Origin of the sequence: Bradyrhizobium sp. SPXBL-04, assembly GCF_051853035.1 — a bacterium.
In the GTDB taxonomy this organism is placed as follows: Bacteria; Pseudomonadota; Alphaproteobacteria; order Rhizobiales; family Xanthobacteraceae; genus Bradyrhizobium; species Bradyrhizobium zhanjiangense.
The window spans coordinates 2,393,023-2,508,365 of record NZ_CP182472.1 but is presented as its reverse complement, the minus strand read 5'-3'; the positions used below and the strand labels follow the sequence as shown (position 1 = coordinate 2,508,365).

Annotated in this window: 94 protein-coding genes, 13 pseudogenes and 1 riboswitch (2 of these 108 only partly in view); of the genes and pseudogenes, 44 read left to right on the top strand and 63 right to left on the bottom strand. The window is 59.2% G+C overall.

Translation table 11 applies throughout. The annotated features are described in order from the left end of the window. The 5 genes and pseudogenes from ACNJX8_RS11535 to ACNJX8_RS11515 all read left to right on the top strand — a co-directional run. A protein-coding gene (locus ACNJX8_RS11535) for a hypothetical protein (RefSeq protein ID WP_439360698.1) crosses the window boundary here: on the top strand, nucleotides 1-63 show its 3' end. It extends 186 nt beyond the left edge of the window; the window shows 63 of its 249 coding nt (coding positions 187-249); its start codon lies beyond the left edge, outside the window; the stop codon is at nucleotides 61-63. Between the two features lie 166 nt (nucleotides 64-229). Beyond that, complete coding sequence (locus ACNJX8_RS11530; RefSeq protein ID WP_439361890.1) at nucleotides 230-580, top strand: hypothetical protein; 351 nt, start codon at nucleotides 230-232, stop codon at nucleotides 578-580. Nucleotides 581-765: 185 nt separating this feature from the next. Beyond that, nucleotides 766-1,075: pseudogene (locus ACNJX8_RS11525) on the top strand (DUF1330 domain-containing protein). Between the two features lie 54 nt (nucleotides 1,076-1,129). Continuing rightward, nucleotides 1,130-1,336 (top strand): annotated as a pseudogene (locus ACNJX8_RS11520) (ISL3 family transposase); the annotation flags it as partial. A 679-nt stretch (nucleotides 1,337-2,015) separates the two neighbouring features. Next, nucleotides 2,016-2,597: a methyltransferase gene (locus tag ACNJX8_RS11515; RefSeq protein ID WP_439410334.1), complete on the top strand. Its 582-nt coding sequence runs from the start codon at nucleotides 2,016-2,018 to the stop codon at nucleotides 2,595-2,597. 14 nt (nucleotides 2,598-2,611) lie between these two features. On the opposite strand, the gene tnpA is transcribed toward ACNJX8_RS11515, so the two are convergent. Then, on the bottom strand, nucleotides 2,612-2,992 hold the full coding sequence (tnpA, locus tag ACNJX8_RS11510; protein ID WP_439360696.1) for an IS66-like element accessory protein TnpA: 381 nt from the start codon (nucleotides 2,990-2,992) through the stop codon (nucleotides 2,612-2,614). A gap of 263 nt (nucleotides 2,993-3,255) precedes the next feature. On the opposite strand from tnpA, the pseudogene ACNJX8_RS11505 reads away from it, so the two are divergent. Continuing rightward, nucleotides 3,256-3,378: pseudogene (locus ACNJX8_RS11505) on the top strand (transposase zinc-binding domain-containing protein); the annotation flags it as partial. A 223-nt stretch (nucleotides 3,379-3,601) separates the two neighbouring features. After that, nucleotides 3,602-3,802, top strand: coding sequence for a hypothetical protein (locus tag ACNJX8_RS11500; RefSeq protein ID WP_439360695.1), 201 nt, complete (start codon nucleotides 3,602-3,604; stop codon nucleotides 3,800-3,802). Nucleotides 3,803-4,225: 423 nt separating this feature from the next. Here the strand turns inward: ACNJX8_RS11500 and ACNJX8_RS11495 are convergent. Continuing rightward, nucleotides 4,226-4,410, bottom strand: a pseudogene (locus tag ACNJX8_RS11495) (DUF3606 domain-containing protein). Nucleotides 4,411-5,547: 1,137 nt separating this feature from the next. On the opposite strand from ACNJX8_RS11495, the gene ACNJX8_RS11490 reads away from it, so the two are divergent. From ACNJX8_RS11490 to ACNJX8_RS11480, 3 genes are all read left to right on the top strand, one after another. After that, nucleotides 5,548-6,792 (top strand): M16 family metallopeptidase, encoded by a 1,245-nt coding sequence (locus ACNJX8_RS11490; RefSeq protein WP_439361889.1) that lies wholly within the window; start codon nucleotides 5,548-5,550, stop codon nucleotides 6,790-6,792. Continuing rightward, complete coding sequence (locus ACNJX8_RS11485) at nucleotides 6,792-8,138, top strand: M16 family metallopeptidase (RefSeq protein WP_439361888.1); 1,347 nt, start codon at nucleotides 6,792-6,794, stop codon at nucleotides 8,136-8,138. Before ACNJX8_RS11490 ends, ACNJX8_RS11485 begins: the two co-directional genes overlap by 1 nt. Nucleotides 8,139-9,766: 1,628 nt before the next feature. Further along, nucleotides 9,767-9,991 carry a hypothetical protein gene (locus ACNJX8_RS11480; RefSeq protein ID WP_439360694.1) on the top strand — a complete coding sequence of 75 codons (225 nt, stop codon included), beginning with the start codon at nucleotides 9,767-9,769 and terminating at the stop codon, nucleotides 9,989-9,991. Between the two features lie 99 nt (nucleotides 9,992-10,090). On the opposite strand, the gene ACNJX8_RS11475 is transcribed toward ACNJX8_RS11480, so the two are convergent. The 16 genes and pseudogenes from ACNJX8_RS11475 to ACNJX8_RS11400 form a co-directional block, all read right to left on the bottom strand. Beyond that, nucleotides 10,091-10,384, bottom strand: coding sequence for a hypothetical protein (locus ACNJX8_RS11475; RefSeq protein WP_439360693.1), 294 nt, complete (start codon nucleotides 10,382-10,384; stop codon nucleotides 10,091-10,093). Further along, nucleotides 10,381-10,554 (bottom strand): TlpA disulfide reductase family protein, encoded by a 174-nt coding sequence (locus ACNJX8_RS11470; RefSeq protein WP_439361887.1) that lies wholly within the window; start codon nucleotides 10,552-10,554, stop codon nucleotides 10,381-10,383. Before ACNJX8_RS11470 ends, ACNJX8_RS11475 begins: the two co-directional genes overlap by 4 nt. Before the next feature lie 700 nt (nucleotides 10,555-11,254). Further along, nucleotides 11,255-11,506 (bottom strand): hypothetical protein, encoded by a 252-nt coding sequence (locus ACNJX8_RS11465; RefSeq protein WP_439410333.1) that lies wholly within the window; start codon nucleotides 11,504-11,506, stop codon nucleotides 11,255-11,257. Nucleotides 11,507-11,679: 173 nt separating this feature from the next. After that, nucleotides 11,680-11,832 carry a hypothetical protein gene (locus ACNJX8_RS11460; RefSeq protein ID WP_439360692.1) on the bottom strand — a complete coding sequence of 51 codons (153 nt, stop codon included), beginning with the start codon at nucleotides 11,830-11,832 and terminating at the stop codon, nucleotides 11,680-11,682. Between the two features lie 561 nt (nucleotides 11,833-12,393). Beyond that, nucleotides 12,394-12,828, bottom strand: a complete 435-nt coding sequence (locus ACNJX8_RS11455) for a YbgC/FadM family acyl-CoA thioesterase (protein ID WP_439360691.1) — start codon at nucleotides 12,826-12,828, stop codon at nucleotides 12,394-12,396. Between the two features lie 412 nt (nucleotides 12,829-13,240). Next, a complete protein-coding gene (locus ACNJX8_RS11450) occupies nucleotides 13,241-14,128 on the bottom strand; it encodes a terpene synthase family protein (protein WP_439360690.1) in 888 nt (295 codons plus the stop codon). Beyond that, on the bottom strand, nucleotides 14,125-15,672 hold the full coding sequence (locus ACNJX8_RS11445; protein ID WP_439360689.1) for a hypothetical protein: 1,548 nt from the start codon (nucleotides 15,670-15,672) through the stop codon (nucleotides 14,125-14,127). The genes ACNJX8_RS11450 and ACNJX8_RS11445 overlap by 4 nt, the downstream gene beginning before the upstream one ends. Nucleotides 15,673-15,866: 194 nt before the next feature. Continuing rightward, the gene (locus ACNJX8_RS11440; protein ID WP_439361886.1) at nucleotides 15,867-16,865 is read right to left on the bottom strand and encodes a polyprenyl synthetase family protein; all 999 of its coding nucleotides are present in this window, start codon (nucleotides 16,863-16,865) and stop codon (nucleotides 15,867-15,869) included. Between the two features lie 154 nt (nucleotides 16,866-17,019). After that, on the bottom strand, nucleotides 17,020-18,363 hold the full coding sequence (locus ACNJX8_RS11435; RefSeq protein ID WP_439360688.1) for a cytochrome P450: 1,344 nt from the start codon (nucleotides 18,361-18,363) through the stop codon (nucleotides 17,020-17,022). Continuing rightward, nucleotides 18,363-19,208: an SDR family oxidoreductase gene (locus ACNJX8_RS11430; RefSeq protein WP_439360687.1), complete on the bottom strand. Its 846-nt coding sequence runs from the start codon at nucleotides 19,206-19,208 to the stop codon at nucleotides 18,363-18,365. Before ACNJX8_RS11430 ends, ACNJX8_RS11435 begins: the two co-directional genes overlap by 1 nt. 4 nt (nucleotides 19,209-19,212) lie before the next feature. After that, the gene (locus ACNJX8_RS11425; RefSeq protein ID WP_439360686.1) at nucleotides 19,213-19,503 is read right to left on the bottom strand and encodes a ferredoxin; all 291 of its coding nucleotides are present in this window, start codon (nucleotides 19,501-19,503) and stop codon (nucleotides 19,213-19,215) included. A 1-nt stretch (nucleotide 19,504) separates the two neighbouring features. Beyond that, on the bottom strand, nucleotides 19,505-20,788 hold the full coding sequence (locus tag ACNJX8_RS11420; RefSeq protein ID WP_439360685.1) for a cytochrome P450: 1,284 nt from the start codon (nucleotides 20,786-20,788) through the stop codon (nucleotides 19,505-19,507). Between the two features lie 95 nt (nucleotides 20,789-20,883). Further along, on the bottom strand, nucleotides 20,884-22,086 hold the full coding sequence (locus ACNJX8_RS11415) for a cytochrome P450 (RefSeq protein ID WP_439360684.1): 1,203 nt from the start codon (nucleotides 22,084-22,086) through the stop codon (nucleotides 20,884-20,886). Between the two features lie 16 nt (nucleotides 22,087-22,102). Beyond that, nucleotides 22,103-22,402: a cytochrome P450 gene (locus tag ACNJX8_RS11410; protein WP_439360683.1), complete on the bottom strand. Its 300-nt coding sequence runs from the start codon at nucleotides 22,400-22,402 to the stop codon at nucleotides 22,103-22,105. Nucleotides 22,403-23,078: 676 nt separating this feature from the next. Further along, nucleotides 23,079-23,663: pseudogene (locus ACNJX8_RS11405) on the bottom strand (IS701 family transposase); the annotation flags it as partial. Nucleotides 23,664-23,915: 252 nt separating this feature from the next. Beyond that, a pseudogene (locus ACNJX8_RS11400) lies at nucleotides 23,916-24,073 on the bottom strand (IS701 family transposase); the annotation flags it as partial. Nucleotides 24,074-24,953: 880 nt separating this feature from the next. On the opposite strand from ACNJX8_RS11400, the gene ACNJX8_RS11395 reads away from it, so the two are divergent. Next, a complete protein-coding gene (locus ACNJX8_RS11395) occupies nucleotides 24,954-26,279 on the top strand; it encodes a DUF3422 family protein (RefSeq protein WP_439360682.1) in 1,326 nt (441 codons plus the stop codon). 138 nt (nucleotides 26,280-26,417) lie between these two features. On the opposite strand, the pseudogene ACNJX8_RS11390 reads toward ACNJX8_RS11395, so the two are convergent. Together ACNJX8_RS11390 and ACNJX8_RS11385 are read right to left on the bottom strand one after the other, a co-directional pair. Continuing rightward, nucleotides 26,418-26,739: pseudogene (locus ACNJX8_RS11390) on the bottom strand (DUF736 domain-containing protein). A 484-nt stretch (nucleotides 26,740-27,223) separates the two neighbouring features. Next, nucleotides 27,224-27,478: pseudogene (locus ACNJX8_RS11385) on the bottom strand (transposase); the annotation flags it as partial. A 587-nt stretch (nucleotides 27,479-28,065) separates the two neighbouring features. On the opposite strand from ACNJX8_RS11385, the gene ACNJX8_RS11380 reads away from it, so the two are divergent. Continuing rightward, the gene (locus tag ACNJX8_RS11380; protein WP_439360681.1) at nucleotides 28,066-29,313 is read left to right on the top strand and encodes a DUF418 domain-containing protein; all 1,248 of its coding nucleotides are present in this window, start codon (nucleotides 28,066-28,068) and stop codon (nucleotides 29,311-29,313) included. Nucleotides 29,314-29,631: 318 nt separating this feature from the next. Here ACNJX8_RS11380 and ACNJX8_RS11375 read toward each other — a convergent pair whose 3' ends face one another. Genes ACNJX8_RS11375 through ACNJX8_RS11350 form a run of 6 tightly spaced genes read right to left on the bottom strand, consistent with a single transcriptional unit; the run spans nucleotide 29,632 to nucleotide 36,856 of the window. After that, complete coding sequence (locus ACNJX8_RS11375; RefSeq protein WP_439360680.1) at nucleotides 29,632-31,131, bottom strand: CoA-acylating methylmalonate-semialdehyde dehydrogenase; 1,500 nt, start codon at nucleotides 31,129-31,131, stop codon at nucleotides 29,632-29,634. A gap of 42 nt (nucleotides 31,132-31,173) precedes the next feature. Next, on the bottom strand, nucleotides 31,174-32,688 hold the full coding sequence (locus tag ACNJX8_RS11370; RefSeq protein WP_439360679.1) for an ABC transporter ATP-binding protein: 1,515 nt from the start codon (nucleotides 32,686-32,688) through the stop codon (nucleotides 31,174-31,176). A gap of 40 nt (nucleotides 32,689-32,728) precedes the next feature. Continuing rightward, nucleotides 32,729-33,655, bottom strand: coding sequence for an ABC transporter permease (locus ACNJX8_RS11365; protein WP_439360678.1), 927 nt, complete (start codon nucleotides 33,653-33,655; stop codon nucleotides 32,729-32,731). Between the two features lie 4 nt (nucleotides 33,656-33,659). Continuing rightward, a complete protein-coding gene (locus ACNJX8_RS11360) occupies nucleotides 33,660-34,736 on the bottom strand; it encodes an ABC transporter permease (protein WP_439360677.1) in 1,077 nt (358 codons plus the stop codon). A 9-nt stretch (nucleotides 34,737-34,745) separates the two neighbouring features. Further along, nucleotides 34,746-35,858 (bottom strand): BMP family ABC transporter substrate-binding protein, encoded by a 1,113-nt coding sequence (locus ACNJX8_RS11355; RefSeq protein ID WP_439360676.1) that lies wholly within the window; start codon nucleotides 35,856-35,858, stop codon nucleotides 34,746-34,748. Between the two features lie 32 nt (nucleotides 35,859-35,890). Next, nucleotides 35,891-36,856, bottom strand: coding sequence for a dihydrodipicolinate synthase family protein (locus ACNJX8_RS11350; RefSeq protein WP_439360675.1), 966 nt, complete (start codon nucleotides 36,854-36,856; stop codon nucleotides 35,891-35,893). 174 nt (nucleotides 36,857-37,030) lie between these two features. On the opposite strand from ACNJX8_RS11350, the gene ACNJX8_RS11345 reads away from it, so the two are divergent. After that, nucleotides 37,031-37,837 carry a FadR/GntR family transcriptional regulator gene (locus tag ACNJX8_RS11345; protein WP_439360674.1) on the top strand — a complete coding sequence of 269 codons (807 nt, stop codon included), beginning with the start codon at nucleotides 37,031-37,033 and terminating at the stop codon, nucleotides 37,835-37,837. 144 nt (nucleotides 37,838-37,981) lie between these two features. Here ACNJX8_RS11345 and ACNJX8_RS11340 read toward each other — a convergent pair. Then, nucleotides 37,982-38,248, bottom strand: a pseudogene (locus tag ACNJX8_RS11340) (SDR family oxidoreductase); the annotation flags it as partial. A gap of 113 nt (nucleotides 38,249-38,361) precedes the next feature. On the opposite strand from ACNJX8_RS11340, the gene ACNJX8_RS11335 reads away from it, so the two are divergent. The 7 genes from ACNJX8_RS11335 to ACNJX8_RS11305 all read left to right on the top strand — a co-directional run bounded on the left by ACNJX8_RS11335 (nucleotide 38,362) and on the right by ACNJX8_RS11305 (nucleotide 45,026). Further along, nucleotides 38,362-39,234 (top strand): LysR substrate-binding domain-containing protein, encoded by an 873-nt coding sequence (locus ACNJX8_RS11335; RefSeq protein ID WP_439360673.1) that lies wholly within the window; start codon nucleotides 38,362-38,364, stop codon nucleotides 39,232-39,234. Nucleotides 39,235-39,483: 249 nt separating this feature from the next. Further along, a complete protein-coding gene (locus tag ACNJX8_RS11330) occupies nucleotides 39,484-39,714 on the top strand; it encodes a protein rep (protein WP_128947529.1) in 231 nt (76 codons plus the stop codon). Between the two features lie 6 nt (nucleotides 39,715-39,720). Next, nucleotides 39,721-40,041 carry a hypothetical protein gene (locus ACNJX8_RS11325; protein ID WP_439410332.1) on the top strand — a complete coding sequence of 107 codons (321 nt, stop codon included), beginning with the start codon at nucleotides 39,721-39,723 and terminating at the stop codon, nucleotides 40,039-40,041. A 600-nt stretch (nucleotides 40,042-40,641) separates the two neighbouring features. Then, on the top strand, nucleotides 40,642-42,603 hold the full coding sequence (locus ACNJX8_RS11320) for a putative bifunctional diguanylate cyclase/phosphodiesterase (RefSeq protein ID WP_439361885.1): 1,962 nt from the start codon (nucleotides 40,642-40,644) through the stop codon (nucleotides 42,601-42,603). A 380-nt stretch (nucleotides 42,604-42,983) separates the two neighbouring features. Then, nucleotides 42,984-43,223 carry a hypothetical protein gene (locus ACNJX8_RS11315; RefSeq protein ID WP_439360671.1) on the top strand — a complete coding sequence of 80 codons (240 nt, stop codon included), beginning with the start codon at nucleotides 42,984-42,986 and terminating at the stop codon, nucleotides 43,221-43,223. 147 nt (nucleotides 43,224-43,370) lie between these two features. Beyond that, nucleotides 43,371-43,496: a hypothetical protein gene (locus ACNJX8_RS11310; RefSeq protein ID WP_439360670.1), complete on the top strand. Its 126-nt coding sequence runs from the start codon at nucleotides 43,371-43,373 to the stop codon at nucleotides 43,494-43,496. Nucleotides 43,497-44,012: 516 nt separating this feature from the next. Continuing rightward, nucleotides 44,013-45,026 carry a DMT family transporter gene (locus ACNJX8_RS11305; RefSeq protein WP_439360669.1) on the top strand — a complete coding sequence of 338 codons (1,014 nt, stop codon included), beginning with the start codon at nucleotides 44,013-44,015 and terminating at the stop codon, nucleotides 45,024-45,026. Between the two features lie 14 nt (nucleotides 45,027-45,040). Here the strand turns inward: ACNJX8_RS11305 and ACNJX8_RS11300 are convergent, their stop codons facing one another. Further along, entirely contained in the window at nucleotides 45,041-47,677 is a 2,637-nt protein-coding gene (locus ACNJX8_RS11300; protein ID WP_439360668.1) for a bifunctional diguanylate cyclase/phosphodiesterase, read from the bottom strand. 187 nt (nucleotides 47,678-47,864) lie between these two features. Here ACNJX8_RS11300 and ACNJX8_RS11295 point away from each other — a divergent pair, with 187 nt between their 5' ends. From ACNJX8_RS11295 to ACNJX8_RS11285, 3 genes are all read left to right on the top strand, one after another. Further along, nucleotides 47,865-48,734 (top strand): hypothetical protein, encoded by an 870-nt coding sequence (locus tag ACNJX8_RS11295; RefSeq protein WP_439360667.1) that lies wholly within the window; start codon nucleotides 47,865-47,867, stop codon nucleotides 48,732-48,734. Nucleotides 48,735-49,537: 803 nt separating this feature from the next. After that, nucleotides 49,538-49,870, top strand: a complete 333-nt coding sequence (locus ACNJX8_RS11290) for a hypothetical protein (RefSeq protein WP_439360666.1) — start codon at nucleotides 49,538-49,540, stop codon at nucleotides 49,868-49,870. A gap of 836 nt (nucleotides 49,871-50,706) precedes the next feature. Then, nucleotides 50,707-50,937 (top strand): hypothetical protein, encoded by a 231-nt coding sequence (locus tag ACNJX8_RS11285; RefSeq protein ID WP_439410331.1) that lies wholly within the window; start codon nucleotides 50,707-50,709, stop codon nucleotides 50,935-50,937. A gap of 663 nt (nucleotides 50,938-51,600) precedes the next feature. Here ACNJX8_RS11285 and ACNJX8_RS11280 read toward each other — a convergent pair. From ACNJX8_RS11280 to ACNJX8_RS11245, 8 genes and pseudogenes are all read right to left on the bottom strand, one after another. After that, a complete protein-coding gene (locus ACNJX8_RS11280; protein ID WP_439360664.1) occupies nucleotides 51,601-52,869 on the bottom strand; it encodes a DUF2130 domain-containing protein in 1,269 nt (422 codons plus the stop codon). Beyond that, nucleotides 52,866-53,072, bottom strand: a complete 207-nt coding sequence (locus tag ACNJX8_RS11275) for a KTSC domain-containing protein (protein WP_439360663.1) — start codon at nucleotides 53,070-53,072, stop codon at nucleotides 52,866-52,868. Before ACNJX8_RS11275 ends, ACNJX8_RS11280 begins: the two co-directional genes overlap by 4 nt. 3 nt (nucleotides 53,073-53,075) lie before the next feature. Further along, the gene (locus ACNJX8_RS11270; RefSeq protein WP_439360662.1) at nucleotides 53,076-54,872 is read right to left on the bottom strand and encodes an ATP-binding protein; all 1,797 of its coding nucleotides are present in this window, start codon (nucleotides 54,870-54,872) and stop codon (nucleotides 53,076-53,078) included. Continuing rightward, a complete protein-coding gene (locus tag ACNJX8_RS11265) occupies nucleotides 54,869-56,092 on the bottom strand; it encodes an SIR2 family protein (RefSeq protein WP_439360661.1) in 1,224 nt (407 codons plus the stop codon). Before ACNJX8_RS11265 ends, ACNJX8_RS11270 begins: the two co-directional genes overlap by 4 nt. A 1,195-nt stretch (nucleotides 56,093-57,287) precedes the next feature. Continuing rightward, nucleotides 57,288-58,031, bottom strand: a complete 744-nt coding sequence (gene istB, locus ACNJX8_RS11260) for an IS21-like element helper ATPase IstB (protein WP_439360660.1) — start codon at nucleotides 58,029-58,031, stop codon at nucleotides 57,288-57,290. Nucleotides 58,032-58,042: 11 nt separating this feature from the next. Next, entirely contained in the window at nucleotides 58,043-59,575 is a 1,533-nt protein-coding gene (gene istA, locus ACNJX8_RS11255; RefSeq protein ID WP_439361884.1) for an IS21 family transposase, read from the bottom strand. Between the two features lie 225 nt (nucleotides 59,576-59,800). After that, nucleotides 59,801-60,283: pseudogene (locus ACNJX8_RS11250) on the bottom strand (DDE-type integrase/transposase/recombinase); the annotation flags it as partial. Between the two features lie 136 nt (nucleotides 60,284-60,419). Beyond that, nucleotides 60,420-60,620: a hypothetical protein gene (locus ACNJX8_RS11245; protein WP_439360659.1), complete on the bottom strand. Its 201-nt coding sequence runs from the start codon at nucleotides 60,618-60,620 to the stop codon at nucleotides 60,420-60,422. Nucleotides 60,621-60,836: 216 nt separating this feature from the next. On the opposite strand from ACNJX8_RS11245, the gene ACNJX8_RS11240 reads away from it, so the two are divergent. Beyond that, nucleotides 60,837-61,223 carry a hypothetical protein gene (locus ACNJX8_RS11240; protein WP_439360658.1) on the top strand — a complete coding sequence of 129 codons (387 nt, stop codon included), beginning with the start codon at nucleotides 60,837-60,839 and terminating at the stop codon, nucleotides 61,221-61,223. Nucleotides 61,224-61,314: 91 nt separating this feature from the next. Here the strand turns inward: ACNJX8_RS11240 and ACNJX8_RS11235 are convergent, their stop codons facing one another. Next, nucleotides 61,315-62,298, bottom strand: a complete 984-nt coding sequence (locus ACNJX8_RS11235) for a hypothetical protein (RefSeq protein WP_439360657.1) — start codon at nucleotides 62,296-62,298, stop codon at nucleotides 61,315-61,317. A gap of 506 nt (nucleotides 62,299-62,804) precedes the next feature. Here ACNJX8_RS11235 and ACNJX8_RS11230 point away from each other — a divergent pair. After that, nucleotides 62,805-63,305 (top strand): molybdopterin-dependent oxidoreductase, encoded by a 501-nt coding sequence (locus ACNJX8_RS11230; RefSeq protein WP_439360656.1) that lies wholly within the window; start codon nucleotides 62,805-62,807, stop codon nucleotides 63,303-63,305. A gap of 606 nt (nucleotides 63,306-63,911) precedes the next feature. Here ACNJX8_RS11230 and ACNJX8_RS11225 read toward each other — a convergent pair. Beyond that, nucleotides 63,912-64,121 carry a hypothetical protein gene (locus tag ACNJX8_RS11225; protein WP_439360655.1) on the bottom strand — a complete coding sequence of 70 codons (210 nt, stop codon included), beginning with the start codon at nucleotides 64,119-64,121 and terminating at the stop codon, nucleotides 63,912-63,914. A 53-nt stretch (nucleotides 64,122-64,174) separates the two neighbouring features. Here ACNJX8_RS11225 and ACNJX8_RS11220 point away from each other — a divergent pair, with 53 nt between their 5' ends. Continuing rightward, on the top strand, nucleotides 64,175-64,600 hold the full coding sequence (locus ACNJX8_RS11220; protein ID WP_439410352.1) for a hypothetical protein: 426 nt from the start codon (nucleotides 64,175-64,177) through the stop codon (nucleotides 64,598-64,600). 328 nt (nucleotides 64,601-64,928) lie between these two features. Here ACNJX8_RS11220 and ACNJX8_RS11215 read toward each other — a convergent pair whose 3' ends face one another. The 8 genes from ACNJX8_RS11215 to bioB form a co-directional block, all read right to left on the bottom strand. Next, on the bottom strand, nucleotides 64,929-65,129 hold the full coding sequence (locus tag ACNJX8_RS11215) for a hypothetical protein (protein ID WP_439360654.1): 201 nt from the start codon (nucleotides 65,127-65,129) through the stop codon (nucleotides 64,929-64,931). A 65-nt stretch (nucleotides 65,130-65,194) separates the two neighbouring features. Further along, entirely contained in the window at nucleotides 65,195-66,064 is an 870-nt protein-coding gene (gene panC / locus ACNJX8_RS11210; RefSeq protein WP_439360653.1) for a pantoate--beta-alanine ligase, read from the bottom strand. 3 nt (nucleotides 66,065-66,067) lie between these two features. Continuing rightward, complete coding sequence (panB, locus tag ACNJX8_RS11205; RefSeq protein ID WP_439360652.1) at nucleotides 66,068-66,946, bottom strand: 3-methyl-2-oxobutanoate hydroxymethyltransferase; 879 nt, start codon at nucleotides 66,944-66,946, stop codon at nucleotides 66,068-66,070. A gap of 1,273 nt (nucleotides 66,947-68,219) precedes the next feature. Continuing rightward, nucleotides 68,220-69,485 (bottom strand): adenosylmethionine--8-amino-7-oxononanoate transaminase, encoded by a 1,266-nt coding sequence (locus tag ACNJX8_RS11200; protein WP_439360651.1) that lies wholly within the window; start codon nucleotides 69,483-69,485, stop codon nucleotides 68,220-68,222. Continuing rightward, on the bottom strand, nucleotides 69,482-70,120 hold the full coding sequence (gene bioD, locus ACNJX8_RS11195) for a dethiobiotin synthase (protein WP_439360650.1): 639 nt from the start codon (nucleotides 70,118-70,120) through the stop codon (nucleotides 69,482-69,484). The genes ACNJX8_RS11200 and bioD overlap by 4 nt, the downstream gene beginning before the upstream one ends. Beyond that, nucleotides 70,117-71,268 carry an 8-amino-7-oxononanoate synthase gene (locus tag ACNJX8_RS11190; RefSeq protein ID WP_439360649.1) on the bottom strand — a complete coding sequence of 384 codons (1,152 nt, stop codon included), beginning with the start codon at nucleotides 71,266-71,268 and terminating at the stop codon, nucleotides 70,117-70,119. The genes bioD and ACNJX8_RS11190 overlap by 4 nt, the downstream gene beginning before the upstream one ends. Before the next feature lie 76 nt (nucleotides 71,269-71,344). Further along, a complete protein-coding gene (panD, locus tag ACNJX8_RS11185) occupies nucleotides 71,345-71,698 on the bottom strand; it encodes an aspartate 1-decarboxylase (RefSeq protein WP_128946091.1) in 354 nt (117 codons plus the stop codon). Nucleotides 71,699-71,749: 51 nt separating this feature from the next. Next, nucleotides 71,750-72,742: a biotin synthase BioB gene (gene bioB, locus ACNJX8_RS11180; protein WP_439360647.1), complete on the bottom strand. Its 993-nt coding sequence runs from the start codon at nucleotides 72,740-72,742 to the stop codon at nucleotides 71,750-71,752. A 114-nt stretch (nucleotides 72,743-72,856) separates the two neighbouring features. Here bioB and ACNJX8_RS11175 point away from each other — a divergent pair, with 114 nt between their 5' ends. From ACNJX8_RS11175 to ACNJX8_RS11160, 4 genes are all read left to right on the top strand, one after another. Further along, entirely contained in the window at nucleotides 72,857-73,492 is a 636-nt protein-coding gene (locus ACNJX8_RS11175; RefSeq protein WP_128946089.1) for a GntR family transcriptional regulator, read from the top strand. Nucleotides 73,493-73,627: 135 nt separating this feature from the next. Beyond that, nucleotides 73,628-73,945, top strand: coding sequence for a Dabb family protein (locus ACNJX8_RS11170; RefSeq protein ID WP_439360646.1), 318 nt, complete (start codon nucleotides 73,628-73,630; stop codon nucleotides 73,943-73,945). 154 nt (nucleotides 73,946-74,099) lie between these two features. Beyond that, nucleotides 74,100-75,494 (top strand): aminodeoxychorismate synthase component I, encoded by a 1,395-nt coding sequence (gene pabB, locus ACNJX8_RS11165; protein ID WP_439360645.1) that lies wholly within the window; start codon nucleotides 74,100-74,102, stop codon nucleotides 75,492-75,494. After that, on the top strand, nucleotides 75,491-76,087 hold the full coding sequence (locus tag ACNJX8_RS11160) for an anthranilate synthase component II (RefSeq protein WP_439360644.1): 597 nt from the start codon (nucleotides 75,491-75,493) through the stop codon (nucleotides 76,085-76,087). The genes pabB and ACNJX8_RS11160 overlap by 4 nt, the downstream gene beginning before the upstream one ends. Nucleotides 76,088-77,552: 1,465 nt before the next feature. Here ACNJX8_RS11160 and ACNJX8_RS11155 read toward each other — a convergent pair. From ACNJX8_RS11155 to ACNJX8_RS11105, 11 genes are all read right to left on the bottom strand, one after another. After that, entirely contained in the window at nucleotides 77,553-78,890 is a 1,338-nt protein-coding gene (locus tag ACNJX8_RS11155) for a glutamine synthetase (protein ID WP_439360643.1), read from the bottom strand. Continuing rightward, nucleotides 78,890-80,176: an ATP-grasp domain-containing protein gene (locus tag ACNJX8_RS11150; protein WP_439360642.1), complete on the bottom strand. Its 1,287-nt coding sequence runs from the start codon at nucleotides 80,174-80,176 to the stop codon at nucleotides 78,890-78,892. Before ACNJX8_RS11150 ends, ACNJX8_RS11155 begins: the two co-directional genes overlap by 1 nt. Next, on the bottom strand, nucleotides 80,173-81,042 hold the full coding sequence (locus tag ACNJX8_RS11145) for an EamA family transporter (RefSeq protein ID WP_439360641.1): 870 nt from the start codon (nucleotides 81,040-81,042) through the stop codon (nucleotides 80,173-80,175). Before ACNJX8_RS11145 ends, ACNJX8_RS11150 begins: the two co-directional genes overlap by 4 nt. A 162-nt stretch (nucleotides 81,043-81,204) precedes the next feature. Beyond that, a complete protein-coding gene (locus tag ACNJX8_RS11140; RefSeq protein WP_439360640.1) occupies nucleotides 81,205-81,990 on the bottom strand; it encodes a gamma-glutamyl-gamma-aminobutyrate hydrolase family protein in 786 nt (261 codons plus the stop codon). 29 nt (nucleotides 81,991-82,019) lie between these two features. Further along, nucleotides 82,020-83,078 carry a dhydrorhizobitoxine desaturase gene (gene rtxC, locus ACNJX8_RS11135; protein ID WP_439360639.1) on the bottom strand — a complete coding sequence of 353 codons (1,059 nt, stop codon included), beginning with the start codon at nucleotides 83,076-83,078 and terminating at the stop codon, nucleotides 82,020-82,022. A gap of 31 nt (nucleotides 83,079-83,109) precedes the next feature. After that, nucleotides 83,110-85,521, bottom strand: coding sequence for a 2-aminoethylphosphonate--pyruvate transaminase (locus ACNJX8_RS11130; RefSeq protein ID WP_439360638.1), 2,412 nt, complete (start codon nucleotides 85,519-85,521; stop codon nucleotides 83,110-83,112). 813 nt (nucleotides 85,522-86,334) lie between these two features. Continuing rightward, nucleotides 86,335-86,493, bottom strand: a complete 159-nt coding sequence (locus ACNJX8_RS11125; protein WP_164939557.1) for a hypothetical protein — start codon at nucleotides 86,491-86,493, stop codon at nucleotides 86,335-86,337. Between the two features lie 1,321 nt (nucleotides 86,494-87,814). Then, a complete protein-coding gene (cysN, locus tag ACNJX8_RS11120; RefSeq protein ID WP_439361883.1) occupies nucleotides 87,815-89,698 on the bottom strand; it encodes a sulfate adenylyltransferase subunit CysN in 1,884 nt (627 codons plus the stop codon). Continuing rightward, nucleotides 89,698-90,597 carry a sulfate adenylyltransferase subunit CysD gene (gene cysD / locus ACNJX8_RS11115; protein WP_128946063.1) on the bottom strand — a complete coding sequence of 300 codons (900 nt, stop codon included), beginning with the start codon at nucleotides 90,595-90,597 and terminating at the stop codon, nucleotides 89,698-89,700. The genes cysN and cysD overlap by 1 nt, the downstream gene beginning before the upstream one ends. Nucleotides 90,598-90,871: 274 nt before the next feature. After that, nucleotides 90,872-92,026, bottom strand: coding sequence for a sulfotransferase family protein (locus tag ACNJX8_RS11110; RefSeq protein WP_439360637.1), 1,155 nt, complete (start codon nucleotides 92,024-92,026; stop codon nucleotides 90,872-90,874). 1,175 nt (nucleotides 92,027-93,201) lie between these two features. Further along, the gene (locus tag ACNJX8_RS11105) at nucleotides 93,202-93,387 is read right to left on the bottom strand and encodes a hypothetical protein (protein WP_128946061.1); all 186 of its coding nucleotides are present in this window, start codon (nucleotides 93,385-93,387) and stop codon (nucleotides 93,202-93,204) included. Between the two features lie 485 nt (nucleotides 93,388-93,872). Between ACNJX8_RS11105 and ACNJX8_RS11100 the strand changes: the two are divergent. From ACNJX8_RS11100 to ACNJX8_RS11090, 3 genes and pseudogenes are all read left to right on the top strand, one after another. Beyond that, nucleotides 93,873-94,130, top strand: a pseudogene (locus ACNJX8_RS11100) (transposase); the annotation flags it as partial. A 452-nt stretch (nucleotides 94,131-94,582) separates the two neighbouring features. Beyond that, a complete protein-coding gene (locus ACNJX8_RS11095) occupies nucleotides 94,583-96,730 on the top strand; it encodes a prolyl oligopeptidase family serine peptidase (RefSeq protein ID WP_439360636.1) in 2,148 nt (715 codons plus the stop codon). Between the two features lie 182 nt (nucleotides 96,731-96,912). Next, nucleotides 96,913-97,430, top strand: a pseudogene (locus tag ACNJX8_RS11090) (IS5 family transposase); the annotation flags it as partial. Between the two features lie 553 nt (nucleotides 97,431-97,983). On the opposite strand, the pseudogene ACNJX8_RS11085 reads toward ACNJX8_RS11090, so the two are convergent. The 5 genes and pseudogenes from ACNJX8_RS11085 to ACNJX8_RS11065 all read right to left on the bottom strand — a co-directional run bounded on the left by ACNJX8_RS11085 (nucleotide 97,984) and on the right by ACNJX8_RS11065 (nucleotide 102,683). Then, nucleotides 97,984-98,187, bottom strand: a pseudogene (locus tag ACNJX8_RS11085) (cold-shock protein). 103 nt (nucleotides 98,188-98,290) lie between these two features. Then, entirely contained in the window at nucleotides 98,291-98,545 is a 255-nt protein-coding gene (locus ACNJX8_RS11080; RefSeq protein ID WP_439360635.1) for a hypothetical protein, read from the bottom strand. A 1,485-nt stretch (nucleotides 98,546-100,030) separates the two neighbouring features. After that, nucleotides 100,031-100,411: a hypothetical protein gene (locus ACNJX8_RS11075; RefSeq protein ID WP_439360634.1), complete on the bottom strand. Its 381-nt coding sequence runs from the start codon at nucleotides 100,409-100,411 to the stop codon at nucleotides 100,031-100,033. A gap of 843 nt (nucleotides 100,412-101,254) precedes the next feature. Then, complete coding sequence (locus tag ACNJX8_RS11070) at nucleotides 101,255-101,482, bottom strand: hypothetical protein (protein WP_128946056.1); 228 nt, start codon at nucleotides 101,480-101,482, stop codon at nucleotides 101,255-101,257. Between the two features lie 1,039 nt (nucleotides 101,483-102,521). Next, entirely contained in the window at nucleotides 102,522-102,683 is a 162-nt protein-coding gene (locus ACNJX8_RS11065) for a hypothetical protein (protein WP_164939555.1), read from the bottom strand. 151 nt (nucleotides 102,684-102,834) lie between these two features. On the opposite strand from ACNJX8_RS11065, the gene ACNJX8_RS11060 reads away from it, so the two are divergent. From ACNJX8_RS11060 to ACNJX8_RS11025, 8 genes are all read left to right on the top strand, one after another. Then, nucleotides 102,835-103,167, top strand: a complete 333-nt coding sequence (locus tag ACNJX8_RS11060) for a hypothetical protein (RefSeq protein ID WP_439360633.1) — start codon at nucleotides 102,835-102,837, stop codon at nucleotides 103,165-103,167. A 2-nt stretch (nucleotides 103,168-103,169) separates the two neighbouring features. Further along, nucleotides 103,170-103,421: a hypothetical protein gene (locus ACNJX8_RS11055; protein ID WP_439360632.1), complete on the top strand. Its 252-nt coding sequence runs from the start codon at nucleotides 103,170-103,172 to the stop codon at nucleotides 103,419-103,421. 329 nt (nucleotides 103,422-103,750) lie between these two features. Further along, nucleotides 103,751-104,587 carry a PAS domain S-box protein gene (locus ACNJX8_RS11050; protein WP_439360631.1) on the top strand — a complete coding sequence of 279 codons (837 nt, stop codon included), beginning with the start codon at nucleotides 103,751-103,753 and terminating at the stop codon, nucleotides 104,585-104,587. Beyond that, complete coding sequence (locus tag ACNJX8_RS11045; protein WP_439360630.1) at nucleotides 104,584-104,919, top strand: ATP-binding protein; 336 nt, start codon at nucleotides 104,584-104,586, stop codon at nucleotides 104,917-104,919. The genes ACNJX8_RS11050 and ACNJX8_RS11045 overlap by 4 nt, the downstream gene beginning before the upstream one ends. Beyond that, entirely contained in the window at nucleotides 104,916-105,521 is a 606-nt protein-coding gene (gene fixJ / locus ACNJX8_RS11040; RefSeq protein ID WP_439360629.1) for a response regulator FixJ, read from the top strand. The genes ACNJX8_RS11045 and fixJ overlap by 4 nt, the downstream gene beginning before the upstream one ends. Nucleotides 105,522-106,105: 584 nt before the next feature. Continuing rightward, a complete protein-coding gene (locus tag ACNJX8_RS11035; RefSeq protein ID WP_439360628.1) occupies nucleotides 106,106-106,564 on the top strand; it encodes a helix-turn-helix domain-containing protein in 459 nt (152 codons plus the stop codon). Nucleotides 106,565-106,714: 150 nt separating this feature from the next. Beyond that, nucleotides 106,715-107,293 carry a hemerythrin domain-containing protein gene (locus tag ACNJX8_RS11030; RefSeq protein ID WP_439360627.1) on the top strand — a complete coding sequence of 193 codons (579 nt, stop codon included), beginning with the start codon at nucleotides 106,715-106,717 and terminating at the stop codon, nucleotides 107,291-107,293. A 648-nt stretch (nucleotides 107,294-107,941) separates the two neighbouring features. Further along, nucleotides 107,942-108,310: a hypothetical protein gene (locus ACNJX8_RS11025; RefSeq protein ID WP_439360625.1), complete on the top strand. Its 369-nt coding sequence runs from the start codon at nucleotides 107,942-107,944 to the stop codon at nucleotides 108,308-108,310. Nucleotides 108,311-109,080: 770 nt separating this feature from the next. Here the strand turns inward: ACNJX8_RS11025 and metE are convergent. Further along, a complete protein-coding gene (gene metE / locus ACNJX8_RS11020) occupies nucleotides 109,081-111,426 on the bottom strand; it encodes a 5-methyltetrahydropteroyltriglutamate--homocysteine S-methyltransferase (protein ID WP_439360624.1) in 2,346 nt (781 codons plus the stop codon). A 102-nt stretch (nucleotides 111,427-111,528) separates the two neighbouring features. Continuing rightward, nucleotides 111,529-111,731: riboswitch (cobalamin riboswitch) on the bottom strand. A 1,026-nt stretch (nucleotides 111,732-112,757) separates the two neighbouring features. Here metE and ACNJX8_RS11015 point away from each other — a divergent pair. The 3 genes from ACNJX8_RS11015 to ACNJX8_RS11005 form a co-directional block, all read left to right on the top strand. Next, nucleotides 112,758-113,558 (top strand): nodulate formation efficiency C protein, encoded by an 801-nt coding sequence (locus tag ACNJX8_RS11015; RefSeq protein WP_439360622.1) that lies wholly within the window; start codon nucleotides 112,758-112,760, stop codon nucleotides 113,556-113,558. A gap of 849 nt (nucleotides 113,559-114,407) precedes the next feature. Further along, the gene (locus ACNJX8_RS11010; protein WP_439361882.1) at nucleotides 114,408-115,163 is read left to right on the top strand and encodes a thermonuclease family protein; all 756 of its coding nucleotides are present in this window, start codon (nucleotides 114,408-114,410) and stop codon (nucleotides 115,161-115,163) included. 11 nt (nucleotides 115,164-115,174) lie between these two features. Continuing rightward, nucleotides 115,175-115,343: the 5' end (the start) of a carbonic anhydrase gene (locus ACNJX8_RS11005; protein WP_439360621.1), read on the top strand. 551 nt of this gene lie beyond the right edge of the window; the window shows 169 of its 720 coding nt (coding positions 1-169); it begins with the start codon at nucleotides 115,175-115,177; its stop codon lies off the right edge, out of view.

Sequence of the window (115,343 nt, the reverse complement as noted above, 5' to 3'; positions counted from 1 at the left end):
GCGCTCTCCGTCCTGGCCTACAATCTGACACGGGTCATGAACATCGTGGGATCAAGCCGCTGATGGCTGCGATCGCGGCCTGACACCAAGCCGGTCATGGCTTCCGCTCGACTGCCTAGGGACCGCGTTTTTACACGACCAAGACCCTGACCGGACATGAGGCCTCTTCCTTGAGGCTACTGTAGGCTCGCGCGTGTGCTAGAGCTGAAGTCCTCCCAGTTCAGAACGGATAGCGCTGAGCCCGGAGAGGTGCCGCGATGCAGCAGATTCCGAACTGGCTTCAGAAGCTTGGTCTCGGGCAATACGCGCAACGCTTGCCGAGAATGACATCACCTTTGATATTTTGCCTGATCTGAGCGATCAAGACCATGAAAAGATTGGCGTCGCGTCGCTAGGTCATCGCCATCAGCTACTGCGCGCGGTCGCCGAACTAAAGGGTGCACCACAGCTTAGCCCAGTGACGGCAGCTCCCGTCCCACCGCGCGACGTTGCTGAGCGCCGACAAGTCGCAGTGATGTTCTCGGACCTCGTCGGTTCGACAGCGCTTTCCGCGCGCATCGACCTCCGAGGATTTGCGTGAAGTAATTTCGGCCTATCGGAAATTATCGCGGAGGCCGTGCAGCGCTTCGGCGGCTCCGTGGCGAAGTGCATGCGACGGGGTCTTGATCTACTTTGGCTATCCGCAAGAGCATGAAGACGATGCAGGGAGGGCGGTTCGCGCGGGGCTGGCTCCGGATGAGGTGGGGCAGAGGTAAGGAGGACAACATGCCGAAGGGATATTGGGTTGCCCGCGTCGATGTCATTAAGCCGGAAGGTACCAGGCCTACGGCGTCGCCCCCCCCAGGAGGTGCTTCGCAAATACGGCGCGAAATTTCTGGTGCGCGGCGGCACATTCGAGGCGGTGGAAGGCAAGGCGCGCGTCCGCGACATAGTGCTTGAGTTCAAGGACTATGCGACCGCGCTCGCCTGCTACCGGTCGCCCGAATATGCCAAGGCGAAGGCATTGCGCGCGGGCGCCGTAGACATCGACATCATCGTAACCGAAGGCTACGACGGACCGCAGCCGACGGACTGATCGCCTCTCCCGCGCGCCCTTTCGGCGTTGGCCCACGCCGAGGGGCGCCAGCCATGGATCGAGCGCGCCCGTGCCAATCTCGTTGCCTCGTTTGCCAGCGGAGTCGCGAAAGATGAGGCGGCGGTACGGGCGGCAATCACTTCACCCTGGTCCAACAGCCAGACTGAAGGTCAGATCACGCGCCTCAAGCTCGTCCGACGTCAAATGTACGGCCGCGGCAAAATAGATCTGCTTCAGGCTAGGCTAATCGGTGCACAATAGTCGGCGCTGCACCAAACTTGCGTCGGAGCCAAATTTGCAAGCCGATTGACACCTTAGATCAGCTAGATAGTCATTTGGGGCGGCATCAAAACCGCGAATTGAGCGAAGTCTTGCCCGTTCACGACGAGCTTTCGTCGAAACGTCAGTTTTCAATGAAGATCGCAACTTCTGATTTATAATCGAACCTGCCGTGAGAATAGCTGCGACACGAAGCCATTCGTACGCCAACTCGGTTATACCGTGTTGGGTTTGCGACACCGGCGCGGACACGCTCGCTGGAGCGGCAGAACACGCCAGAGCCTGCCGGCAGCCGTTCTTCAAGGAAAATCAGAAGCCAAGCGCGCTTTGAATGCCGATGGCACGGCCGTTGCTATTGGAGGAGACGATAGTCAGCGAAGGCGCGACGCGCATTCAGACAGGACGGGAAAACCATGCTCGCAGCGTCTCTAAAACGGACCCTGTACAGAGCACCGAGCGTGCGACAGCTACCGTACTCGCCGAATAGGGCGATCCATTGATCGGATGGGACGACGATCAGGCAAAGCGCGCGCTAGCGAACTGGAGAGTTGAAATGACTGCACCCCTAGCCGTATCGCCGCGGCGCCAAACGTCCGATGTAGACGCAATGATTGCTGACCTCCGGTCGTGCGAACACCCGCACGATGTGGAAGTGTGCGGTATGCTGTTGCACATTCTCCCTGGCGTTCTGTCGCCACGCCTGAGTCACGCTCCCGACGCCTTGATATCGAAGTGGCACATCCAATCTGGAGCGACAATATTGGATCTAGGATGCGGATCAGGCGTGCTGGGGCTGGCGGCACTCCGCGCCGGGGCAGAACGCCTGGTGGCTCTAGACATTAATCCGCAAGCCGTTCTCACCACAAAGACAAACATCGAGCGGTTAGGTTATTCCGATCACGCAGAAGTGCGCCTCAGTGACATTTATTCTGCGCTACAGCCTAAAGAAAAGTTCGACCTTATTCTGTTTGCCGCCCCGTACTGGAACCGAAAAGCAAAGGACGACCTGGAGCGCTCTTGCTTTGACGAAGGTCACAGCGCCATGGCCTCAGCTCTGGGGGGAGCGCATAATTGGCTCAAGGCTGATGGCCTAATGTATGTCGTCTTTTCTGATCAGGGAGATATTGGGCGCGTGCTGAACATGATCGATGACAGTAAGCTGCGCGTTAGAAACATGCATATTTTCCGACCATCGATTGAAGGTGGGCACATTCGCATCATCTGGGAGCTCACGGTTCGGTGAAGCCTCTTCTGCCGTCACTTAAGGGAGGCCGGTCGATCGGATTGAATGATCTCATGACAACCCGACAGTTGTCCAACCGCCTCGAGATCAATCTCGATGATTCCAGCCCTTGCACGCTGCGCAGGCGGTGAAGACGCCAGTTGTGGTGCGCCGCTCGAGATCGGAGCCACTACGGGTGTGATCTCGACGGAAATAAGAGCAGGCGCAGCATCTCCGCCCAGTCGCCGCTGCCGCGCTTGTCGACGCCAGGTGAACAGCAGGCTATGAGCCACCCCGTGCCGGCGTGCCACCCCGCAGATCGTCTCGCCGGGCTGCAAGGTCTCTTGGACAAGGCGGACCTTCTCGTCGTAACTCCATCGCCGCCGACGCTCGGCGCCCAACACATTGACCTGCATTCCCGACGTGACCTTAAAGCTAGGAACGAACTCCAACGAACTTGATAATCGCGTACGCGAGAAGCAGCGACTCGCACGCGAAGAAGCGGAGCGATCATCGCGGCACGGCCGCTTGGCAAGCTTGGCAAGGGATATTGTCGCCACAGGAAACCCGGAAATCCATCCCGTCACGCTTACATCAGCGATCACACGCCATGTCGCATCAGGGTTAAACGGGTCGACCCGTGGCGGAAAAAAAAGAACGGCCTCCGCTTCAACCAACCAACCGGCACTGCCCGAAGTGCCAAGGCGCCGCCGCCAAGGGCTGGCTTGCCGACCGCGAAGCCGAGTTGTTGCCCGTGCCGTACTACCACACGCTGCCGGCGGCCATCGCCGACATCGCCTACCCCCTACGTTAGGCTGATGCCGCCGGGCGAAGATCTGCCCAGGTAGGAACTGGGGGACCGGCTGGTCATTGTCATTAGCTGGCTCGCCGCCCGAGCCGGCGGAGCGGCCCCGGTCATATCCCCCTCACCCCTACGAGCCGGGGCCGTCTCTCCGACCATCAGCTTTGAGCCGGAACTTAGCAACCGTACCAGTCGTTGGAGGCGAGCCTATGGAGCTAACTTCATGACCGAGCGCCGCCGCATAACGCAAACCCGATCTCTTGATGAAAGAATGGCCGAACAGGCGCTGAAGCTTAAACAGCAGGCCAGTCGGTTGCCTGCCGGGAAAGAACGGGACGAGTTGCTTAAGCGAGCCAGGATCGCGGAAGCCGGCTCCTTCATCAACACGTGGATTAGCTCGCCCGGCCTAGAGCCGCCAGACTGATCGCCAAGCCCCGGAGGGGTCCGCCGCAAGATGCACTAGGGGAAGCAAATCGCGCAATCGGAAGAGCTGCTCAGGCAGCCCTTGCCGCATGTCTGGCCCCCTGAGCCGCCATCCGAAGATCAAATGTAAAAGGAACGCTCCAGCCTCTCGCGGAAGGAGGGCACGCAAGACTCGTCATTGAACTGGCCTTAAGGGCGCTCGTTCCTAACAGGATGGCGTCTCGCCGTGCCACGAGCACGACGAGACACAAGCCTCGCAATGTCTGTGTCGATAAGATCGATGCAGAAGCTCGAACGTGAGCCGCAGATAGTCCGCAGGCGGTTTCGGCTTGTAAGAAGCCGCCGCTGCATCTGCTGCCGTTAGCTGGCATGATACATCAGTCGCTTGCGCATCTGGACGACGACAGCAAGTACGGCTTCGACATCATCGGCCGAGCCGCCGCTCAACCTTCTTGCGGCTGCTGCCCACCTTCTTGACCGCCTTCTTCACTGCGGAAGCCGAGCGGCGCGTCTTTTTGCTTCGTAGCGAACCTCGTAATCCTGTTCGCCCGCCACCCGCGCCCGGTCCTGCTTGCGGCCGCGCGTGGTCTGCTTTTTCGACTTTGCCATGCTAGTTCCTCCATGTTGGCACCGCGGCAACGCCAGGAGGAATTCGCGGGTTCCGATTCGCCTTCGGCCCGACCGTTACCTATCTTGGACTCCGGTCAGTGGAGTAACTCCGCAAACCGTGTTCGATTATCTTGCGCGCGGATTGCTGGCAGGTCGCCACTTGGCCAAAGGCCAACCATGGCAGATCGAGCTCTCGGACGAACAAATCAGCCAGCTTCGCAAGCGGATACGACGCACCAACCGTTCGAAGAAGGAGGCGTCATGAAGTCATCGGCTCGCCGAACAAGAGTATTCCTATTCTTGAGCGGATCGTGTCTCATCTCACAATAACGGGTTCGCATCATTTGAAGGAGCCCTCGGGGCGCGGTCCAACTTACATGTCGTCCGACGTGCAAAACGTGGACCCTAGTTGAATCAGAAGTTCTTGGTCGTTGATGGATGCTGACACCATTGACGGAAGTAAGCGATTCAATGGCCAAGCCAGACGGCGAATCCTTGAGAGCGTCCTCGCCGCTTTCAGCGCGCGCCCACGACGGTTGAACCGGAAGGAGCTGGCGCTCGTTGGCTCTAGCGTTGCCGTGCGAACCAACCGTCAGAGTAGTAGCTTCAGAATATGGAAAAGACACAGCAGCGAAACGTGTAGTGGCAAGCTGCAACAAGTTGAGTTGTCGTATCAAGTCTCAGCCGAGTCTATGTGAGCAAGTTGTCGCTCTACAATCTCGCCAAATTGTAAGGCTCCTTGCGCCATGTCGTGTTCACGACATGGCGACAGCGGCCCTTTGGACAGGATAAGCGTTGGTCCTGCTATATCCAGGTAGCGCGCACCCTGGCGCAGGCCATGGCAGATGGCCCAGCCTTTGCTTCATTGCATTTCGGACGGTGTGCGGCTGCCTGCCGCCACAGTCGGTGCATATATACGGAACGAAAGGCGTTACCATGAGCGATCGGAGTTCGGTCACCGCCAACACGAAAGAGATCGCCGCCGGTGCCTTCCCGACGACACGGACTACGCTGGTCGAAGATAGAACGAGGGATAACACTACTCCTAACCAATACGGTCCTCACGAGGGCGGCGTCCTTGCTCAGGCCAGGTGGGATCGACCAGCCAGCTTTGCGCTTCAGAATGGGCTCGAGGTTGTGGTGATACCGGATCATCGGACGCCCGTCGTAACTCAGATGATCTGGTATAAGGTCGGCTCGGCGGACGAGCCACCCGGAAAATCGGGGCTGGCGCATTTCCTTGAACATCTGATGTTCAAGGGCACATCGAAACATCCGCCGGGTGAATTTTCCCAGGCCGTGCTCCGCGTCGGCGGCTACCGAAATGCTTTCACCGGCACCGACTATACAGGCTATTTCCAGCATGTTCCGCGCGAGCATCTCGGCAAGATGCTGGAATTTGAGGCCGACCGCATGACCAATCTCATTCTTAAAGATGAGGACGTGCTATCCGAGCGCGACGTCGTGCTCGAGGAATTAAATATGGCCGTCGCCAACGAGCCAAGTGCGCGGCTCGAGGAGCAGATGATGGCGGCGCTTTACCTCAACCACCCCTACGGCCGCCTCATTATCGGCTGGCGGCAGGAGATCGAAAAGCTTGGCCGTGAAGACGCGCTCGGCTTCTACAAGCGGTTCTATGCACCAAACAACGCTATCCTAGTCATCGCCGGTGACGTAGATGCGGGCGCGATCCGCCCGCTGGTGGAGACGAGTTTTGGCGGCATCCCCCCTCAACCACGGATCCCGGCGGAACGCTTGCGACCTCAGGAACCGCCTCCGGCCGCGCCGCGCACCGTGACGCTGGCCGATCCCCGCGTTGAACAGCCAGTCCTGCACCGCTACTATCTGGTGCCGTCGGCGCGCACTGCGGTCGCGGGCGAGAGTCCGGTGCTTGACGTGCTCGCGCAATTGATGGGTGGTGGCATCAACTCATATCTCTATCGCGCGTTGGTGATCGACAAGAAGCTCGCGAGTAGTGCCTCGGCGAGCTACGAGCCCGCCGCGCTTGATTCGTCGCTACTCACAATTTCTGTTACACCAGAACCCGGCATCGAGTTCGGGCAGATTGAATACGCCATCGACGGCGTAATTGCCCGCATTGCGCAGCACCCTGCGCGCACAGAAGATATCGAGCTGGTCAAGACGCGGCTGCTCGCTCAAGCAATCTATGCCCAGGACGACCAAGCAAAACTTGCGGCCTGGTACGGCCGCCGGCTCACGACAGGACTGACCATCGACGAGATCCGAGGCTGGCCGGACAGCATCTGCGAAGTCAGTGCCGCGCAGGTGCTCGCGGCCGCGCGCAAATGGCTCGACAAAAAGCGCTCGGTGACAGGCCATCTCGTCAAGGAACCCACCCAAAGACACGCGGAGAGGCGATAATGGTCCAGTCTTGCACACGACGTGACGTCCTCCTCGCCGGGGCGTCGGCTTCAATCGCAATACTCGCATCACCAAGTCTGCTTGCTGCCACCAGCACGCTTGCCGCGGCCAAGATCAAACGCCTGGTCTCGCCTTGCGGTATAAAGGCAACGTTGGTGCAGGATGCGACTGTCCCGCTGATCGCCGTGGAATATGCCTTCGGCGGCGGCGCGACGCAGGATCCCGCCGAGAAACCCGGTGTTGGGCACATGGTGGCTAGCCTGCTCGACGAAGGCTCCGGCGATCTTGACTCCAAGACGTTTCATGAGCGGCTCGATGGCCGCGCCATTGAGTTGAGCTTTGCATCGCATCGCGACTACTTCCGCGGTAGCTTGCGCATGCTTAAGGACAGCAAGGAGGAAGCCTTTGACCTCTTACGGATGGCGCTAACCTCACCACGTTTCGACCCGGCCGATGTCGAACGAATTCGTGCCGGCGTGCTTGCGAAGCTTCGACATGACTCGACCAATCCGGCATCGCTCGCAAATCGCAAATTCTTCGAGGTGGCCTTCAAGGATCATCCTTATGCTCGGCAGGCCAAAGGCACCCTCGAGAGCGTGCCGAAGATCGACGTAGCAGATCTCAAGGGCTATCTCCGAAGCGTAATCGCAAAAGACACACTCAAGATAGCGGTGGTCGGCGACATCGATCCAGAGGTCCTCTGCAAATTGCTCGACATGACTTTTGGGGGCCTGCCGGCCAGCTCGAATTCGACGCCGGTTGCGGACGTGGTCCCAGCAAAGCCGCCGCAGCGCATCTTCATTCCGCTCGATGTGCCTCAGACGTTTGTGACGTTCGGCGGTCCCGGCGTCCGGCGCACCGAACCGGATTTCATGGCAGCCTGTGTCGTCAACCACATCCTTGGCGGCGGCGGTTTGACCTCGCGGCTCTTCCGCGAAGTCCGCGAGAAGCGCGGGTTGGCCTATTTCGTCAGCGAGCAGCTGGTCTGGATGGATCATTCAGCCGTGTTCGTCGGCGATAGCGGCACGCGGGCTGACCGCGCCGGCGGGACAGTCGAAGAGATCGAGAGGCAGGTCCGCTACCTTGCCGAGAAAGGACCGACCCAGCAGGAACTCGATGATGCAAAGTCTTACCTGAAGGGCTCGCAGATACTAGCTCTCAACACAACATCGAAGCTTGCGCGAACGCTGTTGCGGCATCAGCTTGATAAGCTGCCGATCGACTATCTCGAAAAACACGACGCCGTCGTCGATGCGGTAACGTTGGAGGATGCCAAGAGAGCAGCGGCGCGCCTGTGGGGCGGCGGTTTGCTCACCGTTCTCGTCGGTCGTTCCCCAGTGCCATGACTACACCCGGTCAAGGGCCGAATTGGACATCAGACCACAATACACGGGAAACCCAATTGTCTTGTAGATAGTGGGCTCCAGGCCCGAAGCGAGGACCGGCAGGGTGTCCTAGATATGAGAGCAATGCGGCTTGGCTCGGCGCTTGGTCAGCTTTCCCAAAGTTAGACCTGCGAACATGGCAGTCGAGAAATTGCGCGGCTGATCTGCGGCTGCGTCGAACGCAAACATCGGTAACCTGAGATAGTGCACATTCATAACAGGCTCGCGAGGACAACGTTCGCGTACGGCAGTACATCGCAGCCCGGGCAGCAAGACGAACTTGGAGCAACAAGCCAATGCGGGTCCGTCCCATGCAGGTATCACCGGCGAAGTGGAGGGCCGCACGATCGTGTAAACCTGCCACCTGACATGAACATCGTCATCCTTTCGAACGCGGCTCGCCGGTCGACTCCAATAAACCCGGGCGCGGTGGACTTGGCGACCTGAATGAGCGGAGAGCTCCGTCAAAAATCGCAAAACAAAACGCTTCGGCGAGTTGCTGCGTTGTCGGTTTCCGTTTCGCTACGCGCAGATGCGCGGGATCGTGAATGGGCCGGTTGGCCTTACGGCGGGCATGCGAATCCTTACACTCGACCGAACAGCGCTGTGCGTGTTCGGAGTCGAGCACCTTCGCTGCCACGTCTCTCGGACCACCGCCGAGGTCGTGGACGTCGAAGGGCGAAGGAGCTGTATCAGTCGACGTTTCTGAAACGACGTCAATCGCCGCCATCATCAGGCGCGCGGCTATCGTCGCCGATGGCGGTCTGGCGCGAACGGATGCAGGCGCGAAGACTGCCGACATGGTGGACAACGCTGACGCGTTGACCACATGCCACAGCAACTGCAGCAGACAGAGTCTCTGGCAGTGATAGACAGGGATCAGGAGCGGTCAGTTTCCAAGTAACAAACCGGTTCAAGCGGTCCCGCTTCGCGGATCGGGGCACCGTGTCCTATGTCAGGCGAATTGTTCAGTCGTAATCCGGACTCCGCTCTGGGAAACACTCTTCACTATACTGCAAAGGGACGCTGTGGGAGCTGAGGGGCATGGAGCCCAACTGTCATTAATGATTCAGGCATAACGCTCGCGGAGCGGTACCCATCCAGAGTCTCAGCAGCATTCTCTTGCGCGACGCTGAGAGGGATCGCGCATCCATGCGTGGGACGGAAGTATCGTTAAACTGCATCGCTTATCTTGTTCACCCGTTTCGTTCAAGGGTGCCTCGAGCGCGGTGATGCTGTCGAGTATGAGCTCAAGCGCCGGCGGTTGGCCGCAGATCATGCCCTGCATGGTCCTGTAGCAGGAGCGCAGTTTTCTCGTCAACGCGTCATGCGGCGCGATCTTGAACGAGCAAGGTCACTCCCAGCGGTCCCAAGATCGCCATGAGCCATCGAAGGACATCCGCGCGATTGTCCCAAAAGGTGCGTTCGGGATCGATGGCGCGCACAGCTGCAGGGGTTAAGCGCAGCCTCGCATTTGCCCTGTTATTGCGCGCAGCGAAGCAATCGCTCCCGCGTGCCGAGATCAACTTGTTTCATTGATGGATCGGTGACGATGTGATCGGAGCGCACTATAGCGACGTTCAATCAACATGCTCATTCTTACCTTCTCTAAAGGGCACGCCCGGAAAATTCAGCACCAGAATGTGTTCGGAGATGTTTTTCCCGTCGCGAGGCGCTCGGCAGACGAAAGATTGAATTCACAGCTCGAAGTGCTTGTCGATCACGCCCCGAACAAATTGGCTCGCAACCTGAAAACCAGTCTGAAAGACGCGCATTTTTTCGACGCAAAAAAGAACCCGCATCCAACAAGCTGAAAAGCTCATCCCGAATTAGAGCCACGCCTCTTCCATGGCCGGAAGCGCCTTCGCCCAATCTCCAGCCTCCATCGCTAGCATAACTTTGACGAAAGCGGCTCAATCACCGTCTTCTTGCGCGCGCCATTCGCGCATTGCGCGCTCGTTTTCGGCGATCCGCTCTGTTTCGGCGGCTTTAGCTTCATCGCTGGTCCGCCAACTGCCGATCAGAATTTTCGGCAAAACGTCTTCGAGACGTGTCGGATCACCAACAAAGGCGATGCGGCCGTCACGGTCGACGACGAACGAGGTGGGAATCCCAACAGAAAAGCTGGGATCTAGCCAGAGCTTGTCCATTTCACCTGTGGAGTCGAACCCTATCCGGTAATTGAGATTCGGCACCTTTTCGGTCAACCAGGCTCCAAATTATTTCGAGCCCCGTCCGCTGTTTGAGCCCGTTCGTGAGCTGCGATTCCGAGCACCTCAATTCCGCTATTTATATATTTTTCTTGCAAATGCACCAGACCGGGCAGCGCCGCCACACACGGTGGGCACCAAGTTGCCCAGAATTCGACGACGTACATGGTTCCGGGCTGGAGGCTCGCGAGGGGATGGCCACGCAGCCAATTCTCCACTTTGATTGGGGGAGATGATGATTCTAAGCCGAGCAGCATATTACTCTCCAAAACCTGATGCCCGACCTCCGGCAATTTTTTGTGCTAGCTGATCTCTGATCGCTGGCGCGACCGGCTTGTCGCATACGGACTTCCCAGCGAGATCCGCGGCAAATGCGGGTGCCGTCGCGCTAGCGCGACGGCACTCCAAGTCACAAGCGGAAGTGTTCCATCTCATGAGCGGGGTACATCGGTTCAAGGAAGGAGCATCGGTGTCTCGCATCTGTGCGCCTCAGCACTCGTTCGCTATTTGCTGCAGTCTAACAGCAAGGTCTGTGCCACTTAGTCTGCACGCACTAAGGGCCTGATCACGAAATGCAAAGCTCGACGGTAACACGCCGGAACCAATTTGAACCCCATGGCTTTGCGCCGCCGTCTCGATCCCATTGAAGCCGCCGTAACCGACGAGCCGCTCGGCTATGACGTCGTTCTGATCTGTCCAGCCTGGACCCGGATCAGATGGCTAGATCCCCAACTGCGCTTCTGCGGTACGATTCCCACTCAGATGTAACGCGGAATCGTGATTGGTGTTGGACGCAATCTACAAATGAAAGTGCAACATGTGATTCTGTTCGATTGCTTAGCCAAAGCCGTGCTGGTGCTGCCGGCTCTACGCCGTGGTGAGCACTTGGAGGCCGGTGTAGGGCCATGGGATGCCTTGCAAAGCGCTCTTGATGCCGCTCTGCACCGAGTTCGGAGCCTTGTTGAGCACGCTGACGGTCTTGTGCGACCAGCAGCGCTGCCGCCGCGTGGCGAGAAAGACTTCGTCCATGACCTTCCAGAAGCCAAGTGCGCCATCGCCGACCTCCAGTTCAGGCGCGACATGCAACCCGCGAATGTCGATCAGAAGTTCGCGCGCCAACTCTGGGCGCTCGCGCGCACGCCGACCTGGAAGCCGATCAACTCCTTCTTTCCCTCGCGCGTCGCGCCGATCAAAAACCGTATGCATTCGCTGTGGTCCTCCATCGGAGGCCTGCAACAAAACGCGGTCCGCTCAGACGCAGAATAGCGCCGCGCCGACAGATCGCGCTTCTGCTAGCGCTCGTACTCGCCCCGCCATTGCGCCTTCAGGCCTGAGACCACCGATCGCAGCAGGATGGGCACATCCTCGCCGAGCAGCGCCAAGAGTGCTTCCTGGAAATCGCCCGCCGAGATGCCGCGCGATAGAACAAAGCCGTGCCGCACCACCCCGCCACTTCAGCTTCAGCTCTGCCGTCGTCTCCAGAAACGCCTACAGCTCGATCTCGACGGCCCCAGCGAGCAGCTGGCGGGCTCCGTTCCGCAGAATCTCTGTCACTGGATCGTCAACCTCTGACGGCGGACGGGAGGCGAGGATTTTAGTCTCGTTCATGGAGTATCGCTCTCCTTGAGAGGTTCTGGCAGGCTCAACACCCGCCTCGATACACCGCTTCTCTCAATCGGTCATCGCCAACCTCCCCGCATAGCTCGTCGGGTGAGGCCAGGGTAACGCAGGCGGCACTATTCGAGAAGGAGATCGGGATGGAGACGATATGGATGGAGATGGGAATGAGATGGGAATGGAGATGGAGACCCCATCGGGTTGATCGGTGTCGGTAGCTGATCGGTTAAAACCTTCTGGAAATTCTCATTCGCCGCCTCAAAGGCCGCCCTGAGCCAAAGCAGCTTCCCACGCCAGCCCTCAAAGCAGCGGAAGAAGCTGACGGTAGCATACACCCATCGCAAAAAGCCGTGGCACAACTACCCGAACCGGTTGCCGCCTCACGGGACTTAGCGGTCAGACTCGGATCGCAGCGCGACTTGGCGCCGTTCGGTTGCGGTGGAGCGGCGCTGTCGCTGCCGCGCCCGCACTACCACTTGAAGTTGGCGGCGGCGCTTGCACTCCTGCAGCAAGCCAATCGACGCGCCTCTCACCTCTTGCGGGACCGTGACAATGTCAAGCAGGTCGTCCAAGACTGCCCGTTTTAGAAAATCGATTGTCATCGAACGGGCAACGAAGGCGAATCCTGGCGCATCGTTCCGCGTTTCCTCGAGCAGCGCTTGCTGATTGCCGAGCAGGCGCAAGTAATTCGTTCTGCCCCGTTCCATGAAAGGCAAAAAATTCGCGTGATAAACAATCTGGCCGGCGTCGGTATCTTCAAAGTAGACACGGACCTGCATGTAGTGCCGTCCGTCTCGAACTTCGCCCTCAAGAGAGACTGTCACAGCGCGGCGCGTACAGGGACCCTTGTCACACACAGAGGCGGTTTTCTGAGCAAGCGCCAAAATCTTGAGCTTGGCTCCAGCTGCCGGAAGCTGAGTCAGCGGCCTGAATGCGGCAGGCGTTGCGCTGCTGACGTCGACTTCGGACGAATATATCGAAGTTCTATCGTCAACGCGTATTGCGGGCATCCAACCACAGCGCGCACAAGAACGTAAGCGGAGTTCTGCTGCTGCTGAAGCTGCATCTCTGGGATTTCGCGATGAGCGATGGCAGCCCCTTTCATCGGCAATCCATAGACCAACTATCCGCTTTCCAAGGACTCTCTACCACGGTGGACAACGAGGGCATCCGTCGCATCGGACCGACGGCAGCGCGCGCACGCCGCCGCCTCCCGCGCGTTCAGGCCGGCGCACGTTAGCCTCCTCCCGCAGCGTCGCTGCGGTAGCGGCTGGTCGAGGTCTGGTAGTACTGCGCGCGGATGGCCGCCATGGCCTCGATCAACGGTCCCCAGGGCGCGGGAAAGCGTTCTTCCGCTATCACCCGATCCAGCATGCGCGTATGGCCGGCCAGCTCGTCGTTGAGGAACTCCACCACAGGCATAGCCGGATATCGCTGCAGCAGCAGGATCGCCGCGTTGTCGGCCTCACCGGCCGACCTGTCCATGGCGTGTCCATGCAGATCGTTCTGCAGGCGCCCTATCGCGGAGATGAGCCGCAGGACCTGGCGAAACGCCGGACGCGCGCGCAAGGTCGCCATGTCCAGTCCCCACAGCAGCGACAGGCAACAGAACACGTTCGCGTATGCGATCGAATCGATGCCGTTGTGCAGGTACTCGGCGTAGGACCAACGTCCCGCCCCTGCCGCCTGCGCGTGTCCGGCGCGCAGCGCCGCGCAGTAGCACCGGGTATCGTCGAGAAGCTGAGCATAATCGCGACGATCGTAGGCGAGCGCGGCCAGCGAAGCGCGCAGCACAGCGCAGCCCTCGAATCCGGGGAGCGCGCACGGCACGCCCTGCCCCAGTGCCTGCTCCACCGCGGCGAGCTGCTCCGGCGCGATCAGGCCAAGGTCGTTGCAATCGTCGAGCCAGAACAGCAGCGCCAGTTCGCGATAGAACGCCACGGTCAGCGTTTCGTCCTGCGGATCGCGGCCGGTGCGGGCGCTGATGTCGTGCAGGCTCGGGTGGATGCGCTGCAGGATGTACTGGCCGCCCCTGACCGCTTCCACGGCGTGCTCATCGGCGAACCCGGTCAGGGAACGCCCCCACTCCAGCACCTGCTGCAGCGCGCGTTCGGTCTGAATCATGGCGCCGCTCCTGTTCCCTCGGCCAGGACGCGCCGCCCCCAACCAAGCGCCAGCCACAACCCGGCGAGTTCGGCCACGCGCACGACCCGGGTGGGGCAATACAGTTCCTTGCCGATCCACAGCGGAGTCTGCGGCAATGCATGTGCCGCATGGCGGGCGAGCATCCACTCGAGCGCACGCGCCACCGCCTGCGCAATGCGCCGCCGCCCTGTCGGCTCTTCGCTCCCGTCCATCACGTGCAACGCGAACAGCGCATAGGCAGTTTCCTCGAGTGTGGACGCGCGACCGGCGCCCCAGCCGCCGTCGTCGCGCTGCGCCTGCAGCAGCGCCGCCAGCGCGCGCTCGTCGCGCCACCGAGGCTTGCCTTGCGCCAGCGCTGCGACCGCATGCGCGGTGGGATACAGCCACGAAACGTGCCACTTTTCGTTGTCCCAGAGACCGTGCGGGTTGCGATTGGCCTCGACGTAGGCGCTGGTGCCGACGGCGGGCTTTCCCAACAGTCGCAACGCATGCAGGGCATGGATGTTGGTCGACACCGAGGGATTGCGCTCGCCGGGGAAGGTGACGAACAGCTCGCCGATTTCGAAATGGCGCAACGCATCGACCGCCGGGTCGCGGCCTGCAAGGCGCAGGACGCACAACGCAACGGCGGTGTCGTCCGCATCTGCCGCGAATTGCACGGCCGGGCCCAGACCGCGCACGCCCAGGCGGGCGTCGAGCTGCGCGACGATCACGCGTACCGCCCCGGCGAGCGCGGGATGCGCGAACAGACCGGCCAGATGCAAGGTGTACAGCGACCAGCATGGCTCGAACACATTGATCGGCCAGACGTTGGGAACGACACCTTCGATGCCGCTGCGCGTCGCTCGCGATGCCGCCTGCAGATACGCGTCGGCGCGCCCGACCTGCGGCGTGCTTCCCTGTGTCACGGCGTGCGCACGCCACGCGGCGGTGGCCGCCGGACTGATGCCGATGCTGCCGTCATCATCTGGCCATGCGGTGGTCGGCGACGTCCCCCAGGCTTCCCAGGAGTGCAGCAACGGATGGCCGCTCGGCAACCTCGCCGCGGCCCCCAGCTTGACCCGCGCTTGCCGCAACGGCAACAGCGCCGGGTGGCGCGGAAACGCCACGCCGCCCGGCAAGGATGCAGCCTCGTCGCAAAACCGCGGCAGGATCAGCTCTGCGCCGATCGGTGCGTCGTTCGGCACCGCATGCGCATAGGGATCGGGCTGGCGCTGGAGGAACCGCGTTGCAGCCTGGACAGCGTCGGCAGCGCCGGGAAGAGAGTCGACACGCTGCAATGCCAGCAACGCCGCCCATGTCGGCGCATGACGGAACAGCGGGAAGTCCGCGCTTCCCCATCCGCCATCGGCCTGTTGCTGCGCGATGAGCCACGCGTATGCGTCCTGCCGACCGGTGACGTTGCCGTGGAACTGCAGAGCTCGCGCCGTGTCGTAGACGGATGGACCGACGCTGCCGCCATCGCGCATCTCGCTCAGCAGGTGGCGCAATTCGGAAAGGATCTGTTCAGCCAGCGCGTTCACGCGGGATGTTCCTTCTGCAGACGGTTGACGGGAACCAGGATCGGGCAGACGCCGCGCACGTCGCCGCAGGCCCGTCGCGGCCGTGCTGGGCAACCGCTGCGATCGGCGCCGCGGACTCGGACACAGTGCAGCATGCACCGCTGCCGCCGGCCGATCGCAGCGGCACAGGGGCGACTCCATGCGGACGGGCGCGCTCATGCGCATGGCGCGTGCTTGAACAGATACGCGTTGGCCCGCTGCAGGATCTGCGCCAACCGTTCCGCACGCGGCCCCAACGGGGCGACGGCCTCCCCGGCGTCGCGCAACAGATCCGGCACGAACTGGCGCGCTGCCTGCAGCCCCATGATCGACGCGCAAGTCGGCTTCCGCGCCGCCGCGTCCTTGCCCGGGGTCTTGCCCAGCGTCGCGGTATCCGCTGTCGCGTCGAGAATGTCGTCGATCACCTGCAACGCCAGGCCGAAACAGGCGCTGTAGCGATCGAGAGCACAGTACAGCGCAGCGTGCGCGGCATCCTCCGCGATGGCGCATAGCGCGCCCATGCGAACGGATGCGCGAACGAGCGCTCCGCACTTCATCCGGTGCATCACCAGGATCCTGTCCAGCTCGACGTGCTTTCCAACCAGCGACAGATCCATGGCCTGCCCGCCCGCAGCACCCTCGACGGACACCGCCTGCGCCAGTTCGCGCACGAGCGCGATACGGTTGTCGCCCGGCGCATCCAGGCTCGCCAGTGTCAGGAAGGCGTGCGCCTGCAGCGCATCGCCGACCAGGATCGCGGTGGCTTCGCCGAACTTGACGTGCACGGTCGGAAGGCCGCGGCGAAGCACGTCGTCGTCCATCGCGGGCAGATCGTCGTGGACCAACGTACAGGCGTGCATCATCTCGATGGCGGCAGCGACGTCATCGAGCATGTGCGCCGGCGTGTCGGCCAGCGCGCCGGCAGCCAAACAGAGCAACGCGCGCGTGCGCTTGCCGCCATGCAAGGTGGCGTAGCGCATCGCCGCCATCAGCTCGGTCTCACCGTCGTCTTCGGCGCAGAGAAGACGCGCCAGCGCCTGTTCGACCCGCTTTGCGCCGTCCTGCATCCAGATCTCGGGCAGCAGCCTGCCGGGTGCGCCGCGCGCCTGCGCACCCAATCCGCCGTCCGCGGAAACGCCAGCTCGGTCGTCGTGTGGCGTGGAACCGGTCTGCATGTTGTTCATGTCCTTGTACCTGCCAGGAGACGGCCACGGCGAGCGGCGAGCCGCCGCGGTGTTGCCGGCCTCACACCGAGCGCGTGCGCCGAGTGCAGCAATGCCGCGCGTCGCCGGCGCCGCTGCCTCACCACACGGGGCATGCGATGCCAGCTCATGAGAATCCGATGCGGATAGTCATGGACGGATGTGCGGTCGGGTAATAGCGCCGGCCTTTTTCGACGCCGCTCAGCAACCGCGGCCGCACCCCGGCCTCGTGCATGGTCAGCGCCAAGGCGATACAGAACTGCACCAGTTCCAGCCATGCCAGGTGGTAGCCCATGCAGACGTGTGGGCCGGTACCGAACTGCAGCATGTCCACCGGCCGGATTGGCTCGGTGCGTTGCAGCCACCGCGCCAGCCGAAACTGATCAGGCGCCTCGTGCAGCAGCGCCGAGGTCGAGAAATGCAGCAGCGGGATGCACAGATCGGTGCCCGTAGGAATGCGCCGTTGGCCGAGTCGCAATTCACGCAGTGCGCGACGCACTAGGAGCGGCGTCGCCGGATGCACGCGCAGCGTCTCGCGGAACAGCGCCTCGGCGACCGGACACTGCGCCAGGTCCGCGTGCCGGGTCGGCACCGCGCCTACGCGTTGCGCCTCCTCGACCAGGGCGTCCCACAGCCCAGGCTGCCGCGCTAGCTCGATCACCATCCAGGCCATCGTCGAGGCGGTGGTGTCGTGACCACCAAGCAGCAGCAAGCGGATATTGGCGACCAGGACGTCATCGGAAAGCGCATCGTCGCTGCGATCGAAGGCGCTCACCATGTCGTTGATCAACCCGGTGCGCGAGGCATGTTCGCGCGCGGCGCGGACGAACTCGCGCAACCGCGCATCGATCCAGTCGCGGGCGGCGCGGCCGCGCCGCAAGGGCAGTCCGGGCAGGTCGACCGGGGGCGCGACGACCAACTGCAGCAGTTGCCGGTACTTGCGATGCCATCCCGGCAGGTCCTGCGCGGGGATTCCCATGAGACTGAAGATGAGCTTGAGCATCAGATCGCCGGTTTCGCGCAGGATGGTGACGTCGCCCCGGTCGCGCCACCTCTGCACGCGCGCCCGGATGACGGGCGCGAACAGCTCGCCGATGCCGGCCTGGGTCAGCCCCTTGGGCAGAAGCGCCGCCTGGATCGCATCGCGCGCCTGCCGGTGCGCGATGCCGTCCTGGGCGACCAACGTTCCGCCAAACAATTCGGGCGAGATGTCTTCGATCAGCGCCGAGGACACGTCCTTGTGCCGGAGCAGTGCGAGAGCATCCGGATCCAGACTGGTCATCAGGTGTCCGGCAGGGCCGAAATCCAGCCAGAAGTGGCTGCCCAGCGTCCGTTCCGCGTGCCGCAGCAGGCGCGGCAGGTCGCAGACGATGGCGGGAAGATGCCCGACCAAGGGAAAAGCGCCGGGCACGACCGGGATGTCGTGCCGCAGCCGATGCCGACGGTTCAGCGGGTTGAGCAGCATGTCCATCAGCAGCGCGGCGCCGCGTCCGCTTCGGCGGTCTCGCCGGCAAGCCGCGCGGCGCGGCTGTTGCCACCGTCGGCGTATGTCGGCACATGCGCCAGCATGCCGCCGTCGATGCACACGACCTGGCCGGTGATGAACGCAGCATCGTCGGAGAGCAGGAACGCCACCAGCGCGGCCACGTCGTCGGGGCGGCCGACGCGCGGCAGGAGCTGATGTCGGCGCAGATGGGTTTGCATGCACGCGTCCAGCTTGGCGAGGAGACGCTCGGTCATGATCAGACCGGGCGCAACCGCATTGCAGCGGATCTGCGCATGACCGTACTGGGTGGCGAGCGAGGCCGACAGCATGTTCATCGCCGCCTTCGACGCGGCGTAGGATGTCAGCGCGGTGTCACCGCTGAGCCCCTGGCACGACGACATGTTGACGATCGCGCCACCGCCGCGGGCGATCATCCGTGGGATGGCCTGCCGGCAGCAGAGCAGCGTGCCACGCAGATTGGTCGCCATGGTCTGATCCCAGACCGCCAGGTCCAGCTCGAGGATCGCGCGGTCGCGCGGGGTCAGATGCATGGCGCTCGCATTGTTCACCAGCAGGTCGACCCCACCGAAGTGCCGCTCCGCCGTCGCGAACAGCGCTGCCACCGCCTGCGCATCGGCGATGTCGATCGCCAGGGCGAGCGCGTGGCCCGCTTCGGCCGCGATCTGCGCGGTGCAGGCGATAGCCGCCGAGCCATCAATGTCGGCCACCACCACTCTGCCGCCCTCGCGCGCGATGGCAAGGGTGCATGCCTTGCCGATGCCGGCGCCGGCGCCGGTCACCACGGCCACTTTGCCTTCAAACCGTCCCATCGTGTCATCCTAGATTGTGTTGGTCTTTCGCGGCATGCCGCTCGGCCTCCGCTGGAGAAGGCGCAGGGTCGGCGCTGGCGCGCTCGCCATCGCCAGCGTCGCTTTCGATGACCCGAATGGCGGCGACCGGGCACTGGCTCGCCGCGAGCCGCACAGCGGCGTGCAGCGCCTGCGGGACCGTCGCCACGCACACTTCGGCCACGCCGTCCGGTTCGCGCTGGCGAAAGGTGCCTGGCAGCGTCAGCACGCACTGCCCGCTGGTTCCGCACAGATCCTGGTCGACCACGACGCGCATCTCAGCTCCCTTGCGCATGCAGCCGCATCGGCAGCGCGCGGAACGTCCGAAGGAACGCCGAGGGCTCCCGGGTCGGCTGCTCGGCCAATGCCAGCGTGGGGAAGCGGGCCTGGATCCGCGGCAGGCTCTCGGCCAACTGCACCCGAGCCAATTGCGCACCGAGGCAGAAGTGAATGCCGTGGCCGAAGCTCAGCATGATCTTCCCGTCGGTCGACATGCCAGGATCGCTGCCGTAGAACCGCGCGGGATCGAAGCGATCGGGATCGGCGAAGGCGTCCGGGTCGCGATTGCCGGACGCGATCAGCACGCGCACGTCCGCGTTCTTCGGGATCACCACGCCGCCCAGTTCGATGTCGCGCTGGGCGATACGCGGGATGGAGCTGAACATGGCGGGCGCGTCGCAGCGCAGGACTTCTTCGACGAATGCCCTCACCCCCGCGGCGTCCTTCTGCAGCCAGTGCCGCTGTTCGGGATACGTCAGCATCGCGAGGACGGCATGGTCGATGCTCGCAGCAGTGGTGGTGAAGCCGCCCAGCAGCATGCCCCAAAGCATGCTGATCAACTCCGCATCCGACAGCCTGTCGGCATCATCGTCATGTGCGCCGACCAGCATCGACACGATGTCGTGGCGGGGATTGGTGCGCTTGCACTGTATGAGGTCGCCGAAGTAGGCCTGCAGTCTGGCGCTGGCCGCGTCCGCCGCGGCGAGCTGGGAATCGCTGGCGTGCGGGCTCAGGCCTTCCAGAATGGCGCCGATGCCGGCGGCGAGCCTGAACATGTCGTCCTGGGGCATGCCGAACAGTTCGGCAAAGACCAGCATGGGCAAGGCCAGCGCGAATTCCCGATGAAGGTCCACCGCCTCCCCGCGCTCCAGCGCGGGCGCCATGCCGTCCAGGCGCGCTGCGACGATGCGCGCGATGCTCGGCCGCAGGTTGTCGATCTGGCGCATGGTGAAATCGCGCGAGATCAGCCGGCGCAGACGCGTATGCGTCGGTGGGTCCTTCATCGCAAGCGTGGACGCCAGCAGATTGAGCGACAGGCTTCTCGCCGCACGCGGGAAATAGCGCGCCAGTTCGCCGGGCGCCGGTCCCCGAAAAGCATCGCCCGTGGCCTTGAGAGCCCAGTAGATGTCGGCGTGTCGGCTCAACAGAAAGAGGCCTGACGCCGCGCGATGCACCGGATCGTGCTCGCGCAACCACCGCATGAACGGATACGGGTCGTGAATCCACGCCGGCGACGCCAGTTCGGCGAAGGCGTCCCGGCATGCTGTTTCTTGCACGTCCATCCTGGTTACCTGTTGGCTGGCTGATCTGACCGGTGCGCGGCAGGCACGCCGGCAAATCGCGGAGACGATCGCGATCCCCCAGCGGCGTCCGCACATCACCAGAGCACCGGGAACTCCTCGAACCCGCCAGTGATGATCTCCTTGCGCAACTTCAGTTCTTCGGGCGCTACGGCCAAGCGCAGCTCGGGAAAGCGCTGGAAGATCGAACCGAACACCGCCTTGAGTTCTAGCCTGGCCAGCGCGCCGCCGATGCAGGAGTGCGGCCCGTAGGAGAACGCCAGGTGCGGCTTTTCCTGGCGTCCGATGTCGAAGATTTCCGGGTCGACGAAATGGCGCGTATCGAACGACGTCGCCGGCAGGCCGACCAGCACCTTGCTTTCCGGGGGAATATGCACGCCCGCGATGGTCACGTCGGTCCTCGGATAGCGCATGATGCCGTCCCAGCCCGCGCCCGGCGGGTACATACGCAGGATTTCCTCCACCGCCTTGTCCACCAGGGATGGATCGCGGACCAGGCGTTCGCGCTGTTGCGGATGGCGGAACATGGCCAGCAGGCCGAATTCGATCTGCGCGACGGTGCTCTCGTGGCCCGCCACCAGCATGCCCGCCGCCAGGCCGATCGCCTCTTCCTCGGTCGCCTTGCCCTGGTCAACCGCCGCGAGCAGATCCGTTAGCAGGTTGTCGCCCGGATCCTGGCGCTTGTCCCGCATCTTGCCGCGAATGTAGGCGCGCAGTTCTTCCCAAGCCAGGCGCGACGCGCTGCGCGGGCCGCTTTCATGCTGGTGCGTCATCACCTCGTCGGACAGCCCGGCGAAAAAGGCGTGATCCTCGTAGAGCACGCCCATCAGCGCGCTGATGACCATGGCCGGAAGGGGAAATGAGAGGTGGCGCCGCAGGTCGGCGGGCTGAGGCTGGGCCGCGAACGTCTCGAACAACTGCGCGGCGATCGCCTCGACCTGCTGGGCGAGCAGCTTCACCCTGTGGTTGGTGAAGGACGGCGCCACGATCGTGCGTAACCGGGCATGCTCGTCCCCCTCGTGCGAGACCAGCCAGCCCGGCGAACCGAGAATCACCGAATCCGGGGTGAATGCCGCCGGCGGCATTCCCGCGGGCCGGAACGCCGCATCAGACAGCACCGCCTTGGCCTCGTCGTAGCCTGTCACCCACCAGCCTTCGTGCCCGGACGGGAAGCGCACGCGGTGGATCGGACCGTTGGCGCGTAGCACCAACATCTCGGGCGAGGGCTCGATGTGATCGACGCGCCACATCGGCAGCGTCGGCAAGGGTTGTTCGGACATGGTGGCACTTCAGTCTCTACGCGATGGAAGGGCGGAAGGTGACCGGCGGGCGCTGCGGGCAGCGAATGACGTAAGACGGCATGTAGACGACGTCCTCCGCGGCGATGATCAGCCCTAGATCCTCCAGTCGCACGAACAGCGCGGGGAAGGCGCATCGCAATTGGAGGCGCGCCAGCGCAGCGCCCAAGCAGAAATGCGGCCCTTGGCCAATCGACAGGTGCGGGTTGTGGCGGGTGACATCGAACCTGTCGGCATCGCCATAGATCGACTGACCAAAGGGATTGGTGAAGGAGGTTCGACCGTACCTGTCCGCCAATATAGCCTGTGGACCAGTCCCACACCGCCGGTGGCAGTTTCACTCCTGGCTCAAGGTTCGCCGCTTTGGTTGCACCGCTCGCGACGGCCCAATTGTTGCGGCCCCCAAAAGAAGCACTCTAGATCGCATCCAACACTTGCCTGCATTTTCTCGGTCAACAACCGAGCGCCAAGTCACTGCCACAGCAAACCGTCGGAGGGGACCAGACGCGAACGCGGCGGTCCGTCCCGAAGACCATAGCAGTGCGATTGGCGACGATGCCATGAGCAGAGCAAATCGCGTGCCGAAGTGAATTCGCAGGGTCAGCAGACACTTCGTAGCGGCGCGTACTGTCAGGTTTCTGGCATTGAGTCTTAATGTCGACAACCGGCCCAGCAAGTGCCCGACAAAGGCCTGCTCTCGCGCTTACTGTGCGGGGCAGCCCTTGCGCGATATTTCAAGCATGCGGACTGGCTGCAGCAAGTGTGTTTCGCCGGAAACAACTCCGATGTCGAAGTAGGTATCCGGAAAACGAAGCCCGCCTCTCCTCGCGGTAGCCGTTGCGCTGCGCCATTTCGCCAGCTGGGTGAATGCGGATCATCCACAATCTCTGTACCGGGTAGACCGCATAGCGACGGTCGACCGCTATCCGCGTGGGCCGACCGGGTTGAACTTGAGGTTCGAGCCTTTGCCGGTGGCCGAGCTCGTTCTTGGCGGTTTCGAAGCTGTCCTCGATAGCCCAGCGATGGCCTTCCACCGACACCAGCTTCTGCATGGACGAGCCCTTGGGGACACCATGTGGAGAAGAAGGCCAAGCTGGCGTCACTAACGTATCAGAAGGCTCCGCGTCCATTCTCCGGCAAGGTCGACGTTGTATTCACCAGCGTCGAGATCGGCCAACTCAAGATAGGCTCAGTCGTGCCAGCGCGGACCTTTGGTCCCTTCGCCGGACGCCGAGCGGTGCCAGGCCTTCTTGGGAAGGCTCTGCGCGATCGCGGAGGCGGTGCCGGCGACAGGCTGCTTGCCCCAGGAACGGAACACGTGATTGGAAGCCCCCAAGAACATAGCCTTTTCCCGCCTTGCGCAGCAGGGTTTCGATCTCACCTGTGCCATACACGCTTTCCGCCGCCACGAACGAGAACGGCACCTTTGCGGCGATCGCGCGAGCGACCATTCGACGCGCGATCTTGGGCTTCATCGCAAAGCCCACATCGCTCGGGACATGCGCGGCTTTCAGGCGAGCGGGGTCGTCCGTCCATTCCTTTGGCAGATAGAGCGCCCGGACTCGTTGTTGCCGGTCGTCTTGAAGGTGCCGATGGCCGCCATGGTAGTTCTCCTTGATCTCTGTTTTCCGACCCCGCACCTTGCGGCCTCGATGGTGATCGACAGGCCGGAGGCGATCGAGGCGCCCCCCGCGGGGGCTCGACAGCAAAGGAGTAACTTTCTTGCTTCGCGAGGAATGACGGCGCAGCCGGCAGGGGATGAACGTTGTCACGCCGGGCGATGCGGCGGATTTCCTTGGTCGACAAGCGGATCAAGAACGATGCTTCGGTCGAGGCCGCGGTCGCGTTTTTTTGAGCGATGGTCCAGTGTTGGCTCGATGACGGATGTCGGCCGTCATGGCGAAGGCCAGCATGACGAGTGAGACATGGCGATGCCAGCCATGCCAGGGCGGCTTTCGTTGTGGTCAAGGCTGTTGCGCCATAGGCGATCGAGGCTTCCGGCTTTCGGCCAGATCCATCCGTCGAAGAGGCCGTTCGCGCGCTCGATCCGAAACAGAGCTGACTTCAACGAGAACCTGGCGATCCTCGTGTCCCGCAAAGACTGGCAAGCGAATTAAACGGAGACCGGATCTCGGCCGCGTGGCTACGACGGATCAAAACCTCCGCGACCGCACTCGAGCAATACGCCCGCCAACTCGAGTCGGCCGTACTTGTGATCCGCCGCTATTCGGTCGATCGCTCACGACATTCGCCACGTATCTGCCTCACTGCGGTCGAGCCGCGGCGCTTGCACTGCCCTGAATGTCACCTTCAAAAGACGATGACGGCGTGCGCTCCGGCAGCGTGATCACGTCAACCTCACGCGACGTGACGTTATCAGCCATCGGCCAAGCCTTGCCCGGCTGGTCCGGGCGCGGTCAGTCGCCGGCCTCTGCATGGACAAATCCGTCCACAGCATGGCGTCTCAGATAATCTAGCCGCCTGGCGAGCGATCACCGTGCGAAGCAGGCAATTTCCTGTGGCCTGCGCCACGTACGCATCCTGTCAGAATACAAGCGCGCTTCATGTCTGAAACCCGCCTCCAACTGTCTTCGAAAGCCACATTGCGCCAAAGGACGCGAGCGTGCCCCTTCTACAGTGCTGGCCCAAATCCTGCACCGCTCTCCGCGTCAGGGCGGCGGCAGCAAGATGGGAGTCGTGTTTGGGCCTCGATCTGTCAATCGACAATATGGTTGCCGCACCGGAGGTCGCCTGTCTGCACCTCGCTGGGGGAACGGAAGACGCTCCTGCTTGCCACGGCCTCGCGCGGCTGACGGTTGCTTGCTCATCCTGAAGAGAGGCGTCAATACATGGTCGATGAATTGGATCTGCGAACCTTCACGCCACATCCGCAACGCGACGCCGTGCTCGGCGAAGTGCACGCGCGCCCTTTCACGCGCCTTGTTTCGCCATTCAGCGTGATCCACTTGGCTTTTCTTGCGCAGGGTGAGGCGGCCACAAGCGATCGCTGCCGTTTTATCGATTTTTGCCTCGAGCGCAATCTTCCGCCACCTGAGCAATCGGCGAAACTTCATCAAATTGTCATCGGGCCCGCTACGCTACGCTGGGAGCAGCATTCGGAATTCACAACATTCACCTGGATCTGGAGTAACACAAATGGTTCTGCCGCAGACCGATTTGACAAAGTTGATGGTACCGTCCGATCGCTGATCCGCGCGTTGCGTCAGACCGGACAGTTGCTGGTCGCGATCAGGCTAGAAGTGGAGCAGGACCCCTCGCCGACCAGGCGCGCCGAACAGGTTTTTGACAAGAACAGCCTGGCCATGGTTGCCACAAAGAGTGGCGCAGGCGTTGCCGCCTCAGACTTCCGCGTAGACGAAAAAGGCTTTACGAAAATCCTCGTCTGCGACCTCGGATTGACGTCGCACGATCTCGGAGCGCTGGTACAACGGCTCCTGGAGATCGAGACCTACCGTCCACTGGCGCTGCTTGGCCTGTCGGCGGCCCTTGAGCTTGCACCTTCCGTTGATCGCATCGACCGCCGTCTTGTTGAGGCGCTCGAAAAAATGCAAAGCGGTGAGGGGCTGCAGTTCAACAACCATCTGCTTGCCGAGCTGACGGCGCTGGCCGCCTCCTTCGAAAAAGGCGCGACCGGCAGCCTGTTTCGCTTCGGCGCCAGCAGGGCCTACAACGAGCTAGTCCAATCGCGACTGTCCATCATTGAAGGAAACGATGTCTCGGGTTATCCAACCTGGTCGTCGTTTCTGGCGCGCCGCATGGCGCCCGCAATGCGAACCTGCGCGACCCTAGAGGATCGTCAGGCGGCTCTGTCGGTCAAGCTCGCGCGTGCCGCCGATCTGTTGCGAACCCGTGTCGACGTCGAAATCGAACGACAACATCGTGACCTGTTGCAGGCTATCAACGAGCGCGCGAGACAGCAACTTCGGCTGCAGTGCACGGTCGAAGGATTATCAGTCGGGGCGATAGGATATTATGTGGTCAGCTTGTTTAGCTATCTTGCCAAGGGCGCGCATGACGTCGGACTGCGAGTAGAGCCCTCGTTCCTGACCGCAGCCTTCGTGCCGATCGCAGTCGGCGTGATCTGGCTGGTGAGTTACAATGTCCGAAAGAGACACCTCAAGCACGACAACGCGCCCTCGGTTGCTTGCGACTGAAGCTCCTTAAGGGAATCAGTGCGTCCATCCTGCGAAGCTCGCATGGTCGTGGTGCGACGCTGCCGCAAGATCGCGGCCGGCTCCTGCGCAAGGTAATGCCCCGCCCGGACTAACCGGGCGAGGCATTTTTGGATTGGGTCAGTCGCCGTTGCGACGGCTGGGGCGGGACCAGATCAGGCTGAAGCCCTCACCTTTCTCGTCGGCGAAGAGGTTGGCGAAGATCGGAGCGGTGAAGGTCGGATCGTCGAGCTTGAGACTAGTCGCGGCCCTCGTTGGATTGCTTGGTCGAGGCGGCCCCGATCTCCACACGGCCGACATAGATGCGGTGGCTGGGGGCGTTGTCGCCCGAGCGGCTGGTCTCGGGGACGATATGGACGTTCCTCGCCTGCAGCGAGAGGGTGGCGATTTCGCCGTTGAACTCGTTGTTGCCGGTCTTCTTGAAGGTGACGATGGTCGCCATGGAAGTTCTCCTTGATCTCTGTTTTCCGAGCCCGCACCTTGCGGCCTCGATGGTGATCGACAGGCCGGAGGCGATCGACAGCGCACCCCGCAGGGGCTCGACAGCAAAGGAGTAACTTTCTTGTTCGCGAGGAATGACGGCGCAGCCGGCAGGGGATGAAAGTTGTGTCGCCCCTGTTGCGCCATAGGCGATCGAGGCTTCTTAGCCGGCCTTCGGCCAGATCCACCCATCGAGGAGGCCGCTTCGTGCGCTCGATCCGAAACAGAGCCGTCATGGCGCCGCCGGCAGGAGTCGTACCTCGCAGCCCGTTGCAGCCGGCGCTTGGGACATCGTTGTCTTTACCAGCCGTTGGCTGAGCTGCTAAGGTGCATTGCGACTTGGGATGATTGAGTGAGGCGCCATGACGGAATTCACGGGGCGTAACCTGCATCTGGTGAAGAAGGCGCTCCGCATTGCGCTGGTAGCGATCGAGCGGCAGCCGGGGCTTTGAGAGCAGCTCGCGAAGGGCGCCCGCGTCGAACATCTGCTCCGCCAGAAGCTTCTTCAGCTTCGCATCCTTCTATTGCGCCTTTAACCCCTTGGCCTCAGAGACATCCATGCCGCCGAATTTGGCCTTCCAATTATAGATCGTCGTCTGGGAAATCCCATGCTTGCGAGCCAGGTCAGCCGTCTTCGCGCCAACCTCATGCTCCTTCAATACCGCGATAATCTGCTCTTCTGTGAACCTTGCTCGCTTCATCTGTCCGTCCTTCTTCGGGCCGGACTCTAACTCCTTCTGGAGGAAGTTGCATTGTCATATGCAAGTCGCACAAGATGAACGTCATCAAGAGTCCCGGCGATCAAGCGTTCCGCTAAGTATGCGACGTAAATCCAAGAATAGTTGGCAGCGTAATGCTGCCCACATTAGTTCGTTGTCGTTGGTGTCGCTAAAGCAACAAATTCCAATTTTTGGATTGCTGCGGAGAACACCCTTAGTCCACCCCCTGGTGTCGATAAACTTCGGAACGTCTGGTTGGAAGAATCCTACCATCGGATCGTTCAAACGCCGACGTTCGGACAACCATAGATGCTGCTCCGTAATAGCAGAGATTTCGCGTTTTATGGTCTCGTCTTTTATCGAACGGTACCGAAATAACGCCCGCGGCAATACCGGGAGATCAAGTTGAGCCATTGGAGAACTTTCGCCAATCCAAGTTCATGTTTAATTACGCGCGCATTGGAAGTGAATCAATTTGGCACGGTTCGATTCAGCCCCCAATTTAGGTAGTTTGATGCGGCACGAGGCGGCATTCTAAATCTCTCCATCGGAAATGGGACAGTCCTGCAATGACCGGCGGAAACATCGGCTCGCGCACCGCGCCGGCGAGCGTCGCGCCTCCAAAGCCTATGAGCCCGTCGGAGCGGCTCGACGCGATTGACGTGCTGCGGGGCTTGGCCCTGTTCGGCGTGCTCGCCATGAACATCGTGATCGCATTTCGGGTCTCCGTCTTCGCGCCGCTCTTGCCTAACGCGGAGCCGAGGGGGCCGCTCGATGGGGCGGTGGCGGCTGGACTGACGGTCGCCGTCGGCTCCAAGGCGCTTGCGCTGTTCTCGCTTCTGTTCGGCGTCGGCCTCGCCATCCAATTCGAGCGTCTTGCTGGCAATGCACGGCGCATGATCTTGCTCGTGCGTAGGCTGCTGGTGTTGCTGGCGATTGGCCTGGTGCATCTCTATTTGATCTGGAACGGCGACATTCTCGTCGAATATGCGCTGGCGGGCTTCGTGGTGCTGCCCTTCCTCGGCGGCGCGCGGTGGCTTATGGCGGGTGCAGCCCTGCTGCTCCTGGGGCTCTACTTGACGATTCCGATGCTACCGCCGATCGTGCCGCTGCCGGGTGCAGCCGAGATGGCCGCTCTTGCCGCGGACGCGACGCGTGCGTACGGCACGGGCGGATTTTTCGATGTGCTCGAATTCCGGATCCGCGAGGTGCCGGCGATTTTTCCGTCGCACGTCATAGGCTTTCCGCGCACTGTCGCGCTCTTCCTGGTCGGCGCCTTCGCGTGGCGCAGCGGAGTTTTGCGTCGTCCTTCGGCGAACCGGCGCCTGCTGTTCGTCGTCGCAACCTTTGGCATTCTTCTCGGCGGCGGATTGAGTCTCGCGACAGCAGGACAAGAGCTCTTCGATTGGCCGTCGCTCGGGCGCGCGCGTTTTTCGGTGGAAGAGCTGGGGGCGGTCGTGTTGGCCCTGGGTTATGCGGCCGCAGTCATCGCCGCTGTGAACCTCTCGGGCGGGCAGAGGATGCTGGGCTGGGCGGCGCCGCTTGGCCGCATGGCGTTCACCAACTATCTGGCGCAATCTGTGATCTGCGGTTGGATCTTCTACGGCTATGGTCTAGGCCAATTTGGCCGCCTCGGCGTGGCCGCGACACTGGCGATCGGCATTTTCGTGTATCTCGCGCAGGTGGTGTTCAGCGCGTGGTGGCTGCGCCGCTATCGGTTCGGTCCTGTCGAGTGGCTCTGGCGCTCGTGCATGTATGGGGTACCGCAGCCGATGCGGGCAACGGTCAATTTAGCCATCATGCGCGCGCGACGATAGCAGATTGATGCGGGCCCAAGGTACCCAAGCTGTGTTCTGCTTCGAGCGGAAGCCGCCCAAGCGGGTACGGCTGGCTTTGGTCCGTGGCTGAACTTAGCTTATGTCGTCCCGTGTCTGCTTTGTTTTCGGGTCAGTCACCTTCGGAAAAGCGGGCTTTGACCTTTTGCGCGCTTGCGGAGGTTTGCGCAGTTGGGGCGACGAGCAACCCGTACGAGCGCTGAAAGGGTCTTGTGGCGGATGAAGTCGCCTGAAAAGAAGCGAGGGCCCGAGCCCTCGCAGTCAGGGAGGAAAGGAGATACAGACAACTCGATGGCACTGCTATGACATTGTCGGCATGACGAACTCGGCACCGGCTCGTATTCCGGTTGGCCAGCGGCTGGTGACCGTCTTCATTCGGGTGTTGAAGCGAACGCCTTCCGGGCCGTGCATGTGGTGGTCGCCGAAAATCGACGCCTTCCATCCACCGAAAGAGTGAAAGGCCATCGGTACCGGGATTGGAACGTTGATGCCGACCATTCCGACTTTGATCTGATGGGCGAACTCACGCGCAGAATCGCCATCACGTGTGAAGATGGAAGTGCCATTGCCGAATTCGTGTTCATTGATCATGCGCGCGGCTGTCGCGTAGTCCGGCGCTCGAACGACTGACAACACGGGTCCGAAGATCTCTTCCTTGTAGATCTTCATGTTCGGCTTGACATGATCGAAAAGGGTTCCGCCCACGAAGAAACCATTCTCGTAGCCCTGCATCCTGAACTTGCGTCCGTCAACTAGCAACTTTGCGCCCTCGGCGACGCCGGTATCGATGTAGCTCCGGACCTTCTGCAGGTGCTGTTTCGTGACAAGAGGTCCCATCTCCGCCTCGCGGTCGGTGCCGGGCCCGACCTTCAAGGCGCGAACATTGGGTTCGAGCGCGGAGATCAGCTTGTCCGCGGTCCCCTCGCCGACCGGCACGGCAACCGAGATCGCCATGCAGCGTTCGCCGGCGGAGCCGTAGGCGGCGCCCATCAACGCATCTACCGCCTGATCCAGGTCGGCATCGGGCATCACGATCATGTGGTTCTTGGCTCCGCCGAGCGCTTGGCAGCGTTTCCCGTTATTCGCGGCGGTCGAATAGATGTACTGCGCGATCGGCGTGGAGCCCACGAAGCTGATCGCCGCAATATCTGGGTGATGCAGCAGCGCATCGACAGCCTCCTTGTCGCCTTGCACCACGTTGAACACGCCGTCCGGCAAACCTGCTTCCTTCAACCACTCCGCCATGACGAGCGACGCCGAAGGGTCGCGCTCAGAAGGCTTCAGAATGAACGCATTTCCGCAGGCGAGGGCGACCGGAAACATCCACATCGGAACCATGACCGGGAAATTGAAGGGCGTGATTCCGGCGACCACGCCGAGCGGCTGGCGCGTAGAATAGCTGTCGACGCGGGTACCGACATTCTCGGTGAGTTCGCCCTTGAGGAGCTGCGGAGCGGCCGTGGCAAACTCGATCACCTCCATTCCGCGCTGAACTTCCCCGAGCGCGTCGGAGTGAACCTTGCCATGCTCGGAGACGATCACGTCCGCAAGCTGACCTGCGCGATCCTCAAGGATTCGCAGAAATCGATTGAGCACGCGTGCACGCCGTAGAGGCGTCGTGTCGGCCCACCCCTGCGCTGCCCTGCTGGCGGCGGACACCGCGTCCGCCACCACCGCCCCGTTGGCGGCCACAACACGGCCCGTCTGCTCGCCCGTTGCCGGGTTGAAGACCGGCAAGCTGCGTTCGGTGCCCCCCGAGACCTGCTTGCCATTGATGAAATGATTGATCTGCGTGACCACGAACGTCTCCTTTTTGTTTCTGATCAGACCCGCGCCCTCAAGTCAGGCCGCTTTCATTCCCGCCATGTATTTGCCGATCACGCGCTTATCGGCGCCCGCGGCTGACACTTCATGGACGATGCGACCCGCGCTCATGACGAGGACCCTGTCGACCAAGCCAAGCAACTCGTCGAGATCCTCCGAGATGAGCAGCACTGCGGCTCCGCCGTTCCGGGCCTCGAGGATCCGACGGTACGTTTCTTCGCACGCAACGAAATCAAGACCGAACGTCGGATTCGACGCGACCAGCAATCGAACGTCCTGCGTGAGCTCTCGCGCCAGCACAGCGCGTTGAACATTGCCACCGGATAGCGCGTTCATGCTTGCGTTCAGGCCAGGGGCCTTGACACGAAATTGTGCGACCAGCCTCTCGGCCTGCTCGGCGAGAGCGCCGTAGTTCATTGCGATACCACGGCAGAGCGGCACCCGATCGAAATTACGCAGGGCAAGGTTCTCGGCCAGCGACATGCGATCGATGCAGGCGTTCTTCAGGGGCTCTTGCGGCAGTCCATAGACGCCGAGGCGAGCGATTTCCTGTCGCGTACCGTTGAACGATGAGCCGGACACGGTCATCGTACCGCGGCGATCCCGTTGCCCCATCAGGGCCTCGACCAACTCCAACTGTCCATTTCCGGATACCCCAGCAATCCCGACAATCTCGCCTGCCCGCACCTCGAGCGAGAGATCTTTCACGGCGGGAAGGCCATTGTCGCCGTTCACGCGGAGGTCGCTGATGGAGAGGATAATATCGGACTTCGGCGGTGATTTCGGCGCGTGCTGCACCATCTTGCTGACGGGCTCTCCGATCATAGCTTCTGCCAGAGCGTCATCAGTCAAATCGGCAACGGCGCCCGTTCTCACCGACGCGCCTCGACGCAACACCGTCACGTCGTCCGCGAATCGGCGCACTTCATGGAACTTATGACTAATCAGGATAGCGCTGAGTTCGCCCGTCCGCGTCAGGCTGCGAACATAGCCGAGCACTTCATCGGCTTCTGCCGGCGTCAGCACCGACGTCGGCTCGTCCAGGACGAGCAGCTTGCGCCCCAGATAGAGCTGCTTGACGATCTCGGCCTTCTGCTTCTCGCCCGCGGAGAGCTGCGAGACGCGCACGTCGAGCGGCACTTGAAACGGAAGCTTCTTGGTGACTTCGCCTAGCCGCCTCAGCTCGCTTTGCCAGTTGATATAGGCCGGCAATCTCGCACCGCTGACGACGAGATTCTGCGCCACCGTCATCGACGGCACGAGAGTAAAATGCTGATACACCATGCCAATACCGAGCGCGTCGGCGTCCCTCGGCGAGCTCAGCCGATGCTCGCGCCCATCCACCTGGATGTGGCCCTCGTCCGGATGGTAAAAGCCAACCAGGCATTTGACCACCGTGCTCTTCCCAGCGCCGTTCTCCCCGAGCAGCGCGTGGACGGTGCCCGAGCGGATCAGCAGCGATACGTTGTTCAGGGCGAGGTTTGCCCCGAAACGCTTCGTCATGTTCTTGAGCTCGACTTGCGGAACGCTCATCGGACTATCCTCCGAGGATGAATGCTCGTCACGGCGCTTCTCACCGGTGCAGCTTGAGCTCGCCCGGCGCATCGGCGAACGGAGCCGCCCGCGACGTCGACGCCACCATGATCGCCAGCGTCAGAATGTAGGGAGCCGCATTGAACAGGTAGTAGTAGCCGGTCACGCCAATGCCCTGGAGCGCAGGACCAAGAGCGCCCGCCCCGCCGAACAGCAGCGATGCGCCCAGCGCGTTGATCGAACGCCAGCGCGCGAAGATGACGAGCGCGACGGCCATGATACCTTGACCACTCGACAGGCCTTCGCTCCAGCTCCCCGGATACGAAAGCGACAGAAAGCTGCCGCCGATGCCCGCGAGAAAGCCGCCCGCCATGGTCGCTATGATGCGCACCCGCAATACGGGAAACCCAAGCGCGCGTGCCGCATCCTCGCTGTCTCCCACCGTGCGCAGCATCAGCCCCCAGCCGGTCCTGTTCAGGAAGATATAGACCGCAAAAGCCAATGCAATTCCGACGAAGAACAGTGCGTTGACGTCCAGCGCAGCTCGCACCTGCGGTACGCTCGACCAGAATCCGAGTGCGATCGAGGGAAGCGGCGGCGCCTTGGGCTCGATCAAGGGTTTGCCCAGGAAGAACGCGAGGCCCGTACCCAGCACGATCAGGCTGATTCCGATCGCGGTGTCGTTGACGCGCTTCACACTGCACAGCAGGCCATGCAGGAGCCCGAAGGCCATTCCAGCGAGTCCCGCGGAAAGCACGCCGAGCCAGGGCGAGCCGGAGAGGTAGGAGATCGCGTATCCGGCCATGGCGCCGAGCATTAGCGTACCTTCGAGGCCTAGATTGATACGGCCCGATTTCTCGGTGATCAGCTCACCGATGCTCACGAAAATGAAGGGTGTCGACACACGGATCGCCCCACCCAGGATCGCGAGCGGCAGCGCAAGCCAGCCGATTGATGTACCGTCCATGCCTTTACCTCCGCGTCGTTTCTCGGAGTTGTTGCGCAATTGCATCCGCGACGAGGACGCAGACGAAGATCAGGCCCTGAAACACTAGCATTGTCGCATCGGGAAGTCCGAGACGTCGTTGCAACAGGCTGGCGCTTGCCTGCATGCCGCCGATCAACAGCGCGACAGCGACAATCGCAAGCGGCTGATGTCGCGCCAGGAATGCGACGAGGATGCCGCTATAGCCGTAGCCCACGATGAGTGAGGAGTTGGCCGTCCCCTGCACAGCCGCCACCTCGATGGCGCCGGCGATGCCCGCCATACCGCCTGCTACCACCGAGGCACCGATGATCCAGCGATTTACGGCAAGGCCAATCATCCTCGCGACCCGGGCACTTCCGCCGACCACCCGCAGCGCAAAGCCCCACCGCGTGTAGCCCAGCACGACGTGGGCGATGATGGCCAGCGAGAGGCTAACGGCAAGCCCCGCGTGAACGCCGACACCGGGCATCACGGGCAGCATGTAAGACGGTTCAACCGGGTGGGTCGATGGCTTATCGAGACTTGCAGGATCCCGGAGCAGGCCTTCCGTCAGATGATGAAAGATCGCGATTCCGATATAGGACAGCAGCAGACTGGAGATCGTTTCGTTGACGCCGCGGTATTGACGGAGCACACCCGCCAGACCGAACCAGAGCCCTCCGATCAAGGCCCCAGCCACCAACATGAGGAGTTGCATGGGAAGCGCGTGCGCTCCCGCGAACGGCAGCGTCACAACGGCACCTGCGAGCCCGCCGAGCACCAAGGCCCCCTCGCCGCCGATAATCACCAGCCCTGCTTGTGCGGGGATCGCAACGGCGAGCCCCACGAGGACCAAAGGAGCTGCGCGCGACAAGGTATCCTGCCAGGCGAAGCTGCTGCCGAAGCCACCCTGGACGATCAGACCGAACACCGTGGCGGGATTCTGTCCGTACAAGGCCACGAACGCCGCAAAGATGGCCGACGCGAGCAGTACCGCCAGGACAGGCAAGGCCACACTGAGTTGGGCTGCGTTTCCCAGCGGGTTCGAAGGCACGGATTCGATTCCGGAGATCGAAGACAAGAGCGCCTCCTAGACTTGGCCGATGATGCCTTCGACGAGATAATTGATGCCGTCGAGCGCACGGTCGTTGCTGCTCTGCATGACGCCGGCAGGGATGACGACGTTGCCCTTGTTGTCCTTGAGCGGTCCGCTGTAGATCACGCGCGTGCCGCCGATGAGGTCTGCCCGCGCCGTCTCGGCCGCTGCGCGCGCCTCAGGTGTAACGAGTTTTCCGAACGGACTGTTCGTGACGAAATGATCGCCAAGGCCGGCACGGAGATAGTGCTCGGGCTTCTTGCCGCCACGTACGCTGCCGGCATAGACGAGATACGGCGTAATCCAGTTCCACTCGGCCCCCGTGAGATAGCCGTTGGGAGCCACATCGGCCTGACTCGAGTGGTAGCCGCATGACATGACGCCGCGCTTCTCCGCCGTCTCGATCACGACCTTCGGGCTATCGACCTGGGCGGCGATGACGTCTGCCCCCTGGTCGACCAACGTGTTCGTCGCTTCCGCCTCACGCACAGGAAGCACCCAGTCGCCAGTGAAGATGACCTGAACCTGAATGGCCGGATCGACCGAGCGCGCGCCAATCGCGAACGCGTTGATGCTGCGCAGAAGATTGGGTGTCGGCTTCGCCGCGACGAGGCCGAGCTTCTTGCTCTTCGTCATGTGGCCGGCCACGATTCCCGAAATGTACTGCGCCTCGAAGATGTACGCGTAGAACGTGCCGATGTTCTCGGGCATGCCCGCCGCCCACACGCCGCCGGTGTGAGCGAAGGTGACATCCGGATACTTGGCCGCCATCTCTAGGACGTGCGGCTTGAAGTAGCCAAAGGACGTCGCCAGGATGAGTTGCGCGCCATCCTGACGGATCATGCCCTCCATGCTGCGCTGGGCCGCGATCGTTTCCGGAACGCGCTCCTCCTCGATCACCTTGATGCCGGGCAGCTTCTTCAGCGCCGCGGCGGCCTGCGCATGGGACTGGTTGAAGCCGTAATCCTGCTTGGAGCCGGAGTAGAGAACTCCGATGGTGAGCGGCGTCTCCGCACGGGCAACGGTACCCTTGAGAACGAATGGTGCGGAGCCGGCAGCGGCCAGCATCTGGAGCAGCGAGCGACGGTCGACAGGCTTCAAAGTCATGTTCCTCTCCGTTGAAGATTGCAATCAGCACGTCACGACGAAATTCGTTCGGCAGCAGACAGCAGGCCGGGCGCACCACATGCGATGAGATCGGCTTCCAGCTCCCGTCTTTCAGCAGCGGACAGCGGCGTGACCGGCGAGCGCACGGCGCCGCCGGCAAGGCCGATCAGATCGCACCAGTGTTTGACTGCCGCGTTCGGCATGTGACCGCGCTTCAGCGGGTCCATGATCCACTTGTTGAAGATGATCCGTTGCGGCGCGAGTGAAGCGCAGATCCGTGCTGCTTCTTCCGTCCGTCCGGCCGCCAACAGAGCCACGTAGTCCGCGATCGGGCGAAACTCGCTGCGTTGATAGAGGTAGGGTTCAGGGTCGGCATAGAGGATCGACTGACCCTCGGCCTGCATGTTGGCGAAGAAGTTCTCTTCCAGCGGGTCCGACACCAGCACGCCGTTTCGCGCAGCCTGGCGAAGCGCCGCGTTCTCGGCTGCATTGCCTGTCGTCTTCAGGAGCTTGAGATTTGGTAGCGAGCAGAGCTGCGTGAAAACGCCGGGATCCAACGGGCTGCCCGCGGCGTTTCGCGCGTTGAAGATGACGATCGGCATCTCCAAGCGGACACAGACGTGGTGCAGATACGCGAACTGCTGCGCAGGCGATCGCGGCCCCGAGGTTGGGACCATCAGCACGGCGTGGCTGACGCCAAGCCGACGTGCGTGCTCGCCGAGATCGATGGTTTCCTCAACCGAGGGACCCGAGATCACCACGGAAATCCCAAGGTGCCCCCCCGCCTCGTCCGCAATGACCTCGATGACACGCTTTCTCTCCTGCAGCGTGAGCGACCAAACTTCGCCGATCAGCCCATTGCAGAACACCCCTGCCAATCCGGTCGCGATGTAGTGACGGACGTTCCGGCGGACTCCGGCCTCGTCGATGGCACCGGAGGCATCGAAGGGCGTGTGAATGGCCGCCCAAATTTCCGGGATGTTCTGCCCGATTGCCATGCTCGCTCCCTTTCATCCGACCGGTCTATTATATTTATCATGATAAACCGGATTTGCATGAATATGCCTATTGTGGGAGAAGTGTCAATCGACGAGTCGGCTCTTTCCTTGGGCCCGCCTAGTTCGCCCAGGAACCGACCTTGGAACCTATTGATAGCTTTGGAGAATTCGGGAATGTCGGTCGAATTGGAAAAATCGTCGCGGGGCCGGCTGAAAATTCAAAAGCGGGCCGACCTCGTAACCGAAGAGATCAAGCAGCTGATCACGCAGAAGAACCTTCGTCCGGGCGACAAGCTTCCGATGGAGAAGGAGCTGCAGCGGCTGTTTTCGGTGAGCAAGAGCACGATCCGCGAGGCGCTCAAGTCGCTCGAGGTGCAGGGGCTGATCACTATCAGCACCGGCCCGACCGGCGGGGCGACGATCATGGAGGTGCCGCTCGAGCGCACCTTTCAGTTGTTGCAGAACTACCTGTTCTTCAAAGAGGTCAGCATGGAGGACATCTATGCGGCGCGACGATTGCTGGAGCCGGAATTGGCTGCCGGCTCGGTGCCATTTCTGTCGGACGAGCAGCTCGACGCGCTGGAGCAGAACATTCAGACGTGCCAGCCGGCCTCGCAGGAGCCCTCTCTTCTGGTACGTCAACGCCAGGCCGATCTCGACTTTCACGACATCCTGGCTGCTGCAAACCCCAATCCCTTCCTGCGCTTCGCATGCGAGCTGATCAACGAGATGCTGCGTCGGCTGGTGGTCTTCAGCACCCAGACGCCTCCGGAAGAGCACACGAGATTCGGATGCGCCAACGTCAAGATTCACACAGAGATCGCCAAGGCCGCACGCGCGCGCGACAGCGAGCGGGTGCGTGCGCTCATGAAGGCGCACATGGAGGAAGCTTCAGAATACGTGAAGCGGTTGGATGGCCGACTCGATGGTCGACTGATCCTCGATTCGGAAATGGCACCGCGCCCGCGACCGCTGTCGTGAAGCGCAGCCCCTCTTCCTCCACGATTACACCGGCACCACCCTGCGCGAGTCCGCCAAGCTTGTCTCCAGCCTGATCCGAGCAACCGCATGATCGACTCGTCTTGCTTCCCAGAGACCGCAGCAGATAGGTGACTGAGATTCACCGATGCTTGCAAAGTTCTCATTTGTCGGCCCGCCGCCGAATGCTTCCATTACGCGAGTGACCGCACGCTCGCATGACGACTTGTCGGCGACGTCGCACGGCACCCCAATATGCTCTGTACCAAAACTGCTCGCTGCCCCCGCTGCAGCTGCGGCATCGATATCGAGAATGGCAACCCGCGCGCCCTCAGTAGCGAACCGGCGCGCCGTGGCAAGAGCGATGCCGCGCGGCGAGGCCGCGGCCGAAATGATGGCCGCCTTACCCCTGATTCATCAGTTCCTCCCACTAATTGTTTTTTTCCTTGGCAAGACCAATGAACAGCGGACGCGCAACAGACAAACGCACAGTTGTCACGGATCGATGAATCTGGTTCACTTATGGAATGCTGTCGAATGTCCCGATATCGGCAATTCGCGCCTTTGAAGCCGCCGCTCGCACGGGATCATTCCGCGATGCGGCGAATGAGCTTCACCTGACGCCGAGTGCCGTCAGTCATGCGATCCGCAAGCTGGAGGACACGCTTCGCACCGTTTTGTTCGAGCGCAGCGCGCGATCGGTGCGGCTCACGCCGGCCGGCGAAAATCTGATGCGACACACGGGAGCCGCATTTGATCAGCTTCGCCGTGGCCTCGAGGAAGTCGCCGCGCGCGGACCACAATTGGTGCGCGTCCATTCGGCACCCAGTTTTGCTGCGCAGTGGCTTGCACCACGGCTTGCACAGTTTCTCGCCGCTTATCCGAAGCTCGACTACGCTCGCTTCAGCAACGATGATTTTGATATCGACATCGTTTACGGTCCGCCGCGCGCGGAGGGCGTGGAGGTTATTCCTCTCCCGGAGGAAACGGTCACCCCGCTCTGCTCGCCTGCCCTCGCGAAATCGATCAGGAAGCCTGCCGATCTCCTCGATCAGACGCTGATCCGCTCCGACGTGAAGCAGGTTCAGTGGCACCAATGGTTCACCGCCAACGGATTGGAGGCCCCTGCACTCCACGGCATGAGGTTCGATCGCAGCTTTCTCGCGATCGCGACAGCCGCGGAGGGTTTGGGAGTAGCGCTGGAATCAACGCTTCTGGCCGAACGCGAATTGGCGAGCGGGCGACTGGTTGCGCCGCTGGCAGGACGCGCCAACGATATCCGCTACCTCGGCCATCGCCTGATCTACCCGCGCGCCAGCCGACAGAGATCTGCGGTACGAGCCTTTGCAGATTGGCTCGTGGCGCAACTCGGTGGCGAGACCGCAAGTTCCTCGCACTAAGATCCAAATCTGGCCGAGCATCGCCGACGCGCTTGAGGACATCGGAGAGATCGACGCCGCACAGGCGATGCGCCGATGTGGCTGTTATGTGATCGTGGATCGTTACGAGCGCGGCACCGTCTTTCGCGCCATGAAGGAGTGCAACCACCTGGTCTGCCCGACGGCTCAACGCCGCCGGGCCGCCAAGCTGGTCGAGGAGAAGGGCGCCGCGATCGAGGGTACATCCGCTAGAACCCTGGCTCACGGCCCTTGATGGGCACCCTCACGACCCGGGCTGTGCCGGCATACGACCTCTGCGTCGCGGTCAACCAGATCCTCGAAGCCTACCGTAAATTGATGCGCACGGTTGCGATAAGGCGGGCCTTACTTGCCTGGCTGCGCTCGCTCGAAATCAGCCGCAACGGACAGACGGGTCTTTTCATGGTGCACCTGCACTGCATCTTTATCGTCGGCCCCAGCTACTCAATATCTCTCCTTTGAAAAGCTGTGCGCGGCTTGGAAGGCGAGCCTCGCGCCGACTACGACCCGATGGTCCGCATCGAGAAGATGCGCGGCGGCTTCGCGCCGCTGACCGTCACGGGTCGCAAGTCGCTGCAGGAAGCCCTCAAGTACTGCTTCAAGCCGGGTGCGATCTTCTACACGAAGGTCGGCGGAAGCCCCGCCATCGTGGGTGCTCACACCCGCGAGCTGTTCGACCCCAACGATGGCAAAGGTTTGCGGTGGCTGCCCGACAACGAATCACAAGCGATTCATCCGATTCAAGATTTTTCGATCGGAATCGCGGTCGAACCAAGCATTTGTGGGTAATTGAAAGTCACCGGACGCGTACGCACGCCGAGGCGCTCTTTCAGGAGGTCTCGCTGGATATGGCGCCGCACTGGCAGCCGACGGGGCAAACTAGCTTGGACCGGTGATACGGCGGTTACGCGACTGAGGCTCTGGCGTAGACAAAGGCGGCGATGACCAAACGCCCACACATCACCTCTATTGGCCTGGGCGATATTAGACCTGGCCTTGCGTTCGCATCGCGCGTTTCTTGGGGTGAACGCGCAGCATTGCTTCGTTCTATCAGATATGTCGCTGGAAAGCGGCGAGATGTCGGGCGTCCACGATCGGCACCGATAGGTTAGCGCGCAAGCTGCCATCATGGCCGGTTAGCTGAATTCGGCGATCGATTACAGGCACAGGTCAGTACGCAATGTACAGAACTGTGCCCCGCACGCGGTGATAGAGGACACGGGAGGTCAGCCCGGCGCCCTGCCCCGCCTTCGCCACCGCTAAATAATGAGTTCGGCCACCTATGCCGCCGGGCGCGGCGAACTTCAAGAATTTATCTTTTCTCAAATGTTTGCCGCGACCTTCCAGCACTGGCCAGCAACGTTAGAGCCAGTCCTGCGGGGGTCCGAGATGAGGACATATCTGAGCTCGTATGTCTCGAAGCTATTCGCGGGGGATCTGGCGGCTTTCGGCGGCCCTGCGACAGATGAAGCGGTCGCAGGGTACATTCGCGCGGAGCAGATCTCCCTCGTGCTCGGCTATTCCCTAGGCATAATGCTTGCCAACGCCTGCAATGCGACGGTGCTTGCAATTTCCCTCTGGCACTCTCCCAACAGAAACTATGCCCTGATCTGGGCAGCTGCCGTGGTTTGCGGCGCGTTATCGATAGGCCTGAAGGCGCGTTTATCACGACGGATTACGAAGCCGCAGTTCGTCTCCCGACAGGCCATGCATCGGCTGGTGCGCAATGCGCTCGTTCTTGGAACGGCCTGGGCGGTCGTTCCGGTAGCTTTCTTCGCCGACGCCTCGAATGGCGGCCAACTCGTGATCACATGTCTTTGCTCCGGGATGCTCGCCGGCGGAGCGTTCGTCTTCGCTACGATTCCGGTGGCGGCGGTTGCATTCACGGCTCCGATTTTTGTGGGTACGGCAATCTGCCTCGGCAGAAATGGCGATTTCGTCTATCTGCTCGTCGCTATTCTCGTTGTGGCCTATGGCTTCGTGCTTCTGCGCGGCGTTTTCGCCCATTCTTTCGAATTCACGAAACGCACCATTGCTCAATTGGAAGCCGAACGGAGGGTCCGGCGGGATCCCCTTACCCACTTGCCGAACCGTTTCGCCTTCAACGAAAGCCTCGAAGCCGCCCTCAACCGGTTGGCTCGCTCGGGAGAGGAATTCGCGGTTTTTCTGCTTGATCTCGATCGCTTTAAGGAAGTGAACGACAAATTCGGCCATCCCGCAGGAGATGAGTTCCTCGTTCAGGCCGCGGCGAGACTGCAAAGATGCGCGCGTGAGACCGATACTGTCGCGCGGATCGGCGGGGACGAGTTTGCGCTGATCGTGACCAATCTGGACAAAGTCCAAGACGCGTTGGAAATCGCCGAGCGCTTCGTCGGCGCTTTCGGCGAACCATTCCTGATCGAAAGATGCGAGATCGCGGGCGCGACGAGCGTCGGGATCGTGTTGGCCCCGCGCGACGGCAATACGTCTCATGAGCTCCTGAAAAATGTCGACCTTGCGCTCTATCGCGCCAAAAAAGCGGGGCCCGGAACGGTTCGCTTCTTTGAGGTCAGCGACGACAAATCAGCGCGCGATCGCAGGGCGCTGCAACGGGATCTGGAGGAGGCGATCGGGAAAGACCAGCTTTTTCTCGTCTACCAACCGTTCTTTGATATTCGCGAAAACCGAGTAACCGGCTTTGAGGCCTTGCTGCGCTGGCAACACCCTGTCCGGGGAGTCATTTCGCCGGCTGAGTTCATTCCAATTGCCGAGGAAACCGGCTTGATCCACCCGATCGGTGAGTGGGTGGTCCGACGCGCCTGCTCAACGCTGTCGAACTGGCCCTCTGATCTCAGGGTCGCCGTGAATTTCTCTGCAGCTCAATTCCATAACACCAGCATCCTGCAAACAATCGTGCAGGCCCTGACACAGGCCAGAGTTGCCCCTAGCCGCCTTGAAATCGAAATAACGGAGTCGATGCTGATCTCAAAGTACGGGCCGGCATCATCGATCCTGAGTTCACTCCTGCAACTGGGGGTGACGGTGGCGCTCGACGATTTCGGAACGGGATTTTCGTCGCTGACCTATTTGTTAAAATTGCCTTACACCCGCATCAAAATCGATCAGTCCTTTATACGCGACATGCTGACACGGCCGGATAGCGCGGCGATCGTAAAATCAATAATCACGCTAGCGCAGGATCTGCACATTGGCGTGGTCGCGGAAGGCGTCGAGACCACCGAGCAGCTAGAGTGTTTGCGCCAAACCAGCTGTGATGAAGTCCAAGGATATCTCATCGGTCGGCCGGTATCAGCCGACCGCATCTTCGCCCTGCTCGACCAAAATAAGCAATGGTCGACGCCTGCCGCTTGAAACGCCTTGGGCAAACCGACAGACCATCATGCCGCGCGACGCCGATGCGGCGCCGGCATTGCTAGCCGAATAATCCCAGGATAGGAATGTGACCAACTTCCGATATCATCCAACTGCACCAAGTTCGTCACATCGTCTTGTTGTTCAGCGTCAAGCGTAAGGCTGATATCGATCAACTAGGTCGAAGGTCTATCGGCAGGTACATCGGAGGCGCGAAGCCGCCGTTCCGCAGCAGCAGGGCATTCCGCAAATAACGAACCACTTCACGATGATAATTTGCGCGTCACTTTGCGTACGAATAGCCGTATCAACGTCTTCGACCAGCTTCAACCGCTGGCGTTCCGTGACTTCTCAACCTCGTCGAGCAGACTAAGCCGCACGTGGACTCGCTGCCCGAGCCGCAGCGCACCGAGATCGCTGCGCCCCTGGAGGACGAGATCGGGACAGGCAATCTCATCGCATCAGACCGTGATTATGAAGATGATAGGAACTCTGCCATCTTAGAAACCTATCTCGACCTTAGCTTCCGCTGTTCCACGTCGATCCAGCGCCACAGCCGCAGCGACATCCACAGCTGGCCGAAATCTCCGACGAGACCCAACAAGCTCCGCGGAAAATGAACGGAGCCCGCTCAACGAGGACCTAGCATTTAGGAGCGCGATGCGTGCGACGGTCAAAATGGCCATCTGAACCAGAGGCCAGAAGGGCCGGCGACGTCTGGCTGACCTTCAGGTTCGGCAAATAAGCCCTGCCGCGACAATCGTTTCGTGCTCTATAAGCGCCTACCGCGACTATTCGCCGAGCTCGCCTGGCGCGCGGCGACGGTCGCCATCAACGCCTATTGTACGATCTCGACCGCATCGAGCTTCTGCTCCTCGACCACCGCGGTCTAAGCCGATCGACGTCGGCGCCCCTTGCGCGGCAGTTCGGGTCCATTGATGGTCTTCCGTTCACGCACAGCTGACAGCACAACGCTGCCGCGAGCCGACTGCCTCAAATGAGCTTCTAGATCTGGATCGTTGACATCAATTGCCCACCACGTTCCGTCCAAGCATATCAAGGGTGAAGAGACGAGAGTTTTATCTCCCTTGCCAGAACGCACGTCGTTAAGCTCAACTTTCACGATTTCCGCTCCCCACCCAATTCAGATTTAGTGTCGGCAACCTATCCCGAATGGCTCCAGGTTTAGTTGGAAGAAAATGAACACTTTTAGACATTTCCTCGGCAATTGCCTGGGGCGCGGGGTCAGGCAAGGGGGTGTTTTGGCTCGGCTGTTCGGCAATCGGACGCCGCCATTTTCGCGAAAATTAACCAAGAATTGTTTCTGTTACCCCTTACACTTCCTTAAGACTTAAAGCTAAGCGAGACCAACTTTTGCTAGTGGCTCGCGAGCAATAGTCGCGCGGCAAATGCTGACGCTATCTTTCCAATTCATGGAACGCATGATGAGCGATCTTACTGACAGCACCCGCCATCCGCAGAACCCAATTGCCATTCCCGGCTTACGGAAGGATGACGTTGTTCGCGGAATATACTGCATGATCGCCGCGAGCGTGATGTTCGCACTATCGAGCGCACTATCGAAATGGCAAGCCGCTCTCTATCCAGTTGGCGAAGTTATGTTCTTTCGCTCCGTTTCTGCCTTTGTTCTCTGCGCCGCATTGATCCTCCCGGCAACGGGCATGTCAGTCTTTAAGACTCGGCGGCCCCGCGCCCACCTTGCGCGCGGGCTGTCGCAGTCGATCTCGCAGACGTTCACTGTCATCGCCGTTAGTCTGATGCCGCTTGCAGGAGCAATCGCAATCAATTTTTCTGCATCCTTGTGGGCGGCCTTGCTGTCGTTTATCTGGCTTAAGGAGCGTGCCGGAATCGCGCGTTGGAGCGCGCTGGTAACTGGATTCCTCGGGGTCCTCGTTGTGGTAAATCCAGGTGCAGATTCGTTGCAGATTGGCGCATTATTTGCGCTGGCAAACGCGGTTATGTATGGCAGCGTCACGGTTGCCGTTCGCGGAATGACCGCAACTGAGTCTGCAAAAACGCTGTTGATGTGGCAGATGCTTACGGTAACCTTCTTTCACTCCCTCTTACTGCTGTTTGGATTCCGGATGCCGGCGCCGGTTGACGCAATCATGTTGATCTTGAGCGGTCTTACAAACGCCGCGGCACAATACTTTTGGACGCAAGCGCTCCACCTAGCCCCCGCCGCCGCCGTCTCGCCGTTCTATTACCTGACGCTCGTCTGGGCACTTGCAATCGGATTTTTCGTTTGGGGCGACGTACCGACGCTTTGGCTCCTGATCGGGTCCGGCATTGTTGTTGCGTCGGGCCTATTCCTGCTCGTGCACGAGTCTCGGCGACCAACCAAGAAGCCGATCTCCGGTGAACAAACTGGAGAATACGGTCTTCAGAAAGTCGCTGGCTAAGTTGGTCCCAAACTCTAGGCGACAAATTTGCGCCCGGGCGACCATTTGGCAATCATTTCAGGAACTTTCGCTATTGGAACAGGCGGACTGAACAGATAGCCTTGCCCTTCGTCGCAATCGAGCGCCGCGAGAAATTCGTACTGTCCGACGGTTTCGATGCCTTCTGCCAACGTCGTCATTCCCAGAGCGCGAGCAATACTCACCACGGCTTGCACAATCACAACGTGCTCGGTGCCTTCGGCAAGGTCAGAAACAAACGACCTATCTATCTTGATTTTGTCGAATGGGAAGCTGCGCAGATAACTGAGAGAGGAATACCCGGTACCGAAATCGTCCAGCGAAATACGGACGCCGAGTTGCTTCAACTGACGCAGGGTAGATAGGGTGGATTCATTATTGGTCATGAATACTCCCTCGGTAATTTCAAGCTCAAGGCGATGCGGCTGAAGTCCGGTTTCCGCCAGCGCGTGTCTCACGACCTCGGAGAGATTGGAAGCTGCAAACTGAATCGGAGAAAGATTGACCGCTATCGTAAGGTCGTTCGGCCAGTGCGCGGCGCAGCGGCACGCCTCTCTCAGCGCCCATTCGCCAAGAGGTTGGATGAGTCCAGTATCCTCCGCTACCGCGATGAATGTTGCCGGCGGTACCATGCCATTGACCGGATGGCGCCATCGCGCCAGGGCTTCGAATCCGGTTATGGTGTTGCTCCGCATATTGAGGATGGGCTGATAATATAATTCCATCTCATTTTGCTCGATCGCCTCGCGCAGATCCATCTCAAGTCGCCTTCGTTCCCGAAGCTCCCTGTTCATTGCAGCATGATAGAATCTATAGCTGCCCCGACCTTGGGCTTTGACTGCGTATAGTGCCAGATCGGCGGCAATCAGAAGGTCGTCGCAATTTGCTCCATCGCACGGTCCAATGGCGATACCGATACTGATTCCAGAACGGATTCGGTGGCCGCCAATCTCAAAGGGCTTCTGTGCTGCCTCGATCATGCTATTCGCCAGGGCCTCGAGCGCTGGTCGAGATTCAACCGTCGGCACAACAACTGCGAATTCATCGCCGCCGAGGCGTGCCAGCACTTCATTTGCAGCGAGCGTACTCTTTAAGCGCCGGGTCATCTCCTGCAGAAGCAAGTCACCGATCTGATGGCCAAGCGTATCGTTGATAGCTTTAAAACGATCAAGATCAAGAAACAGGAAGGCGAATTCCGCCGCTGGCTGTCCGTTGTCTACTGCCGATGGCTGCCGGCGGCTCATCTGGTCGAGCATGGAGCGGAACATCCGCCGGTTTGGGAGACCGGTGAGTGAATCCTCGGAACTAAGGCGGACTGCATCTGCTTCAGCGCGCGATCTTTTTGTGACGTCAGTGAAGGTTTGAACGAATCCACCATCGGGGAGACTTTCCCTACGAATCTCGATGATTGATCCATCCGGCATCGTTCGTTCGCTAACGCCGAGTTCTCCTGCGACAAGATCTGCCAAGATCCGAACAGACGCCGCGTTCAATCTGCCCGTCGGTGTCTCGTATTCGGCGAGCTGATCGACTCTTGGCGGGTTCTGTATGAACTCCACGGGCAAATCGAGCAACTCGCCGCAGCGACGATTAATAATCGGAATCTGCTGGTCATAGGTAACCAGCATAATTCCCTGGTTCATATACTCGAGCGTAAGGTCAAGCTGATTCGCCTTTTGCCTTGCCTTCGCATCTATTCGTAGAAGCTGCTCAAGAGCAATGAGAACCAGCAAAGTAAGTACAGTGCCCACCAACGAATTCAACTTGAGCGCGTTCCGAGAGCTTTCCATGATCTGGCTTTTGCTCAAGCTAACGCTGACCCACAATGGATATCCCTTGACCTTGCGGACAGTAATGAAACGCGTTTCGTTGTTGGCGGGATCAACGTTTTCAAATGTAGTTTCGACCCCGGCTCGCATTTGGTCGAGCAGTTGTGTTCCGCTAAGATCGTCTCCAAGTGCGTAACCGACCGCGCTCCCGCCACTCGAACGAACCACGCCATCACTTCCGATCAGGGCGATTGCCGCCGCCGATCCAAAATTGATATTGTTGTAGAATTTCGTCAAATGGTCCGGATTGAGCGAGGCCACGACGACGCCGCCGAACGTCTGATCACTATTCACGAAGCGCCGCGTGAATTGCACGGACCATTTTCCGCTGGCACGGCCAACCACCGGCTTGCTGATAAAAAGCTGATCCGCGATGCTGTTCAGATGAAATCTAAAGTGCTCGCGATCGCTCAGATCAAGGGCAGGCGCGGGTTGAGGACCGCTGTTCGACGCGCGCATAATTCCCTTGTCGTCAATAATGGCGACTTGGACGATGATGTCGCTCAGCACGTCGGTCGTGTTGGCAATAGCGCTAAAACTAACCGAATTTTTCCGGGTCTCAATGCTCCGTCGCAGGTATAAGAGCGCCTTATCAATTTCTCCGATTGATCGAAGAACATTCTCTTCGAATACCAGCGCAAAGTTATGGGCGTCCCGATGCGCCTCTCTTTCGTCCCCTCGAACATCGCCGAAGTATTTTACAGCAACTCCTGCCCACACCATGGTGATGATCACCAAGCCGAAAATTGCCGAGCTCCGACGCTCAGCAATCAGCTTTGGCAACTCTAGGATTTGTAAATTCATGCCGAGAACAGGCCCCCTATCGGCCGGGCTTACTCGTCGGATATTTCGGGCGACTTAACTTCATTGATCGGCCGCCGGTGCGTGGATGGTTAACCTTAATAGATGGGTCACTGCTCTTCCGAGTTGACGTTGAGAAAAATAACCGATTATTAACCCCGCGATAAAAAGATCTTCTTTCGGAGTTCATATGTCGGGTTGCGATACGGTTGGTTCGAAAGAAGACCCATTAACCAACACTGAAATAACGGCTTGTCCGAAACCGTTTGGCAACAAAGCTGTTGACGGAGGATTTGAAGGACCGATCGAAGTTGCGGTGCCTGTCCCTCCTCGAGCCAAGGAGATCGCGCCAGAAAAGGTCCTGCAAGCCTTTAATACCTGGGCTTTTAAGCGTGAGCAGCCTGATAACGCTGTTGGAATGTTGCAGAGCATTTCCAAATCAATGGCGCTCAGAAATCCCGTTCCGTTTGTGCTCTATTGGGGTAAAGGTCCGCGGTCCAACATCGACAAGCCGGACTTCGAATGCCTGAACTATTTGGCTGCCTTCACCCGCCGAATCAATAAAACATACGCGCCCGGGGCAGCACTAAGATTGATTTTCACCGATACCCACGCGGAATTGAACGGACATTCATCACAGGACATACGCCAATATTTTAATGAGGTTGCGGATGGCGCCCGCGAACACGGTTTCGAGAGCTGTTGGTTGGGCGACCTCACAAAGGCCGCGGAAGCGGATAACACAAGTCCTTTTATCGACGAGATCGTACCGGAGCCGACCTTCCAGCGGCTGCTTGCCAGCGCGATGAAATGGTATCGTGGGAATGGAAGTTGTGAAGAAGGCGCAATAGAATATTACCGGATGAACATGGTCGAAAAACGTGCGGTCGAACGTGTATTTCCCGACTCAATTTTCATCACCTTCAACGGAAGCGAATTTCGAGGGCTTTTTCCCCAAAGGCTTCCAATCTTTTACATGTATTCGCTTCGCAAAGGGATCAGCATCAAACCTTGGTTCCTGTTCCCAGATACGGCCTCCTGCGAACAGCGAGCAAGTTAGTCTCGCGTACCCGTCACTACAGTTTGTTGAGCCAGTCCCCGGCTGGACACCCCTCTAAATGCACCTCTCGTAAAGGGTGTGTGAACGAGGCTGCCTGGACGTTTAGCGCAATGGCGCACCCATGGGGCCATGCCAGCTTTCGCAGCTTTGGTTGGCGGTTGCATGGAGATTGGCGCCCCTCGAAGAAGAGCGCGAACTTGTTTGGGGCTGACATTCGGGCACGAACCTGAATCGGATCTAAGTGGCGGCGGACGATTGTTAGGCAGCAGAGAGTGTTGCCGCCCGAACGATTTCCCAACCACGATCACGCTCGGTCAAAGTCTTCAGCAACTCGCGGCGATCTGGTTTCGGTCATCCTGCAGTCTGCCATGCGGCAATCATCAGAGACGCAAGAACAAGCAACAGGATAGCATAGAGCAGAAGTTGAGAGATCAAGTCACCATCGCGTTCGAACATTGCATCTCCCATTTGCCCCTGTTCGGGCTGCGCCGGCACACCGACTCTGCCAGCGCTTTGGGCGCCCTTGCTCCGACAACATTGTACGCAACGAACGAACAATCTCCTTTCTTACCTGAGCAAGTCGTCTCGGCTTCGCATTGGGGCGTTTCGTTTAATCGATTAATGCAACGAGGCGCACATTCGCGCCCAAATCCTGCATTTGGCCAGCTTTTCTAGCGTATTTAAGCAGCTCCAGCCGAGGACGATGACGACGGCTAGGTTTACTGAGGGTACTGCCTCTAAGCTAGCGCGACTTCGAAGGGCGTCGACCTCCTCGTCCCGAAACCTCGGCCTCCAGGTCCAACATGTACCGCGCCTCACGAATTTGCGACGCGACCAAAGCGCGGTGGCTTAGAGCCATCGCGACGAACGGTGCGCTGATCGGGGTCGCGACAACCGAGTTGGGCGTCGGCGCTGTCGCTCGCTACCAGACGGCGGTGACGTCGGACGGAGGCGGATTACAGCTCAATGGCACAAAACATTGCGCGACCGGCACCCTGTACGCCGATCACGTGATCGTAGCGGCTGACCAGAGCGGCAAGCGGATCGCCGCCCGAGAGGACATCCGCGATAGCGATATCGTCTATGTGGCGAATTCGTCGCTTCGGGCTGTGTTTAGAGCTTACGTCGTCTCTTAGCTTTTCCTCCGCGGCCGCAATCTCATCTGCAGCGCAGCCTGTGCTGACATCCCGGCCGTTGTCTCTGATAATCCAGGTTGCCGGTTGAGTGATCTTTTCGGTCTTGTTTCGGCGGGCAGCCTTGAGCTGAAGTCGGGCTCCCTTGCTTCTTCGCGGCATAGCTCTCGCATCCGTTCGATATGAGCCAGGGTTGTGAATTCCTTGCCGGCAATCTTCTCGATAACCAGTCGATTACGATCGCGCTCACGACGCAAACCCGCGACCGTCATTCCTCCCAAAGGAAATGCGATCTTCACGGCATCGGCAAGGCGAAGTGGGATATCAGGTGTAATTTCAGGTTGCGTTCGAGTTGGCATCGACACCGAAGGCGTGGCTGTTAAAGCCGAAATAACGAGTATGCAGCCTATTGCGATGTCGTCTCGCCCCGGCGCTGGCGTGAGGCTAGTGACGATTGGGCATGCCCCGTTTGCAGTCGAGAAAAACGGGCGCTCATTCGAAAATCAGGTAGTGGAAAATGGGCGGGCGGGTCGGGACGTGAGATATCGATGCTTCCAATAGGCATCCCAGGCTAATCCGATGGCTTGGTTCGACTGTGCACGGCGCGCGACCTCTTCCCAATCCACTTCATGCGATAGATGCGCCGTCGCGGCTTGAATGCACGAGCGCAAGTCATCCAGGTTTAAGTAAATGTCGGTCAAATCCCGACGCCTGGCACACGCACATTTGCGACATAGAGAATCTGAGAGGGATCATTCAGGCTCACGCAATCCTCCTTAATGGCATGGACGAACTCTTTCCGTCGGCTGTCCACCTCATCCGGTGGTTTCTCCAGGAGGATGCGCGTTTCGCCGCGGAGGAAGCGCGTCGCAAAGCCGAATATCATGCGCGGAAAGCAAACTGAAATTAGCGCGAACCTTCGTCATATCTTCCGGGTCTTCGCAAAGCAAGGCGGCGAGGCGCGCGGGCTTGAAGAAGCAGCCGAAGAGCTGATGTTTGTTGCAGAGATTGACGAAAAATCCGAGGGGAGCTGGTCGAACCCATTGAGGAAACGGATGCGATCGCCATAAAGCATCGGCGCCGAAACTCTGCCCGGGTTCTCGCACGCCTTCATCATGAAAGGATCACAATCGGTGCAGATCTGTTCGGATTGCGCCGACATCGTCCCGCAAATCAAGTCGCGGCGGCGGAAACAATATCTCGCTGGACGACGCCGACCTACAGCGGTACCGCACCGATCCTGACGGCTTTGCTGCCGAGCAGTTTGGTCTGTCGAAAATCGAATACATCGAATGGGTAGAGCTGGACGGTACGCCTCTTTGCTCGCATCGGACGAAAGGGGGCGACCTTTGTCGCAATGCAACGAGCCGCTCGCAACAATTGGGCTCCGCCTGGAAGGGAGCCCATCGAAATTCCAATGCTCCTCTCACCGAGCCTGAGTCTACATGATGCGCCCGCATGCTTAGGGTGATAAGGGGCTCATCATTGACCGCGAGTAGCCGATTATTCGGCAATTCGCGCGGCGCGCGCGGTCATCCTGGACCCTGCTTCGATCCTGCGCGCGCACTGCCTATTCCGCCAAATTATCCGGTGCGAAACTACAGGTGCATTTCAGCCCGAACCGGCTTCCGAGCGTGTTTTCCAGGTCAGCTGGGCGATCGCCTGACTACTGCTGACAGCCAATCGCCACACCAGCAAGCGGAAGAGAGAGCAAAAATAGCCGGCAATACGTGTCAGTCGTCTTTGTTTTCGATCAAGGGCATCTCCAAAGCAGGTATTTCCTGCAGTGCGCGCCCTGCTATGCCTTGAAGGTCGCCATACATTCCGACCGTCGAGTCGATGACACCTTGAATCTGCGCTTCACGCTTAGCCCAAAGACGCATGGTCGTCTTCCGTTCGCGATTTAGGTCCTCTTGCATTTCAGAGAACCGCTCAACGATGGCTTCGACGCGATGGCGGAACCGGGGGCCAGTCAGATACTGGTACACGAGCTCCGTTTTGGTTTGCTGCCCATCCTGAGACAATCGCGCCGCTGCGAGCTCGATCAAGGATTGACGTAGTACAGCGGCCACGGGGAGCACGAACCGAGGATGCGCAACCCAAATGCCCTCCATCAATTCGAAGCTCTCAACTCCCTTCGGCAAGACCTCGGATATGAGTAGCGCCAGCTCCGCCTTCGCGGATCGCCGATCTCCGCGCAGCTTTGGCAGCCAGGAATCACTCCAATTCTTGGTCCGTTTTGTCTCCCATAAAATTGCGCCGCAGGCCTGCCCCATTGGGCCGACTACGCGCTGTAACAAGTCACCGCCGAACTCGCCTTTAGCGACGGGCTCGAGCACATCAAGCGGAAATCGCCCTCCTAAGAGAGCCTCTAGCTGCAATTCGAGGACCTCGCCCTGCAACTGTTGAGACCCCTGCTCGGCTCTGCGCCTTAACTCCTCAATCTGCCGCTGCATCGACAGGATCTGTTCTTCCTTCTCAGACACCTTCAACCGAAGACCCTCTTCGGCGTCTTTTTTGGCTTGCTCGCGAATAGCGCCAAGTGCTTCCTGAACACGCTTCTCGACTGAGAGCTCTAGTTCGCGCTTGGCGTCGTCAAGCTGGCGCTGCTTGCGCAACAACTCGACCTGAGCGGCCTGCGCTTCGGCTAACCTTGTATCTCGTTGGGCGAGCACATCTTTGAGCTCTGCTATTTCCTTTGCCTGAGCTTCAATATCCATTGTCAAAGCCAGTTTGGCCTTGCGCGCTTCGTCCTGCACAATCGCTTGGCGCTGGATCTGCAGCTTTTCTGCAACCAAGCTGTCGACGCTTTCCTGCGCCTGCTTGACCGCTGCCTGTTCGGCGCGAAGTTCCGTCTCGCGCTTAGACAGCGCGGCGTCCTTGTCGGCAATTTTCTGCTCATACTCACGTCTCGTTGCTGCGATCAGAGGCGCGGCGAGCGATTCGGTGAGCTTGATTTCAGTACGACAGTTGGGACAGTTTATCGTGGCATCGAGAGTCATGCGCGCTCGGACGGATAGTTATCCCTAATGTTGGCATTAAAGTAGACGCCATGAGAATTCGCCGCCATCAGCCGCTCGTATTCAAATGCTGGGACATTGTAGTAGCGATACACGCCGCCCTTGAACTCGACCTCAAGGGTCGAACTATCTTCATCATAGCCCACCGAAATCAGATTGGTCGAATTTATAGGTTGACGTTCCATTATCTACTTTCCTTTTCTTCCATTCTTCCATTTTGGATTCTGCGCGCGCCAGGGACCGCTGAGATTCACGTAGTCTTCTTTTACTCTCGGCTTGGCCCAGGCCTGCGCAACTCGCGGATCTTCGCTGCTTGGCCTCGCATCTTCAGGCGGCAATGTTATGCGGCAACGAATTGGTAGCTTCGCCGCCTCTCCGGCAATGATGCCTTCACCGGTGCGCAGAACTGGGAGGCTATCCATAAGGCCGCTGAGGCTATCAGGCAGGGCGGATTGAACTTTGTTGCGATCGCCTGTGTTGGAGAGCCGTAGCGCAATAAAGGTCCCACATTGGGAAAGGATGGTATCGTCGATTTCTGACGGCCGTTGACTGACAATCATGGCGCCGACACCAAACTTGCGTCCCTCCTTGACGATACGCTGAACCATCGCCTTCGCGGGACCATCAGCATCCTTGCCCAGATATCGGTGCGCCTCCTCCATGACGACGAGTAAAGGTCGCTGACGGCCGCCTTCAGGCGTTTCTCGTCCCCAAAACAGCGCTTCATACAGAATGTTGAGAATGCCGCCCGCAAGATGATGGAGGACACCGCTTGGTATGCCCGAGAGGTCAAGAATGCTGATAGGCTTCTCCGCTCCAAGCCAGCTTTCCAGTAACTCCGGCAGGTCCTTCTTTGCCTCGTCGCTAAGAGCTGGCTCCCAGTCTCCGGGATGAAGCATGAAGTCGTACTGACGATCGAGCAATCTCGATTTCATTTGATCGAGCTGCCGCCGAATTGAGAGGACACCTGTTTTGTTGGCGAAGGGCGTCGTATTACCTGGACCCGGCAAGGGATAGATCGGAGCGGTCAGCTTCTCTGCGTCACCAGCCTTCTGAATTGCAGAATTGACTTGCGTGTTCTCCTTCCACGTCTTTATTTCCGGATCTATCAGATCAAACCACAGCTGCTTCAAACTGAACGGAACCGGCGTGTCGAACGTAAGCGAGTTGACGTCGATGCCGTCAAACTTTCCATCCTTGGCCAGTTGCAGTTTCTTTGCAAAGATCTTGTCTGTAATGGCGGTAAAGGCAGGGTCACTGAGCTTTCCCATCATAAAAGCCAGCAATTCAGTCGTGTCTGTGGCCCAGTACGGAATGAGCAACGGTTTTTCGTCGTCAGACGGGGAGACACGAAAGACCTGCGCGATGTTTTTCAGCGCAGTCGCATACTCCCCATGAATATCGAGGAGCAGAATGCGCGTGCTTGGAAAGCCGCTCTTGCCGCTCGGCGAATTGACGATGGCACGCAGAAGACTCGCGATTGTTGTCGATTTTCCGGAGCCGGTCGACCCAAGCACGGCGCTGTGTCGGGTCACCAGACGATCTAAGTCGATGCGAACTGGGATGCTCTCAGCTCCTGCGAGCCTACCGATGATGACTTGGCCCATTTCGGCCGTACCATAGATCTTCGCGAGATCGTCCTCGGTGACAAGATGCACCTCATCGTTGATCGCCGGGTACTGGCTGATACCGCGTTCGAAAGCTGTATCGACAATCTCTCCCACGAGCTGGATCGTCGTCCATCGTTCTCCGCGCGAGTTCAGGTTCTGCGCGGCCTCGGGTGTCGCGGTCGCACCGACCTCTGCGATGATGCCGTAGAGATCATGGTAGCCTTGCGGGATCCGAACGAAACTACCGACTTGGCCAACGCGATAGCTGCGTCCACCAATGATGGCTATGCCGGATGCCACGCCCTCGAACTGACGGACGCTGATGGTCGCGCCCGAGACCGCGCCAACATGCCCTAGTAGGGTTGGTGCAATCATGCAGTCGCTCCGCTCGCTATTGCCGGAGCAGCAGCGCTGCCAGATGCGATTGAAGCTGGCGTGGCAGTGAGAGCTTGCATCGAACGTGATGCTGCGAAGAACCGGCCGAAGGCCTCGATTGCGCCCAACGTAAAGCGAGCCGGCTCACCTGAGGCCGGAGCCGACCAATAGGTTGCTCTAATCGGTCCCCAGTCTTTGCTGGGAAGTTCGGTCGAGACCTGCCAAGGCCCCTCGATGCCGTTTACCACCGCCTTGTCGGGGGCATAGACGCTCAGATTGGGACGGCGCCTTGCCAGGTCGCAGGCGGCAACCTCATCGGCAAGGGACTTATACTGAAAGGCGAAGACGCTTGCCGATGGATTGGCCGCCAGACCTTCATCTATACGAGCTGATACATGCGCATCCGCGTAGGAAAACCCAATTGAAATGAGGAGAGTGTCGGGGGTCGCCAAGAAAGCGCGCAAACGGTCAAACAACGCTGCATAAGGTGCTTTTTGAGTCTGGTCGTACTTGAGATGCTCCGGAAAGACCAAATGGGTCGCCGCGTTACTGCCGGTTCGGATCACTTCGTCCTTGCCGCTCGCCTTCCAGCCGAGAGAACCATGCAGCTTCCAAAGTCTTGTCCACCGCGGCGGAAGGTCATTCCCGGCGACAGATACGGGATCGAAAAACGGCTCTCGTCCACCCGTAAACCCGTCGAAATAAGGGGCACGAACAGCCTCAAAGGCCTCCTCGAAAAGCAGATCGTAGTTCGTGGTGAATATCTCAACAGGATGATCACGAGAGATCCCCGTGATCCAGTTGACGAGGTCGCTGTAAGCGCTGCCCTTGGTCGGAAGCCTGACATTCACGATCTTTCCGATCTCGGCGCAGATGTCCTCTCCAAAGGCTTTGAAGCCGTCACCATCGAGGCCATGTATCTTTGACTTTCCGATGACTTTGCTAAGAGAGCGGATTCGCGACAGAATCGTTTCAATGTCACGCTTGTCCAACTCAGCCTTGAGTGAGCTAATTTGGCTGCAATATTTGGGCGTCAGCGTATCAAGAACGAGCTTCGTGAGCCCTTCGACGGCAGGAATGAGAGGATAGCTGCCGTCATCCTTAGCGGTGCCCGCCCCTGCGCCCGCACCGACTAACAGGCCGATGCGTTTTCTTCCCTGCGCGACAATAGTCCGCAACGCGGCCATGTATTGGTCAGGATTATGTATGCTGATGCTCAAAGCGGCTCCCCGTCGCACAATTTGCACGAGTATTCTATTTCAGAGCTACTGATATCACACAACAGATTTTAAGCTGATGACGTGTGGAGAATCTCTCGCGAAAAAGTGCGATAATTCCTCCACGACTGGCTACAGGCCTTGTTGCGGCGAGTAGCACACATAGACCTCGTCGAGGATTGCCGGTGCACACCGGCTGCCTTCTCCACCAATCGCAGCACGACTGAGAACTTGGGCCTCAGATTAATAAAGGGCCGCCGGTCTGAGACCGGCAGCCAAGTCAAGGGAGGAAACGCCCATGTGGGCAGCGGTAGCGAGACCACCGCAAGGTACCGCCGACAGGTCGGCGGATCTCGAAAGATCAAAGCTGGACGAGCCATCTTCGCAGCACATGTAGTTCAACCGACGCTGCATGAGAAGAAGAAGTTATGTACGAAACGCACAAAACTGCGCAAGGCGGAGGCCGACGTTCCGTTGCTTTTGGACGCTGATGATTTTCTGCTGTCCTTCGCATAGAAGCGCCCTACCACTGTACAGGAAAATAAGCATTTTCCGGTGACACGACGTGCTTGGCCAGATCGAGCCCGATGGTAATAACCTGTTTCACGGAACGGTCCCTCCTTTGTGGCGTTCGAACAACGACCACATTCTAGCACTTTGATGCTGTTGGAGCGGGCCGTTCCACCACATCAAGTTTTATCCAGTCCTGAGCTGGCTCTGGCTGGTGGATTTACCCGAATGCGCGGTGGTAGCGACGGGTGCTGGTGCGGAGCCATCGGCATAGCGCAGCGCTAGATCCCGTCGCGGGTAGCAGGTGAAGGCGAACTCCGATGGTGTTTTCCATCCGAGTTGCGAGTGGGGTCCGTCTCGTTGTAGTCGGCCCGCCAATGTCCGAGTTCGACCCGGGCCTGGGGCAGAAAAGTGAACAGCGTCTCGTTTGCAGATTCCGACGAAGTCGCCCGGGTGTACCGATATGAAGTCGCCCACCGATTCCGAGACGATGTCGCCCACCTTTCCGATTTGATCTCGCCCAGTGGCGAGGCGTTCTGGCCGCTTGGTTTTCTGACATCGGTCAAGCTGCGTGGTCAATCTGGAATCGCAACTTTGAACCTGTTTTCTTCGTCTGCTTTTGCTGTGGGCATGTGGGCAACGCGATTGCGTTGTCCAAGCGCAGCGGCATGTCCACAGTGCCACGGGCTCAGGTCTTTCGAGCGGATGAGGGTGTTCGGCGAAGGCTCTCGCCGGTGAGGTCGAGACGGTGGGCGTTGTGGACGAGGCGATCGAGCACGGCGTCGGCGTAAGTCGGGTCCCCAATCAGCACGTGCCATGTGTCCACGGGGAGTTGGCTCGTGACGAGGGTGGAACGTCGGCCATAACGATCCTCCAGAATCTCCAGAAGATCGTGGCGGGCGCCGGCATCGAGCGGGGCTAGGCCCCAGTCATCGAGGATCAGCAGATCGACGCGGCCAAGGGCGCGCAACAGGCGTGGATGTCGGCCGTCACCGCGGGCGAGCGCCAGTTCGTCGAACAGACGCGGGACGCGCTGGTAGAGTACGGAGCGATTGTCGCGACAGGCCTTGTGGCCGAGCGCCGAGGCGAGCCAGCTCTTGCCGACGCCGGCAGGGCCGCAGATCAGGAGATTGACGTGGTCGTCGATCCAGCGGCCCTCGACGAGGCTGGCGAACAGCGGGCGGTCCAGACCGCGCGGAGTGCGGTAGTCCACGTCCTCCACGCACGCCTGCTGGCGCAGCTTGGCGTAGCGCAAGCGGGTGGCGAGCCGCTTGTCGTGGCGCAGCGAGGCTTCACGTTCGAGCAGCAGCGCAAGCCATTCGGCATGACCAAGACCGTTGGCTTCGCCGGTGGCTTCGATGTCGGCGAAGGCCTTGGCCATGCCGTGGAGGCCGAGGGCGTTGAGGCGATCGAAGGTCGGATGAGTGAGCAAGGGATGGTCTCCTAATTGTAGTAGCGCGGTCCGCGGATGTTGGCATGCAGGATCGGCGCGTCGTCCGCGGAACGCTGGTGAGCAGGACGCCGATCGAGATTGTTGGCGAGGATCGACTTGACCGAGCCATAGGTGCGCGCGCCGATGTCGATCGCCCGCGCAGCCGCGGCGTCCAGCCGTTCGCGCCCATAGGAGACGGCGAGCCTGAGGATGCCGAGGCAGGCTCGGAAGCCTTGCTCGGGGTGCGAGCGCTCGTCGAGAATGAGGTCGCACAGGGCGCGGGTCGCCGGCCCGATCGCGGCGGCATCTTGGCGGATGCGTGCGATGGTCCAGCCGGCGTAGCGCCGATGGCTGGAGGCCATGTGCTCCGGCACGGTGGTGTGCTTGTGATTGCCGCTCATGCGCTGATGCGCGGCGATCCGCTCACCCTTGTGGAAGATCTCGACGGTGCGGGCCGTGAACCGCACCTCGACCTCGGCGCGGGCGAAGCGATGGGGGACGCTATAGTAATGCTTCTCCACCTCGACGTGGTAATCGAGGCTGACCCGGCGGATCCGCCACTCGGCGAGCACATAGGGGGACACCGGCATTGGCTTGAGCGCCGGCCGGTCGACCTCCTCGAGCAACCGGCGGCGTGTCACGCCGAGCCGCCGGATCGGCCGTTCCTCGTTCAGCCTGATGAGCAGTTCGCCAATCGCCGCATTGACCTCGGCGAGGCTGTAGAAGGTGCGATGACGCAGGCGGCCGAGCAGCCAGCGCTCGACGATGAGGACCGCCTGCTCGACCTTGGCCTTGTCGCGCGGCTTGCGCGGCCGCGCCGGCAAGATGGCGGTGCCGTAATGAGCCGCCATCTCCGCATAGGTACGATTGATCTGCGGGTCGTACAGGCTCGCCTTGATGACCGCGACCTTGGTGTTGTCCGGCACCAGCAGCGCCGGGACGCCGCCGATCGCCGCGAAGGCGCCAACATGGGCGCTGATCCAGTCGGCGAGCCCCTGCGTCCACGTCGCCTGCGCGTAGGTGAAGCTCGATGCACCGAGCACGGCGACGAAGACCTGCGCCGTTCTGCGCTCACCGGTCAGGCGGTCAACCACCACCGGCACGCCGTCGCCGGCATAGTCGACGAACAGCTTGTCGCCGGCCGCGTGGGCCTGGCGCATCGTCACCGACAGGCGGCCCTCCCAGGTGCGGTAGAGCTCACAGAAGCGCGAGTACCGGTATCCACCGGGCTCGGCGGCGATGTACTCCTCCCACAGGATCGACAGCGTCACGTGCTTGCGCTTGAGCTCGCGGTGCACGGACGCCCAGTCGGGCTCGGCGATGCGGCGGTGACCCTGCCGGTTGCCATTGCCGGTCTTGGCGAACAGGCGGGCTTCCAGGGCCGCGTCCGTGAGCTCGTCGGGCAACGGCCAGGTCAGGCCCGTAGCCTCGAACCGCCGGATCGTCAGCCGTACCGTCGAGGGCGCAGCTCCTACCCGTCGCGCAATCTCGCGGCTCGGCAGCCCGGCCGCCTTCATCCTGATCACATCGCGCACACGGCGCATCGCAAGCCTCTCCGTCGGCATCCAGGGTCCCCCTTCGCAAAGCTGAAAGGGTTGACCCTATGGGAGCCAGAAGAGGCCTCGTCACCCGGGCGACATCATCCCGGAATGGTGGGCGACATCATCTCGGAATGGGTGGGCGACTTCAAATCGGAATGGTGGGCGAGATCATCTCGGAATCCTGGGCGACATCGAGCGGAATCCGCACTCGTTCAACAATTCCTATCAGAGACGGCCATTGAAGCTTTCGATGAAGGCATTCTGCGTCGGCTTGCCGGGTGCGATGTAATGCCAGGCGACGCGGCTCTGATCGGCCCATCTCAGGGTGGCGTCGCTGGTCAGCTCGGTGCCGTTGTCGCTGACCACCATTTTGGGCTTGCCGCGCTCGATCATCAGCTGGTCCAACCCTCGAGCCACCCGGGAGCCAGACAGCGAGGTGTCGGCCACCGACGCCAGGCACTCGCGCGTGCACTCGTCGACCATGGTCAGGATGCGGAAGCGGCGGCCATCGGTACGCTGATCCGAGACGAAGTCGAGCGACCAGCGGTCATTCGGCGCTATCGGCACCGCCATCGGCCCCCTTGGTCCCGAGCGCCCGCTTGCGGCCACCACGGGAAGGACCGCCAGCCTCTCTTCCCGATAGAGTCGGAACAGCTTCTTACGATTGACCAGATAGCCCTCCCGCTTGAGCAGAACATGCAGGCGCCGATAGGCGAGAAGCTGAGATCAAAGGAAGCGTCTCAAGCTGATCCAAGGTGAGGCACACATTCCATACTCAAACGTCGGGCCTAGTCGGGGCCAATGGGCTGCAGTAATGCTCACAAGCAACGTGAGAGGACCTGCATCCTCAAAATCCAAAACCGAGCTGCCGCGACTGTGCTGAATTGAGCTTCACGCCTTCGATCAATTGTCGAAGATCCTCCCTCGCCTTGACTGATCTGAAGAGACGGTAGGCGGCGACACGATCGGCATCCTCGTAGTATCGCCCGACCAGTTGCATCGCTTCCTCAATCAGAGGCGAGCACGCATCATAGTTGGACAAATCCAACTGCCGCTTTCTGACCATTAGCCCCACGCAGTAAAGGACGTATAGACATTCCGAACTCCATGAGGCCTGTGTCGGGACGTCATTCAGCGACCGGCGGCTCTCTTCGACAGTTTCAAGGCTGGTCCCCAACGTTTTCTGCGCGAAGCAGCAACTCGAATAGCAAACTTCGTCACGCTCCCGCCCCAGGCCACGCTCCGTGAGGGTTTCCGAAGGGCGTTGAATCAGCCATCGTTCATTCGCGCCATGCCAGACACCGGAACGTGTCTCATTGGCGATGCTTGGTCTCACAAGGACTCGGTCACCGCCCAGGGAATTACGGATGCCTTTCTTGATGCCGATTTGCTGGCAGAGCTCATTATTGCACGTCCGCACGTGGACGCCCGCTTTGAGCAGGAGCTCAAGCTCCAGTGGGCTCAGCGCACGGCATTATATGCGGGTGAAGTCGAGCGAGCACATAGGCTTGCTGGATTTCTGCCTGCAACCCCACCGCAGATCGAAGAGTTGCAGACGATCGCCAGAAATCCCATACTGAGTTCGAAATTTCTCGGGCTCCACGCCAAGACCTATTTCGAGAAGGACTTCCTCAAAGACCTGACAGCTTGATGCCAACCGTGCTGCGACGAAGATGTCGCGGCACGTCGTTGAGATGAACCATCTTGCGGAAGCGCCTCTTCCATCCCTTAGATAATTGGCGCTAGCGAGCAATGCGCGGGTGCTCTCCGGGTTGGTCGTCGACCCGAAGGTTCATGATAGAGGCCGATGGCGAACACGGATTGGCATCCCCAAACTGCACCACGTTCTGGACTGCGACCGATAATTGGAGTGAAAAGTCGAGAGGCTTCGGCGGAGGTGCGCTGGTGATGGGATTGCAGCTTGCATCCACGCCTCCAAACGGCTGATTACCCTTCAGGTCTCTGAACCAGAGCATCTTCTGAGCGTCCGTTGTACAGGCGTTCGAAAATGTAATGGGCGCCGACGGCAATTGGGCGGTGCTGTGACAGCTCAAGCACCCCGAAATCGGATTGTCGACCGGCCCGTTCGCGCGCCCCGCCCATCCCAAATGGGAGGCTGCGTAAGCAGGCGCCTGGTCCGAGATCGTGGTTTCGGTCAGCTTCTTGCCTGCTTGCTGATCAGCGGGTGTGAAGCCGAAGTCATTTCCCCATGAAAGGCCTACGGGCCGGAGCCTCCGCCACGGGGACGTATCAGTTGCATTGCTGTCAAAAGCAAAAGTCCCGAAGACCCACCCGGTTGGCGAGCGACTATCCACTGCGGCGACGTCCATCTGCATGAGGCGCACGGTTTGGGGGCCGGCTGCTGTTCGGATCGTCCACTGCGGAGCACCCGACAAGACGTCAGAACCCTGGAAGTCATTCGCGGTAACGTCGCTGAACAAGATCTTGAAGGTCATTGCCCCTTGGGGGAATTGAGCCTTTGCCAGATCGGGCGAGGCGCCGCCCAAGACCTGTCCGATCGTGACGGCACCTGCTGCATTGTAGAAGCCGACCGCATAATTGTGAATGGTCACTCCCGGCTTGAGACCGAGCTCCGGTCCGGTCACAGAACGTTCTGACGTCAAGCCGCGCATCGGCTCTCGTGCACGCGGTCCAAAATTCATCAGCGGCATGTGAAACCAAGGCCGAACATTATTGGCTTCCGGCTTGAAGTCGGCATCGATCATGCCATCAAATGCATAGTCTCGCAGAGCATAGAGGTAAGCATTGGCGCCCGTCACTCCGTCCTTGAAGTCGATATTCGACCACGGCGCGTCGTTCGCCGGGACAGCCGTAGGGTACGATTGGGACAGTTTGAACCACGGACCAGCGCTCGGTACCATCGCTGATGGCGTGACGAAGTCTGGGAAGACCCCGGTGCATTGCGCAATGAAAGGTGCCGGCTCAGGAGCCGGAACGCCCTTCCCTGTCACCGACAGGCAAGTCGATCCGGGAGCACAACCGCTTGCGGCATGCCCATGTGTCGGAGCAAGGCATGTCATCGTGGTCGCAAAAAGGACGTTGCGAAATATACTTCCTAAATGTTGAGTAACGCGCATGAGCCTCTTTCCTCTATGACGCATCATTTTATTCCGATACAATTACAGCGCGAATCTGCCTTTGCAAGCCCGAATCGATTCAGCGGTCAGCTTTCGGTCAGAGCTTGGGAGTAGGCCTGACCTTTAAAGGGAGGATGACGACCGCGTTCTGTACGAAACGTACGGCGCCTCTCCTTTTCCTCTTTGCGGCAAGCGCGCATGCGCAGACTGCAACGTCATCTGCTTATTTGACGGTAGATGGACAAGTGACGACGCCACTGTCCTTCTCTGAACCCGATTTTCAGGCACTTCCTCACACATCGATCACCGTCGCGGATTCGGCCGGGAAAAATACGACCTATTCAGGAGTTGACCTGGCTGCCCTTTTGAACAAAGCAGGGGTGCCGCTCAAGCAAGATCTGAAAGGTGCCAACGTCGCAAAATATCTCCACGTTCAAGGCGCTGACGGTTTCGTCGCGATTATTTCTCTTCCCGAGTTTGATAACGGCACGTTCCTGGTGGCAGATGCGCAAGATGGCTCCCCATCGCCGAGCGGGGCCGGTCCTCTCCAGATCATTTCACCTCAAGAAGGTCGTCGTAGCCGCTGGGTCAAACAACTCAACTTGCTGCGGATCATCAAATCTTCACCGCAATAGCCGCACCAGCGTAAGCGCTAGTCACTGGCGTTCAATCCGAGCGGGGCTTTTGCAAAGCCCAAACAGACCAATTGCCGTAATCAAGTCGTGCTGCGGGCCGGGTACGTCACGAAAGGGCGTGCTGAGCACGTCATGGATGATGAACTCGTTGACCTTCTCTCGCACGCACGCCGAGCGATGGTGGTCACGCCCGAACCTTGCTAGCACTTGCTGGTAGCAGGGAGGGATATCGTCCGATAGAATGAAGTCGTGAAGCACCTTGAGTGCTTCGGCGCACTTGTCGCAGCAATCGATGCTCGTTCTGACATTTGCGGGAATAGCCAATCTAACAAACTGCCGACATACGGCCGAATACAAATAGGTCCGCGAGCGAGAATCGGTCGAACAGTGCGGCTTTCTAATCCGCTATGGGCAAATGCTGATATAGATTGAGCACCCGATGCCCGAGCCGAATGAACTCACGTGCAGGTCAGCAGATCAGGTCCTCGGGCTAGGCCAACAGCGGACGGATATCATCGATTATTTGCCGGATCGCGAGCTCATGATGATGCCGTCGGCGAGAAAACGCGTGCTCCCGAATGCGCGCGTCGTTCGCGGCTCCGCCGCCTAGCTTGCCGACATGTCCGCCCCCTTCCGAAGGCTAAACGCGAGCGGGAAGGTCTCGGCCGAAAGAGACTCGAGCGCGGCCTGCTCTTCGGTGAGGCGTCTTTCGATGAACTGACGTTCGACATCCGACAGGTTCGACTTCAGCAGGCCACGATAGCGGTGGATGTTGTTGCGGTGAGCACGAATGCGGGCCAAATATTCATCGAGCATCCTGGACGCTCCTGAGGTCGTCGCAATCTCTATGAAGAGATATTCAGGCGAGCATGTCGTCCATCAACGCGCCGCCGGTCATCGGATATCGGAAGCAGTTCGGCAGGCGGATAAGGACCATGACAGTTCGTGATATCATTCCTTCGCCCAGCCTCGCATTTCCACTGCGACGATCTGCAGCATTTTTGGCTCGCCATACGCCGTTTTTCTGCTCGGTTAGTCCCTCAAACAGAGCTGGACGCTTGTCGGTGCAGATGATGGCCAGGAAGACCCCGCCGGACGCCATGGCCAAGGAAGACCAGGCCATGGACGTCTACACGAAATGCTTCGCCAGGGAAGCGCCGAGCCAGACCTGGTTCGCCGCGGCGGCCCGAGGCCAGCGTCAGCAGCGAAGTGAAATAGAAGAACACCTCCCAGGCGCTCTTCTCGCTGACGATGTCGGCGAATTCGATCACTCCCGTGCCCGGCGCAAGGAATAGTCGGTCACGCCCCCAGCGCCGGACGCTTGTCGCTAACAAGCTCGCCCTTCAGTATTCGCTCCCGACGAGCTGAACATCATTTGCCGATGTGCTATACGCATCTTCGTTGAGAACAGCTTTGTTTGAGAGTTTCGATGTCTCTTTCGATTGGATTGATTGTGGACGGCTATGTGAAACTAAACGACCGCAGCGCGCTGGAGACGCTTCTGGCGCATCGGCGGGAGCTACTGCAGCAGGCGACGCGACGGCGCGCGCGAACCTGGATAGCAGGCCAGGATCTTCAGCACTCTGACTTGGAAATTCCTCAACGACAAGCCATGTCTTAGATCTATCGCCACATCGTTGGTGCTCTGGAAAGAGCTTCCTGACCGATCTGTTTAAGCAGATGGGGGCGCGTCTCACCTCTGGTGGCGGCCTCCAGGATTTTGGAGGCAACGTAGGCGCGGACGCCGGCGTCATACGGTGAGACGCTCTCGCAAACCTCATCCAGGATCGTGCGCAGGAGCGCGGTCGTGGCACCTTCCAGCATTGGGAGATCTCCCTCATCCCATCGAGGAAGATAATGGGCATTTGCTGGACCGCAACGCAAGTACATCAGATCGTAAGAGCCTCCGCGACTGGCGACCAGGACAGGACTACATTGTCGATCAACCGAGTCGAGCCGACGAACGCTGCGACACAGAGCACCGCCGGATAGCGCAGAGGGCTCTCGGCAATCCTGAGGGTCCCAGTGTCGACAAGCTCAAGGTACTGCAGTCGATCGACCCTTTCCAAATGCTTTCTTGCAAGCGCAATCAGCGTTGCCGCGTCGCGCTCCCCTGAGGCAAACTCCTGCGCTGCGGCGAACAAGCCACGGCTGATCGCAAGGCTACGACCACGTTCTTCCGGGCTGAGATAACGGTTGCGACTGCTCATTGCCAGCCCATCTGGCTCCCGCACGGTTGGCACAGTGACAATCTCGATCGGAAGATTCAGATCAACGGTCATGCGGCGTATCACAGCGCATTGCTGAAAATCCTTCTGTCCAAAGTACGCGACGTCCGGCTGCACCATGTTGAATAGCTTGCAGACGACAGTCGCTACACCACGAAAATGTCCAGGCCTGAAAGCTCCGCACAGCGTTTTTGCGAGTTCGCCCGGCTCGACAAAGCTCTCAAATTGAGCCGGATAGATCTCCTCTGCACTCGGCGCAAAGATGATGAAGACCCCGGCACTGCGGCACAACGCTTCATCGCGCGCGAAGTCGCGAGGGTACCTGCTGAGATCCTCATTTGGGCCGAACTGAGTGGGGTTGACGAAGATGCTAACGACAGTGACGTCGCAGTGTCCCCGGCTAGCCGAGATCAGGGCCAGGTGGCCGTCGTGCAAGTATCCCATCGTCGGAACGAATCCGATGCGCTTATCGGCATTGCGAACGTCTGCAAGGGCGCGACGCAGCTCAGCGACCTTCGTAATGACTTGCATTTCTTACCTTGAGGTTGAGTTGGAGGGCACCCAGTTGGCTACGGCATGCCGAAGCTGATCAGGAAGCCGATAGCACTCCTCTGAGCCGGGGAATGCACCTTTGTGGATATCGGCAGCCCAGCGCGACAGCGCCTCCTGGAACAGCTGGAATCCATTGGCATATGCACGAACGAACTTGGGGCGATGACCTTCGGTTAGCCCCAAGACATCATGAAACACGAGCACTTGGCCCGAGCAATCACGTCCTGCTCCGATCCCGATGGTCGGTATCGTGAGAAATTCGGTCGCTCGCGCCGCGAGCTCGGCAGGAATACCCTCCAAGACCAGCGCGAAGCAGCCGGCTTCCTGCAGACGGTGCGCGTCATCGAGCAGCCGCAAGGCGGTATCCGTTGTCCGTCCCTGCACCTTGAATCCACCCATGACGTTGACGCTCTGCGGGGTCAGACCGAGATGTCCCATCACAGGAATTTCGCAATCGACCAAGGCGCGTACCATCTCGATGCGTTTGGCACCACCCTCGAGTTTCACAGCATCGGCGCCACGCTGCAGAAAACCTCCTGCATTGCGAATCGTATCCTCAGAACCGACATGAAAGCTCAGAAAGGGCATGTCGGCCACAAGCAGCGCATGAGGCCTCGTGCGCGCAACAGCCTCCAGGTGATGATTCATCATGGCCACGCTGACGGGCAGTGTGTTGTCGAATCCCAGGCAGACGTTTCCAACGCTATCGCCGACCAGGATGATATCAACAATGGGATCCGCGATGCGCGCCGCAACCGCATCGTAGGCGGTGGTCATCACGACACGCCGTCCTTCATCCTTCCACTGCTGCAGTGCCGGAATCGTGACACGCTCTAGAGGCTGCTCTGAACTGTGGCTCATATTGAATCCGCTCCCCACACACCGTCGGCGCTTCCTAGAGAACGCGGGAGAAGCCTGTCAATGGCATGGAGGATGGAGATCCCAGTTCTCTAGAACTGGAGAACAGCGCAAAAACAGTCCAATGGTCGCGCAACCATGAGGCAAGACCTTCCTCATCGCGATCTCACCGCCCGATGGCTCGTCTTCCGTGCAGTTTCAGCGGCTATGCCAGCCGCGACCTCAATCGAGGAGTGGCGCTCGCGACGAGCCATCATCTGCACGCGTTTCTGGGCCGATTGCAGTCTCTCCAAACGGTGACGGCTCGACCGGAGCGAGCTGCAGATGCACGCAGTGGGGACTTCGTCTTTAGGGCACATCTGCGTGTCGCCCCTAGGGGTACTCGTTAGACTCCTGCTTCGGCGCTGGCGCACCGAGCAAAGCAAACGGATGGCAGGCCAGGAACGTCCAAAGGTGACAGGCCGCTGTAAGCGCAGCGAGAGGCGCAGTCGAGTAGATGTCGTCGCGAAGGCGCTCAGACCGAGCCAGCCTGCTGGCCCTGTAGGCCCTGAAGTCGATTAGTTTTGCCGATGTTTCTGTCACTTGATTTCCACGCGCTCTAGAGGGCACTCGAATTCTCTGACCAGGGCCGTACCGGCACAACTCAGTCCATTCCTAAGCCGCTCGCCGCCGTCGAAGCCATCTCTGATCGGCCTCCCGCCGCTCCTTGAAGCGGTTGACGCATTTCTTGGAGCAAAGGGCCGTTCGCCAGCAGTAATGGCGGATCAGCCCAAACTTTCCGCCGCATATCGCGCAGCATGTGGCTGAATGGTCGAGGGAATTACGGAAGCCAATGTGCATTCTCGCCTCCTATCACACATTTACTTGGGAAGCCCCGCTGCCCTCTGACCACAGCGCCACGCGCGCACCAAAGGTGTGCGATCGCCCGGCGGGCCGTCTCCCTGGTTCTTGCAGCCATCAAGAGCCTTGACTGTGATGTGCGGCTGCCTCGCGAAGCAGTACTTTCCGCAGAAAGCCTCGCCGAGAATTTGCTCAAGATAATGGATTTCTCTATCGCGATTAACGCAATTCGCCCGACATTTCGGCCAAATGCTGCGCCTTTCATGGCTAGCCCGCAGGATTTCTGCGGCAGTTGGGATCCCGGAGCGCTTAAGTGCTTAGCACGATCCGCCTGCGAGCTTGGGGTGCTGCATTCTCGTTGCACTATCAAGCGGCAGCAATATGGACACTTTCGCCTTGCAGGACACTGCAGACGATTGCACAGTTCTCGTGCATCTCACATCAGCAAGTCAGCAGCGTCGCGGATGGCAGTATAGATTTCATCAAGGTCGGCCGCCGTAACGCAGTAAGGCGGCATCACGTAGATGGTGTTACCGAGTGGGCGTAACAGCAGATTCCGCGCTTGGAAGAAAGCCAAAAGCCTGGGACCGATGTCCGCCAGATAGCCGGCATCGTTCGTGTTGAGTTCAAGCGCTGTGACTGTTCCTGTGCGTCGGACGTTTGCGAACCGTGAATCGGCGCGGAATGGCGCGAGCGCCTGTTCTTGCATCCTGGCCAAGGATGCCAGCCGCCCGCGATATTCCTGATCCTGCCATAGGTCCAGATTAGCCTTGGCGGCGGCACAGGCCACTGGATTGGCCGTATATGAGCTCGAATGAAAAAACGTACGCGTGCGATCTTCAGAATAATGCGCATCGAAAATATCGGCACGACAGAGTGTGACGGCGAGCGGCAGGGCCCCACCCGTGAGGCCTTTCGAATAGCAGGCAATATCGGGCGTGACATCGGCCTGCTCACACGCAAACAAGGTACCCGTCCGGCCCCAGCCGGTCATGACCTCGTCCGCAATGAGCAGGACGTCGAAGGCTTCGCAGATCCGCTTCATCTCTCTTAGCACCGAGGGAGAATACATCAGCATTCCACCGGCACCCAATATCAGGGGCTCAACGATAAAGGCTGCTGGATGTTCGTTTCGACACGCGTTTTCAAGCGCATCGAGCGCTCTTTGCTCACGATCTCTTGCCGGGAACGGAATCGAGGTGACCTCGAACATCAGCGCCCCGTAGGCCGCATTGAAGACGCCTCGGCTACCTACCGACATCGCCCCGATCGTGTCGCCATGGTACGAGTGCTGCATCACCACAATTTGGGTTCGCTGTCTTCCGGTATTGCGCCAGTAGCCGAGCGCCATTTTCAGCGCGACTTCGACGCTGGTTGACCCGCTATCGGAGAAGAACACATGCTCGAGCGCCGGGGAGGTGACCTTCAATAGTTCCGTCGCAACTTGCTCAGCCGGGTCGTGAGTGTATCCGGCGAAGATGACCTGGTTGAGCTTGCCTGCCTGTTCTCGGATCGCGTTCACGATGCATGGATGGCAATGGCCGTGCGTCACGACCCACCAGGAGGAGATTGCATCGATAAGGCGTCGGCCATCTTCGGTGTAGAGATAAGCCCCCTCTCCTCGCAGCACCTTCGTCATGTCCCGCTGTAGAGCATGCTGCGTGAACGGGTGCCAGATCGGCGACCTCTTGGCCATCTTCATAGGTTCAGGAAATCGCCACTAACAAAGGAGTCTTTGAAAGCGGCCTGCAGCCTATCGTCCGTGAGGGGAACCAGCCACGGGAGCCGCCCCAACCAGCGCACTCTCCCGATCTCGCAAATCGCGCTTTCAGTTTCGGAGTTTCTTTCGCCAATGAACGCAATTCCAAGGATTCGAATCTGACGCTTCCGCAGAGCCTCTATGGAGAGCAGGGAGTGATTGATTGTGCCTAGTCCCGTCCTTGCGCAAAGCACGACGGGAAGCTGCCAGCGCTCGAAGATGTCGATGTAAAGAGTGCGCGCTGTCAGCGGCACCATGAGCCCGCCGGCGCCCTCGATCACGAGTTGCCGCTCGCCGCTGTCCGGCAGTCGAAGCGTCTCAGTATCGATGCGAACACCGTCGATCTCCGCGGAGTAATGGGGCGACGCAGGCGTCCGAAGTCGATAGAGCTCCGGGACAATCCGATCGGACGAGAGGCCACCGAGGCGGCGGATGCACTCGGAGTCGGTCTCTCGTTCGAGTCCAGCCTGGACCGGCTTCCAGTAATTCGCGCCGAGAAGGTTGGCGAGCCCCGCGGAAAATACCGTTTTACCGACCCCGGTATCCGTACCAGTCACGACGATCCGCTTATTCCTCAAAACGAGCCCCTCGTCACCTCAACCAGCGCATCGAGCATTGCGCGCACGTCCGCTTCCCCAACATTGAGTGTCAACGAAATTCGCAAGCGGGCGGTGCCTGCAGGGACGGTTGGCGGCCGAATTCCGCGGATATCGAAGCCGCGCGCCTGCAGAGCAGCGGCAAGTCGCATTGCATGAGCATTGTCACCTACGATGTACGGCACGATCTGAGAGGTCGATGGTGTGCGCAAACCAAGCGAGGTGATCTGCCGATGCGCGAACGCAACGAGTTTGGCCAGCCGTTGCTGCCGCTCCGGCTCTTTCTGCAGGGTGAGGAGTGCCTCTCGAACCGCAACGGCCATCAATGGTGACGGTGCGGTGGCAAAAATAAACGGACGGCAGCGGTTGACCATGAAATCGCGCAAGATGCCGGAGGCCGTAACAAGTGCACCCGCCGCACCGAGCGCTTTGCCGCAGGTATGAACGACGATGAGATTTTCGCGCCTGTCATAAGGGGCCGTGAGCCCTCGTCCCTGATGCCCGTAAGCGCCTGTGGCATGAGCCTCATCCACGATCAGAAACGCGTCTTGGCGATCGGCGATTGCCACCAGCTCTTCGAGGGGAGCGAAGTCGCCATCCATACTGTAGAGACTTTCGGCCACAATCCAGACGCCGCCCGCCCCACCTTTGTTTCGCCAGTCGCGAATTGCGTCTTCGACTGACTGGGGATCATTGTGCGCGTGAATTCGACACTCTGCGCGGCCGGCCCGCGCCCCCTCGTGAATACTGGCGTGCACGAGCGAATCGAGAACGAGCAGATCACCGCGCTGCGGCAGCGTTGTCAGGAGGGCAAAATTTGCGATGTAGCCGCCTCCAAAGAAAAGCGCTGCCTCCGCGCCAAAGAACTGAGCCGCTTCCGTTTCGAGCCGTTCATGCTCCTCGCAATTGCCGCGCAGAAGCCGCGACCCGCCGGCTCCAACCGGAGTGCCCGCCTCGAGCGCGGCGACCATCGCCTTTTTGATGCGCGAGGCGCTCCCGAGCGCCAGATAGTCGTTCGACGCGAAATCGATCCCCACGCGCGGCTTGAGGCAGCGCAGCCGTTTATCTTCGTTCAAGGCATTCAACGCTGCGACGTAGGGACCAAGTCTAGGTGTTTGGATTGACCGCATTCATCACTCCGAGGATCGCATCAAATCACGCAAAAGATGCGTTGGCCGTGTAAGAAGGTAGGATGGCCCGCTAGGTTCAACTTGCCAGCATGCGATTGTCTCGGTCCACACGCACAATGCGTGGCTTGAATATCTTTGCTTCGGCCTCGTCGAATGAGGCATATGCAACGATAATGATCTTGTCTCCGGGCATCGCCAGTCGGGCGGCCGCACCGTTCAGGCTTATCGTGCCAGACATCGGCGGTGCCTCGATCACGTAGGTGGCAAAGCGCGTCCCTGTTTCGACATTGTAGATTTCGACGCGCTCGTTGATCACCATTCCTGCTGCGTCCAGGAGCGTACGATCTATCGAGATCGAGCCTTCGTAGTGCAGATCAGCTTCGGTCACTGAGGCGCGATGGATTTTGCCCTTCATCAAAGTTATCTGCATTTCTCACCTAGGCTGGATTGTAGGGGCAACATATTGCGCGCACTGCTTCCGTCAGGCGAGCCTGGACGTGATGCCGAGCCGGGCCAGCAGATCCGCGTCGCGATCAACTTTCGGGTTTTTGGTGGTCAAGAGCACGTCGCCGACGAAGATTGAATTTGCGCCGGCCAAGAAGCAAAGCGCCTGCAATTCATCGGTCATGTATTGCCGCCCGGCGGACAAGCGAACCACACTCCTCGGCATCATGATCCGCGCGGTCGCCAGCAGCCGGACCAGCGCGATCGGATCGGGAGGCTCCGCGGTGTCTTCCACCGGCACGCCCTCGATCTTGTTCCACAGGTTGATCGGCACGCTTTCGGGATGGTTGGGAAGATTGGCGAGCAGCACGAGCATACCTAGGCGGTCCTCGACGCGCTCGCCCATGCCGATAATCCCGCCGCAGCAGATCTTGATGCCGGCATCGCGCACATGCGCCAGCGTATCGATGCGGTCCTGCAGCCTGCGGGTGGTGATGATCTTGCTGTAAAACTCTGGCGATGTGTCGACGTTGTGATTGTAGAAGTCAAGGCCGGCCTCGGCGAGGCGCGCGGCCTGCTTCGGTGTCAGCATGCCGAGCGTGACGCACGTTTCCATGCCGAGTCCTTTTACCGCGTTGACCATGTCGCAGACGGAATCAAGATCGCGATCTTTTGGCGTGCGCCAGGCCGCGGCCATGCAGAAGCGCGTGGCGCCGGCATCCTTCGCGCGCTGCGCGGTCGCAACCACATCGGCGCAGCGCATCAGACGGGTGGCTTTCAGGCCGGTCTCGTAATGCGCGCTTTGCGAGCAGTAGCCGCAGTCTTCCGGACAGCCGCCGGTCTTGATGCTGAGCAGGCTCGCAGTTTCGACGTGGTTTGGATCGAAGTTCTTGCGATGAGCGCGCTGGGCCTGAAGCATCAGGTCGGCAAAAGGAAGGTCGTAGAGCGCCTTAGCCTCTTCGACGTTCCAATGACAACGAATCTGCGCCCCGTTGCCTGTTTCCTTCTGGACTTGCGCAGCAGCATCCATAACCCAATCCCGCTCAATTGTAGATAATCGCGTCAATTATCTATAGTCATTGCTCTCGAAGAGATGCTAATCGAGCTACCTCGCAAATGCACCGGTTATTGCGGTAGATAATCTATGATCACTACTGACAACATGACGACGGTCGCGCGCATCGCGGACTCAATTGCTGAGCGCATTATCAGCGGCGCCTTAGAGCCAGGCGCGCCACTCCGTCAGGATCACGTGGCACGAGAATTCAATTCCAGCCACGTCCCCGTGCGCGAGGCCTTTCGGCAGCTGCAGGCACAACATCTTGTTGTCGCTGTGCCGCGTCGCGGTGTTCGGGTTGCCCCGCTCGATACCCGTTCAGTGAAGGAGATCGCCGAAATGCGCGCCGCGCTCGAAGTGGTGGCATTGCGCCATTCGGGGCCAAGGCTCACAACAGCTCATTTGGCTCAGATCGAGCTCGCCCTGATCGAAGGAGACAATGCAAAGACGATCGAGGAATTTGAGACGGCCAACCGCGCCTTTCACCAAGCCTTGGTCGCGCCGTGCGGAATGCCGCGTCTGCTCGCGAGCCTCGATGGACTGCAGCTTGCCAATTCTCGATTGGTGTTCGCGATGGCGCGATCGGTGGGCTGGCGACCGCGCTCCAATCAAGATCACCGCCTGATTCTGCAAGCCCTGCGAACGCGCAACGTCGACCAAGCCTGTAACCTGCTCACGCGGCACATTCAAACCATTGAGCGCCTTGCCCTTCCGGCGTCCTGAGCAAGTCTGGCAAGCTTCATTGCGGATCGCCGACGATCGCAAGCGACGATCATGCTGCAAGCGACTAGCCTCATTGCAACGCGCTCCATTCCCAGATAGTTATGGCACCCGCTAGCGACATCTCCACGGACGGCCATGATTCGTCACATCGTCTTCTTCAGCGCCAAGGACGAGGCGCATATCGACCTTATCATCGAAGGTCTTTCGCTTCTCACCACGATACCACATGCGCGCCGGCTTGAGGTTGCCCGCAACCGCAAGACCGATCAGCTCGGCAACGATATCGACATCGTGGTCTATGGTGAGTTCGACAGCGAGGCGAAGCTCGCAGCGTACAAAGCGGACGATCTCTACCAGGAGTCGATTAAACGGGTCCGACCGCTCCGCGAGCTGCGGTTCGCGGCCGACTACGATGTATCAATAGATACCCCTCTCGCCTCCACGGCAGGATGATCCAGGTGCTGTCGCAGCAAAAAGTCCACCGCCGGGTTAACTTGGCAATGGGCCTCAAGTTTCGGCCCATCGCAGGCAAGCGTCGTTCTCATCGGGTGGGGCAACAGATGGAACGGCACTTTCACGACGTCAGCCGCCGGTGACCGATAACCCGATGTACGTTCGCGAGTTGCAGTGGGTTGAACCTGTTACAGCGATGCGACGTCTTGGGCATCGATCGCATCTCACGTTTCTCGATAGCGTAGCAAGGCACGAGCTGCTTGGGCGCTACTCATATCTAACGTGCGACCCGTTCAGCACCTATAGGGTCGCGAACGGCCAAGTAAGTTGGAACGGACTGACTCTCGAGGCCGATCCATGGAAGGTCCTTCGCACGCTACTCGCGAAGTACCCGCAAGAGCATCGTCCCGATCTCCCGCCGTTCCAGGGAGGAGCGGCAGGCTACCTTGCCTACGACATGAACAGGACATTGGAGCGATTGTCTGCGCCGGCAATTGCCGGTCTGGGTTTGCCCCAATCCATCCTGCATTTCTATGATGTGGTCATCAGCTTCGACCACCGGGATAACAAATGCTGGATCGTCTCGACCGGATGGCCGGAGCAGGATCGCGTGCGACGGAGCGAACGAGCGCGTCGTCGAGCCGACGAGTTTGCAGCATTGCTTGCCGGCCCAACGGCGCCACAGAAGGGTTGTCCCAGCAGAGCGGGCGCATGGCGCTCGAACTTCAGCCGCGAGGGCTACATTGCGGCGGTACAACGCGTGATCGACTTGATCCTGGCGGGTGACGTGTTCCAGACGAATATCGCGCAGCGTTTCAGCACCCGCCTGTCGATCTCGTTTGATCCACTCGCCTTCTATTGCCAGTTACGATCATTGAATCCAGCGCCTTTTGCGGCCCTGCTGCGATGGGGAAAGCTGACCATCGCATCAAGTTCGCCGGAACGATTCCTGAAGCTTGAGGGGCGACAAGTCGAGACACGACCTATCAAGGGCACGATCGCGCGTTCTCCTGATTTCAAGGAAGACCACCGCCGTGCGGCTGTTCTCCTCGCTTCCGAAAAGGATCATGCCGAGAACACGATGATTGTCGACCTTTTGCGCAACGATCTGTCACGCGTTTGCACTGCGCATTCGGTCGAGGTTCCGGCCCTGTGCAATCTCGAGTCCTATGCCTCAGTGCACCATCTCGTGTCGATCGTTACGGGGACACTTGCCGGAGATGAAGATGCCGTTAGCCTGCTGCGCGCTTGCTTTCCCGGCGGCTCCATCACGGGAGCGCCAAAGCTGCGGTCGATGGAAATTATTGCAGAAATCGAGCGCATAGCGCGAGAGGTCTATTGTGGGGCGATCGGCTTCATCGGCTTCAACGGGCACATGGACACAAGTATTGCGATCCGCACTGTCACGATCGACGGCGACCTGGCTGTGTTTCATGCCGGCAGCGGTATAACGGCCCTGTCGGAGCCCGAGGCCGAATACGAGGAAACGCTCGCCAAGGCAGAGCGAATCTTTGATGCCTTTAATTCTGAACCAGCTGGTGCATTTTGATTGTCATCATCGATAATTACGATTCCTTCGTGTTCAACATTGCCCGCTATTTCCACAAGCTCAGTGAAGCAACGGAAGTGATCCGAAACGACGCTATCAGCATCAGCGAGCTCGTTGGTCTCAACCCGCGCGCGGTGGTCATATCGCCCGGCCCCTGCACTCCAAGTGAGGCAGGAATATCGACAACAGTGGTTCGCGAACTTTCAGGACGCGTACCAATTCTCGGCATCTGCCTTGGACATCAGTGTATTGGGAGCGTTTTCGGAGGACGAGTGGCGCGTGCGCATCGGCCCATGCACGGTCGGCGCTCGCACGTTGCGCATGACGGCCGAGGGTTATTCAAGGGGCTGCCAACCCCGCTTGACGTCGGACGCTACCATTCTCTTATCGTCGAGCTTGATCAGTCATGTGCGCAGAACCTCATAGTGACAGCGCGTTCGGAGGAAGGCGAGATCATGGCCCTCACGCACGGCTATTATCCCACCTATGGGGTCCAGTTTCATCCCGAGTCGATACTTACCTCACAGGGGCACGTCCTGCTTATGAACTTCTTGCGACTCACAGAGGAATTCAGAAACCACGCGGAGCAATGAGAGGGTCGGCCTGCCGGTCAAGATGGTGGACCGTCGGTTTCCGACGTCGTTGGAAGGCGCATCGTCATGTGGCAGGCATTTTGTGGTAATCAGGATCATCTGCAACCGCCGGGCCCCCATACGTAGAAAACCCTACCAGCGCCCCTGTCCGGCTGCGTACCGTCTTGCGTGAGGTCTCGCAGGGATCCTAGCGCCCAAAGGTCGAGCGCGGGATCTAAATGAAAGCAAATGCGAGCAGGCTAGAGCAAAGCAGCGCAAGCCCAGCGGCGGTCAGCGCCAACAGGCTGCCGGACACAATGTCATGATTGCGCATGAACCGTCCTTCATGGCGCCCGAAAGCAGCACGATGGGCTGGCTGCCTTCGCGGTGAGTAGCCAATCACCGGATTACTACTCAAATTCGCTGCACTATTCCTGCGGCCTGCAAGGGAAAATGCATTTTTTGAGCGAATCGTCCCGCTGTTCGGCGGCTACCGGCGAGAACGAACGAGTATCATAATTTGTGAGGTGTTTGCTGGCCAATAGGCTGTGTGCGTGGGATGCCCGTAAGAGCCGCTCCTCCTCCAAGGCACGGGATGTGAGCCGTTTCATAATTGCGATATATCGTTTCGCGTAATCTTTGTTGCATGCGCGTTTTCCTAATCCTCCTCGCGACTTTTACGATCATGTTGGCGGCACGTGACCAGCATCAAAATGGCTTCGTGCCACGCCCGACGGCATCCATGCCCCCGGTCGACGTGCCGTAACCCAAGCACCTGCCTCTGTCCGCAATGACTTGACGCACTTCATCAATATTAGGCACCACTCAGACTCAGCTTGCGATCTGCCCCCCTGCCGTAGGCAGCACATCTTCCTCCCTAGCGCGGGGACAGCTACGTCATTCTTTCACTGCGGAACTGGCGTAGCCGCACTAAAGTCCGGGCGCACACTCAAGCTCAAGGAGCCGATCGGCACACTTCGCTGGCCACCATCTCAAACTGGTCGGACGACCATAAATTCACGCGCGCCGCGCGAAGCGCGTACTAGTCAGCACCGATCTACGCCAGACTCGTCGTAGCCCGCGGCGGCTAAGCCATCGTCAGGTCGCGCTGCCCCCATTGATGCTGCGCCTCGCGTCCTGCGTGGCTCCGCGGCTCGGCTACAGCGTCGCGCATCACGGGCCTCTTCGGCTCGTCCTCTGAGCATAATCGAGTTTGCCTTCCCTCTTGAAGAAGCCGAGCACGTCTTCATTGATGCGAATGGAAATGGTGTTGTTCGTTGCTAGAATTACCTAGCATCGCAAACGCAATCGCGGTTGCTGCCACAGAGCAGCTAACAGCAGACCTCCTCAGCGTCCCAAGATCCTCACTTAGCGAGTAAGCACATTTGCTCTGTATGACGTCCAACATCAGCGGCACAGATAGCCGCAGTAGCCCCGCCGGCATCGGCCAGAGAGAATGAGGTTCAGAACTGTCGAAGAGCTCAAGCTAAATGATCTCGAAGTATCTTTGACGTTCAAAGTCGGTGACCCGATGTTGAACGGCTTCCCACTCCCAACGGCGCGAGCAAGAAAACGCTTCAACAAACCTTTCTCCGAAGACATCACTGGCCGCTGCAGACTGTGCAAACCGAGATGTTGCCTCTGATAGGCTTTGAGGCAGCCTCGCGGACGAACGACACATTTCCACGCTTGCATCACCGACGATCGAAGCTGGTAGTGCCGGACCTGTCTCGACGCCCAATATTCCCGAACCAATCGCACATGCGAGCGCGAGATATGGGTTCACGTCTGCGCCAGGCAGCCTATACTCCAGGCGATGGGCAGATGGCTCTCCCGGAATGGCGCGAACCGCGCAGGAGCGGTTGTCAACTCCCCAGCTTGGACAGATTGGTGCCCAGGAGCCAGGTACCAATCTCTTGTAGCTGTTGAAGTTCGGCGCAGCGAGCACACAGAACTCATTCATGTATTCTAGTTGTCCGGCGATGAATTGCCTCATAAGATCGGAGACGTTGCCGAACGCATCACCGTCGTAGAACACATTTTGACTATCCGAGGACATCGAGATGTGAATATGACCGGACTGGCCGGGCCATTTCTCGGAAACCTTGGCCATGAATGTAGCCATCATGCCTCGCGTTTGCGCCCAGGCTTTTATCATCGACTTGAATATGGTTGCTCGATCGGCAGCTTCCAGCGCATCACAATGACGAACTGACGCTTCGACCACGCCAGGTCCCGTTTCAAAGTGTAGTCCGCTGAGAGGTATTCTAGCCTTCTCACAAAGCGCCAAGATCTCATCGAACAGCTCATGTTGTGCGACAGAGCGCGCAATCGAGTAGCCGAACGGGCCGCGCGTTAAAGGAGCCCATTCGCTGAACGGCTTGTCTTCAATCGTGTCTGCGTTCTCCTTAAACAGCATAAATTCAAACTCGAACCCGGCAGTGCAGTCGTATCCGTGGTCAGCAGCCCTTCGCAGGACCTTACGCAGAACACCGCGCGGACAGATGTTCTCATGTGCGCCCGCGAACTCCGCGAGATAGAGATATTGATCGCCGAGATGAGACACCGAACGGCCGGTGCCTGACAGAATACGCAGGTCAGCATCTCCGAACGCCGATAGCGGCTTTGGCGTGAAACTGGCCGGAATGACCCGGTCCGTACAATCCCACGCCAGCACCGCTTCAGAGAACTTGATAACTTTATCTTCACCCGAGAGATCTTCACCTAAGACGTGTTTGCCTCGCAGAACGCCATCGAAGTCGCTTACGCCGACCATCGCCGCGCGGGCTGGATTCGCCCCGGTCAACCTGGGATCAGTTGGCATCAGTCACGATCCTGCATCACTAAATCGAACACCTGGTCCATCCGCATTGCTCGCAACTTGCGATAGTCGTTCTCAAGCTGAGTCAAGTCGCTATTCACGAGATAAACGATGCCTGGTGTCGACGCCAAGTCGATCGTGGGAACTAGCTCTTGACCAATCGGAACGAATGCAATGGCATCCGCGAAGCTCGGGAGCTGGCGGATTGCTTCGAGTCCCGGGTAACCGGCAACGACACCGCCCATATCTGAGATCAGCGAGACGCAAAGTGCGTGAGCCTGCCTCTCGTAGGGACCGCGCAGCCGCATATATTCACCAAAGCCCTTGGGATCTGCGTAGCGCCAGGCTGTCAGGGTCATATGGTTGTGCCCCAACGCCATCGTTCGTGCTTTTGCCGACATGGTCCCTTGAAGCCTCGCTCCGAAGTCCACCAGAACCGGTCCCCGATGATCGACGATGATCTCAGCATGAGCCGGCCCGTCGACGATCTGTAGTGCCTGCAACGCACGCACCAAGTAGTCGGACAGTTCCTGAACGATTGGTTCGCTGCCGCCCAACAATCTCTCAAGTGAGCAGACCGATGATGCCCTCTCAATCGGAACCGTGTCATAGGTCCAGGCCTCCGTAACGAAGGCTTCCCCGTCGATCGAGACGGCATTTACGGTATATTGCTGGCCGTTTATTTTTTCTTGCCCAAGGGCAAAACGATTCAACGCTCCGACACGGTTCGTCTTCCCGACAATTGCGCTCACAGCCCGCTGAATATCAGCATCTGTCGAGCAAAAGAACACATCCTCGGTACCCGTACTGTTCAGCGGCTTGATCACGATCTGATCGAACTTCGCTTCACGCTTCCAGCTCGCGATCTCTACAGGACTGTCGGACACGACTTGTCTGATCGATCGCACGCCTGCAAAGGTCAGCGCGCAAGACAATCGCGCTTTGTCACGCCGAGCAGCGGATAGCGCAGTCCCATTTGATGGTAAGCCAAGCCGCTCCGACAGAGAATCGGCGAGTTCAACTCCGGTCTCGCAGCCCGCGATAACGAACTCCAATTCCCGGCCATGGAGAGCCTGAAGATGATAATCAACGATGTCGTCATATCCCATGCGCTCGCTGGGGCGAATGACTTCATCATAAAGATCCGCATTGAAATGCGATTGGAATATGGGCGGAATCTGTGCAGCCGACATCACATGCACCGTTCCAATTCCATAGCGCTTGAATTCTTCCGGTAGGTATCGGCCGGTAGAGTATGCGTCTACGATTACACAATTCCGTTCTTTCATGCGGATCTCCGATACTGCAAGTAGATGTTTCCGACAGCGACAGCCGTAATGAGAGCATTTCCTATGAACGTATGTAACGAAGGCACGATGCGAGAATCGAAGTACTGGAACAGGAAGGTGATGATAGGGGCGGTGGACAGGACCATGTTGACGGTGAAGGGCTCTACTCGGCGAATGCCCTGCTGGATCAAGAGCAAAGGAACAATGATCGTCGACAGCCCAATTGCCGCGATCGCAAACCAATGCTGCGAGATCTCACGCACGATAGATGAATGATCGACCAGTCCCAGCAGCAAGAGAATCGTTCCATAAAAGCGATGCGCCAGGACTTGTCGGCCAGAAAACCCAAGGTCGAACAGCAGTTTGACAAGTATATTTGTAAGGGCCAGCGATAGGCCGGCCACGATTGCCAAGACGATGCCAAAGGACGATCGAGCCCCCCACTCCACGCCTGCGTTGCCGCTGGCCGAGATCCAAATCATGTAACTTCCGATCGTTGCGATCGTAACGCTCACGACAATATCGGATGCTGGAGGGGCACCCTGGCGCCTGATCAGTGCGTTTAACCACACTGTTGCGGTAGGCCCCAGCGCCACCATGAACGCGACCACGATCGCAGGTTCAGCGTATTTCAGTCCGATAAATAGGCCGATCCAGTTGATTGCTGTCACGACATTGAGCGCGACGAAGACCAGGAGCGACCCTTTTGCCACCGTTGCCTCGCCTCCCTCGTGGCAAGCCAGGAGATTGAACATCAGACAAACCACAGCGAAGGACAGCAGGAGCGCGACGAACACATCCGCTTGCTGAAAATACGACGCCGCATAAACCTCGCCTGCCGCGCTCACGACGACATAAAGCGCCACAAATAGAACTCCTAGAGCGAAGCGATTCGCCAATCGCCCAGTCTTCCTGTTCCCGCGAGGCGGCGCACGGCCCTCGCAGGACCGGACGCGTGCGTCGGCTCCGAGGGAGTGTCCTTTCGACGTGCACGGACCGCGTTTGGTTTGAAATGTCACAACCCGCCTCTAGTTCTTCTTAGTTCGGTAGTACCCAACACACGCCTCTCCAAATGCCTTGAATAGTTGCTTGCTGAGGAGATCGGTTGAGACGTGCCATTCGGGGTGCCATTGCACACCGATTTGGAGGGTCGGGGCGCCAATAACCGAAGCCGCCTCGACCAAACCGTCAGGCGCCCACGCCTCCCGCCTCAGCGCCGGGGCAAGCACCTCGATGCCTTGATTGTGCAGCGAGTTGACTTGCGCTTCGATCGTCCGCGCGATTGGAAAGAGCGCGCCATCGGAACATATCCTGACGCTGTGCGCGGCGTCGTACTGACGGTCTCTTGGACGATCTGGCTTCTCGGCATGCATCGCGCCACTTTCCGGCCTCCACTCCGCAAGCGATGAGCGGAGCGTGCCGCCGAAATAGACGTTGAGTTCCTGAAGCCCGCGGCAGATGCCCAGAATAGGCATTCCGAGCGCGATGGCGCTCTCTATGGCTACGGCAGAGAGCCTGTCCCGCGGACGGTCAAGGATCCCAACATCAACGTCCTGCCGATCAGCCTCCATCAAGGACGCAGGCGCTCTCATGACGGCGGGGTCGATGTTCGACTCATCACCTGTCAACACCAAGCCGTCTAGCCGGCTCATGATCGCCGGGGCGACCTCCTCGCTCGCATCTTCGGCGTCGACCGTCGGCAATATGACGCAAGCCAATCCCGCATGACGATTGAGTGCCTGCAAGTACTTGCGCCGCAACCAGTCGCGATGCACACCATCGACCAGAAGACGATTCGAAGTGACGCCGACCACGGCTCGGGTGCTCTCTGGCCGTAGCAACGTCACGCGACCTGCCCTCGCGCGCGAACCTCGGCAACGGACTGCTCATACAAGCGTCGATTTCGCTCTTTTAACTGAGCTATGACGCTAGGTTGACCTTGAGGTCCCTTTACAAAGAGCCCACCCCAGGTCGCGGCAACCTTCGCATAGTTCGGATCCTGCATTCGGATTTTCTGCGCTTTGCGCAACAGCCAAAACGGGATACCGGGCGAAAGGTGATGCTCAAGGTGGTACTCATCCAGATTCTGTCCGAGGATGGCCCGCTCGAGGAAACTTCCTTTCCGATTCCTGGTGAGATAGACGTTCTGCGTCTCGGTTTCGCACATAGGTGAGTGCTCAGCGAGCTCGATAAACCAGCCGAGGACCTGAAACGTGGTGAGATAGGGCACGATCCAAAACAGGACGACGATATGCAGCAGCCCAAGAGCATATGACCCGGCCAGGATACTGATCCAGAAGAGATAGAATCCATACTTGTCGATAAGTATGCCTGAGCGGCTCTGATCCTCGGCATCTGTGATCGAAAACCGATTGGTCCAAAGATACTTCAGATACGCGACTGTCGCGCCGCCGAAGATCGGCTTCCAGATCATGTTGAAAGCGTACCGCTCCGGAGGCTGCACGTCGTAAACGCCGCTGGCCAGGAAGAACTTCAGGTCGGGATCCTTGTCCGGGTCCCCGAGATAGGGATGATGCAAATAGACGTGCGAGATCCGGTAGGCCCAGTGGCGCTGGAACAGGGGATAGGAAGCGAACAGAATGCCGAGGACGTAGTTCCACGTCGTGTTCTTCGCGAGCGTCCGATGAGCCGCATCATGCGCGATGGTTGTCAATCCGCGCTGATAGGCGCCAATCAGAAGGACGGCCAGCGGGTAGAGCCACCATGAGACCGACACAGTTGCGAGCGTACACGCGGTGATGACAGCGTAATCTTTGGCAATATAAGCCGCTCCCGTTATGTTGTCGGGCCTCAGCTCGGAGAGCTGCCTATTGATTTCTCGGCTGAATTGAACGGCCTCATAGCGTGATGACCTCAATTTCCAAGCGTCTGCTTGATTCATGAGAACCTCCTCCTGATCGCCTTGCAGGTTGTCAGATTGCGGAAAGCGCCTTGTCCAGATCGCGCAGGATGTCGTTGACATCTTCGATGCCGACGCAAAGGCGGATCGAGCCGCCAAATATGCCGGCGGCTTCGCGCTTTTCCCGCGGGACGGTGGTGTGGGTCGTCGAGACGGGATGGGTCACGAGCGTGCGGGCATCGCCTACATTCGAAACGTGATACATCAAGTCGACGTTCTGGATGAACTTGCGCCCGGCTTGTTCGTCCTCCACTTCGAACATGACCATCGCCCCGTGTCCGTATGCAGCATTTAGTGTCTGTTCAACGGTTTCCCGATCGGCGCCTTCAAAGAGCCCCGGGTAGAAGACACGGCGCACTTTTGGATGCTCCTTGAGAACGTCAGCCACGATCCTGGCATTCGCGCAGTGCTGCTTCATGCGAAGTGGCAGCGTTTCAAGACCTTGGATCAGTTGAAAGCTCGCAAACGGCGCAATCGCCGCGCCGGTATCGCGCAACCAGGTCATGCGAGCCTTGAGAAGAAACTCGCTCTTTCCAAGATCGTCGACATCGCGCACCGCATTATGCCAAACGATTCCGCCATGCGCATCGTCGGGACGGTTGAACAAGGGAAAGCGAGAGGCTCCCCGGTAGCTAAACTCGCCGTTGTCAACGATCAGTCCACCGAGCGTCGTGCCGTGGCCGCATATATATTTCGTTGCGGAGTACGTCGTAATAGCGGCGCCAAGATCTGACGGCCGGCATACCAGTGGCGTCGTCGTATTGTCCACGACCAAGGGCACGCCGTACTTTCGGCCGATCTCCGCCAGCTGTTTGACGGGGAGCGGAATCAGACAGGGATTCGAAATTACCTCTCCGAACAGGCATATCGTGCGATCATCAATGGCACGTTCGAACGTCTCGGGCCTTCGAGGATCCGCTGTCCTCACGCTGATCCCAAGGCGCTTTAGTGTGTTGTGGAGCAGGTTCCAGGTATTGCCATACAGATACGGAGAGGCGACGACATTGTCCCCTACCTCGCCACTTGACAGGTTGACGATAGCAAGGAACGTCGCCGCTTGACCTGACGCAACGGCGAGCGAGTCGCTTCCCGTATCGACGGCAGCGTAGCGCTTTTCCAGCGCGCGGGTGGTCGGATTGATGATCCTGGTGTAGGTGAACCCATCGGCCTTGACGTTGTAGACGTCAGCAATGTGGTTTAGATCGCCATCGAGTTCATAAGCCGTATTCTGGTAAATTGGCACTGCGACGGCTTTCGTCACCGGGTCGCGTCGATAGCCCGCATGCAGAACAGCAGTCTCGGCGGAAAACGGCAGCCGCGGGTCCTCAGCCGCTCGAGCTGGCATTTTTACGCGAGCCCCGCATGCCTCTTGGCCCGACATCGGCCTTGCTGACCGAGCCTGACCGGACCGGAAATATGTACGAAAAGCGCACCCCAACTGCTCGATCCAGCTGGATTGGATTTCCCCAATGCAACCAACGCGAAAACTCCGCGTCGCAAGATGGAGCTTCGAGTAGACGTAAAGGTTATGGGCCGCCAAGTGGCGATACAGCCCATCGAATCCTGCCTGGTCCACGATTCCGGACGGTGCACTGAACGCGACGCAGACCGGCGACTGCAAGTCCGCGGACAGCAGCGGAGACACCACTCCTTCGAGTTCTTTGACGATATCGTCCCGGACCTTCTCGTACCTGCAGCGCCTGGCATCGATGCCCTCCTCGTGCAGAATCTTCAGGGCCTTTGTTGTTGCCTGAACTATGTGGGTTGGAGGGGTCGATCGCCATTCACCGGTGCGCTCGAGCGAGAGCCATTGATCTCTCACGTCGAGCACAAAAGACCTCGGTTCTTGAACCGCGTTCTCCAGCAGCTCGCGAGACGCGATGACAAACGCTACTCCCGGCGGCCCTTCTATGCACTTGTTGCTCGACGTGACCAGGACGTCAGGTCCACGCTGGCTCAGGTCGATATTAAGGGCGCCGAAAGAACTCATCCCATCGATGATGGTCTTTACGCCACGTCGCCTTGCCACCTCCACGATCGCGTCCAGCGGATTGACGATTCCGGTTGTCGTCTCACAATGCACGAAACATAGGTGCGTAACGCCAGGATTTTGGCTCAGATGCTCGCCAATTTCTTGAGGATCCAAAGGATCGGTCGCTCGCTTGACAAGCTTCAGTGCTTCGACGCCCCACAGCCGCAAAATTTGCAAAATGCGCTCGCCATAGATGCCGTTTATGCAAACGAGCGGCCTGTGGGCTCGGGACACAAATGAAGAGAGAGCGGCTTCCATCGCAAAGGAGCCACCTCCCTGAATAGGCACCACCGAATAGTCATCAGCATTTCCTAGCAAGTTGAGCATCAGCCGCCTCATGCAGGCGGTCACTTCCTTGAACTCGCAATCGCGCGATGCGAGATCAAGCTGCATCTGGCTCCTGACCGCCAGCGATAACGACAATGGACCAGGCGTCAGCAAAGAGCGCTGTCTTGTCAAGACCATTCCTCCTCAAGTTGTATTGGTCAATGGATCTGGAGTACGTCCAACCTACCAGGGAGCCCCTGTGGCGAGCGTCGATTTCCTGGGTTCAACAGCTTCGGGTCAAACGCCATTGATCGCGGGCGCGTTTCTGGTCGCTGTCGAAAACCGTCGGATGACAACCTCCATATCTCATCCCAGATGCAGAACGATCCTTCACAAAGCTCCTCACTGACACCATTCAGACCTCCCAGAAATTGGCTTTGCCACCGCGCTCTCGAACGCAATTGGCGCCGACGCGCTCTCTCATCCAGCCATCACGCATGCGCAGGCTTGAGCGCGGTCGCCTTCTTGCGTCACGAAGCGTCAGGTGGGCCGACCGACTTACGTGTGAACCTGCGCCATTCAGGCAAACTTGACGTTAGGAAAAACGATTCAGTCCGATCATCGCCCCCGGATGCAGATCAAGGCATGGCACACTTGATGATCGTCGTTGGCAGCGGGAGTCTGATGCGTGGGGCTCGTCACTTGATGCATTCGCACTCCGTCGCGCGTTGAAGGGTTTGGGACGCTGATGACTGTCGTTGTCCATTTCGAGATCGTACAACTTGACGTTAGGGGCGTTTCAACCCTCTCCGGGGATTTTCTCGCGTGAATTTTTCACGACCTACTCCCATCTGGCGGCGACAAGCCGACGCAGGCAGCAGAATGCGGAGATTCACAGCGAGAGAATCATTTGAGAGTTCGACATCAGGACCGTCGGCATTACGCCTGCGAGCGCGCTACCTGCAGGTAAGTGATGGCCCAATCTTCCCCTTCACGTACGATTGCTCGCCAACCGCAGATGGCGCCGAGCTTCTCCCCCGTGCCGGCGAGATCCTCCTGGATGCTGGTGCCCAGAAACTGCACGCCCTCGTCGCACATGACTGCCGCTATCACGTCGTTGCGCTTGAATGGAGCGGCCTCGGCAGGCTGTGGTCGAGTCCGGCTTGAAGGCAATTGAGCGATCTTGGATCGCTGGCCGCTTAGCAACGATCAGTTCGACACCTTTCGGCGAGTCGTCGTGAAGCAGAACATGTCGTCCTGCTTTGCTAGGACTACGTCGAGCCGACTCCAGATGAGTGGCACCTGTCCCTCTCTGAAAGCGATCGCTAGGCTGGCAGCATGTCTCGGTTCTGCGCGCCGCTTGCGGCGAAACGTCTCACGGATCAATCATCGCCGTGGTGAGCGTGCCGTTGTGGACGGCTGGTCCAAAGCCTGAGCCCCAAGGTGAGCCGGAGTTCTATCGCGTCGCGGCACTCAAGGAGCGCAGGTACCTCGGCCGTGAGGCGCTCTGGTTCGACGGATCGCACCTCCGAGCCGTTCTGCTCGCGCTGGCTCCTCTGCAGCGCTCCTGCTCGTTGATGGCGAACTCTCGTTCGACGCGGTCTACCGCGCGGTCGAACAGGTTGACGGTTGACCAGAGCAGATCATCGCGCTTGTCGCTTGCCATGGATGAGCTCCCTTGCCTTTTGGGCCGCGCCCCACGGCCGCTTTTTGTGGCAATCAACGACGGCAGGCGGAACGGAGCAGAACCCGAAGCGCGGCGGAGGTCCTAGCGCAGCGCGGGATGGCTAAGGTTCGCGGCTGCTTTGTCTCGCAATGCGAAGGCGCGGGGCGTAGGCAGGCCGTGCCGCCGACGAGCTGCGGGCCAAAAGGAAGCAGGTTTCCCGAAAGCTGGCATGGCCGCGACATCAGGGAGTCTAGCCGACTGCTACGTTCAGATTGGTCAATATACTGAAGCAAGCGCCCGCTCGCCGGATGCGGCCAGGCTCGGAAAACCGAGGCCCCCTCATACTGCGCCAGAGATCGAAGCCGGCCGAGACGCTGCCGGGCTCGGTTTTAACGGGAGCTCGGCGTGTCGCTAGCCGCACGCGCAGCAAGACGCGCCAAGCGAAAAACTCAACTTGCTGGAAGTCGGACTTCCTCTCTGGCCTTTGTCATCGCGTCGTAGATTCTGATCTGGAGCATGGGACGGCGTTTCTTGAGCTCCTCCGCTCCCGCCCATGCTCCATCTCTGCTCGCGTACTCGGTTTTGAATTGGCCATCCACTTCGAGCACATAACCGGAAGCGGGCAGTCGACGAGTGGGTGCGACCATTTTGTTCTTTTAGAGCCAAAAGTTCGATCGCAGCCCGCCTGAGCTGAATCACCTTGGCCGAGCCAGCAGGATAATGTGCGAATCGATGGTGCTACACGAGGGACATCTAACTACCAAGAATTGAGCGCGCCATCAAGACATCCACTACCGCTTCCGCTGAATGCTCTAGGGTCTGTTCCATGGTCCTGAGATGAACCTCCGGTGTTGTTGGTGCTTCGTAGCACGAATCGATCCCGGTGAAGTTCTTGATCTTGCCGGATTTCACCTTTGAATACAGGCCTTTTGGGTCTCGCCGCGCGCATTCCTCGATCGGCGTATCGACAAAGACTTCTATGAACTCTTCCTTGCCAACCAGGCTGCGCACCCTGTCCCGTTCGGCCCTAGTGGGCGAGATAAACGAGCAGATCACGATCAAGCCGCTGTCCGCCATCAACTTGGCAACTTCGCCGACACGCCGGATGTTCTCCACGCGGTCCGTCTCCGAGAAGCCGAGGTCCGCGTTCAATCCGTGCCGAAGGTTGTCTCCATCCAGCAGCATGGTATGCCGCGACATCGCAAACAGCTTTTGATCAACGAGGTTGGCAATCGTCGACTTTCCCGCGCCAGACAGGCCAGTGAACCAGATGACGCAAGGCTTCTGATTCTTGAGCGCGGCGCGCTCCCTCCTGTCCACGGATAGCGCTTGCCTAGCAATATTGGTGGCCCGCCGCAGCGGAAAGGCAATCATGCCGGCCCCGACCGTACGATTCGTGTAACGATCGATGACGATAAATGATCCGGTCTTTCGATTGACGTCGTAAGGATCGAATACTGCGGGCACTGCGGTCGCAACATCGCAGAAGGCGATCTCGTTGAGGGAAAGCGTCCCGGCGGCCAGATGCTCACTAGTGTTGACGTCGATCCGATGCCTAATTGCGGTAATGCTGCCGGACATCGTCTGCGATCCAATCCGCAGGACGTAATTGCGTCCGGGAGCGAGCGGCTCCTCGTCCATCCAGATCACATAAGCGGCAAACTGGTCGGCGACCTTCGGTCGGTCGTCCGGTCGCGACAGAATATCGCCACGACCGATATCGATTTCGTCTTCCAGTGTAATGGTAACCGCATCCCCTGCTTCGGTGCCGACAAGGTCGCCATCGTGGGTCACGATCCGCTTGATGCGCGTGGTCCGTCCCGACGCAGCGGCAACGACTTCGTCTCCTGCCGAGATCCTCCCGGAAGCCACCGACCCGGCGTAGCCCCGAAAATCCGGGTTTGGCCGGTTCACCCATTGGACCGGAAAGCGGAAAGCCTGGCTTGCGGTGCCGGACTGGATGTCAATGCTCTCCAAATGCTCGAGCAAGCACGGACCATGATACCAGTTGGCATGGGCGGAGCGGTCCACGACGTTGTCGCCGTAGCGGGCCGAGATCGGGATCGGAACGATCGAGGTGAAGCTGAGACCGCCGGCAAAGGCCAGATAGTCACGGGCGATCCGATCGAAGCACTCCTTGTTGTATGCGACCAGATCGATCTTGTTCACTGCCAGCACGACATGACGAATACCGAGCAGCGAACAGATAAAGGAGTGGCGGCGGGTCTGAACCATCACGCCTTTGCGGGCATCGATCAGGATGATGGCGAGCTGAGCATGCGAGGCGCCGGTAGCCATATTACGGGTATACTGCTCGTGGCCGGGAGTGTCGGCCACCATGAAGGAGCGCCGCGGCGTCGTGAAGAAGCGGTAGGCGACGTCGATCGTGATGCCCTGCTCCCGTTCGGCCTCCAGCCCGTCCACGAGCAGCGCGAAGTCGATGTCATTCCCGGTGCTACCGTGCTTGACGCTGTCGCGTTCCAGCACCGTGAGCTGATCGTGGTAGATCATCTTGCTGTCGTGCAGTAATCGGCCGATCAGCGTCGATTTGCCGTCGTCCACCGAGCCACATGTGATGAACCGCAGCTGATCCTTTGTCCTGGCCGGGACCAGTTCCGTTGTCGGCTTTGTAAGCATCAAAAGTAGCCTTCCCGCTTCTTCTTCTCCATTGAAGCGGCTTCATCGGTATCAATTAGGCGTCCCTGGCGCTCCGACACAGTCGTAGTCTGCATTTCTGCGACGATGTCTTCGATCGTGGTCGCATCGGATTCAATGGCCCCGCTCAAAGGATAACATCCAAGCGTGCGGAAGCGGATCATCCGCATGTCCGGCGTCTCGTCGCAGTTAAGCGGCAATCGCTGGTCGTCGACCATGATCGTCGCACCATTTCGACGCACTATCGGTCTTTGTTTTGCGAAGTAGAGCGGAACGACCGGAATCTTCTCGAGCATGATGTATTCCCACACCTCGAGCTCGGTCCAGTTTGACATCGCAAACACGCGCATGGTTTCGCCCCGGCGGATCCGTGTGTTGAACAGGCTCCAGAGCTCCGGCCGCTGGTTACGGGGGTCCCATACGTGTCCGGCCGAACGGAAGGAGAGTATCCGTTCTTTTGCGCGACTCTTTTCCTCATCGCGCCGCGCTCCGCCAAAGGCTGCATCAAATCCGTGGAGGTCGAGCGCCTGCTTCAGCGCGTCGGTCTTCATCACCTGGGTATGGAGCGCGGAGCCGGAATCGATCGGATTGATCCCGCGCGCGATGCCCTCCTTGTTGACATGGACGATCAGGTCGAGGCCGAGCCGCCTGGCTGTCGCGTCCCGGAAGCTGATCATCTCGCGGAACTTCCAGGTTGTATCGACGTGAAGCAGGGGAAAAGGCAATTTCGCCGGATAGAACGCCTTGATCGCAATGTGCAGCATCACGCTTGAGTCTTTTCCGATCGAGTAAAGCATGACCGGCCTTTTGAACTCGGCGACCACATCACGCATGATTTCAATCGATTCAGCTTCGAGGCGGCGCAGATGTTTCGGCAGCATATGTCTTCTTTCGATGCAAGATCTCTGTTCTTCGCCGTTCTATGGCTCCAGCCTAGAGTGGGAATATCCGCGCGGAAGCGGCTGGCCAAGACGCATGGCTCGTCCATGAGCTCAAGCCCCGTTCGACAGCAGACTTGCAGACGCGGGAGCATATCGCATTCCGCCGCTGGTGCGGCCGGCGCCTGCGTCACACCTGATTGGGAGATCAGCTCGTGCGGGTTAAGGATCTTGGCTAAATCAGCCAGCGTGTTTTGATCGCCAGCATTCAGATCCCCTAGGGGATATTGAGGATCTGATGAAGCCGCGCGACCTCGCCTCGCAACATCTCGATGGCCGCGTCGCGGTTGCGAATGGCATCCAGCCCCGTAGCTCGATCAGCTTCTGACGCCAACAGCGCCTGTTGCAACTGGGCAGCCGTCGTGTGGACCGACTCTCCAGCGTGAGATGGGCCGGATAATGCTCCCGCCTTGGTACTTCGCAAATCCCACCAGGTTCGGAAAATCTGACGATAAAGTTCGGTTACCTCGCCTCCCCTATCCAGGACTCCGGCTTGCTGTGCATGCAGCAGTTCCTGCTCATATCCGAGTTCCAGCAAAAGCTCGGCGCCCACCAGATCGGTCACGGTTTGCATCTCTTCGACGCTTAATTGAGATTGCCATGCCTTGACAGAGCTTTGGTCGACGGCGTTTCGTTCCAGGATTTTTCGGTCTCCGAAGCTGCTCGATCGAAGATAATCTGCTTGTCTCATCCCCGACGATTCGACGACCGCTGGATCACAGCCGAGCCCCGTCAACAGACGCCCGGTTTCCTCGTCCGGATTTGTCACGAGCAGTTCGTATTGCACGAGCTGTGTCTGCGGACGAGTGCGGTGCGCGGCGAGCTTGGGAAGGCCCAGAACCAAATCGGCGAGTGAAGTTATGACGGCGTCGGGCAGACGGAGCATGAGATCGGCGAGAGCGGACACGCTGACCGAATGCGAGCTTTCTGCCCGCAGTGGGATGCCCCACGTCGATTTCAGTGAAGCGGCGATGGCATAGGGATTGCGCATCAGAAGTATGTGTGGCGCTTCTGGATAGACAGATTCAAGAAACCCAAGCGCCGACCAATAGCGTGGTGTCTTGTCTAGGATGATGCGCTTGCCCGCTTTTGCCAGATACTGATCATATGCTGCATCGGCAAAAGCGCGGCTGGCGATCGTGCGATCTATCCGCTCCAGGAACTCGGCGGTCGCGGCCTCAATCAGTGAGCTACCCGCCGGATGGCGCTGATCCACCCTGCCAAATGCTTCAAGCGCCAGCATCAACCAGGGTTCAGGCGGAGCCAAAATGTCTGGATGGTGCTGGAGCAAATGCGCCAGGAGTGTCGTCCCGGATCGTGGAAGACCGAGAAGAAAGCACACCGCAGGCGAACGGCCAAAACGTCCGCTCATCGTTCAGACCCTCGTGCTTGAAAGGCGAACCCTGTTGGCGCTCGCTCGATTGAGCGAAACAAAACCACCCGCAAAGCGCTAAAACGACAAGAATTTTGTCTGCCACTCATGACTTGAGAACCGATTAGTTCGATCGATCGGCGGGGTTACAGAAGGATAACTGCAATCGCCGCCTCGATTGCTCTACAGTTGAAACGAAGTCAAGCGCCAGCTCAATTGCACGAAGATTGATTGCGGATATGGGAAGGTTGGAGCGAACTATACGGACGTTTGCCGAAGAACGCTCGCGGCACATGGAAGGTTAATACGTTTAGTCACAAGCTGCCTGTTGCTGGGGCACTGAAGACATAAATGCGACATGCACCTCGCTGATGATCGGCATACACCAAACAAGTTCGGCAAAAGAGCGGACAGCTCGGCGGGTGCGGCAAAGAAGCAGACCATGTCGTGGACATCTCACTTGGCAAGGTGCAGCAATCTTGTCAGCGCGTATCGCTGCCGTTGGTCCGCCAAGACACACTGAGCCATGGCTCCGGCCGGCCTGTTGTTCGCAAGCCCATCCGCCCGAACTGTACCAATGATTTGATTTACCTGCTCTTGCAGCGTTGTCCCTCTTTCTAATTCGCGCGAAGTAGATTGGTATGAGCTGCTGCCGGTTTGATGGACACCGAGTTAAGCGCGCCAGAACAGTGTCCTCGCGACCGCTGGCGCGGGTGGCGGGACTTACTGCGAGTGATCCCGGCGTGAGCTGAAGATGCTCATCGCCAGCCATCGAATCGACTTCAGCTGGATCCGTTCGGGTCGCGCCTCGCCGTTACAGTTGCCATCGTGCCTCTCGGCAGTGACCCGCTGCTCTTCTTCGCACATTCAATGGCGCCGAGCGCCCTGCTAGACAATTTCCAGCCGGCAAATCTTCGAGACAGAGCTATGGCTATGACTAAGTCTTCACTCGCGATCATACATCGCAAGCGGCCTTCGTGGTCGAAACCGCCTTCCAAGACACTGCATCAAAGATGAGGAGGCGCTGGAGCCCGTTCCGCGACATTGAAAGGCCATCCAGCACGTGCGTGAAACACTCTCTCAGCGCGGATCGGCAAAGCTAATTTGCGACAAAATTTCTCTGGCCATAGAGGGCGGCCCGCGAGCCGCCCTACAGTAGCCAGCGTTGCTCAAAATTACCGCTGATGTCCGAGTCCGATTCCGAGATTTAAGGCCTTCTGGCGCAGCGCGCCGACGCTGCGTTTGGTCATTTTTGCTATTTTTATGACCGGGGTCCGAGCCTTCGAATGGACTTTGAGCTCTTTGATATCTGCCTTCGTCCACTCGCGCCGCTTAACGCGTTTCTTGGTTGCTTTTCTCACGATGAATGCTCCTTTTGAGACGAGCGGCTTGTAACATAGTTTTTTCGGAGGGACGATCGTAAAAAAGAGGCAATCATAGGAACTCGCGCCAGGGTATAAGCTCGGTCATGTTTTCACGCGGCGTTGGCGGGCTTCGTTACAATTGAATGCAGCCCCCAAACGACGCCTTTCTATTCGAAGCTATGCACGTAGACTAACATGTTCTGGAATGAGCAAGCCAAGCGCGATGAACCTGAACAGCTCCAACTCGGGGAGGTTCGTGATTCGTATTACGCCTAGAGCGATCAAACATCGAGACCCCTGTGAGACATCGTTGGGTCTCATACTATGGTCGCCTTATGACGATTGGCGCGCTGTGTTATCTAGACGCCAGAGCTCCCTCGGGGCTGCGCGCGAATATAGGGTCTGTACCTAATTAGCGAACTCTGATTCCTTTGCACCGAGTTGATTTCGGCGCTGGGCACTTCGATGCGCAAAGGGCTGTTCTGGCACAACGACAAGCAGTGCGCTCAAAGCCGCATCTGCCCACGAGCCAGACTGGCCCGGCGCGCGATGACGATCGACGCATCATCAGCGGTATCATTCACATGCTTCAGTGCGGCGCACGCTGGCGCGATTGCCCGCCCGACTATGGTGCGTACACGACGATCTACAATCGTTTCAATCGCTGGGCCAAGCGCGGACATTGGCAGGCGATCTTTGAAGCACTCGCCCGCTGCGGCAACAGCGCCCTTTCCGTATCCGGGCGGGGCTTCGTTCATTTCGTTTGATCCTTATGAGGCTGGCGTGACGTTTTGCGGAATCGCCACGGCATGAGATCTTCGATCCTGTTATGGGGATGCGGTTCAAGTACTTTGAGGGCCTGCTGCAAGATAGATAAAAGCGTTTTGCGTCCGAAAGCCGATATGAGAACTAGGAGAGTATATCTTTGGAGGAGGGCGCGGAGCTCGCGCCGGGACTGCCGTTTTTGAGAGGATACTGACAAAGTTGGTGGGATTGTCGTGCTTGAAACCAAGTTCAGGTGCTTCTCGGCCTCGGGCGACTGGAGATTCCATCTGCTTTGATTGGCCCGCCTCTTGCAGAGTTCAGGCGAGTCGCAGACGCCGATCTCCCATGTGACTCTTTGAGACCAACTCCAGCCCTTCGAAGCTTCCGTCCAGTTCGCAAGACTTGGTCGGCTGACCCAGTCCAGGACATGCCCCTAAATAAGTCGCTCCTCCTCGCCGCATCACTCTCCATCACTTGCTTGTTCTCCTCGGCGTTTCCCCATACCTTAGTGGCCAGCGTGCCGGCAGGTGATCCTTTTCTTTGGCTTGAGAAGAGGAAGGCGCCGCGCGCATTGACGTGGGCTCGCAACGAGACCCGTAAGACACGAATGACCCTACAATCGGATTGGCGCTATGAGCGCTTCCACCAGGACGCGCTCATCATCACGAAGGCCCGAGACGACATCCCGAAGGTTTCGTTGGGATGGCGCGGCCTGGACAATTTCACCCAAGACGAGAAGCACGTGCGCGGCATCTGGCGTCGTACCACGCTTGATAGCTACCGCACCGAGGAGCCGCAATGGGAAACTATTCTGGACGTGGACGCGTTAGCTGCGAAGGAGAAGAAGAATTGGGTTTTTAACGACGGAGACACCATATGCCTACCGCCCGAAGAGCGGCTGTGCTTGGTCAAACTTTTCGATGGCGGAAAGGAAGCTGCATTTGTACGCGAATTTGACCAAGATACGAAGGCCTTCGTCAAAACCGGCTTCAATCTCCCTGAGGGAAAGCAGCACGTCGACTGGATAGACCGCGACACTATTCTGGTTGCGCGAGATTGGGGCAAAGGGACCATGACACGTGCCGGTCATCCCTTCGTCTTGAAGGAGGTCAAGCGCTCTCAGCCGCTCGCGCAAGCACGCGAGGTCTTTCGCGGCGAACGGACCGATTATAGGGTTGAGCCATTCGTGGTGCGAGACAGTGAGGGCGCGGTCCATGCGACCGGCGCCATACGATACACTAGCCGCTACGAGTGGGAGTATATACTCCTGGGACTCAAGGGGCCAATCAAGCTCAGTCTGCCCAAACGCGCGGAGATCGGCGGCATCGCCGGTGGCCGCCTGCTCATTAAACTTGATGAAGACCTCGATGAAGATTGGGCGCCGTTCGGTGGCGCCGGCTTCAGGGCCGGCTCGATAATCTCGTATGATTTGGCGGAATGGAAGCGGGATCCGCTGCACGCCAGGCCCTCGCTTGTCTTTCAGACCGGGCCTCGACAGGAACTCAGCGGCTTCCTCAGCAGCAAGAACTTGTTGATACTCGCAGTCCTCGACAATCTTCAGGGCAAGGCATTCGCCTACAGGTACGACCGCGGCACTTGGGGGGTCACGTCGATCCCACTTCCAGAGAATGCGAATGTCAGCCTGTTAACCGCTTCCGATACTTCCGATCGAGTAGTGTTCACCGTCTCCAACTACCTTAAGCCGACGTCACTCTGGTACTTTGACGCCGAAACCGAACACCTTGAGTCCTTGAAGGTGGCGCGTGAAAGCTTCAACGCGTCTAGACATGTCGTTGAGCAACTCGAGGCGACCTCGCGCGACGGAACGCGTATTCCTTACTTTTTGGTACGGCCCCGCAACGCCAGTCTCAACGGTTCAATTCCTACTCTTCTCTATGGCTATGGCGGCTTTGGGCATCCCCTCCTGCCGTCCTATGATGGGGTCATGGGACGACTCTGGCTCGAACAGGGCAACGCATATGTCGTAGCGAGCTTGCGCGGCGGCGGCGGGCTAGGGCCGCACTGGCACGAGGCTGCCCAGGGAGCATCGAAGCAGCGCACATGGGAGGACTTCATCGCAGTTGCGGAGGACCTGATCAGGCGGAAGGTCACAAGCCCGCGGCGGCTGGGAGTGGTCGGCGCTAGCCAAGGAGGCTTGCTGGTGGCAACCGCGCTGACCCGGCGCCCCGATCTCTTCAATGCAGCGATCGCGAAGGTACCGTTGTTCGACATGCTTCGGTTCACCAAGCTGACATTGGGCGCGCCCTGGAGGGGTGAATATGGCGATCCCGCCATTCCCGACCAACGCAAATGGATCCAGCGTTACTCGCCTTATCAGAAGCTGGTGCCAGGCAGAACCTATCCGGCTCCGTTCATTCTCAGCGCGACTAACGACGACGTCGTGCATCCAGCGCACGGCCGCAAGGCAGCCGCGAGGCTGCGTGCGCTTGGCCAACCGTATTTCTACTATGAGGATTTCAAGGGCGGACATGGGCCTGCCACTCTTGTCGAAAATGCTCGCCAGGAGGCGCTCGTGTACGTCTATGCACATCGGCGGCTTGTCGATGATGGGTGAAGTGGAGCACGATCAGGGCGTCAGTACGTTACCTTCACCAACGCTGACTAACATCAGCTCGTGCAGCCCTCGTCAGCCTTGAGAACCTCTCAGTGGAGGTAAAGTGGCAGTCGGCTGGAGAACTTTCGATATTCAGGCAGCGCGCTGCAAGGGAAGTCGCTAATTAGGCACAGACCCCGCACGCTGAGGCCCGCTGCGGCAAGGACTGCGTGACTTTGTCCATCGACTCCACCACGATCAAAGCGCATCGCTCGGCGAGCGGCGAAAAAGGGGGGAGCGCGAACAGGCGATTGGCCGCTCGCGCCTTGGGCGGACCACGAAAATCCACGCGCTGAGCGACCCTGATTGTGGATCTTGCGCATTCCATCTCACTCCAGGGCAAGCCGCAGATATTACTGCAGGGCCGGCCCTCTTGGAACCCGCGCCGCCGATGTCTACCCTCATTGGCGACAAAGGCTACGACGGCGACGACTTTCGTGCCGAAATCGTCAATCGCGGCGCAAAGCCCGTCATTCCAAATCCAACAGGGTAACCCTCCACAGCTTCAGCAAGCGTGCCTACAAAAGGCGCAACGTTATCGAGCGCTGTTTCTGCCGTCTCAAGGATTTCAGGCGTGTCGCGACTCGATACGACAAAACTCGCCAGGAATTTCTTTGCTACCGTCCACCTCGCCGCCATCACAGCCCATTGGATCAATTGAGTCTGAACCCTAGATCGGTCTCGTGTTCGTCGTCGGGCTCGGCGCCTCGGGAGCAATGTGTAGCCGAATGAATAGCTTTCACTTCTTTTGAAGAAGAACAGAGAACGGAAAGGCGTCGTGGTTTCAGCGTCCGCGATGATTTCTTAGAGAGAGGCGGCCGACGTGAAGATCACGGGCCACGCTTCAGCTTTGATCGCGCGCTCTTCGTCGAATTCGCTTTCGGTGTGCTGTGTCCATATTTCGCGTAGAGAGACCGCGGACCCTTGATGGTCCTCGACTTGAGGATCCGGGTGAGGTCCACGCGTGTCACATCCGGAATGGCAACAGATTGCGCTCGATCTTCCCCATGCAGCCCGCGCAATTGATGCCCTCCACCCCAGTCTCAAGATCATCATGCCCAATTTCGGGGATAACATGTTTGCTGAAAAGCAGTACGACAATGCGATGATGAGGCCATATCAATGGCTTCGTAAGAAGCCAGACTCAACGTCAGAACGCCAGAGGCGGTCAGAGCGCTGAAGGACCAGGCAAAGTCCCTCGCCAGGCGACGTCGTCAACCAATACGCAGGTTCTCGGCACTGATTTTGCCTGAACGATCGACCTTCATCTCACAACTGACCCGGGCGCCTTCCGCACGATTGGCGCAGCCAGCAGCCTTCTCGACCGCGCTGATGTGCACAAAGACGTCAGCTTCTCCTCCTCAGGTTGAATGAAGCCATATCCATTGGTCGCGTTGAACCACTTTCACAGTACCCATTGCTGCATCATCTCCAAACTGAATTTGCACGAATCTAACGGAGTAAGTCGCCATCAACAAGGATTGAGTGGTAAGCCGTCACGCCATAGCCCTTTCCGCGGGCTCAATCGCTTGCCGGGGAGCGCTTTCTGCGCGCGCTCGTTCGCGGCTGCGACGATACGAGAGGCGGCTGCTCATCTTCAGGCTCTTGCGCGATCTCCCGCTCAACCTGACCTCGCATAGCGCTTCGATCGAGCTGTTCGAGCGTCTCAAGAGACTTCCTTCCCTCCTCGGTGATAATCCAGCACCCGGCCTCTCGCTCGATCAGCCTTTGGCCGAAAATATCGAGTTGGGGCGCGCGGCTCGCGATGCGCTTCATACGCGCCGGCCACTCTGGGCCGCTCCTATAATAGATGGCCAAATGCTGTTTAACGATTTCGATGCTCGCCCGTCCGTGCGGCTGGCCGGCAAGTATCTTCAGTATGGACAGCTGAAAACTCACGCGCGCACGCAATCGACTCAACGAAAAGCTTCATAATACTCGTCCTGAGGAAAAGCGCAGCGCCATGCGCCCCTTTTCAAAAGAACCTTGCTCCTTAAGACTAATGAAGCAGGACACCCACCTGCCGTCGACGCGGTAAGCAAGGTTCTCGACGGCATCGGCGACATCCTGCCCAGATTGTTTCGAAGAATGGGTCAACGCGCGTTGGCTACGTGTGTGATGAGGTCTCAACTGCCGCCTTGGACCGATTTGAGATCAAACTACGTCGGTGGTAACCGCGCTGTTGCACATCTTGGCGAATGAGATCGCTCACTGAACGGACCGCCCGCTTCTTTCGCTTCCAATTGCCGTCCAATCCAGCGGGAATCGCAAAGCCTCGCGGAACGACCAAAAGATCGTGTCTTCCGTTCAAATAAATATCGAACATGCCGTCCCTCGTTCGACACAAGCGTAGATCGCCGGTCCATCTATTTGGTGACATCGAAGCAACAGTGGCGCTTTAAGACTCTACGCGAGTTTTCTCCGGATTTCGCCCGCACCTGAGCGTGCATACCGCAAAGCGTCACGATACCCAAACATGATCGGATTTACACTTTTGACTAAGCCACGCAGGATGACGGGCCAGCCGGCCTTTTGTCAACCCATCGAAAGGCGACTTCCTTGTCGACGTCGAGCTAGCTCAAATGGAGCCTTAGGCCTCGGTTTCGGGCAACACGAGTGTCATCGAGAGCGGCGAGACTCGTTTTCCCCCTGAACGAAAACGCTGAGCGATCCTCGGGATCACCTTAGCTAGGAAAGCTAGCTTCCAACGCAATCCCGCTTTTCCTTCACGTGCTCCGCGATCGTGGAGAACACAGGAGCTTCGCACGCCTTATTGTCGCTAGCAGATCCTCTTATGGAGGCGTCGTTCTCAGCAAAGTAATACGCCTTGCAAGCAACCGCGGGGTCTGCGGTTGGCGCGTCGCTAACGGGCCGGTGAACCGAATTGTCCTTTGTACAGATTGAACGAGACGGAGGCCCGAGCTGTGATGCGAGGATCTTTTGCGGTTCGGACGGATTTGATTGAGCATTGTCTGCCGTGGCAACCTTCCTTTGTTCTGAGTTTATCCCTTAGTGCACGATAAAATCGTACTCGGGAACTCCCGTTCCGATGTATGTGAGGACCGTCGCGGGCACGATGGTGCCGCCGGACGCGAACGTGTTCACGTTCAACTTACCGCCCACTGGTCGTGGAACACAGACATGGCGTTCATACCCACAACGCGAGATACGCCAGTCATAAAAGTGGTACGCTCCTCGGTCCAACTTGCAGGCTTACGTCTGACCATTGGCCGACATGAGCTCAATACGGATCAGTCTTCGTCACATCGACGCGACAATGACCATCCGCATCTTTAAGAATATTGGCGTCCTTGTCACGAATATACGCGCGAGCAGGTGGAGCGCACTCACCGTTTGTATTGAGGGTGTGGATGCAATACGCCTCGCGTGAGACTGCATTTCCTTGTCATCCAGCGGCCAGATCGCCATCAGCAAGCCGAATTTGGTCGGACCGAGATGTCTCCGCCGGCGGTAGTCGCACGGCCGTTCATAGTGGCGATTGAGGATGATGGCGGCGACCAGACTGGCGGCGAAAGCCAGCAATGCGCAGAAGGTAAACGAAGGATCGTGTCCCATCGCTCCGGCAAAGAAGCAAACGTAGGCAGAAACAGCGAATACAGACATAAGGCCTGCTTCACCCACGTCGTGGATTTCGAGGCGGCGATGGGCTTTCCTGTGATGGCCTTCTTTGAAAGTGGGCTTGCTCAGGAGCCAAGATCTTCGGCGAGGAACTGATTGAACGCGATCAATCGCGAAAGCGCAGCGGGAGGATATCTCACGACCGAGCTCGCAGAGTCTGTGCGTTTGGGCAGCCTGTGAGCGGAGTTGCATGGTTTTGCCTCTCGACGTCGGCGGCGCAGCGGGTCTTGGCCTGACACAGGCCGCACACCCGCTGCAGATCTTGCAATACGTCTCCATAGCGGGCCGCAAGCGTAATGTGGGAAAAACCGGGACGTGCGAGACGCTTGCTTAAGAGTTCAGGAGAGCCCGGTCTTTGCGCGCCATGCTCGAAAGGGGATGTGGACAGATTGAGTTCACGTGCGATCGCATTCAATTCCTGCGGGCTCAAGTAAGCTGGTTCGGGTGTGCGGACAGACTCGCTCGTAACCGGCTGAGCAGATTCCTAAACCGTCAAGCGACATTGATATGTGCAGATTGCCAAGCATGTCTACCCTTCGAAACAGCCATAGCTGCCTAGGCAGACTTGTTTTTGACATGCATCAAATAAGACCGATTTGTAAGAGCCAATCCTTCGATGCGGATGGCCCTGCCGGTACGACGCTTGACGGAGCGCTGCACCGAGCCAATTGAACGGCAGGCCGGCAAGCCGTCCAGTGAGGTCCGCTTAGGTATCGTGAGACAACAGGGGCCTGCCGGATTGACGACAGCATCACGAATTGTTCTCTCGAATCGATGGTCGAAACGAAATTGTCCGGGATCGCGATCCCACAATTCAATTGGCAGACTTCCTCGGCCAAACTCAAGCTAACCACCCCATGCCGGCGGCAATGCAGGCGGGGTTCGAAGTTCTATCACATCGGCGAAGACTGTCCAATCGCGGACGCTCTTTTGCTTGCAGAAATCGGTCTCCGCCTGCTGTGCAGCAGCACTCAGCGAGGCAGCATCGACCTTGAACGCTGCCTGACAGGCGCGATGCTCGTGGCCCGTATCGTCACAAACTGTCTTAATGAACCGAACGTCAAATGAAGGCATGACACCCTCCTCCTTGCTTACCCGCCATTCTGCCATTCGCGCCACAAGAGTATTTGATCTGTCTCAAGCAGCATCCCCAAGAGGTTGTCCGCTCCGCCGCCGAGATGTGATCAAGACTTGGACGACGCGGCGCGAGCGCTCCTGTTGTCCCGCAGATCCCGCAATCGCTATCTGTCCAGCTTGGCGGATTTCACTCTGCTTTGAAACGGCCGAGGGACAGCGTCTTCTTGTCTGCTCATGCTCTCGACCGACATGAGTCGATGATCGAGGAATGTCCCGAACAGACGCTTGAGAGCAGCATGCGCCGGTCACGCCGAGACTGCCGACTATTGATCTCTATCGATCCCATACTCGATCGCTGGCAATATGGAACCTCGAGACGCCGCGAACTTTACATGCGATATTTGGTGGTCTCACGACGCATTGCCGCAAACATCGGTCATTAGCCCAATCACCGCCAGCGCCATTTCTGACGCGCCGACGGCCGGGGGCTATCGACGGCGAGACCTACGCGCACGTGACCGTGGGCCAATGAGGCGAACCGGCCGATCTCGCTCCTGACAGTCCAGCCTGCCGCCGCGACAGCAAAGCCGATGATCAGGCTTGTCGCAGCCAACGTTTCGATAAGCCCAAAGTTCAGGATTTCAGCGCCAAAGCATATGGATCAGCGTGGACAAGCTACCGACAATGCGAGGCGAGCGATCAATTGATCTTTTGCTTGCTGGCTATCGCAGCATTGAGGACAAATGCTGTTGTGGCCCATCGGCTTGCAGTGCGCCTCAAATCAACCCGGCTACACGCTGGAGTGTTGCGGACGAACGCGGAGGCCCTGGCGGATCGGCCGAGTTGGTACATGTCGCCTGCCAACGCGGGCCTGTCCGGCTCGCAGCGGCCGCTCGAGCTCGGCCATTCTGGACGCGCATCAGCACTTTTTGACCTGTATCAATGCTGCGGCGGCCGCCTACCGACATAAGTGATCTTCCCGTCCAAGGTCAGACAACACATGGCAGACAGAAAGACTTGGCACCCCATCATCTTTTCATGTCCAGATACCGGCGACCGAGTTCAAGGACTGCTGCCGGAAGCACCCGAGCCGCGTGCCGATGACCTGCACCCGATAACCTGCGCCGCTTGCGATGGCGTCCACTTCATCGACCTGCGGACCGGCGCGATGATCGGCGCCGAGCGCAGCTAGGCCCATCAGAATGGCGTCAAGCGAAGTCCGGCGTCTTCCCATTCTCGCTTGGGAATGCCGCCCCGCTCGCAAGGGCGCGGCTGACGTCATCACAACCCAACGCCCACGCTGACGCTGTGGGACAAGGAGATTTGTCACCAACGGAGGATGTTTCGACATGATGGACCACGGCGACATTCGTCCCGCCGCGAGCCAGATTGCGGGAGCGGCAGTCCAGTTTAACTTCTGCAGAACGGCGATGAACACCAACCGCCGAGAGCTTGAGCTGATCCAGATCGACTCGATCGAAGCCCGGGAGTCGTTTCGCAGCGCTATTTCGGTTGGCGAGCGGATCATGTCCCGGCACGGAAGGTTCAACGGCGCCACGTCCGATAAAATCCTGGCCGCGGCTGAGGCGATCGAGACCACGGGCCGCTTGGATAATACTGGGCTGAGCCTGTTCGCGCCGCGGCCAAGCGATCTCGTCCGTAGTGTTCAGAAGGTTGCCTGAATTTGTCAGCCCGCAGCGATGAACTCCGTCCAGGATCTAATGGCGACCTGACCTGGGAGCGGCTCGAAACGGCGCCGCCCTTTGATCGGGATCTGGAGATTGCCGTGATTGAGGGTAATACCATTCACCGGGTGGTCTTTCCTTGCCGCCGGATCTTCGGCGGCTGGATCAAGGCCAAGACCGGAGAGCACGTCGCCGTGCAGCCGACGCACTGGCGCATCTGGCCCAGTAGCGGCGGCCATCCTGCACAATAGATTCGCGTCAGTTGAGGCCCGGACTGCCTCCGATGGCCTCTCGTGGGAAACAATGTAGAGTCGATCGAATGAGAGGGCCTGCCCGGAAACATGTCGGACCACATCTGGTACCGCTATGGCACTGCCGCGGCAGCCGCCACGCCGGCTCTCGTGCTGCGCCCGGTGCTATATCTGTATCTTCAAGACCGCACGTTCACGATCATCTACCTTCCGGTCGTCGTTTTGCCGCTTTCGCCGCGGCCGCGGACTGGCGAAGTTCGCTGCCCTGCTCTGCCTCGTCATCAGCGTTGGCCTTTCTTGCGAAAGGCCTCATCACCGATTCCGCAAACATGATCGATATCGCGGAATTCGCGGTACTTGGTCCCCTCCTTGGCTTCATGGGCAATCGGCTGCGGCGGGAATCAGAGCAGGCGCGGTATAGGCTAGCCCATCTGCAGTTAATCCTGGACATCGTGCCGGAAGCCATGATCGTGCTTGACGAGAAGGGCGTCATTCGCTCGTTCAGCGGCGCGACAGTACGTTTATTAAGTTGGTCTCCTCACGAAGTGGTTGGAACGAATGCATCGAGGTTGATGCCGGAGCCCTACCGCGCCGAGCACGACCGCTACATCGAACGTTATCTAACCAACCGCGAGCGACACATCATCGGAATCGGCCGCATCGTGGTCGTCGAACGGAGCGACCGCTCGACCTTTCCGACGGAGCTTGCCGTCGGTGAGGCCAAAGTGGGCGGCGAACGGTTCTTCGGTTTCATCCGAAACCTCACTGAACGGCGGACGCAGAAACGGCCCTTGCAAGAGCTGCAATCTGAACTCGTGCATAGGTCGCGGCTGACCGCCATGGGTGAGATGGCATCCTCTATTGCCCATGAGATTAACCGGCCGCTCTCCGCAATTGCAAACTACATGCGCGGCACAAAGGCTCTGCTGGCGCCCGACAGGCCGGACGCCAACCGCACTGCTGATGCACAACACGCCGCCCGACAGGCTCTGGGCGTCAACTTTATCATCAAGCGCCTGCGGGAATTCGTTGCCGAGGGCGAGATGGAGCACGCTGTGGAGAATCCGCTCACGCTCCTTGAAGAGGCTGTGGCTCTGGTCCTAGTCGGCCCCAAGGAGCAAGCCGTACGCGTGGCTATCCGCAGCGGCCGCGATCGCCATCAATGATCGTCGCCAAGATCCAGATCCAGCAGGTCGCGCTGAACCTGATACGCAATGCAATCGAGGCCATAGCTTCCTGCCCGCGCCGCGAATTGACTGTCCAAGTTGCCAAGGCTGACATGTTTACCGTTGCTGATAAGAGCCTCGGCATCAGCCCTGATATCGCCGACCGCCTGTCCCTTTGTCACGACCAAGGAGCATGGCATGGGCGTGGGGCTATCAATTTGCCGGACGATCATCAGTCACAAGGCGGCCACATCGTCGCGCAAGCGACCCCAGGCGGCGGCGCGATCTTTCAGTTCACCGCGCCAGTTGCGGAGCTTAGTGAAGAGACATGATGGGGCGGCGCATTCTTGTGATCGACGATGACGCCGCGATGCGGGACTCGCTCGCGTTTCTGCTTGATGTTAACGGTTTCTACGTAGCAACCTATGAGACGGCGACCGCGTTTCTCAATGACGTCGCGAGCGGTCCGGTTGACTGCATTGTGTCAGACATCCGCATGCCAGGCATGAGCGGTCTCGAACTGGTCCGCAAAGTGAAAGCCGATCGCGTCGACTGCCCCGTGGTCCTGATAACTGGTCATGGCGACGTATCGCTCGCAGTCGAAGCGATGAAAGCGGGTGCGATCGACTTCATCGAGAAGCCGTTCGAGGAGGAGGTGCTATTGCGTGCGATCAATAGTGCTTTGGAAGCGCGGCCGACAAAGCCAGCCGATGACGCAGCGAAACTGCAGGCGGAAGTCCGCCTAGCGGGCCTCTCGTCGCGCGAGCGTGACGTCCTGCAGGGACTATTAGCCGGCAAGATTAACAAGGTGATCGCCCATGATCTCGGCATCAGTCCCCGGACGGTCGAGGTTTACCGTGCGAACCTCATGGCCAAGACCAATGTCCGCAGCATGTCCGAGTTGATGCGGATCGCCATTACCGCGGGACTCTAGCAGCTGCGCAAATGGCGCGAATGGCTTATTCATGCATTCAAGCTACATCGATCAGGATACCGTCAATATCCGCCTCGTCACCTCCGCGGCCGACTGATGGTGACGAGGATCAGAGTCAAGGCGCCGGAACAAGACTTCCTACGGAGAGCCGAAATGGCTGGAGCTCTTCACGGGTGCGGCCGTGCGTTCCGACTTTCCATGGACGCGCCCGACGAAGCCAGGATGCAGCTTTCTAATCCGATTTGAGCACGTTGGAGCAACCAAGGGACCGCGTGCCCCAGTCAAGATGCCCTCCTCACGGGACTTACGTGTAAATACTTAGGGGCCTCTACCTAGGGAAAACATCCAAGTTTCCCGGCCCGTCAGGAGCAGCCAATCTTCGTCCCATCGACGTACGCAACACAGGCTCCGCCATGCACGCCCAGGCCGCCGGTGCAACCTCATGGTCGTGGACCGTTTGCCATGATTGCGACACCGATGCGGTTCACTCGCAATAGCGAGATCTACAGCGAAGACGCGGCAGCGCAATACCTCTTTCACATGGTGTCGGGCGCTGTGCGAACCTATGAGATTCTGGACGACGAATGTCGTATCTGCCTGGTGACATTTTCGGCTTCGAGGCCGGAGAAACCCATATCTCTTCGGCCGAGGCGATTTGTGAGACACAGCTGCTGATGGTTAAGCGTATCGCCATTATTGCTCGCGCCAGTCACGAGAGGGAGCTAACACAGCAGCTGTTGAACGTGATGGCGCTCGAGCTCCGCCGCCTTCAGGAACATATGATGCTCCTGATCAGCAGCGCTGAAGACCGCGTCGTCGCCTTCCTGCTCGATATGTTTCGCCGCGCTACGAAGAACGCTGCCATCGAACTGCCCATGTCACGGCAGGATGTTGCCGATTATCTTGGTTTGACGATCAAACGGTGTCGCGCACCTTTACCCAACTTGAGCAGAATGGCGTGGTCGCCCTGCCGACCTCACGCCGAGTCGAGCTGCGTAACGACAGACTGCCCAGGAGCGTTGTGCAACACTCGGCTAAGTTAATTTACGCCATCTCGAATTGAAGCGCGCTACTTTTTGCTTCGAATAGCGCGGACAAATAGCAGCGCAGCGAAGCACACCGCATTCGGCTTTGGCGATCTGGCAAACGGCAGAAAAGCTTCCAGCCTACATTGTACCTTCAGGAGCACCGCAATGATCATCGATCTTTTGCTTCGAGAGCATCGTAATATTGATCTGCTTCTGGCCGCTCTTCAACGCGAATTGGAGGTTTTTGAGACAGGGATCCGTCCCGACTATGAGGTCATTCGCGCGATTATCAGCTATTTCGAGGTTTACCCGGAGCTGTACCATCATCCGCAGGAAGACTTGATTTTTTCCAAGCTCAAGTCTCGCGATCCGGAGGTAGCTGCAATCGTCGGCGATCTCGCGCTGGAACACCAGGAGGTCGTCGATCGTTTGCATCACTTCGCGCAAGCTATTGATGCCATCCTCGCGGATCGTGAACTCCTTCGGCAAAACGTCGGCAATATCGTACGCGACTTTATAGTACGCGAGCGGCACCACATGATGTGGGAAGAACGAGATTTCTTTCCCGCCGCCCTGAAGGCTCTCTCGGCTCAGGATTGGACCGAAATCGCTTCCGCCCTCACCGATCATGGAGATCCGCTATTCAGCGAGACAGCGGCAGCGACTTCCGATGCGCTAAGAGCGCATATTCTGCAATTGGAGCAAGAAGCTGAGGCCGAACGGAGCTCGGTCGCGTTTTCGTGACCGCCGGTGCAAGGCATGGCCGAGCTTTCCCGAGCTCTGGTTCCGGCACGTTCCACAATGTAACCGTCGCAGGTTTGGCAGTTGCGCAGTGATATCGCGCGAAAAGGAGGGCTCTCATGTCCGCCGACCGATAAGGGCGGACGATTGCGGTCGCGCGGGTGCGGCGAAACACTCCCACTCCTTGAACCCCTCCGGCACGCTCTGGATCATCCGACCGCAGCCGGTTCGACTCACTGCACGCCAACTGCGAGGCACTGCCACGCCCGGGCACGTTCAGCGCGAACAGCAAGGCGCTGCCCGTCGATCGCCATGACCAGTTCTGGCGTCATTGGATTATAACGAGCTATGGGGCTTCGCATCGTAAAGGATGCTCATTCCTGGCGCGAGACCGCTTCATCGCGATCCAAAATACGATGTATGCGGCGGACAGCATGTCCTACCAATTTCGCTTTGGAGCAGCCATAGCATCCGCAAAACAGATATTTTGAGGCAGCGCAAAGCTTATCCGGTTCGTGTCCGATAATCCGACCCAGAAAGCAAGAAAGGCATCCGAATGCGAGCGGACCTGGCACAATCCTACGGCAGCATCGCCTACCGCGCTACACCAGTGATCCGACGTCCCCGCATTTGTCAGCGTCAGTTTGCGAGTTGGACTATCAAGCGTGGCTCAAGTCCTTGGGCGGCCAGAAGTCCGCATCGATCTACGTGCACGTGCCATTTTGTCGAAGTATGTGCTGGTACTTTGGCTGCCACACGTCTGTCACCAAGCGCGACGAGCCGATCGCGATCTATGCGGCTGGACTGCGCACTGAAGCGTACCTCGTTGCAGAGGCCTTCGGCCAACTGATACCGGACGATTTTCCAATCGAAGTGCAGAGGGAAGAGCTCAAGAACAAAAGGGGCGAGGCGGTCGCCTCTGCCGAGACGGAAGAGCTTGCGGGGGAGATCGCTGAGTGGCTTAACGAGCAGGCTAAGATCGTTGGTCGGCTTAGAAAGCCGGCGTGGCCGAGTCTTTGACTGCGGTGAAGTGATGCAGAACGCGCAGAAGTACATCAACATCGCCGCTCTAATCGCGCTCGCTGGTTGGTTTGGTCTCTGTTTCAAGATGGGCTGGTACCGATGAAATGGCTTGTGCCCGGCGTAGACCACATCGGCCCCAGCCCGAAGGCCTTTCGGTCGAAACGAACTGGGACCGAGCGGCCTGCCGCTGTCTGGCCGGCAAATATCCTCCAAAGAATCCCGTCACCGCTCTCTCAAAGCTTGGCATAAATCGGGGGAACCAACGACTGCCTTAAGCAGGATCCAAATCGTAGCGACCGCTCATGCATTGGCTACGCTTGCGAGATCCTTGGAGCCGGGTTTTTGGAACATAGAGTTTGCGGTTGGTGCCCGTCCGGTGCGGCAACCGCCCGGCATCACTGCCCCTCGTTGCTGTCAGCAACAGTTGCCAACGTGATCATGAGCGACAAACCTTGGTGTAGATTTCTAATCTCGAGCTATATCGCTCGCATACCACGGCATAGTTGAGCTAGGCTGAGCTTGTGCTTCAACTGGGCTCAGATTTTCGGCGAATGTCCTCGCCGTGATCGAACCGGCGGCTGTCCTCCCTCCGCCGATGGAAGTCCGTGCGATGCGTCAGCGTCGCTCCTCCCAGACTTTACTTCCGCCCGGCCCGCTAAGCGGGGCCGGGCATTTTTTTCGTGTTCCCAAGCCTCCATCGAGATTATCGAGAGCGCAAGTGATCCACAAGCGGATCAGCTTTGTCGAGAAGAGACCCAAGCCCAGGATCAACGGCCTCGCGGATCGGATGCAGCGCGCAGTTCGCGGGCGGCAGCAACCATGTTGACAAGCGCCGGCCGAACCTCCTCCCATTTGCGCGTCTTCAGGCCGCAGTCCGGATTGACCCAGAGCTGCGAGTCCTGCAGCCGTGTCCGAGCCAACGCTATCAGCTTCTTCATTTCGCCCGTCTCGGGAACGCGTGGAGAGTGGATGTCGTACACGCCCGGCCCGATCTGATTTGGATATTCGCAGTTCCTGAACGCCTCGAGTAGTTCCATTTTCGAGCGCGACGTCTCGATCGAGATGACATCTGCATCCATTGCAGCGATCGCACCGATGATGTCGTTGAACTCGGAGTAGCACATATGCGTATGAATTTGCGTTTGATCGGCGACGCCCGATGAGCAGATGCGGAAGCAATCCCCGGCCCAATCGAGATAATCCGTCCACTCCGATCGGCGCAACGGCATTCCTTCGCGGAGTGCAGCTTCGTCGATCTGGATCATGGTCGCACCAGCATTCTCGAGATCGCGGACTTCGTCTCGGATCGCCAGCGCAATCTGGCGGCAGACCTCGCTTCTGGGAATATCATCACGAACAAAGGACCAGTTCAAGATCGTCACCGGTCCGGTCAACATCGCCTTCATCGGCTTCCCGGTTAGCGATTGCGCGTAGCGCCACCAGTCCACGGTGATCGGCTTCGGCCGCAAGACATCGCCAAACAGGATCGGTGGCCTGACGCAGCGCGAGCCGTAGGATTGCACCCATCCGTTTCTGGTAAATGCGAAGCCGGCGAGTTGCTCGCCGAAGTACTGCACCATGTCATTGCGCTCAAATTCGCCATGCACGAGGACATCAAGACCGATGTCCTCCTGCCAACGTACGGCGCGCGCGGTCTCCTCCTTGAGGAACCTGTCGTATTGCTCGTCGCTCATCGCGCCTCGCGCATGCGCCGCACGGGCATTCCGGACCTCTGTGGTCTGTGGAAACGATCCGATCGTCGTGGTAGGAAAAGCCGGTAGTCCGAAACGATTGCGTTGGATCTCGGCACGACGGGCAAATGGGCTGGCGCGCCGGCGCATGGTTTGGTCGATCGCTCTCATCCGGACAGCGACATTGGCATCATGGATTTTTGGCGAAGTCCGGCGGACAGTCGCGGCACATTCCGACTCGGCAAGAGCTTGCGCAACATTCTGGTCGCCTGCGAGTGCCCGCGCCAGGATCGCAAGCTCACGCATCTTCTGAACCGAGAAAGCAAGCCAGCTCTTGACGTCGGAAGCGAGCCCCGTCTCGAGTTCAACATCGACCGGCACATGAAGCAGCGAGCAGGATGGCGCGATCTGTACACGATCCTTGCCGAGTTTCGCAATCGCGGGTTCCAGCCGCTGGCGGAGCGACGACAAATTCGACCGCCATACATTTCGGCCGTCGACGACACCGAGCGACATGACGAGATCACTTCGGCCGCCAGCAATGATCTCATCCAATAACTCTGGCGCTCGAACCAGATCGAGGTGCAGTCCGGCAACTGGCAAGCTCAAGGCGGTGTTCAGATTGTCGCCGAGGTCGCCGAAATAGCTGGCAACCATGATCTTGATGGCGGGCTCCTCCTTGGCGAGCCGGTCATAGGCATGTAGCAAAGATTTTCGCGCCCCCTCATCCAGATCAAGAGCCAGGCAGGGCTCGTCGAACTGGACCCAATTTGCTCCGCGTTTGGCCAATTCCTGCAGAACCTCGATATAGGCCGGTATCAGTTGATCCAATAGTGAGAGTGGCTGGAAGGCAGGATCGGCACTCTTGCCGAGCTTTAGGAACGTGACCGGCCCGATCAGGACAGGGCGGGTCTGAAAACCAAGCGCCTTGGCTTCCTCATACTCCTCGATCGGCTTGCGAGAGCACAGTCTGAAAGTCTGTCCCCTGTGAAACTCGGGGACCATGTAGTGGTAGTTAGTGTCGAACCACTTGGTCATCTCCTGCGCGGGTGCGCCAAATGCGCGCGGTCCGTGACCGCAACTCGCACCCTGGTCGTCGCATTGTGAACCGCGGGCCATGGCGAAGTACGTCTTGAGCGATACGGATTCGGCTTTCGAAGCGTAGATATCCGGGATGGCGCCAACCATGACACTTGTGTCGAGCACCTGATCATACAGCGAGAAATCGTTCGATGGAATGACCGTGACGCCGATGGATTTCTGACGAGCCCAGTTCGCGGCACGCAGGCCGGCTGCGTCCTCGAGCAACTGCTGTTCGCTGCTTTTTCCGGCCCAGTAACTTTCAAGAGCGAGTTTGAGCTCGCGCCTTGGACCGATGCGTGGCGTTCCGAGCGTGGCAACCGGAAGGGAGAGAAGAGACATAGCGTTAACCCCATGTTGGGGGCAAAGGCCATGGCGGACGCAGGCAGGGGAAGTCGCGCGTGCGACGGCTGCTTGGCGCACCACCGGGACACCCCGCCCGTGGACGAATATATTGTCGGGGCAGGTCTCCTGGCTCGCGGGTCATCGCTGCTGTCCGGCCTTCCCGAAGCTGCGCAGGCTTCAGTGACATCGTTGGACAGCGGCTCGCCGCTCACAGTTGCGGGGGCAGCGCCGGCATTTTCACCGGCTTCCCTCTTAGCTCCGGATCAAATGGAAGCCGGAGAACCTCGACGACTTGGATTATCGGCAAGAGAATTCTGCCGTCAACCTATCAGATTATGTCTCAAGCTGATGCTGCGACATCTGCTACGCGAATGACTGTGCAGCTCTATCGTCGACCACGATGTAAAAGCGCTCTCCATCAGCGATATCGGATGATCATCGGAGCTGCCTGCGCGTGGGGCCGTACGCCAGATCGGTGGAACGGACGAATGCGGCTTGCGCGGTCGGGACTGCTGCCTTGAGTAGAACGCATTTGATGCGAGTCCCGGCTTACCAGCGGTTCTTCGAGCACGTCCGCCATCCAGCCGCCTTCTCGACCAACGGGATCCGTGTTGAATAGGCCCAAGACACCTGGCGAAAGCCAGCAACATACCTGGCGAGCACGTTGATTTGCGGCGCCAGCCATACTCCAAATGCTCGGCGGTGAAGATCGGCTCGCGTCGTTGGCCATTGAGTGCAAAGCGCAGCTGGCTGAGGCTGCTCTCGATTTCCGGAGCGCCGCATATTGCGAAACGAGCGCCAAACGCGCCGTGGCCCCTTGGCCGCAAGAAGGCATGGCAGAGATAGAAAAGCCCACATTCCGGCAACGATACCGAACCAAACGGTTCAATGGCGGCAAACGTGCTCCCAATTCCCGTCAGGAACTTGGCAGTCAGCGTTGCCCTGCGTCGCCGAATATCCGGTGCGTGACGATGATGCATAAGCCGCGATGGATAGGCTGAATGAAACCATCGAAACGTGCGTAAGTCGGAAAGTCGACAAAGAGGACACAAAGTCGGTGCGAATTGCCGTCTATTACCTGGCACGAACAATGCAAGTCCTCGGGATGCCCAGACTTCTCCTGCTGGGCGTGTCCAGCACAGCAAATTGGGGCTGTCGCTGGCAACTGAAGTTAGCGGCGCGTGACATAGAAGGGAGCGCCTGCTCGCGCGGGTCATCAGCGGGCACCCCGTCGCGTCGCCGCTAACTTCTTGCGCTCGCGCATAATCGTTGCCCGCTTCGAAATGACGTGTGGATGAAAACCGGATAGGCCGACGGTTATGAAGAGAATGTCTGGAAGACGCGCGCTATGGTTTTGTCTCGGTCGATTGCTGATCTGCCTTGCCGGGCTGGCTGTCACGAGCAACAGTGTTCGCGCCGACGACAGCACCCTTATTGAAAGAGTCAAGTCAACGTGGCGAGCGCAAAACGGTGAAACGATAGAACACATTATCTCCAACGTCTCCAAGGTGGCACACTTCGTCCCTGGAACGTGGGGCGTCGCTGAAGAAGTTGACCGAAATGAATATGTTTTCGTTTCGTGGACCAGGCACCGGGACAATAAATCAGACGAACAGTACGTTATCACCTGGAAGATCGCGCTCGACGGGACGATTGAACTTGCGTCGACCTATGCAAAGCCGATGGAATTGGGCTGGCGCGCCCTGGCGCTCTCGTTGATCGTCAGTGAAGTCACGGATGGCGAAAAGGACGCAAATCTTCGCTTTCTTCATGATCCGGCCAACTTCAACTTTGTGACGACCGCGCAAGGCCAGCTCGGCAATCTTCTGCGGCGGGGCCGCTGCACTATCGTTGAACCTGTTGGAGTGGACTACTTGCCGAAACGGAATGATAAGCCTACCGAGAAAGGTGGCCTGTGGCGCGTTCTGCTTTTGGTGAACTGTAATATCCCAGGGCCCCGCTTTTTTACCCACAACGGGGTCATCACTTTCGAGAAGAGCGAAGGACAAGATTGGGAGCCGCAATCCTTCTTTGCTCAGCGCATCGCGACCTTTCCTCCTGGCTCCTGGTTCGATCGCATAGAGCCAAAGGAACGGGAAGAGTTAGAGGGGCGCGAAAAGCCTGAGTAAATGGTCGCCCAGAGCAAGATCGCGCCGCCGCTCCTTGAGCGCCGCACGCCTCAGAGTAACCGCAAGACATATCCGCTCTAAAGTCGCGGTGTTTACGCCTTCGCAACAGTCGCGAGTCTTTCCCGCAGCCTTCAGCCCATCATCGGCAAGGTCGGGGCAGCACATTGCGCTCGGCTCTTTCCGCGAGGAGTCGAGCTCAGCGGCGCGTGCCAACTTGCGAGAGCCGGTTTGGCCCACGGCGCAACCGCGCAGTGAGAGGACACCAAATATGCGAGTGGATCAGCTCTCCATGTCATTCTTCACGGGATCAGCCTGGAGATGCCTCGGCTCAAGCCGATCCGGCGTGCGCGCCGCGCATCGCGCGACTGACTGGCACCCCGCAGGACCGTGAACCTAGCGATGCCGATACGGCACGCGGGACCGAGGCTGCGACGAACTCTGTTAAGAGGGTACCAGGGAAGGGGGCAGTGTTAGGGACGCCGGCATACTCCCTGACCGAGGGCCATTTTCCGAGTGCCCCCCGCGAGGAGCCACGGAGCCGTGCGCGAGGCATCGAGGACAGAACTGAGTCGGCTCTAGATTGCCTCGCGCGCATTCGTCTGTGCGTCATAGATCCGGATTTGAAGCATGGGAAAAATGCTTCTTTAGTTCCGCTCCATCTGCTCCTGGCGCTCGAAGGATACCGAGACACGCACACTGGAAGAAATCGCTTGAATCTCACCCTGCGTCAGGTCGTAGGTTGGAAATCACGAACAAGCTTTCATAAAGCACACGTCGAACGATGCCGGCCAATAACCGATATGGCGCGGTCAAGCAATCGAATGTGCCGGCGCCGGATCGTGCGTGAACATGGACCAAGAGCGAAAGGTTATTGTCGGGATGAAACACCGCGTAATGGTGGTCGCATTGCTCGCTGTCACCACATCTCCGGTCTGTGCAGCGAAACTCAGCGGCGCTCCGCGCATCGTCGACGGCAATACGATCGAGATCGAGCAAACCAAGATTCGGCTCTCAGGCATCGAAGCTCCTGAGACTGATCAGATTTGCCTCGACGCCCACGGCGGCAAATGGGCTTGCGGCGTAGCTGCTCGCGACGAGCTTATCAAGCATTCGAACGGGCGAACGTGGGATTGTCATACTACAGGAGTTGATGAGTACGGGAGGTCACTCGGCAGTTGCTTCATCGAAGGCGAGGATGTGAAGGCCTGGATGGTACGCTCGGGTTGGGCACTATCATCGGGCCCATCTAACCATGCCTACGCTATCTACGAGTTGGTGGCGAGTACAGCCTATGCGGGGCTGTGGTCGGGGGCGTTCATCGCGCCTTGGGACTGGCGTCGCCGCAACAAGTGGACGATCATCGTCGGCGCGAGCTTGATTCCGATCGACGCTCGGGAACTCCTGCTCGGACCCGCTCTGCTATCGGACCCGCCCTCGCCCGAGTGTCTGATAAAAGGCACCCTGGACCACAACGGCGAGCGCATTTATCACTTGCCCGGGCAACTCAGTTACGGACAAATCGACATGGCGAAGAAGCCCGGTGAACGCTGGCTCTGCAGCGAAGCGGAAGCCGCGGCCACCGGGTGGCGTAAAGCCGCGCGATGAGGTAAGACGCATTGTCCTATCCAATCAAGATCGCGCCTTCACGCCGCTCGCTGTTGCTGTTCGCTTTTTCGGCGGTTTGCCTGCGGCTTAGCAACAACATTGTCGATGCGAAGGAAACAAAAGCGCCGCCCAAGCCAGATAACCTGATCTCGCCGGATGCTGCGCTGAAGCGGCTGATGG

Coding starts and splice junctions, on each gene's coding strand:
- ACNJX8_RS11515 (WP_439410334.1), top strand. CDS start 2,016: ATGCTGTTGCACATTCTCCCTGGCGTTCTGTCGCCACGCCTGAGTCAC.
- tnpA (WP_439360696.1), bottom strand. CDS start 2,992: ATGCAGGTCAATGTGTTGGGCGCCGAGCGTCGGCGGCGATGGAGTTAC.
- ACNJX8_RS11500 (WP_439360695.1), top strand. CDS start 3,602: ATGACCGAGCGCCGCCGCATAACGCAAACCCGATCTCTTGATGAAAGA.
- ACNJX8_RS11485 (WP_439361888.1), top strand. CDS start 6,792: ATGGTCCAGTCTTGCACACGACGTGACGTCCTCCTCGCCGGGGCGTCG.
- ACNJX8_RS11480 (WP_439360694.1), top strand. CDS start 9,767: ATGCTCATTCTTACCTTCTCTAAAGGGCACGCCCGGAAAATTCAGCAC.
- ACNJX8_RS11470 (WP_439361887.1), bottom strand. CDS start 10,554: ATGTACGTCGTCGAATTCTGGGCAACTTGGTGCCCACCGTGTGTGGCG.
- ACNJX8_RS11450 (WP_439360690.1), bottom strand. CDS start 14,128: ATGATTCAGACCGAACGCGCGCTGCAGCAGGTGCTGGAGTGGGGGCGT.
- ACNJX8_RS11440 (WP_439361886.1), bottom strand. CDS start 16,865: ATGCAGACCGGTTCCACGCCACACGACGACCGAGCTGGCGTTTCCGCG.
- ACNJX8_RS11435 (WP_439360688.1), bottom strand. CDS start 18,363: ATGGACATGCTGCTCAACCCGCTGAACCGTCGGCATCGGCTGCGGCAC.
- ACNJX8_RS11430 (WP_439360687.1), bottom strand. CDS start 19,208: ATGGGACGGTTTGAAGGCAAAGTGGCCGTGGTGACCGGCGCCGGCGCC.
- ACNJX8_RS11425 (WP_439360686.1), bottom strand. CDS start 19,503: ATGCGCGTCGTGGTCGACCAGGATCTGTGCGGAACCAGCGGGCAGTGC.
- ACNJX8_RS11420 (WP_439360685.1), bottom strand. CDS start 20,788: ATGGACGTGCAAGAAACAGCATGCCGGGACGCCTTCGCCGAACTGGCG.
- ACNJX8_RS11415 (WP_439360684.1), bottom strand. CDS start 22,086: ATGTCCGAACAACCCTTGCCGACGCTGCCGATGTGGCGCGTCGATCAC.
- ACNJX8_RS11395 (WP_439360682.1), top strand. CDS start 24,954: ATGGTCGATGAATTGGATCTGCGAACCTTCACGCCACATCCGCAACGC.
- ACNJX8_RS11380 (WP_439360681.1), top strand. CDS start 28,066: ATGACCGGCGGAAACATCGGCTCGCGCACCGCGCCGGCGAGCGTCGCG.
- ACNJX8_RS11370 (WP_439360679.1), bottom strand. CDS start 32,688: ATGAGCGTTCCGCAAGTCGAGCTCAAGAACATGACGAAGCGTTTCGGG.
- ACNJX8_RS11365 (WP_439360678.1), bottom strand. CDS start 33,655: ATGGACGGTACATCAATCGGCTGGCTTGCGCTGCCGCTCGCGATCCTG.
- ACNJX8_RS11355 (WP_439360676.1), bottom strand. CDS start 35,858: ATGACTTTGAAGCCTGTCGACCGTCGCTCGCTGCTCCAGATGCTGGCC.
- ACNJX8_RS11350 (WP_439360675.1), bottom strand. CDS start 36,856: ATGGCAATCGGGCAGAACATCCCGGAAATTTGGGCGGCCATTCACACG.
- ACNJX8_RS11345 (WP_439360674.1), top strand. CDS start 37,031: ATGTCGGTCGAATTGGAAAAATCGTCGCGGGGCCGGCTGAAAATTCAA.
- ACNJX8_RS11335 (WP_439360673.1), top strand. CDS start 38,362: ATGCTGTCGAATGTCCCGATATCGGCAATTCGCGCCTTTGAAGCCGCC.
- ACNJX8_RS11320 (WP_439361885.1), top strand. CDS start 40,642: ATGAGGACATATCTGAGCTCGTATGTCTCGAAGCTATTCGCGGGGGAT.
- ACNJX8_RS11305 (WP_439360669.1), top strand. CDS start 44,013: ATGCTGACGCTATCTTTCCAATTCATGGAACGCATGATGAGCGATCTT.
- ACNJX8_RS11300 (WP_439360668.1), bottom strand. CDS start 47,677: ATGAATTTACAAATCCTAGAGTTGCCAAAGCTGATTGCTGAGCGTCGG.
- ACNJX8_RS11295 (WP_439360667.1), top strand. CDS start 47,865: ATGTCGGGTTGCGATACGGTTGGTTCGAAAGAAGACCCATTAACCAAC.
- ACNJX8_RS11290 (WP_439360666.1), top strand. CDS start 49,538: ATGTACCGCGCCTCACGAATTTGCGACGCGACCAAAGCGCGGTGGCTT.
- ACNJX8_RS11285 (WP_439410331.1), top strand. CDS start 50,707: ATGCGCGTTTCGCCGCGGAGGAAGCGCGTCGCAAAGCCGAATATCATG.
- ACNJX8_RS11280 (WP_439360664.1), bottom strand. CDS start 52,869: ATGACTCTCGATGCCACGATAAACTGTCCCAACTGTCGTACTGAAATC.
- ACNJX8_RS11275 (WP_439360663.1), bottom strand. CDS start 53,072: ATGGAACGTCAACCTATAAATTCGACCAATCTGATTTCGGTGGGCTAT.
- ACNJX8_RS11270 (WP_439360662.1), bottom strand. CDS start 54,872: ATGATTGCACCAACCCTACTAGGGCATGTTGGCGCGGTCTCGGGCGCG.
- istA (WP_439361884.1), bottom strand. CDS start 59,575: ATGCGCCGTGTGCGCGATGTGATCAGGATGAAGGCGGCCGGGCTGCCG.
- ACNJX8_RS11235 (WP_439360657.1), bottom strand. CDS start 62,298: ATGATCGATGCCGACTTCAAGCCGGAAGCCAATAATGTTCGGCCTTGG.
- ACNJX8_RS11230 (WP_439360656.1), top strand. CDS start 62,805: ATGACGACCGCGTTCTGTACGAAACGTACGGCGCCTCTCCTTTTCCTC.
- ACNJX8_RS11225 (WP_439360655.1), bottom strand. CDS start 64,121: ATGCTCGATGAATATTTGGCCCGCATTCGTGCTCACCGCAACAACATC.
- ACNJX8_RS11220 (WP_439410352.1), top strand. CDS start 64,175: ATGTCGTCCATCAACGCGCCGCCGGTCATCGGATATCGGAAGCAGTTC.
- ACNJX8_RS11215 (WP_439360654.1), bottom strand. CDS start 65,129: ATGCTGGAAGGTGCCACGACCGCGCTCCTGCGCACGATCCTGGATGAG.
- panC (WP_439360653.1), bottom strand. CDS start 66,064: ATGCAAGTCATTACGAAGGTCGCTGAGCTGCGTCGCGCCCTTGCAGAC.
- panB (WP_439360652.1), bottom strand. CDS start 66,946: ATGAGCCACAGTTCAGAGCAGCCTCTAGAGCGTGTCACGATTCCGGCA.
- ACNJX8_RS11200 (WP_439360651.1), bottom strand. CDS start 69,485: ATGAAGATGGCCAAGAGGTCGCCGATCTGGCACCCGTTCACGCAGCAT.
- ACNJX8_RS11190 (WP_439360649.1), bottom strand. CDS start 71,268: ATGCGGTCAATCCAAACACCTAGACTTGGTCCCTACGTCGCAGCGTTG.
- panD (WP_128946091.1), bottom strand. CDS start 71,698: ATGCAGATAACTTTGATGAAGGGCAAAATCCATCGCGCCTCAGTGACC.
- bioB (WP_439360647.1), bottom strand. CDS start 72,742: ATGGATGCTGCTGCGCAAGTCCAGAAGGAAACAGGCAACGGGGCGCAG.
- ACNJX8_RS11175 (WP_128946089.1), top strand. CDS start 72,857: ATGATCACTACTGACAACATGACGACGGTCGCGCGCATCGCGGACTCA.
- ACNJX8_RS11170 (WP_439360646.1), top strand. CDS start 73,628: ATGATTCGTCACATCGTCTTCTTCAGCGCCAAGGACGAGGCGCATATC.
- pabB (WP_439360645.1), top strand. CDS start 74,100: ATGTACGTTCGCGAGTTGCAGTGGGTTGAACCTGTTACAGCGATGCGA.
- ACNJX8_RS11155 (WP_439360643.1), bottom strand. CDS start 78,890: ATGCCAACTGATCCCAGGTTGACCGGGGCGAATCCAGCCCGCGCGGCG.
- ACNJX8_RS11150 (WP_439360642.1), bottom strand. CDS start 80,176: ATGAAAGAACGGAATTGTGTAATCGTAGACGCATACTCTACCGGCCGA.
- rtxC (WP_439360639.1), bottom strand. CDS start 83,078: ATGAATCAAGCAGACGCTTGGAAATTGAGGTCATCACGCTATGAGGCC.
- ACNJX8_RS11130 (WP_439360638.1), bottom strand. CDS start 85,521: ATGCAGCTTGATCTCGCATCGCGCGATTGCGAGTTCAAGGAAGTGACC.
- ACNJX8_RS11125 (WP_164939557.1), bottom strand. CDS start 86,493: ATGTGCGACGAGGGCGTGCAGTTTCTGGGCACCAGCATCCAGGAGGAT.
- cysN (WP_439361883.1), bottom strand. CDS start 89,698: ATGCTTACAAAGCCGACAACGGAACTGGTCCCGGCCAGGACAAAGGAT.
- cysD (WP_128946063.1), bottom strand. CDS start 90,597: ATGCTGCCGAAACATCTGCGCCGCCTCGAAGCTGAATCGATTGAAATC.
- ACNJX8_RS11110 (WP_439360637.1), bottom strand. CDS start 92,026: ATGAGCGGACGTTTTGGCCGTTCGCCTGCGGTGTGCTTTCTTCTCGGT.
- ACNJX8_RS11095 (WP_439360636.1), top strand. CDS start 94,583: ATGCCCCTAAATAAGTCGCTCCTCCTCGCCGCATCACTCTCCATCACT.
- ACNJX8_RS11080 (WP_439360635.1), bottom strand. CDS start 98,545: ATGAAGCGCATCGCGAGCCGCGCGCCCCAACTCGATATTTTCGGCCAA.
- ACNJX8_RS11070 (WP_128946056.1), bottom strand. CDS start 101,482: ATGCCTTCATTTGACGTTCGGTTCATTAAGACAGTTTGTGACGATACG.
- ACNJX8_RS11065 (WP_164939555.1), bottom strand. CDS start 102,683: ATGGGCCTAGCTGCGCTCGGCGCCGATCATCGCGCCGGTCCGCAGGTC.
- ACNJX8_RS11060 (WP_439360633.1), top strand. CDS start 102,835: ATGATGGACCACGGCGACATTCGTCCCGCCGCGAGCCAGATTGCGGGA.
- ACNJX8_RS11050 (WP_439360631.1), top strand. CDS start 103,751: ATGATCGATATCGCGGAATTCGCGGTACTTGGTCCCCTCCTTGGCTTC.
- ACNJX8_RS11045 (WP_439360630.1), top strand. CDS start 104,584: ATGATCGTCGCCAAGATCCAGATCCAGCAGGTCGCGCTGAACCTGATA.
- fixJ (WP_439360629.1), top strand. CDS start 104,916: ATGATGGGGCGGCGCATTCTTGTGATCGACGATGACGCCGCGATGCGG.
- ACNJX8_RS11035 (WP_439360628.1), top strand. CDS start 106,106: ATGTCGTATCTGCCTGGTGACATTTTCGGCTTCGAGGCCGGAGAAACC.
- ACNJX8_RS11030 (WP_439360627.1), top strand. CDS start 106,715: ATGATCATCGATCTTTTGCTTCGAGAGCATCGTAATATTGATCTGCTT.
- metE (WP_439360624.1), bottom strand. CDS start 111,426: ATGTCTCTTCTCTCCCTTCCGGTTGCCACGCTCGGAACGCCACGCATC.
- ACNJX8_RS11015 (WP_439360622.1), top strand. CDS start 112,758: ATGTCTGGAAGACGCGCGCTATGGTTTTGTCTCGGTCGATTGCTGATC.
- ACNJX8_RS11010 (WP_439361882.1), top strand. CDS start 114,408: ATGGACCAAGAGCGAAAGGTTATTGTCGGGATGAAACACCGCGTAATG.